This window comes from Collinsella sp. CLA-AA-H302 (genome assembly GCF_040093305.1).
Classification (GTDB): Bacteria; Actinomycetota; Coriobacteriia; order Coriobacteriales; family Coriobacteriaceae; genus Collinsella.
In genome coordinates, this window is sequence record NZ_JBBNJW010000005.1 from 57,672 (window position 1) to 173,014 (window position 115,343).

86 protein-coding genes (2 of these 86 cut by a window edge) are annotated in these 115,343 nt (G+C 60.3%); 28 read left to right on the forward strand and 58 right to left on the reverse strand.

Features of this window, described 5'->3' with window-relative positions; genetic code table 11:
* The 11 genes from AAAV21_RS04980 to AAAV21_RS05030 form a co-directional block, all read right to left on the reverse strand.
* Positions 1–657: the 5' portion of a DUF3800 domain-containing protein gene (locus AAAV21_RS04980; RefSeq protein ID WP_349107871.1), read on the reverse strand. It extends 21 nt beyond the left edge of the window; 657 of the gene's 678 nt are visible here — the first part of the coding sequence; the start codon lies at positions 655–657; the stop codon falls past the left edge of the window.
* A gap of 155 nt (positions 658–812) precedes the next feature.
* On the reverse strand, positions 813–1,010 hold the full coding sequence (locus AAAV21_RS04985) for a hypothetical protein (RefSeq protein WP_349107872.1): 198 nt from the start codon (positions 1,008–1,010) through the stop codon (positions 813–815).
* 27 nt (positions 1,011–1,037) lie between these two features.
* The gene (locus tag AAAV21_RS04990; protein ID WP_349107874.1) at positions 1,038–2,402 is read right to left on the reverse strand and encodes a hypothetical protein; all 1,365 of its coding nucleotides are present in this window, start codon (positions 2,400–2,402) and stop codon (positions 1,038–1,040) included.
* A 77-nt stretch (positions 2,403–2,479) separates the two neighbouring features.
* Positions 2,480–4,879 (reverse strand): protease Lon-related BREX system protein BrxL, encoded by a 2,400-nt coding sequence (gene brxL, locus AAAV21_RS04995; protein WP_349107876.1) that lies wholly within the window; start codon positions 4,877–4,879, stop codon positions 2,480–2,482.
* Between the two features lie 11 nt (positions 4,880–4,890).
* Positions 4,891–7,599, reverse strand: a complete 2,709-nt coding sequence (gene pglZ, locus AAAV21_RS05000) for a BREX-1 system phosphatase PglZ type A (protein WP_349107878.1) — start codon at positions 7,597–7,599, stop codon at positions 4,891–4,893.
* A gap of 23 nt (positions 7,600–7,622) precedes the next feature.
* Positions 7,623–8,591, reverse strand: coding sequence for a hypothetical protein (locus AAAV21_RS05005; protein WP_349107880.1), 969 nt, complete (start codon positions 8,589–8,591; stop codon positions 7,623–7,625).
* A gap of 255 nt (positions 8,592–8,846) precedes the next feature.
* A complete protein-coding gene (locus tag AAAV21_RS05010) occupies positions 8,847–9,485 on the reverse strand; it encodes a hypothetical protein (protein ID WP_152076871.1) in 639 nt (212 codons plus the stop codon).
* Positions 9,486–9,495: 10 nt separating this feature from the next.
* Positions 9,496–11,982, reverse strand: a complete 2,487-nt coding sequence (pglX, locus tag AAAV21_RS05015; RefSeq protein ID WP_349107882.1) for a BREX-1 system adenine-specific DNA-methyltransferase PglX — start codon at positions 11,980–11,982, stop codon at positions 9,496–9,498.
* 66 nt (positions 11,983–12,048) lie between these two features.
* Positions 12,049–15,711: a BREX system P-loop protein BrxC gene (gene brxC / locus AAAV21_RS05020; protein ID WP_349107885.1), complete on the reverse strand. Its 3,663-nt coding sequence runs from the start codon at positions 15,709–15,711 to the stop codon at positions 12,049–12,051.
* A 78-nt stretch (positions 15,712–15,789) separates the two neighbouring features.
* Positions 15,790–16,482, reverse strand: coding sequence for a DUF1788 domain-containing protein (locus AAAV21_RS05025; protein ID WP_118079629.1), 693 nt, complete (start codon positions 16,480–16,482; stop codon positions 15,790–15,792).
* A gap of 1 nt (position 16,483) precedes the next feature.
* On the reverse strand, positions 16,484–17,134 hold the full coding sequence (locus tag AAAV21_RS05030; RefSeq protein ID WP_349107888.1) for a DUF1819 family protein: 651 nt from the start codon (positions 17,132–17,134) through the stop codon (positions 16,484–16,486).
* 496 nt (positions 17,135–17,630) lie between these two features.
* Between AAAV21_RS05030 and serC the strand changes: the two genes are divergently transcribed.
* Positions 17,631–18,755, forward strand: coding sequence for a 3-phosphoserine/phosphohydroxythreonine transaminase (gene serC / locus AAAV21_RS05035; RefSeq protein ID WP_349107890.1), 1,125 nt, complete (start codon positions 17,631–17,633; stop codon positions 18,753–18,755).
* A gap of 68 nt (positions 18,756–18,823) precedes the next feature.
* Positions 18,824–19,987: a phosphoglycerate dehydrogenase gene (locus AAAV21_RS05040; protein ID WP_349107893.1), complete on the forward strand. Its 1,164-nt coding sequence runs from the start codon at positions 18,824–18,826 to the stop codon at positions 19,985–19,987.
* Between the two features lie 347 nt (positions 19,988–20,334).
* On the opposite strand, the gene AAAV21_RS05045 is transcribed toward AAAV21_RS05040, so the two are convergent.
* On the reverse strand, positions 20,335–21,315 hold the full coding sequence (locus AAAV21_RS05045; protein WP_349107895.1) for a hypothetical protein: 981 nt from the start codon (positions 21,313–21,315) through the stop codon (positions 20,335–20,337).
* A gap of 223 nt (positions 21,316–21,538) precedes the next feature.
* Between AAAV21_RS05045 and AAAV21_RS05050 the strand changes: the two genes are divergently transcribed.
* Together AAAV21_RS05050 and AAAV21_RS05055 are read left to right on the forward strand one after the other, a co-directional pair.
* The gene (locus AAAV21_RS05050; protein WP_349107897.1) at positions 21,539–22,759 is read left to right on the forward strand and encodes a M20 family metallopeptidase; all 1,221 of its coding nucleotides are present in this window, start codon (positions 21,539–21,541) and stop codon (positions 22,757–22,759) included.
* Between the two features lie 39 nt (positions 22,760–22,798).
* Entirely contained in the window at positions 22,799–23,482 is a 684-nt protein-coding gene (locus AAAV21_RS05055) for a DUF1015 family protein (RefSeq protein WP_349107898.1), read from the forward strand.
* A 129-nt stretch (positions 23,483–23,611) separates the two neighbouring features.
* Here AAAV21_RS05055 and AAAV21_RS05060 read toward each other — a convergent pair whose 3' ends face one another.
* The 3 genes from AAAV21_RS05060 to AAAV21_RS05070 all read right to left on the reverse strand — a co-directional run bounded on the left by AAAV21_RS05060 (position 23,612) and on the right by AAAV21_RS05070 (position 25,562).
* Entirely contained in the window at positions 23,612–24,247 is a 636-nt protein-coding gene (locus tag AAAV21_RS05060; protein ID WP_349107900.1) for a histidine phosphatase family protein, read from the reverse strand.
* 17 nt (positions 24,248–24,264) lie between these two features.
* Positions 24,265–24,807 (reverse strand): histidine phosphatase family protein, encoded by a 543-nt coding sequence (locus AAAV21_RS05065; protein WP_349107902.1) that lies wholly within the window; start codon positions 24,805–24,807, stop codon positions 24,265–24,267.
* Between the two features lie 83 nt (positions 24,808–24,890).
* Positions 24,891–25,562 (reverse strand): nitroreductase family protein, encoded by a 672-nt coding sequence (locus AAAV21_RS05070; RefSeq protein WP_349107905.1) that lies wholly within the window; start codon positions 25,560–25,562, stop codon positions 24,891–24,893.
* A 264-nt stretch (positions 25,563–25,826) separates the two neighbouring features.
* Here AAAV21_RS05070 and AAAV21_RS05075 point away from each other — a divergent pair, with 264 nt between their 5' ends.
* Entirely contained in the window at positions 25,827–26,429 is a 603-nt protein-coding gene (locus AAAV21_RS05075; RefSeq protein WP_349107907.1) for a DUF308 domain-containing protein, read from the forward strand.
* Positions 26,430–26,912 (forward strand): DUF188 domain-containing protein, encoded by a 483-nt coding sequence (locus AAAV21_RS05080; protein ID WP_349107909.1) that lies wholly within the window; start codon positions 26,430–26,432, stop codon positions 26,910–26,912.
* 105 nt (positions 26,913–27,017) lie between these two features.
* Here AAAV21_RS05080 and AAAV21_RS05085 read toward each other — a convergent pair whose 3' ends face one another.
* Positions 27,018–28,112, reverse strand: coding sequence for a putative manganese transporter (locus AAAV21_RS05085; protein WP_349107911.1), 1,095 nt, complete (start codon positions 28,110–28,112; stop codon positions 27,018–27,020).
* Between the two features lie 171 nt (positions 28,113–28,283).
* Between AAAV21_RS05085 and AAAV21_RS05090 the strand changes: the two genes are divergently transcribed.
* From AAAV21_RS05090 to AAAV21_RS05110, 5 genes are all read left to right on the forward strand, one after another.
* Positions 28,284–29,252, forward strand: coding sequence for a 3'-5' exonuclease (locus AAAV21_RS05090; RefSeq protein WP_349107913.1), 969 nt, complete (start codon positions 28,284–28,286; stop codon positions 29,250–29,252).
* Between the two features lie 351 nt (positions 29,253–29,603).
* Positions 29,604–30,794, forward strand: a complete 1,191-nt coding sequence (locus AAAV21_RS05095; RefSeq protein ID WP_349107915.1) for a hypothetical protein — start codon at positions 29,604–29,606, stop codon at positions 30,792–30,794.
* Positions 30,795–31,213: 419 nt separating this feature from the next.
* Positions 31,214–31,579, forward strand: coding sequence for a metalloregulator ArsR/SmtB family transcription factor (locus AAAV21_RS05100; RefSeq protein WP_349107918.1), 366 nt, complete (start codon positions 31,214–31,216; stop codon positions 31,577–31,579).
* A 63-nt stretch (positions 31,580–31,642) separates the two neighbouring features.
* A complete protein-coding gene (locus tag AAAV21_RS05105) occupies positions 31,643–31,861 on the forward strand; it encodes a heavy metal-associated domain-containing protein (RefSeq protein WP_349107920.1) in 219 nt (72 codons plus the stop codon).
* 99 nt (positions 31,862–31,960) lie between these two features.
* On the forward strand, positions 31,961–33,913 hold the full coding sequence (locus AAAV21_RS05110; RefSeq protein ID WP_349107923.1) for a heavy metal translocating P-type ATPase: 1,953 nt from the start codon (positions 31,961–31,963) through the stop codon (positions 33,911–33,913).
* Between the two features lie 307 nt (positions 33,914–34,220).
* Here the strand turns inward: AAAV21_RS05110 and AAAV21_RS05115 are convergent, their stop codons facing one another.
* The 9 genes from AAAV21_RS05115 to AAAV21_RS05155 all read right to left on the reverse strand — a co-directional run bounded on the left by AAAV21_RS05115 (position 34,221) and on the right by AAAV21_RS05155 (position 43,766).
* A complete protein-coding gene (locus AAAV21_RS05115; RefSeq protein ID WP_349107925.1) occupies positions 34,221–34,610 on the reverse strand; it encodes a metal-dependent transcriptional regulator in 390 nt (129 codons plus the stop codon).
* Between the two features lie 248 nt (positions 34,611–34,858).
* A complete protein-coding gene (locus tag AAAV21_RS05120) occupies positions 34,859–35,629 on the reverse strand; it encodes a Cof-type HAD-IIB family hydrolase (protein WP_349107927.1) in 771 nt (256 codons plus the stop codon).
* A gap of 6 nt (positions 35,630–35,635) precedes the next feature.
* Entirely contained in the window at positions 35,636–37,495 is a 1,860-nt protein-coding gene (locus AAAV21_RS05125; RefSeq protein WP_349107928.1) for an ABC-F family ATP-binding cassette domain-containing protein, read from the reverse strand.
* A gap of 163 nt (positions 37,496–37,658) precedes the next feature.
* On the reverse strand, positions 37,659–38,531 hold the full coding sequence (pstB, locus tag AAAV21_RS05130) for a phosphate ABC transporter ATP-binding protein PstB (protein WP_349107931.1): 873 nt from the start codon (positions 38,529–38,531) through the stop codon (positions 37,659–37,661).
* Positions 38,528–39,454: a phosphate ABC transporter permease PstA gene (pstA, locus tag AAAV21_RS05135; RefSeq protein WP_349107933.1), complete on the reverse strand. Its 927-nt coding sequence runs from the start codon at positions 39,452–39,454 to the stop codon at positions 38,528–38,530. Before pstA ends, pstB begins: the two co-directional genes overlap by 4 nt.
* Positions 39,447–40,355 (reverse strand): phosphate ABC transporter permease subunit PstC, encoded by a 909-nt coding sequence (gene pstC / locus AAAV21_RS05140; RefSeq protein ID WP_349107935.1) that lies wholly within the window; start codon positions 40,353–40,355, stop codon positions 39,447–39,449. Before pstC ends, pstA begins: the two co-directional genes overlap by 8 nt.
* Positions 40,356–40,380: 25 nt before the next feature.
* A complete protein-coding gene (locus AAAV21_RS05145) occupies positions 40,381–41,319 on the reverse strand; it encodes a phosphate ABC transporter substrate-binding protein (RefSeq protein ID WP_349107938.1) in 939 nt (312 codons plus the stop codon).
* 293 nt (positions 41,320–41,612) lie between these two features.
* Positions 41,613–43,049: a M20 family metallopeptidase gene (locus tag AAAV21_RS05150; protein ID WP_349107939.1), complete on the reverse strand. Its 1,437-nt coding sequence runs from the start codon at positions 43,047–43,049 to the stop codon at positions 41,613–41,615.
* Between the two features lie 54 nt (positions 43,050–43,103).
* A complete protein-coding gene (locus AAAV21_RS05155) occupies positions 43,104–43,766 on the reverse strand; it encodes an HAD hydrolase-like protein (RefSeq protein WP_349107941.1) in 663 nt (220 codons plus the stop codon).
* A 156-nt stretch (positions 43,767–43,922) separates the two neighbouring features.
* Between AAAV21_RS05155 and AAAV21_RS05160 the strand changes: the two genes are divergently transcribed.
* Both AAAV21_RS05160 and AAAV21_RS05165 read left to right on the forward strand, forming a co-directional pair.
* Entirely contained in the window at positions 43,923–44,783 is an 861-nt protein-coding gene (locus AAAV21_RS05160) for a DegV family protein (protein ID WP_349107943.1), read from the forward strand.
* Between the two features lie 740 nt (positions 44,784–45,523).
* Entirely contained in the window at positions 45,524–48,508 is a 2,985-nt protein-coding gene (locus tag AAAV21_RS05165) for a DEAD/DEAH box helicase family protein (RefSeq protein WP_349107945.1), read from the forward strand.
* Positions 48,509–48,571: 63 nt separating this feature from the next.
* On the opposite strand, the gene AAAV21_RS05170 is transcribed toward AAAV21_RS05165, so the two are convergent.
* The 6 genes from AAAV21_RS05170 to AAAV21_RS05195 all read right to left on the reverse strand — a co-directional run bounded on the left by AAAV21_RS05170 (position 48,572) and on the right by AAAV21_RS05195 (position 54,834).
* On the reverse strand, positions 48,572–48,880 hold the full coding sequence (locus AAAV21_RS05170) for a type II toxin-antitoxin system YafQ family toxin (RefSeq protein ID WP_117583790.1): 309 nt from the start codon (positions 48,878–48,880) through the stop codon (positions 48,572–48,574).
* Between the two features lie 2 nt (positions 48,881–48,882).
* On the reverse strand, positions 48,883–49,182 hold the full coding sequence (locus tag AAAV21_RS05175) for a type II toxin-antitoxin system RelB/DinJ family antitoxin (RefSeq protein ID WP_117637361.1): 300 nt from the start codon (positions 49,180–49,182) through the stop codon (positions 48,883–48,885).
* A 112-nt stretch (positions 49,183–49,294) separates the two neighbouring features.
* Positions 49,295–50,053 carry a TIGR00730 family Rossman fold protein gene (locus AAAV21_RS05180; protein WP_349107948.1) on the reverse strand — a complete coding sequence of 253 codons (759 nt, stop codon included), beginning with the start codon at positions 50,051–50,053 and terminating at the stop codon, positions 49,295–49,297.
* 214 nt (positions 50,054–50,267) lie between these two features.
* Positions 50,268–51,407, reverse strand: a complete 1,140-nt coding sequence (gene tgt, locus AAAV21_RS05185; RefSeq protein ID WP_349107950.1) for a tRNA guanosine(34) transglycosylase Tgt — start codon at positions 51,405–51,407, stop codon at positions 50,268–50,270.
* A gap of 105 nt (positions 51,408–51,512) precedes the next feature.
* Positions 51,513–53,786, reverse strand: a complete 2,274-nt coding sequence (gene metE, locus AAAV21_RS05190) for a 5-methyltetrahydropteroyltriglutamate--homocysteine S-methyltransferase (RefSeq protein ID WP_349107952.1) — start codon at positions 53,784–53,786, stop codon at positions 51,513–51,515.
* 247 nt (positions 53,787–54,033) lie between these two features.
* Positions 54,034–54,834 (reverse strand): SDR family oxidoreductase, encoded by an 801-nt coding sequence (locus AAAV21_RS05195; RefSeq protein WP_006235414.1) that lies wholly within the window; start codon positions 54,832–54,834, stop codon positions 54,034–54,036.
* A 294-nt stretch (positions 54,835–55,128) separates the two neighbouring features.
* Between AAAV21_RS05195 and AAAV21_RS05200 the strand changes: the two genes are divergently transcribed.
* Entirely contained in the window at positions 55,129–56,892 is a 1,764-nt protein-coding gene (locus AAAV21_RS05200) for a hypothetical protein (RefSeq protein WP_349107953.1), read from the forward strand.
* A gap of 393 nt (positions 56,893–57,285) precedes the next feature.
* Here the strand turns inward: AAAV21_RS05200 and queA are convergent, their stop codons facing one another.
* From queA to AAAV21_RS05215, 3 genes are all read right to left on the reverse strand, one after another.
* The gene (queA, locus tag AAAV21_RS05205; RefSeq protein ID WP_349108018.1) at positions 57,286–58,497 is read right to left on the reverse strand and encodes a tRNA preQ1(34) S-adenosylmethionine ribosyltransferase-isomerase QueA; all 1,212 of its coding nucleotides are present in this window, start codon (positions 58,495–58,497) and stop codon (positions 57,286–57,288) included.
* A 70-nt stretch (positions 58,498–58,567) separates the two neighbouring features.
* A complete protein-coding gene (locus AAAV21_RS05210) occupies positions 58,568–59,143 on the reverse strand; it encodes an epoxyqueuosine reductase QueH (RefSeq protein ID WP_349107955.1) in 576 nt (191 codons plus the stop codon).
* 36 nt (positions 59,144–59,179) lie between these two features.
* Positions 59,180–59,749 carry a DUF3267 domain-containing protein gene (locus tag AAAV21_RS05215; RefSeq protein WP_349107957.1) on the reverse strand — a complete coding sequence of 190 codons (570 nt, stop codon included), beginning with the start codon at positions 59,747–59,749 and terminating at the stop codon, positions 59,180–59,182.
* Between the two features lie 132 nt (positions 59,750–59,881).
* Here AAAV21_RS05215 and AAAV21_RS05220 point away from each other — a divergent pair, with 132 nt between their 5' ends.
* Together AAAV21_RS05220 and AAAV21_RS05225 are read left to right on the forward strand one after the other, a co-directional pair.
* Positions 59,882–62,032 (forward strand): class I tRNA ligase family protein, encoded by a 2,151-nt coding sequence (locus AAAV21_RS05220; RefSeq protein ID WP_349107958.1) that lies wholly within the window; start codon positions 59,882–59,884, stop codon positions 62,030–62,032.
* A gap of 151 nt (positions 62,033–62,183) precedes the next feature.
* On the forward strand, positions 62,184–63,287 hold the full coding sequence (locus tag AAAV21_RS05225) for an RsmB/NOP family class I SAM-dependent RNA methyltransferase (protein ID WP_349107960.1): 1,104 nt from the start codon (positions 62,184–62,186) through the stop codon (positions 63,285–63,287).
* 24 nt (positions 63,288–63,311) lie between these two features.
* Here AAAV21_RS05225 and AAAV21_RS05230 read toward each other — a convergent pair whose 3' ends face one another.
* Positions 63,312–63,482, reverse strand: a complete 171-nt coding sequence (locus tag AAAV21_RS05230; RefSeq protein ID WP_349107962.1) for a hypothetical protein — start codon at positions 63,480–63,482, stop codon at positions 63,312–63,314.
* 191 nt (positions 63,483–63,673) lie between these two features.
* Between AAAV21_RS05230 and AAAV21_RS05235 the strand changes: the two genes are divergently transcribed.
* The gene (locus AAAV21_RS05235) at positions 63,674–64,765 is read left to right on the forward strand and encodes a hypothetical protein (RefSeq protein WP_117583993.1); all 1,092 of its coding nucleotides are present in this window, start codon (positions 63,674–63,676) and stop codon (positions 64,763–64,765) included.
* Positions 64,766–64,845: 80 nt separating this feature from the next.
* Here the strand turns inward: AAAV21_RS05235 and AAAV21_RS05240 are convergent, their stop codons facing one another.
* Positions 64,846–65,736, reverse strand: coding sequence for a DegV family protein (locus AAAV21_RS05240; protein WP_349107963.1), 891 nt, complete (start codon positions 65,734–65,736; stop codon positions 64,846–64,848).
* Positions 65,737–66,055: 319 nt separating this feature from the next.
* Here AAAV21_RS05240 and AAAV21_RS05245 point away from each other — a divergent pair, with 319 nt between their 5' ends.
* The 3 genes from AAAV21_RS05245 (at position 66,056) to AAAV21_RS05255 (ending at position 69,072) form a co-directional block, all read left to right on the forward strand.
* On the forward strand, positions 66,056–67,972 hold the full coding sequence (locus AAAV21_RS05245) for a fructose-bisphosphatase class III (RefSeq protein WP_055250890.1): 1,917 nt from the start codon (positions 66,056–66,058) through the stop codon (positions 67,970–67,972).
* Between the two features lie 78 nt (positions 67,973–68,050).
* Positions 68,051–68,446 carry a GtrA family protein gene (locus AAAV21_RS05250; protein ID WP_055250892.1) on the forward strand — a complete coding sequence of 132 codons (396 nt, stop codon included), beginning with the start codon at positions 68,051–68,053 and terminating at the stop codon, positions 68,444–68,446.
* A gap of 218 nt (positions 68,447–68,664) precedes the next feature.
* Positions 68,665–69,072 (forward strand): GtrA family protein, encoded by a 408-nt coding sequence (locus AAAV21_RS05255; protein WP_055250894.1) that lies wholly within the window; start codon positions 68,665–68,667, stop codon positions 69,070–69,072.
* A gap of 159 nt (positions 69,073–69,231) precedes the next feature.
* Here AAAV21_RS05255 and AAAV21_RS05260 read toward each other — a convergent pair whose 3' ends face one another.
* The 7 genes from AAAV21_RS05260 to AAAV21_RS05290 all read right to left on the reverse strand — a co-directional run bounded on the left by AAAV21_RS05260 (position 69,232) and on the right by AAAV21_RS05290 (position 80,011).
* Positions 69,232–70,125 (reverse strand): DUF4430 domain-containing protein, encoded by an 894-nt coding sequence (locus tag AAAV21_RS05260; RefSeq protein ID WP_349107965.1) that lies wholly within the window; start codon positions 70,123–70,125, stop codon positions 69,232–69,234.
* Between the two features lie 9 nt (positions 70,126–70,134).
* On the reverse strand, positions 70,135–73,923 hold the full coding sequence (locus AAAV21_RS05265) for a DUF4430 domain-containing protein (protein ID WP_349107968.1): 3,789 nt from the start codon (positions 73,921–73,923) through the stop codon (positions 70,135–70,137).
* A 431-nt stretch (positions 73,924–74,354) separates the two neighbouring features.
* Positions 74,355–76,118: a lipopolysaccharide core heptose(II) kinase RfaY gene (locus tag AAAV21_RS05270; protein WP_349107970.1), complete on the reverse strand. Its 1,764-nt coding sequence runs from the start codon at positions 76,116–76,118 to the stop codon at positions 74,355–74,357.
* A 9-nt stretch (positions 76,119–76,127) separates the two neighbouring features.
* Complete coding sequence (locus AAAV21_RS05275) at positions 76,128–76,544, reverse strand: hypothetical protein (protein WP_349107971.1); 417 nt, start codon at positions 76,542–76,544, stop codon at positions 76,128–76,130.
* A 99-nt stretch (positions 76,545–76,643) separates the two neighbouring features.
* The gene (locus AAAV21_RS05280) at positions 76,644–78,167 is read right to left on the reverse strand and encodes a C69 family dipeptidase (RefSeq protein ID WP_349107973.1); all 1,524 of its coding nucleotides are present in this window, start codon (positions 78,165–78,167) and stop codon (positions 76,644–76,646) included.
* Between the two features lie 354 nt (positions 78,168–78,521).
* Positions 78,522–79,376, reverse strand: a complete 855-nt coding sequence (locus AAAV21_RS05285) for a tetrahydrofolate dehydrogenase/cyclohydrolase catalytic domain-containing protein (protein ID WP_117564484.1) — start codon at positions 79,374–79,376, stop codon at positions 78,522–78,524.
* A 2-nt stretch (positions 79,377–79,378) separates the two neighbouring features.
* A complete protein-coding gene (locus AAAV21_RS05290; RefSeq protein WP_055250908.1) occupies positions 79,379–80,011 on the reverse strand; it encodes a cyclodeaminase/cyclohydrolase family protein in 633 nt (210 codons plus the stop codon).
* Between the two features lie 377 nt (positions 80,012–80,388).
* On the opposite strand from AAAV21_RS05290, the gene AAAV21_RS05295 reads away from it, so the two are divergent.
* The 3 genes from AAAV21_RS05295 to AAAV21_RS05305 all read left to right on the forward strand — a co-directional run bounded on the left by AAAV21_RS05295 (position 80,389) and on the right by AAAV21_RS05305 (position 84,623).
* Complete coding sequence (locus AAAV21_RS05295) at positions 80,389–80,988, forward strand: hypothetical protein (RefSeq protein WP_147351026.1); 600 nt, start codon at positions 80,389–80,391, stop codon at positions 80,986–80,988.
* A gap of 239 nt (positions 80,989–81,227) precedes the next feature.
* Entirely contained in the window at positions 81,228–81,821 is a 594-nt protein-coding gene (locus AAAV21_RS05300; RefSeq protein ID WP_349090023.1) for a hypothetical protein, read from the forward strand.
* A gap of 306 nt (positions 81,822–82,127) precedes the next feature.
* The gene (locus AAAV21_RS05305) at positions 82,128–84,623 is read left to right on the forward strand and encodes a phosphatidylinositol-specific phospholipase C (protein WP_349107975.1); all 2,496 of its coding nucleotides are present in this window, start codon (positions 82,128–82,130) and stop codon (positions 84,621–84,623) included.
* A gap of 95 nt (positions 84,624–84,718) precedes the next feature.
* Here AAAV21_RS05305 and AAAV21_RS05310 read toward each other — a convergent pair whose 3' ends face one another.
* Positions 84,719–84,988: a hypothetical protein gene (locus AAAV21_RS05310; RefSeq protein ID WP_022095134.1), complete on the reverse strand. Its 270-nt coding sequence runs from the start codon at positions 84,986–84,988 to the stop codon at positions 84,719–84,721.
* Between the two features lie 168 nt (positions 84,989–85,156).
* On the opposite strand from AAAV21_RS05310, the gene AAAV21_RS05315 reads away from it, so the two are divergent.
* Complete coding sequence (locus AAAV21_RS05315) at positions 85,157–86,206, forward strand: PDDEXK nuclease domain-containing protein (RefSeq protein WP_349107977.1); 1,050 nt, start codon at positions 85,157–85,159, stop codon at positions 86,204–86,206.
* Positions 86,207–86,631: 425 nt separating this feature from the next.
* On the opposite strand, the gene AAAV21_RS05320 is transcribed toward AAAV21_RS05315, so the two are convergent.
* A complete protein-coding gene (locus AAAV21_RS05320; protein ID WP_349070699.1) occupies positions 86,632–87,969 on the reverse strand; it encodes a hypothetical protein in 1,338 nt (445 codons plus the stop codon).
* A gap of 218 nt (positions 87,970–88,187) precedes the next feature.
* On the opposite strand from AAAV21_RS05320, the gene AAAV21_RS05325 reads away from it, so the two are divergent.
* Positions 88,188–89,369 (forward strand): cation diffusion facilitator family transporter, encoded by a 1,182-nt coding sequence (locus AAAV21_RS05325; RefSeq protein WP_349107978.1) that lies wholly within the window; start codon positions 88,188–88,190, stop codon positions 89,367–89,369.
* 12 nt (positions 89,370–89,381) lie between these two features.
* Here the strand turns inward: AAAV21_RS05325 and AAAV21_RS05330 are convergent, their stop codons facing one another.
* The 12 genes from AAAV21_RS05330 to AAAV21_RS05385 all read right to left on the reverse strand — a co-directional run bounded on the left by AAAV21_RS05330 (position 89,382) and on the right by AAAV21_RS05385 (position 112,268).
* Positions 89,382–90,371, reverse strand: coding sequence for a hypothetical protein (locus tag AAAV21_RS05330; protein ID WP_349107980.1), 990 nt, complete (start codon positions 90,369–90,371; stop codon positions 89,382–89,384).
* 179 nt (positions 90,372–90,550) lie between these two features.
* Positions 90,551–92,218 (reverse strand): formate--tetrahydrofolate ligase, encoded by a 1,668-nt coding sequence (locus AAAV21_RS05335; protein ID WP_349107981.1) that lies wholly within the window; start codon positions 92,216–92,218, stop codon positions 90,551–90,553.
* A 144-nt stretch (positions 92,219–92,362) separates the two neighbouring features.
* The gene (gene ruvB, locus AAAV21_RS05340) at positions 92,363–93,430 is read right to left on the reverse strand and encodes a Holliday junction branch migration DNA helicase RuvB (protein ID WP_117629582.1); all 1,068 of its coding nucleotides are present in this window, start codon (positions 93,428–93,430) and stop codon (positions 92,363–92,365) included.
* Positions 93,430–94,050 (reverse strand): Holliday junction branch migration protein RuvA, encoded by a 621-nt coding sequence (gene ruvA, locus AAAV21_RS05345; protein WP_117564493.1) that lies wholly within the window; start codon positions 94,048–94,050, stop codon positions 93,430–93,432. The genes ruvB and ruvA overlap by 1 nt, the downstream gene beginning before the upstream one ends.
* A complete protein-coding gene (ruvC, locus tag AAAV21_RS05350; RefSeq protein ID WP_022095142.1) occupies positions 94,050–94,571 on the reverse strand; it encodes a crossover junction endodeoxyribonuclease RuvC in 522 nt (173 codons plus the stop codon). Before ruvC ends, ruvA begins: the two co-directional genes overlap by 1 nt.
* 294 nt (positions 94,572–94,865) lie before the next feature.
* Positions 94,866–96,839: a hypothetical protein gene (locus tag AAAV21_RS05355; protein WP_349107983.1), complete on the reverse strand. Its 1,974-nt coding sequence runs from the start codon at positions 96,837–96,839 to the stop codon at positions 94,866–94,868.
* Positions 96,840–96,956: 117 nt separating this feature from the next.
* Positions 96,957–97,319: a desulfoferrodoxin family protein gene (locus AAAV21_RS05360; protein ID WP_089572163.1), complete on the reverse strand. Its 363-nt coding sequence runs from the start codon at positions 97,317–97,319 to the stop codon at positions 96,957–96,959.
* 150 nt (positions 97,320–97,469) lie between these two features.
* Positions 97,470–100,934, reverse strand: a complete 3,465-nt coding sequence (locus tag AAAV21_RS05365; RefSeq protein ID WP_349107985.1) for an SNF2-related protein — start codon at positions 100,932–100,934, stop codon at positions 97,470–97,472.
* Between the two features lie 28 nt (positions 100,935–100,962).
* Positions 100,963–104,766 carry a DNA polymerase III subunit alpha gene (dnaE, locus tag AAAV21_RS05370; protein WP_117716861.1) on the reverse strand — a complete coding sequence of 1,268 codons (3,804 nt, stop codon included), beginning with the start codon at positions 104,764–104,766 and terminating at the stop codon, positions 100,963–100,965.
* A gap of 175 nt (positions 104,767–104,941) precedes the next feature.
* The gene (locus AAAV21_RS05375; protein WP_349107987.1) at positions 104,942–108,574 is read right to left on the reverse strand and encodes a UvrD-helicase domain-containing protein; all 3,633 of its coding nucleotides are present in this window, start codon (positions 108,572–108,574) and stop codon (positions 104,942–104,944) included.
* Between the two features lie 3 nt (positions 108,575–108,577).
* Complete coding sequence (locus AAAV21_RS05380; RefSeq protein ID WP_349107989.1) at positions 108,578–111,748, reverse strand: PD-(D/E)XK nuclease family protein; 3,171 nt, start codon at positions 111,746–111,748, stop codon at positions 108,578–108,580.
* Between the two features lie 220 nt (positions 111,749–111,968).
* Complete coding sequence (locus tag AAAV21_RS05385; protein WP_022094855.1) at positions 111,969–112,268, reverse strand: YerC/YecD family TrpR-related protein; 300 nt, start codon at positions 112,266–112,268, stop codon at positions 111,969–111,971.
* Between the two features lie 324 nt (positions 112,269–112,592).
* Between AAAV21_RS05385 and AAAV21_RS05390 the strand changes: the two genes are divergently transcribed.
* The gene (locus AAAV21_RS05390) at positions 112,593–112,958 is read left to right on the forward strand and encodes a phage holin family protein (protein WP_055250947.1); all 366 of its coding nucleotides are present in this window, start codon (positions 112,593–112,595) and stop codon (positions 112,956–112,958) included.
* Between the two features lie 142 nt (positions 112,959–113,100).
* Here the strand turns inward: AAAV21_RS05390 and AAAV21_RS05395 are convergent, their stop codons facing one another.
* A complete protein-coding gene (locus AAAV21_RS05395) occupies positions 113,101–113,529 on the reverse strand; it encodes an Rrf2 family transcriptional regulator (RefSeq protein WP_089572175.1) in 429 nt (142 codons plus the stop codon).
* A 253-nt stretch (positions 113,530–113,782) separates the two neighbouring features.
* Here AAAV21_RS05395 and cysK point away from each other — a divergent pair, with 253 nt between their 5' ends.
* Complete coding sequence (gene cysK / locus AAAV21_RS05400; protein ID WP_117639786.1) at positions 113,783–114,721, forward strand: cysteine synthase A; 939 nt, start codon at positions 113,783–113,785, stop codon at positions 114,719–114,721.
* A 57-nt stretch (positions 114,722–114,778) separates the two neighbouring features.
* A protein-coding gene (mnmA, locus tag AAAV21_RS05405; RefSeq protein WP_349108019.1) for a tRNA 2-thiouridine(34) synthase MnmA crosses the window boundary here: on the forward strand, positions 114,779–115,343 show its 5' end (the start). 659 nt of this gene lie beyond the right edge of the window; 565 of the gene's 1,224 nt are visible here — the first part of the coding sequence; its start codon is at positions 114,779–114,781; its stop codon lies off the right edge, out of view.

The window sequence follows — 115,343 nt, forward strand, 5'->3', positions numbered from 1 at the left end:
TCTAATTTCTTTTAGTAAGCCTTTTTTAAACGCAGTACTACCACCAAATAACTTCTGGTCAGTATTAGTCTGCTTATTCGCCTGATATTTCAGACTCGTGAACTCAATGGTACAGTTATAGTCCGCCGCTTGAGCCAAATAGTAATCCGATGAAGTTGTCGGCTTATAGATAACTGCATTTTTAGCCAAAGCGTAATCGATTGCCTTGTGAAGCGCACTCGAAACCGAACCCTGTCCTCCGTCGTAGTAAATCTTTACAGCATCAAACTGCTGAAACCAACTCAAATTGTCGAATATGAAATCGATGATTTCACGCCGCATCGCATCAGCAATCTGTTTAAGAGTTCGGTACCGATGCGTCTTGAATACAAACACATTGTACGAGATGGGCAAATGTCGAAACATAACTCGAAATAGTGAAAACAACCTTTTTCTCTCACTGATGTCCAAGTCCTTGAACTGATCTTTTCCATTCATGAGAGGAGAAGCATGGAACGGAAGAAGCGGCAATCCGCTTTCGGCTACCGCCCTTTCATATCTCTTTATTCCCTCAGCGATGGGAATATCTTGTTCATGAAAAACAAAGGCCACAAGATAGTATCTTTCACGAAGATCATCGCTTCCAGATTCATCAATAAAGATACTCAGCTCTCGCATGGGCAATCCTTAATAAAAAAGCCGGGGAAAACGTCCCCGGCACTTGGAAGCCCTCTCTTAAGAGATGACCACCTAATTTATACCATGAAGTTGGACGTATGTTCAAGCTTGAGTATAAAATACAAACATATGTTCGTCAATAACAAAGATGGCAATCATTCAGCGTTGTCGTCGACGGCAAAGTCTCGGAGGTCGAGGCCTTCGCGTTCGGCTCGGGCTAGGAGCTCTTGGGGCGACTCTTCCTCGGTATCCACTACGTCGAGCATAGCGGCCGGAAAGCCCACGCCTGCCGCACTCCCCGCGCGGTCGAGCAGACTCTCGCGCAGCTGATCTACATCAACGTCGATTTTCATGGTGAAACCTCCCGCCAAGCCAAGCTCTTACTCGTCAGCGCCAAGCACTTCCACGGCAGCAACAAAAGCTGCCACCTGCTTGTCGTCCATCTGCGTGGCCAGGCACCCCACGGGCTCATCGTAGGCAAACTGCACTTTGTCGATAAAGCAGTCCCATGCGCGCTCATCCACGCGAACAGCAGCCTCGCAATACTGGCTGAGCTTTTTGAGTCCATACCAAAACGCATTCACGTGGCGTGCAGGATCCTCATCCAGCACGCCATCGTAGCAACGCCCGTTAAACTCACGCATGCGTGCCACGGCAACCTCGAGCGAGTCGCCGCCCTCGGCCGAAGCCTCATCCACCAGCTCGGGAATCGCAACCTCACGCCGAACAGTATGCCTGGTTGCACCATCGTACTCGCCCACCAGCACGTCCTCATCAAGCCGAGAATCGTAGTCCAAATAGCTCGTGCCACAACAAATCCCATGCGGCGAGCCAGAGCCAAACGCGCAGAACAACCCGCCGTCGGCAACAACACGACGGTAGGTCTCAAACGACTTCTTAACCTGAACTAGCAACTCTGAAAGCTCCCCAGCATCACACGCCGTCTCGCACGTAACGCACACAGGCTTCGGCAGCCCCGAAGGCTCCACCGTGCTCCCCACGACGCGGGCGGCACGCTCGGCCCGGTACGCCTGCGCCGCCAAGCGCGCCCGCTGCGCAGCGCCGCGCACGTTCGTAAGTTCACGCTCCAACGCCACGTCACCAGCAACATCACCGGCCACGTCGTTCACAAGCCCGTCAGCGTCCTGAGACCCCGTCGCACTCAGCTCGGACTCAAACGTCGCCGTGATCATACCCGCAAGGTCCGTCGCGTCGGCGGCACAGCGCATCTGCTCCAGCTGCGTACATAGCAGGTCGGCATCCAGAGGCACGGCCTCGGCAACGCGCACGTCACTCAAACGCGCCACGCCCTGCAACACCAAAGCCTCCGCGGCATCGTACGCCGCACGAACCCTGGCCGCCGTATTGGACCGCAACTTTACCTCGATAAACGAAAGCGTCTGTTCCAGGCGCGTCAGCAGCTCGGCCTTGTCCTCCATGCGCAAAAAGGCAGCATAGCGGCGCTCCATCTGCAGCGGGCCCACAACACCCGCCTGCTTGCGAGCGCGTGCAAGGGCCGCGCCCTCGACACGGCGAACATACCCGTCAACAGCCCGCACGGCAGACTCGCGCGCAGCGTGCTCGGCAGCCTCGACGCCCCCAAGCACGCCCAGCAGCTCGCGGGAGCGCGCCTTGCGCACCAACTCCCCACGATCGTACTGCTCAAGCGCCGTCTGGCGCTTGGCTACCGATTCAAAGCCAAACAGCTCGTCGAGCAACTCGCCAACAGAACGCTCACCCGCCATGGCAAGCCTCCTCACGCACTACGCACCAACATGCTCGCGGGACGCCCGAGCACCGGACGCCCCGCTCGCCCGCGCCCCTACAGATCCAGCGCCTTCTTTGCGGCATCGACCGGATCGCCATCCATGTAGAACACCGGGCTCAGGCCCGAGATAATCTCGGACGAAACGCTCTGCAGGCCCGCGATGGCGCTCAGCGGCAAAATCACGCGCTTGGCGCCGGCGTTTTTGGCCACGCGCATGATGTCCTCGAGCCCGCGGATCTCGTCCATAGAACCCGACATGCGCAAGATGCCCGGAATCGCCAGCGCGGGCATCACCGGACGGTTGCACGCCGCAGAGCACAGGCCCACAAACTCGGCGAGCGAAACTTCTTCGGACAGGCCCTTGCTCTGCAGGTCGTTGTAGAACAGCAAATAATCCTTGGAGCCGATGTGCATGCCCGGCGCCACGCGGTTCGCCAGGTTCACAAAGTTGTCGAACGCGGCCTCCAGCGTATCGCGCACCGGCTTGTTAAAGGCCACGCCCTCGTGCTTAAACTTGCACTCGCCGGCAACGGCCTTGTTCTCCAACTTGTACACGGCGACCTCGCCGCCCTGCGACCTGCCCACGCCAAACACGTGACCGGACAGCAGCGGCCCGTCGGGAATCAGCGTATCCTCGGACTGCTCGGGCACGCGCACCACGTGCACGTCCTGCGGATTGTCGGCATCCATATAGCCCAGGTTGACGTCGATAAACTCGACGCCCGCCATAATCTTGAGCTGCTCCTTTACGCGGCGACGGCCCTCGATGGCGTAGTCCAGCAGCCAACGAACGTCGTCCTTGTCCATAGCCTCGTCGGGGAACAGCAGCTTGGCCAGGCCGCTAAAGGACTTGCGCACGGCAATCTCGTCACGCTTGTTAAAGTCGCTGTTAAAGCGGAAGTAGCGGTCGATATGATGCGTAAAGTCCTTGCGGCGCATCTCCTTGCAAAACTCCGACAGGCAGTCGGTGATTAAGCCGTAATGCCCGGTCAGCAGGCTCGAGCGCATCTTGGGAATCTCCCAGCCCGGCAGGTAATAGTGGATACGGTCGAAGAAGGCCGAATCGTTGTTAAACTCCGGCGGGAACGGATCAAACAGGTGCGTGGTCTTAAGAACGTTTTGCACGGTGTCGTTGATGTTGCCCTCAAAGACCATGGAGGCATCGGCGTTGATCTGGTCGCGGCCACGCGCGTAGCTGCCACTCGCCATATAGTCCTTCATGATCTGCACGGCGTTGGTGTCCTTAAAACGCATGCCGGCGACCTCGTCGAACGTCACGCAATCCCAGTGACCCACCAAGCCCACGCGATCGGCGCGCATGGAGTTCATACGGCCGAACAGGTTGGCCGTGGTGGTCTGCCCGCCCGAAAGCAAAATGGCGTAGGGCGAAACCTCTTTGTAGATATGGCTCTTGCCGGTGCCGCGGGGACCAAGCTCGCACAGATTGTAGTTGCGCTCGATCAGCGGCACCATGCGCTCGATAAAGTGCAGGCGCTCCTTCTCCGAAAGCTCGCTGGGCTCATAGCCGGCAGAGCGCAGCAGCATGTTGAGCCACTCGTCGCGCGAGAAATACTGACGCTCCTCGATCATGGCGTCCAGGTCCAGGTTGGGCATCTGGATGGGCGTGAGCGACGCCACGCTAAACGGAGAGTCCTCGGGCCCGCGCTTTTTGCGCTTGGCCTTGGAGCGGCGCGGCGCATCGTCGCCAAAGACTTCCATGCCAAACTCGTCTTCCTCTTCCATGGGACGACGATACTCGATGCTCATAATGCACCAAATACCGCCCTGGAGAATCTTGGAATAGTCGCGCACGTACTCGGCCGGCATCACAAACGGCTCAATGGTCAGGTTGGCAAACGACGCCACGTAGATGTCTTTGTACTCGTCGAGCTTGGCCGTCACCTTATCGATGATGGTAAAGCGACCCAGCTCGCGGATCTTGGACTTAATGCGCTCGGACTCGTCGGGACGCACGTAGTTATCGGTGAGGATCTTGCGGATGCGCCCCAGGCCCTCCGCCACGGCGTCCTCGTCGTCGGTTGAGCAGTACATGCCCAGCAGGTACTCCAGCACAAAGGTAGGCACGTTGGCGCCACGCTTCATAAGGGCCGTGAGGTCCTTGCGCACGATCTTGCCGCCAAAGTGCTCGAGCAGCTTGCCGTCCAGTACATCCATGTCGTAGCCGTCGTCCTCGGGAGCCTCGGCCACTGCCTGGGCGTAGCCATCGGTCGAGGACTCGTCCTCGGCGGTCGCCGCAGCCTCGGCGGGCGTCGCAACCTCAACGGGTACCGCGGTCTCCGTCGGCTCCGGAACAGGCGCGGCGGCCACGGCCTCCGCGGCAGCCTCAGCCTCCGGGGCAGGCACAGCCTCCCCTACAGGCACCGCAGCCTGCGCCGGCGCATTCACATCAATCGAGGGAACTTCCCACAGATCGTCGTCATGGCTATCAAACATAGGGCACACTCCTAAAAACCAAAGTCAGCAACAGGGGCAAACGAAACAGCGATGGTGTACGTCTCGCGCCAAACGATCTTGCCCGTCTCGCGCTCGCGGCAGACCAGATAGTACGGACCCTTGGCCGAGAATCCATCCGCTGCATGCAACGCAAACTTGGCATGCACCACGCGCTCCTGCGAGTTAACAGAAGTCTTGTTGGCATGCGCCTTGACCGTATCGCTCACCTCGTTGCCACTTGCATCGGTAAACACCAGCTCGTACTCGCACGGCAAGACCTTACCTTGGGCAGGTTCTTCCTGGATCAAGTTGACCGAGAAGAGCGAGTTGGTCACTCGGCGTCCCTCACTTAGCACGCGCAGCGTCGCCGCGCGCGTGTCGACAAAGTCCTTGGAACCCGAGCGCGCACGCCAAAAACCGATAACGGGCACGCAGAGCTCCTGCAGGCTCATGCCGCCGTGGACGTAGTTGTTAGTGCCGCCGGGACGCTTGAAGTGCACGTTCTCGCGCGGGGCAAATCCCTCAAAACCGGCACCCAAACGTCCCATGCCAACATTAACAAACACCCCGCATGCCTCTTCCGAAAGCTTGACCACGGCCTCGTTGGGTACCACCAGATGACGCTTGCCGTGCATGACAGGAGCGTCAAGGAAGGGAAGGTCTGGCTTGCCGAGCATCTGGCACTCGCTGAGCTCCCGACGCGTGTAGATAAAGCCGTGGTCCGCCGTTATAACAACACGCGCGCCCGGGGCGTCGGTGCACACGCGACGCGCCAACGCAGCAAGTTCCTCCACGGTGTCCGCACAGGCATCGAAGACGTCATCCTGCGTAGCGGCCTTCTCGCCCGTAGCATCGATCTTGTTGTGGTAGAGATAAACGAGCTTGGAGTCCTTGAGCAGCGCCTTGCGCTCGGTTCCCGCCATGTTGAGGTATGCGCTCGAGCGCAAAGCGCGGGCCGTGGGCTCAACGTGGGTAAGTACGGCCTCGCGCTGCGGAGTCGTCGCAGTGGGCATGCCGTCAGCCAACACAAGCGAGCCATCCGCTGCAAGTTCAAGCGCCTGGTGCGGCAGCAGCGCGGGCATGTCCACCTCGGTGATGGAGGGAAAGACCGCCTGCATGCTAGAAACCCTGACGTTGCCGCCGCGCTCGCGCTCGAGAAGCGCCGCGACATCACGGGCCACCTCATAGCGCAGCGCGTCGCTTACGATAACGACCGTCGTTTTGGCAGACCCCACAAAGGTGGGCAGCACATGCCAGTAGAATTCATCCTGCCGTACAGGGCCATCGATGTAGCCGCAATCGGCCCACTCCCCTTGCGCAGCTGATGTCCAGCAGGCATTGGCATCGGCCAAAAACCAGTTGCTGTAGAGATTCTCCGCCCAGTCCACCACGGCTCGGGCAGGTTCCTCGAGTACATCGCACTCGGCGGAGCGCGCCCGCAGATATGCGATGCACATATGACGATAGGCGGCATCCATGGCATACCAATCGGACGTGTAGGCATCCCACACCTGCTGGGGCTGCGCCAGATGGAACCCACCCGCGTGTGTCTGCCTAAAAGAGCACATATCGGCCACGGCAGCAAGTAGGTCAAAGTAGCTCTCAACACGACGGTACCAGCTTAGGTCGCAGCGACGCGCCGCAAAGGCGCGTGCGTCCTCAACACGGTCCGCGCCCTGAGCAAACGAGCTGAACAACTGCGAGAGCACGGCCTCATTGACGCACGGAAACACATCAAGCGAGGTCAGCACATCGATCGGCAAGGTCTCGAACCGCGCAAAGAGTCCACGGGCGTCCTCAACCAAACGGCAAATCTCAAATAGGTCCTCGCTCGATGCCTGGGTATCGGCGGTCTGGTCCCACGTACGCACCGCCTCAAGGCAATAGGGCCCGTAGGCGGGAGCCAGATGGCTTTCAAGCCCCTTGAGCGCTCCCTCGGGAAGCGCGGTAGACGCCGCTGTAAGGAGCACATGGGATGAAAGCATAAGCAATGAGTCGCGCTCATACAGCGGCCCCTCAAATCCATAGCAGCGAAGCATAAAGGCAGAGAGGACATCGCGCACGCAGTACTTGTCCGCCAACTCGGCCAGTGCCTCGGGGCCCTCGTGCAGCAGCGTGGTCATACAGCCGCGCAGCACAAACGCGGGCCGCGCGTCGCCAACCTCTTTACCGCCAAAAATCACCGTAAGGATACCGAGTTCGATATCGGATGCGCCCGAGGCATGCGGAACACACGCGGCAAACTTAGCGCAGCGGGTCTTGGCATCAAAGAACGCCTTGTGCTCGCGCAGACTCTCGCGCACGGCGTCAATATTCTCGATACCCAGCTGATCGGCCAAAAGCGAAAGATAGTCAGCCTGGAACTGATCGGCATACAGCTCAACATCGGCAATCCAATCGCCCTCAAGCCTGCCGCGCGGGCAACGGCGATATAGCAAGATATCGCTCGCAAGGTCATTGCGGTTGATAAGCTTCTTAACGGCAAACATGCGGCCCTCACAGGCCTCAACAAACCGTACCGGGCGCTCAAAGTCACCGTGAGCAGACATAACACCGTCATCGGCCCCCGCGCCGTCGAAACCCTCGGCGGCCAATCGCTCAAACTCAGGGGCAAACTCGCCGTCCGCATCGTGCCAAACCACCACACGGCGGGGCATGCATGCGGACAACGGCTGCAAAAACCGCAGCTTAAGCTGTTCTTCTACATCGATCTTGGGCATGAATATCCTTACCGTATCTGCAGTTACTTGATCTTTGCCAGTACATCCTGAAACTCGGCGTAGTTGACCTTGACGCCGTCATCCAGGTCGATCTTAATCATCTGGTCTGCCAAGTGGTGCAACTTCTCCTCGTAGCCGATGGTCTCTTTAAGCTGGTAATTGAGCTTTTTGACACGCTTATCCAAGCGCACGCGCTCACCACGCTCAGCACTGGCAAGGGCATCGTTGGCATAGCCGATCTGCGAGCGATAGCGCTCCTGCTGCTCATGCACATAGTCGGTTCGGATGCGAGCCAACAGGTCGGGCTGATAGCGATGCATGTAAACAAGGCACTTGAAGCCGTTCTTTTTGCCGCTGTCGAACAGCCAGTAGATGGGGCGCTTCTTGTAGGTCTGACAGTGGTCCTTAAAGAAGTCCTTCAAAAAGTAGGTGCGGATGACCTCACGCGAGGTGCCCTTGCCGCCGAGCGCCTCGGCAATAAAGGCCAGGTTCTGCTCGAGCGTCTCCTCGCCGTACACGGTACGCACAAAGTCAATAAAATAGCGCACGATGTCGTCGTCAAAGTACTCGTCATCGGTAATGGGCAGCACGTTGTCGCCATCGGGCATAAAGGTCACGTGATCGGGATCGGGCATCTTGGCCAGATAGTCAGAGACCGTGGCGCCCTGGTCGGCCAGGACCAGACCGTCCACGTCCAGCGAATAGCGGCCAAACATGCAGCCCACGGCATAGCTTATGAGCGAGGTGATCTCGTCGCGCTTGGTGCGCACGTATTTGTTGCCCTTGTAACTCTCGGGAATCTCATCGGCGGCGTCGAAGATGCGCGCCACCGAGACGTACTTGTCCTCGACCTCGATGGGCACCTCGCCCTCCATGTTGTAGATCTTGGCAAAGATTCGGTTGAGCTCCTCCTCGTTAGCGCGAAGCTGCTCAAAGCGAGCATTGACCTCGGCCTTGCGAGCCTCGTATTTATCAGCGAGTAGTGTTGGCATGTGCTATCTCCTTGATTCACAAGCAAATCGGCGAACTAAGCGCCTGGTGATTGACTATTGGCTGAAATTCCCAGAGACGGAGAGGCTGCCCCCCATCGAGCGTTACCAGTGTCCGATGATCCCGGTAGCGCTATACGCAGCTGGTTCATCATGCGATGCGGCATGTTATTTGCCGTTGTTTTCAGCGACACACATCTTCATCTCGATTAAAACCAATCCGCAAGACAATTAAATTGAACTTATGAAACAGCATGATCAAACACCCTCTTGTTCATATCTGCGGAATGCAGCGATCCATTCGCGTAGCGTTTTTTCCTTAATGACGAGCCTCGCAGATAAATCTCCGGAATTCGAGGCATCTTGGAAGACGCAAATCCGTCTGTCACGGCGAATTTCTTTAATTTGAAATGCGCCATGTGCAATCGCGTTTCTCAAATGGCGAAACAACGCATCAACCTGAAGGTATTTATCCTTAACCAATGCCTTTTTCTTATCTTTGAGCAGTGTGTTGCCATCGGTGGCGGCCGCAACAGCTTTATTGACCTGAGTCTTGGCATCATTCGGCACCGTGTAAACAATAAACGAAGCGGCATTCCAAAATTCGCCACTCATTAGGCCTTCAGCGCACAAAAGCCGTTCGACTTCACCAGCGCTAGTTGCATAACGATAGCCAGCACTCTTAACAACTCGCACGTCCCTGGTTAATTCATTGAATAGTATCTCGGCATCATCTGAATCGTTTATCCCGAATCGACTAATCCATCCCTCGGATCGAGCAGATACTTCGAGAGCAGGACTACATAAAAGAAGCTCGCGGACCACCGTTTTTCCTAAATCCGTATCCAAAGTATCAACGTTGTCCAACCATTCAATATGATCAATATGTTTCGCCATTTTCGTACCTCTACACCAAAGGGTTGCGTTTGAAATCCCAGGAGGCTTCAAACGAGTCGCAATCTAGCCTTGAAATGCTCAGACAATAATCCACCAAACCATCAACCGCCCCATGCTCAGCAGGCTCAATAGCGATAGGAAGCTTGGCGATATCGCCGGGTTGGGCATTTAACGTGGGGACAAGGAAGGACGTTGCCGTTGCAACAACGGATGAGTTGAGCAATCCAAGCAAGTACTTCATATCGCGGACAGGAGGAAACATGGCCACGGCCGCAGAGTCAAACAAGGACCCGGAAGGCTGTATTCTAAATGCAATCTGCCCAGATGTAATTCTTGAATACGTGATGCATGATAAGAAGGCTATTGAATCCTTTATCCTGGATGCACCGGGTGCCGCGGAAAGAGAGCGGCCATTCTTGGCATATTCGATAACGTGATCCCTGTTGCCATACCATTTCCTAAAGGAACCACCCTTATTGTGCGGATACCATTTTGCATCCAGGCTCAAACTGGATTCAGCAGAGTCACAAGCGACACTCATGTCCCCAAGAGAGCATTCAAACCAATAGCGCAAAAAACGATCGTTATCGCTTGTCTGCAAACCGACCTGCGGCTTGGCAAGCAAGCCAAGTTTTTCCCTATTCGCAAACGCATCCAGAAGGGCGTCGCTGGCCCAGTAGGCTATGGGGGTGCCGGGGATTTGTTTGAAGGTGTCGGCGTTGCGGCGGTAGAACCAGCCACAGTCGGGGTTTTGGATGGCCTCCAGCGCCTTGGGAGCCTGAACCGCGGGGCCAGTAAAATCGGCAAGACGAACGTATCCGCCTTTATAACCATCGATATGCGAATTGTGATAGGTAAACGTGCAGATGGGCACGGTTGCCCCTGCAAAGCCAGAATACTCGAGCTGAATGAGCGTGGTTAGGGTCTTGTCATCGATAAGCCTATTTCGAAGCTTCTCGTAGCTACCGATAAACATCCAAACAAATGGAGTCATCATTCCGACTTCGCCGTGCTCGCCAGCAAAGTCCATAATGCGCACGATGAACGAAGAGAACAGGTCACTCTTCACGTCGGGATAATTTCTCTTGACCCACTTGCTCATGAATGGATTAAAGCTGCTGCTGCCCATATACGGAGGATTCGCAACGGTGCAGGTAAAACGACGGGACAGCTTCTCGCAGATGGCGGCAGCGCTTTCGAGCTTAGTTTTGGCCGTAGCGGCAAAAAGGTCATCGGAACAACTCGCGGCGGCAGCCTTGAGCTCGTCGATCTCGTCCTCTGAAGGATTGAGCAGCGAGCCAATCTCGCCCAAATGACTCAGTTCCTCGGCGAGTTTCTTGTTGCCCGGGAGCTCGTCCTCTCCCAGCGGGATGCTCGAGAGCACGGTAACGTCGGCGCGCACGGCGCGCTTGAAAAAGCGACGATCGTGCTCGCGGGCGCACATGGCAAGCGCCAGTTCCGCGATCTGCGCTGCACGGGGATCGATCTCCATGCCAGCGAGGTTTTTAGTAAGAATGAGCTCGGGAATTTCGCGCTCACGATAGCCGCGCTCCTCGTACATATGGAAGAGCAATTCGAACGCATAGACCAGGATATGGCCCGAGCCGCATGCGGGGTCACAGAGGGTTATCTCCTCGGGGCTCGAGATGCGTATGAAGTCCTCGTGCTCAGCATCGGGCTCGATGTAATATTCCATGCGCTCGCGCAGCGAACTCCCCGGGTTATTGAGCATCCACAGACGGCCGAGCGAGTTCTCGACCATGTAACGCACGATCCACTCGGGGGTGAAGAGCTGCGTGGCGGGCGCGATGTCCGCCGCCGCTGCCTTGCGCTTGGACTTGAAGAACTCGTCTTTAACGTCAGCGTTGTAGTACTGATACATCCAGCCCAGAACGGTCACGCCCTTGCGCCAGTCCTCGTCAGTGAGGACGGCATTGAGCTTGCCCACCACGCCGTCGGACATCATGAGGCCCTGGGGCAACAGCAGCTCCATGGCTCCGCCCACGCGTTCAAAGACGCCCGGTAGGCAATCGGCAAGCTCCTCGCACTGAGCAACAAACAGGTAGCGCCACAGCGGTTCATCCAAGCCCGCCATCTTGAGCTCGGCTATGCGATCGGTATCGGCCGTCGCTATCTCCACGTCCAGTGCGTTCTCCACGGCCTCGCTGCCATGGCTGCCGTCCGCACGACTTAGCATGCGCATGCGGCTGGGAAGCCATCCGCGTGCATCCATAAAGCGAATGGCCACGATGCGGTTGAACCAGGTGTAGGCCGCACGGTCGCGCAGCACCTCGTGACCCACCTCTGCCTGCATGCGCAGCAGTTCGTCGCGTTGCTCAATCTCAGCCGGACTTAGGGGCAGGCCGCTAACGGTCTCGGACCCAACGGGCGCGGGTGCAGGTTCGGTGATACCGTAGCGCACCATCTGCGCCTCCACGCCTTTGATGAGCTCCGTACGGGCCCAGGTGCAGAAGCTCTTAAGAGCAGAATCGTTCATGGTTGATGAGCCTTTCTAAACGCCATAAGCCACCGGTGCGCGCTTTGGCACCGGTGGCTCCGCGGGTTAGTTGATACGGATCTCGTCGTTTGCAGCGAGCGCCTGCATAAGGCGGGAGCGCAGGTCCTCCACGTAGCGCTCCACGTCCCCTGCGGACAAGAGACGACTCGGCTTGGCCAGATCGGCGCGGCGCACAGTCTTGATCTTGCGCTGGGGCACGGGTGCAGGCGTGGGTGCTGACGACGCAACGGCCTTGTTGGAGATCTTCTTGACCACCTCACCCGTACTCGTGACCTCGGTGGTGCGGCGCTCGTTGTCCATACGCATGCGGGCCGCATCCACAGCGTCGTACATCCCGTTGGTTGCTGCGCTGAGCCAGTTGGCCCAGTTAGTCGCGGCAACACTCAGCTCGTTGAGGCTTTGAGCACTGTGGGCACGGTTTTTGAACGACTCGTATTTGGCGCCGGCGTCTGCTATGGCATCCTTGGCTTGATTGACAAAGCCCTTTTGACTCTCAGCCTGTGCCTGCAGGTCTTGCAGATCGCTCTCGATTCGGCACAAAAACTCATTGCGGCGGATGCCCAGCAGCTTTTTCATGTCGTCCTCGACGGGATCCATAAGCGGCTGCAGGTCTTTAATGCGGCCGTAGGGCTTGGGATCTTTGAGAACCTCACGCACCTTTGCCACATTCTCAACCGCGCTGGGAATGTCATCGGAGGCATACTCGATACCCTCGGTGCGGCTCAAGAAATCCTTGGCGTGGTCAAACGCTGTTCGCTGGTTGGACTCGAAGAACTCAACCACCTTATCAAAGTCTTCCTTGGCAGCGAGCAAACGCTCCTCATGCTTGGTGAACGTGGTCAAGAACGCCTCGGCCTCGCTCTGGTCCTTAAGGACGTCGGCCACCTCCGAGCGCATCTTCTCGCACTCGTCCTCACCGGGATACGGGTAGGCCGGCTTGATGCCCGTGTAGTAGTCGCGTGCCATGGCGACGCACACCTCACGCAAGTCCTCAAGGCGCTCCTTGAGCTCGGCCACGAGCTTATCCTCGTTGGAGGGCACGGTCTTGAGATCAAACAGGTCGCGCATGAGCTCACCCGCACCGCTCAGCAAACGGTCGTTCATGCGCACGCGCAAGCGCACCTGGGCCTTATCGGCATCCTTGCGCAGGAGTGCCACCATGCGGCTGTCGTTAGCTTGAACCGTCTGACCGCCAAACAGCACCTGCGCGCGCTGCTCCACCACAAGCTGCGCCACCACATTTGCGATATCGACCTCGCGCCAGCCAAAGGGCCTTTGCTGGTACTGGCGCTGGATATCGCCCATAGCGGTATCCAGGTGGCGCTGGTGCTGAACTTTGAGGTAGTCCTCAACCTCCTTGAGCGCACGTGTGTTACCCGCGTTCATGCCAGCGAGCCCCGCCTGGACGTTGCCCGCCAGAGTGGAGCGGATATCGGAATCGCTCGTGACCGGCGCGCCGATATAGTCGGCCTTTTCAAAGACTACATCGCACAGCTGCGCCAGCACCTGCTCAAAGACCTGGGCGGGCTTGGCCGCGCGGACCTCAACCATGCGGCCGTTGACTGCACAACGTGCATGGAGCACGGCCTCGCTCAAAAGGGTATCGGCCTCCTTCTCGTTATAGGCCGCCTCGCGCATCTTGGACTCGACGATCTGGCGCGTACTCAGCTGAAGCTCCTGGAGATTTCGCGTCTTGGCGTACTTGCGGATCTTGGCGGCGCTGACGAGCGTCTCCCAATAATCCGCCTCGTCACTCAAGGCCACGATGGCTTTGCCCGAAGAAGCCAAGGCCAGCTCGGTATCGTCCGCACGGCCCAGGTCGCTCGCCATAGTCGCCACGTAAAGCTCCATCCCGCCCATGCTGGTACCGTGGATTGAGCCGTCCACATAGCGGTCAAACGGGAAGTCGTTGGCCCCGCGGTTGAGCTTGCGCGCGGTGTAGATGCTGTCGAACAGGCGCTTTTTGATAGACTCGATCACCTGTGCGTTGTCGATCGGGGTGCGTGCGATCTCCTGCGCTATCTCCTGCTCCTCGTCGGTGAGGAAGCTATAGGTATCGCCCTGGCGTGACACGTAGTTCTCGCGCTCCAAACGGACGAGGGATTCCTTGACGCGGTCCTTGAGGGCGCGCTTGTCCACGTCGAGGCTATCGATCATGAGGATGGAGATGTTCTCGACCGTGGCCTTGACGTAGCCGATGTAACGAATCAGGTACAGGAGCTTGAGCACCTGAACGTCGTAGGGTTCAAGGCCCTCCGCGTTCTCGGCCGCACGGACCGCGCGGTCAACCACCTGGCTGATGCCGTGCTCAAGATCTTTGGAGATAGTGTCGAAGAAGCGCCAGAACGGCACGAGCGCACCGGTCTGGTCATGCTGGATGACCTGAGCGCTCTCCTGGAATGCGCTCAGCATGGAGCGCTCGCCCGTGGACATGTGCTTGGCCTTGACACCGTGCTTGCGCACCTCGGTCATCACGTCGGGCAGGAGCTTAAACTGATAGCCCACAAACGGGTAGCTGGCCACAAAATCCTTGGAGTTGGCGTAGCCGGCAAGGTCGGAGCGCGAGCCACCCTCAAAGGTAAAGTTGTTTTTGAGCACGGCGGTGTCTTGCTCGTAGACCCGTGCAAGCATATCGGCCGCCGGCGCGGTCTTCTCGAGCACACGGCGCTGGATGACCTCGTCCACGCTGGAACTAGAAAGCGAAAGGCGGGTATTGAAGCGGCCTTGAATCTTTGAAAAGTCGTTGCCCACGGGCAGACTCAGGTTGTCGATGGCCTCCTGGCTCGTGACCATCACCCACACGCGGCCACCGCAGGCGGCACCCAGCTCCTCGACGATGGTCTGAAGGCTCAGCATAAGGCTTGGGTCCTGGTCGTTTGTAATAAACTGACCCACCTCATCGACCATAAAGAGCAAACGGAAGTTGCCGCCGTGGGCCGCTGCCTGAGCGTCCACGTAGTCCTTGACCTTTTTGGCAAAGACATCGGGGGCCAAAACCTCGTCCTCAGAACCCTCGAGCCAGTTCCATGCGGCCTTTTCGCTCATGCCGAGCACGCTCTGCAGCACCTCGACGACGTCGTCCTCAAAGTAGCTGTAGGTGTCGCGGGCCTGGAGCCAGGACTCGCCGTTGACGCGCTCAAAGGCCTCGCGGAACTCCTGGGTTTTACCCAGGGAATCGATGTAGTCCTCGAGTTTTGCAAGCTTGAGGTCCTCGCCGTAGAAGCCGCGCGCCTCGTAGAACATGCGCTCAAAGCCGCGAAGCAGCGCCGTGGGAGCCGTATCGCCTTGCTTCCACTGGCCCGCCTTGCTATCGATGTTAAAGAGGATGGCCTGCGTGGGCACCGAGCAGGCGCGCTCCATGGCAGCCGCGACCATGGGGTCGACGATCTTGCCGTCAAAGTAGCGGATGGCGCTCTTGCCGCCGATCTGGCGATTCTCGAGCAGGTAGCTCAGCATCTTGAGGAAGTGCGATTTACCGGAACCGAAGAAACCACTGATCCACACGCCGATCTTGTCGGTGCGCGCATCGATGGCATCGCCGTAGGCCTTGAAGAACGTGGCAAAGTGCCTCTGCAACTCGCGCGTCACCACGTACTCGTCAAGCTCCTGGCGGATGGACCCATCTTTTGAATCCTGGACCTTGACCACGCCATTGATGGAGCGGTTGATGTCTTTTGCAAAGAGGTCGCGAATGATCGTGTTGTCCATGGGTGCTCCTTTGGGTTTGGGAACGTTATGGCAAAGGGTTATTACCGGTGGCAGGGCCTTATCTGCGGGGAGCCGTGCTTACGAGATATCGATGGCGCGGTAGTAGTTATCGGCAGGCAGACGGTTAAAGAGTTGGAAAGAAGAGCCGTTGAAGCTGCCCGGATAGGCAGCGATCACAGGCACCTCATCAAAATCCGCAAGCATGCAGTGGAGAAGCGTGTGTATGCGAAAGAACGGGAAAACCTCGCCCGCGCCGGTGAGGAGAACGACGTCTCCAGGCGCGTGCGGCTCGGTCTGCTCAAGGATGTACGCGGCGACTTTCTCGGGCGAGGCGAACTTGGCCACGTCCTCGAGCACGCGCTGGGTACCGCGGCGCTCCTCTTGGCGTGGGATGGCCTTAAGGACACGGCGCTTTTCGAGAATTGCCAGCACGGCGTCGTAGAGGTTCACGACCTTGAGCGTGCACGGAAGCTTGTCGGCCTCGGCATCGCGTGAAAGGGCGTCAAATAATGCACGCGCTTCAAACTCCAGCGCGGGGTCATAGCAAAAGGTGTGGAAGCCGATCTCATTGCCTATGCCCTTGTTGGCCAAAAAGTCCTCGCTGCACAGGCACTCGCGCAGAAGCTGCGCGCGTCGCTCAAATTCCTGACGGGCGTGCTCGGAGCGGACATGCGCCGCCACGACGCTCTTACGGGAATGGATGCCGATATTGGTGGTGAGATCGGTCGCCGGGGTGATAGCAGGTTCGGCGGCGCTGTTGACGGGAGCCACGCTACATCACCACCCTGCCGGTAAGGGCCGCGATAAGCGGCTGCTCGCCCAGCTGCACCAGAGCCTGCTCAACATCGGGATCGAGGAAGAGCGGGGAAAGGCGTTCGGACTCCGGACCCATGCCCTCGCCGATAAGGCCGGCATGGCGGAGCGTCTGACGAAGCGAGCCTTTGATGCGCGTGACCGTGGACTCGGTCCAGCGGGCGGCGTCCGGATACTCCGTGGTAAAGCGCGTCATAAAGGCGTTGAGGTCAACCGCCGTAAAGGCATAATCAAAGTTTTGCAGGCGCTCCCCTACCTCGACGAGCACGAGCTCGCGCACGATGTCGTAGCGGCAGATCATGCTGTAGAAGATGGTCTGGTCCGCCTGCGTGGGAGTGCCGGATGCCATAAGGCTGGTTAGGGATGATGCGGCCTCGACGGCGGTATTGGGGTCGATGCCGCGCGCGGCGCATGCGGCGTCCGTGGGCACCATGGCGTCGAGGCGGCGAAGGCACACGGTCGCGCGGTTAGCGACCATGCGCTCCGTGGGATATTGAAAGAGGTTATCGCTCTTTACGCGTACAATGACCTGCTCGTCGCTTGCGCCCTGCGTACGCAGGCCAGCGACGATGCGCATCTCATACGGGAGGAATTGCTCGCGGGTGAGCACCCCCCCCCCGAACGGTTTTTGTGGTTACATCCACAGTGCACGCTCCAAGGGTGTCAGAGGCTGTCATAAGTGCGCCGCAGCCCGGTAGGCAGGCGCGGCGCACATGACAATAATCATACCTGTTGGTAAAAAAGTTACCACGCCCAGCGTGTCAAATGTTGAGCAACAAAATTAAATCCGGTTAACGGTTTTTTTCGCAGCTCAGCTGCTTTGACGAGATCGCCCCAAATCACACTTGCCAGATAAACGCGCGGCTACCCCACCTGGGCAGACAAAGTGCCCGACAGCCCCCAGCCAAAACTTGAGGTGCCGTTCGTACGTTTTAGGCCCAATGGCTGGCAAATACAATCAGCATAGGGTTATTAACCCTCCCCCATGTAACCATCCTGTAAATCATAGCAGCGCACTCGAGTTTTACCGTGATGCGGTCGCGCCTGGCGCTCCACTGTGCTAAAGTATCCCGAACGTTCAAACGACAACGAGGGGGACCTAGAAGATGGCACGTGTGCACAACTTCTCAGCAGGCCCGGCCGCACTGCCTACCAGCGTGCTTGCCGAGATCGCCGACGAGATGATGGACTACCGCGGTTGCGGCATGTCCGTGCTCGAGATGAGCCATCGATCTAGCATGTACCAGCAGATCATCGATGACGCCGAGGCAACCTTGCGTCGCCTGCTGAGCATCCCCGACAACTACCGTGTCCTGTTTTTGCAGGGCGGCGCCACGCTGCAGTTTGCGGGCATCCCCATGAACCTCATGCGCGGCGGCCGCGCCGGTTACGTCGTGACCGGCAACTTTGCCAAGAAAGCGTACAAGGAGGCCGCCAAGTACGGCGAGGCCGTTCTGCTCGCGAGCTCCGAGGACACCAATTTCGACCGCATTCCCACCATGGCCGACATCAACGCGCGCATTGCCGCCGAGGCCGCGGGCGACGGGCTCGACTACGTCTACATCTGCCAGAACAACACCATCTTTGGCACCATGTACCACGAGCTGCCCAACTGCGGCGATGTGCCGCTGGTCGCCGATGTCTCGAGCTGCTTTCTGTCGCAGCCACTCGACGTTGAACGCTACGGGCTCATCTACGCCGGCGCGCAGAAAAACGCCGGTGCCGCGGGCGTAACCGTGGTCATCGTGCGCGACGACCTCATCGCCAAAGGCCCCGCCTTTGCGCAGACGCCGCAGTACCTGGACCTTAAGACCCAGGCCGCCAAGGGCTCCATGCTCAACACGCCCAACACTTTTGGCATCTACGTGTGCGGCAAGGTGTTCCGTTGGGTTGAGCAGACCGGCGGACTTGCCGCCATGGCCGAGCGCAACTGGGCCAAGGCCAACCTGCTCTACGACCTGCTCGAGCACAGCGAGCTGTTCCATGGCACCACGCAGGCCGACAGCCGCTCCATCGCCAACGTCACCTTCCGCACCGGCGATGCCGACCTCGACGCCGCCTTTGTCGCGGGCGCGGCCGAGCACCAGATTCAAAACGTCAAGGGCCATCGCCTGGTAGGCGGCATGCGCGCCAGCGTCTACAACGCTGTGACTATGGACGACGTGCAGGCACTGGCAGCGTACATGAAGGACTTCGAAGCACAGCATAGTTTGAGTCCGCGATCTAACTAGCCCGCAACGCGCGGACGACTAGCCACTTCAAACCACCTGTTTAAACCAAACCTGCTAAGGAGTTTTCCATGCGCAAGATTAAGACCATCGACGACATCACCAAGGACGGCAAAGTCGAGTTTGGCGAGGGCTACGAGTTTGTGGGCACCGCCGAGGAGGCCGACGCCATCCTGATGCGTTCCACCGACCTGCACGGCTACGAGCTGCCCGAGGGCATCCGCGCTATCGCCCGCTGTGGCGCCGGCGTCAACAACATCCCCGTCGAGGAGTACGCCAAGAAGGGCGTCGTCGTCTTTAACTCCCCCGGCGCCAATAGCAATGCCGTCAAGGAGCTCGTCCTGGGCATGCTGGTGCTCTCGAGCCGCGGCGTAGTACAGTCGATGAACTGGGTGCGCGACAACGCCGACGACCCCGAGATTCAGGTCGATGCCGAAAAGGCCAAGAAGGCCTTTGTGGGCCGCGAGCTCAAGGGCAAGCGCATCGGCGTCATCGGTCTGGGCAACGTGGGCTCCAAGGTCGCCAACGCCTGTGTCGACCTGGGCATGGACGTTTACGGCTACGATCCGTTCATTTCCGTCGAGCACGCGTGGGTGCTGAGCCGCGAGGTGCAGCGCGTGGGCACGCTCGAGGATCTGTGCCGCGGCTGCGACTACCTCACCGTGCACGTGCCCAGCAAGGCCGATACCATCGGCATGATCAGCACCGAGCAGATCGACCTGCTGGCCCCGGACGCCGTGCTCATCAACTACGCGCGCGAGACCATCATTGACGAGGACGCCGTCGACGCCGCCCTGCGCGCGGGCAAGCTCAGCTGGTTTAGCTGCGACTTTGCCACGCCCAAGACCGTCAAGATGCCCAACACGTTTATCACCACGCATTCGGGCGCCGGCACCGGCGAGGCCGAGGCCAACTGCGCCGACATGGCCATCAGCGAGCTCAAGGATTACCTGGAAAACGGCAACATCGCGCACAGCGTCAACTACCCCGCCTGCAGCATGGGCAAGGCGCGCGCCGCAAGCCGCATTGCCTGCCTGCATGCCAACGTGCCCAACATGATCGGCCAGATCACGGCCATTCTCGCCAAGGACAACGCCAACGTGCAGCGCATGACCAACGAGTCCGCTGGCGAGAACGCCTACACTATGTTCGACACCGACGAGCACCTGGACAGCAGCACCATCGAGGCTCTCAAGCAGATTCCGTCGATGTATCGCGTGCGTGTGATCAAATAGCGCCGGTGCCAAGCCTGCCAGGCAGGCCATGAAGCCCATTCGGCCCCCGTTTTCACGAAACGGGGGCCGATTTTGTTGCTCCGGACGACTTTAAAATGATACCCAGAATAAGTTTTTTCAGATAATCGATAGTGAGGCTCAAGTCGCTAAGCACACCCGCTTTGATAAACAGCTTTATCAGGGACTTTAGTAGGTAAAAATCGATCTCTATGTGCCGAATGTAAGTTGACTGTCCATTTTCCGAAACAACTTATTCTAGATAGCATTTTTAAGGCCCCTCCAAGGCGAAATATAAGTCTTTTTGTGACCAAAACTCTAGTCCGCGCGACCGTTTTCCACCCGCGCGGCTACATTCCTGCCCAATCGATAAAAATCTCCTCACGAAGCCGCCGTTCGAGCTCCTGCTGTCGCGGCGTCTTGTCTTTCAGCGGCACATCGAGATAGGCCATGATGAGCTCCATCACCACGCGGAAGGCATCGGAGTCGGCCAGCTGACCATAGGTCATCAGAATGACGGGATATCCCATCGCTTGCAGCGCCGTCGTTCGATCGGAGTCCGAAATCTTGGATTCTATGGATCCGTGAATGGCTTTACCTTGGCATTCAACCAGACACTCTCTGCTGCCGTCCTTATTTGCCAGCAGGATATCGGCATAGCGCCTATCAAGCCCCGAAATCAGGCGGGCGCTGCGCGTCATACGAATCTCAACGTTATTGGTAAGGCTCAGCCCTTCGCCGCCGCGCAACCTCGTAAGGCCAAACAGCATCGAAGCCTGGACCTCGAGCGGCGATGCTGCCACCCCCGTAATGCATTTCGCGGCTCGTATGAACGATTTAGCGCCGCGGAGCCCCCGGACCTTATCGACGAACTCTGTAAGCTCAGAGAGCTCGATCAAGGGAGGTCGTTTCCACAAGTCCGTTGGATTCCCCGAGACATCCTTTACGTTTTCCCAGCCCGACCGTGCGTCACCCCACCGGCCCCCGTATGCCTGCTCAAGTGCCGACTTTACCTGAGGTGCAATCTTGCACACGGCAAAGGTGCCGCACATCTCATACATGCACATGATTAGACGCTCGTTTGAGACCGAGGAAGCCAGGGTCAGCAGGGTAAAGAGTGGGGACGCAACATCGAGGCCAAACTCCGTCTGCCGCACGGAATCAAACGGCCTCTCCCCGTTCCAAACATGCCTGACAATGCGATCGCCCTTACGTCCGCAGCTGCCCTGCGCCAACACGTGTAACGGGGTGCCCAGGAAATGCGTGACGAGCGGATGCTCACATAGGTGCTCCCTGCGCGGATCGTCCGCAGAATCGGGCAGGTCCGGCATTATCGCCAAAACCTGTGGAGGTATCCGGTGATACCGAAAGGCAGATATGTCGCACAGCATGTCGTCCATGAAGGGTACGTACCCGCTGCGTCGCTTGTGAACCCGCTCGGACGGCAAACGCGCTGGCTCGGCCTGCGAACGGTAAATACTGCCACGCCCACGTCGCGGATCTCTCAGGAGGCTTACAATCGGTTTGGAAAGCAAACTGATTGTGAGGTTGCATATGGTTGATGAGGACTTTGCCTGGCGGCTTGCGCAGGAGCTCGTGCGGATCGACAGCTCAGACCCGGGCGCGTATGAGGATGAAATTGAGCGGTATATCAAAGCGCTGGTTGAGGCTCAGCTGGAGCGGTTGAGTCATCCGGTGCTCCATGCCGTGCAGGTTGAGGAACTCGAGGTGCTCCCCGGACGCCGCAACCTTATGATTACCATACCGGGCGTGAGCGACGAGCCGCGGCTGGTCTATATCTGCCACATGGATACCGTCACCTTGGGCGACGGCTGGGATACAGGCATTCCGCCGCTCGGAGCAATCGTGCGTGACGATAAACTCTATGGCCGCGGTGCCTGCGATATGAAGGGTGGCCTGGCCTGCGCCATTGCCGCACTGGTCCATACGCTCGAGCGCGTGGCGGCGGATGGCGCGCTGCCACGCCGCGGCTTTTCGCTCATCTGCTCGGTCGACGAGGAAGACTTCATGCGCGGCTCAGAGGCCGCGATCGATGCCGGCTGGGTCGGCTCGCGCGAATGGGTGCTGGACACCGAGCCCACCGACGGGCAGATCCAGGTGGCGCACAAGGGTCGCACGTGGTTCGAGATCGAGATGGCCGGCGTCACGGCTCATGCAAGCCAGCCTTGGAAGGGCGCCGACGCCGTCGCCGCCATAGCCGAGGTCGTGTGCTCGCTTCGTCGCACGTTTGCGACGCTGCCTTTACATGAGGAGCTGGGGCCATCGACCATCACGTTTGGACAGATCGAGGGCGGCTACCGCCCCTATGTCGTGCCCGACCACGCTAAGGTCTGGGTCGATATGCGCCTGACCCCGCCGACCGATACGGCCGCCGCGACGCGCATGGTAGAGCAGGCCATTGTCGCCGCCGAAGCCGCGGTCCCAGGCTGCCATGGAAGCTATACCGTGACAGGCGACCGCCCCGCCATCGAGCGCGATCCGGCCTCTCCCCTTCTAGCTGCGCTCAAGTGCGCAGCAGACGATGTGACGGGCACGGACACGACCGTCGGCTTCTTTACCGGCTACACCGACACTGCCGTCATTGCCGGCAAGACGGGAAACCGCAACTGCATGAGCTATGGCCCCGGGTCGCTCGCGCTCGCGCACAAGCCCAACGAATATGTGCCCCACGCCGACATCGTTCGCTGCCAACAGGTGCTGATCGCGCTCGCCGACAATACACTCTGGGGCGCGGATAGCCAAGTTGGGGCATAATAAGCCGCGAACAAACCGACTCGCGCGTTAGGACCGCCCATGAAAGCACTTCCGTTTCCCTGCATCCGCCCGGCTCAGGACCGCGTGCTCGAGGCGCTGCCTGCAATGGGCAGCATCCTGAACGGCAACGATGCTCTGCGCGGAGCCATTGCCGATGGCCTGATGCTCAAGGATCCAGGCGCGGCGTATTACGTGTACGAGTGTTCGGGAGAGCTGGGACGCGTGACGGGCGTCGTGGCGATTTGCCCGACGAGTGTACTTGCGGGCGGCAAGGGCGATGCCAGCGCTGACGTGGCCGCCGCTGCGCACGCGATCGCCGAACTCAAAGTTCAGCCTCGTCCCGTGTCGCTCGCTTACGAGGCCTCGCCCGTCATGGATATCATTTTGAGCGCTGCCAAAGAGGGCGCATCGCTCTACGCCGTCACCGATCCCGCGGGCGTCACACATCGCGTGTGGGAGGTCAAGCGCGAGGACGCCGTTGCCGCCATCCGTGCCATGCTCGATCAGGCGCCCGACCCGGTGTTCGCCGGTGACTCCGCCTATGTCGCCGCACTGGCTGGGGCATCGCAGATTCTGGCCGACGAGGCCCGCGCTGCCGGCGCCTACTCTGGCAAAGAGCCGTTCAACTTTGCTGTAGCCGTGCTGTTCCCCGCCGCGCAGGTCAGCGGCAGCGCGCCGCAGGTTCCGACGGGTCTGCTCACTCACCAGGTCTCACGGTTCTAGCGAACTCAAACGCTAAGCTGGAAAACCCAGCATCCAAACAAACAAGGGGCGGAGATGCAGCAAACGCATGCACCTCCGCCCTTTTCGCATCAAACAATTACGCCGGTAAACCGGGCCGCAACGTCAGCGTTATCCACGCTGCGGACCTGCCGCCGCCACGAGCGGCTCTAGCCCCAGCTCGCGCGCGTAGTCTTCCTGCGTAAAGACTTCGACCAGTTCAAACGTATCGACCGCATCGTCAAACGCAAAATGCAGCACTGAGCAGTTGCCCGGCACGCGTTCGCGCTCGTCGGCCGCCGCGCCCCGCACGTGGTCCAAAAACTCCTTGATAGCTGAGCCATGACTTACCGCGAGCACGCACGTATGGTCCGGACGCTGCATAAGATCGGTCAGCGTCGCCACCATGCGCGTGCGCACCTGGATCTGGCCCTCGCCGCCAAACTGCCGATAGAAGTCGCGCCACGGGCGCTCGGGCATAAGCATCACGCGCTCGGCCTCAAAGTCGCCAAAGAACCACTCACGCAGGCCGTCCAGGCGCTCGTACGCCAAGCCCGGCCACAAGTTGGCGATAGTCTGCTCGGTGCGATGAAGCGTAGAGGTGTAGGCATGATCGGGCTCAATGCCGCGCGCACGTAAAAACATGCCGGCGCGCGCCGCCTGGTCGCAACCCAACCGCGTAAGCGGCGAGTCACTCCACCCCTGAATGATACGCTTAAGGTTGAATATCGTCTGTCCATGACGGACCAGATACAGATCTTTATTCATAGGGGTCCTTTCGTTCGTTACCAACCCAAGAGCGAAAACGCCCCGTCGCAATAGCCAAAATGAAGCACGGCACCGTTGTCGGGTAGCTCTCCCCCGCCAGTCACATACTCAAGAAACTCCTGGCAGGCTGAGCCGTGGGAAACCGCCAGCACGCAGTCGTGCTGCGGCCTGGCCATGATGCGGGACAGCGCCGCGACCATGCGCGACTGAAGCCGCACTTCCGACTCGCCGCCAAAGGCCACCGGATAATCGCCCCAGGGCTGCGGCGGCATCTCGCGATTTGATGTGCCCTCCAGCGAGCCAAAATGCCACTCACGCAGGTCATCGACCAGCTCAATGGAACGGCCCTCGCCAACGATAAGCTCGGCCGTATGCCGCGCCCGGCCCAACGGCGAGGAATACACATGATCAAAGGCCACGCCACGCGCCGCAAACGCCGTACGCGCCGTCAGCGCCTGCTCGCGCCCGCGCGCCGTAAGCGGCGAATCGCGCCAGCCCTGCAAAATGCTCTGCACATTGAGCTCAGTCTGCCCATGCCGCACCAAATACAGATCTGCCACACACCCTCCCCTCGTACCACCACAAAGGGGACAGGAGCCTTTGTGGTGATTTTGCCGCCGGATTGCACCGCAACGACGCACAACTACAGCAGCACGTCGGCAAGCGGACGCTTGGGTACGTGGTGCACCTGCGCCTCGTCGCGCCAATAATTGATGGAGCCGTCGGGGTTGGAATCGATCGCATCGATCACCTGCGTCTCGGCCGGAACGCCAAACGCCATGATCAGCTTGAGCTCATACTTGTCGTTATCGAACCCCATGGCATCGATCGCGTGGGGCGTAAAAGCCTTGAACATGCAGGCTGCCACCTCGGGCGTGGCGCTGCGGGCGGCGAGCATCATCGTCTGCGCGGCAATGCCCGTGTCGACCTCGGTAATGGGAGCGGCGGGCTTGCCCGGAACGGCGCGCTCGGCCAGAATCGCGATATAGCCGGTCGGGCGCTCGCCCTCGGCAGGACCCGGCCAATCCTTAAGTGCGCCTGCCCATGCGAGCTCGTCAAATACACGCGCGCAATCCTCGGCACCGCTCACCACGTGAAAACGCAGACGCTGAGCATTGGCGCCGCAGGGAGCCAGGCGCGCCAGTTCCGCCAGCTCGAGCAAAAACTCGCGCGGCACGCGCATGGACTCGTCAAAACGGCGGCACGTGCGGGCACGACGGACCAGCGCATCAAACGCTTCCAGACCGAGCTTTTCGCAACCTTGCTTTGCCATCGATTCGACACTCGACGGTGCCTCGGGAACTGCTTCGTTCATAGGGACCCCCAATACAAGCCAATTGTCCTTAGGAAAATCTAACCTAAAACGTAGGCAATTACACTCGACGGCATAATGTTCCACAGCTGTTGAATACTCCCCGTTAAAATGGGGACAAAAGTAACAATTCGGGAAGATGAGGCGGCAATTCGCCCTCCCCGTCCCACGCGCCGGCGCCCTTGGGCGATACTTGTTGCAGCAACTGCGGCATACGCCGCAAAAAAAACAACAATCACGGCAAACGCCGCACGGAAAGGAGACCTCATGGGCATCTTTAAGAACGATGGCCAGCAGTCGAACCTGTTTGGATTTGACGAGAAAAGCATGGCAGGCAAGGCAATCAAGGCCGTACGCTGGATCTACGCCATCACGGGTGTCATCGCGCTCATCGCCGGCATCGCGCTGCTGTTTGCGCCCGCCAAGTCCCTCATCTTCCTGACGACCGTCCTGGGCTTCTACTTTATTATCACGGCAGCCATTAGGCTGTTCACCGCCATTTTTGAGCCGCTGCTGCCCGCCGGCTGGCGCGTAACGAGCATCATCTCCAACCTGCTCATCATTCTGGGCGGCGTCATAATCCTGCGCAACCAGGCCTTCTCGACCGCGACGCTCACCACGCTTGTGGTGGTCGTCGCCGGCTTTGGCTGGATCGTCGAGGGCGTCATGTCGATTCTGGAATCCGAGCTTTCCGCCAACCGCGCCCTCGCCATCCTGAGCGGTGCGCTCTCCATCATCGCGGGCATGTTCGTGTTTATCTATCCGCTGTGGTCGGCCAAGATGCTCGTCATCTTTAGCGGTGCCGCGCTGCTAGTGTTTGGCGTGACGCTGATTGTTCGCGCTATTCAATTTGGCAAACTGGTGCACTAGATGCCAAGGACACTCTTTATTGATGCCGACGCCTGCCCGGTCACGCGCGAGTCGATCGACTGCGCGCGGAGGGCGGGCGTTGCCGTCGTTATCGCCGGCAACAGCACGCAGAACCTGGAACGCCACATTCGCCGCGACGATCCGCGCGACGCCGAGCATGCGCGTCGGGGCTTTTGGGTCACGACGCTCGATGTGAGTGTGGGAGCCGATAGCGCCGACTTTGCCATTATCGAGCGCCTGCAGGCTGGCGACGTAGTCGTGACACAGGACATAGGCCTGGCGAGCATGGTGCTCGGACGCGATGCCGCCGCCATCGGCGTGCGCGGGCGCGTCTACGATAAAGCGACCATCGACATGCAGCTGTTTATTCGCCATGAGGAAAAGAAGGTGCGCCGCGCCGGCGGACGCACCCGCGGTCCGGCAGCCTTCACCAGCGAAGACCGCGCCCGCTTTAAGCGCAACCTTGCCGAGCTGTTACGCTAAACAAGGTAGATTTTTGGGACATGCCTAAAATCTACCTTTTTGCTTTGTGTTCGAGAAATGCCCAGGTCATGATGGTAGATTTTAAGGCATGCCCCAAAAATCTACTTAGAGGCCAAAGGCAGAAAGGATAAGACCCCAGCCCGCGCCGATGACGTACATCATGATCAGGAACACGACGTTTTCGCGGGCGCTGCGGTTGGTGCGGAACAGCACCAGGTAGCCCACGCCGGCGGAGATAAGCGTGCCGGCGAGCATCGGTGCCAGCTGCAGCGCGCCTTCCAGATACAGCTGCGTGATGACGACGCTGGCCGAGCAGTTGGGAATCAGGCCGACAAGCGCCGAGCCCAAGACCGCAAGCGTCTCGTTACCGCGCAGGAACTGCTCGATTGCGGACTCGCCAAAGGTCTCGAGCACGGCGACCAGAATCAGCGTCACCAGGAAAATGAATACCGATACCTGTATGGTGTGCGAGATCGCACTGCGAATAATCGACAGAACGGGCGCACCCTCGTGAGAGTGGTCGTGGCTGTGGCCGTGGTGGTGCTCATGCTCGCCCGTGTGACCGTGATCATGGCTGTGTCCGTGGTCGCGCTCATGTTCATCTTCATCATCATCGCAACCGCAATGGTCGCGCTCGCATAACTCGTGGATGTGGTCGGCGCTCACGCCCGCCTCGGCCACCTCGTCGATGATGTCACCACCAGTGTGGTCGTCGTGCGCGCAGTTCACGTGGGCCGGGTTGGCCGCGGTTCCCAGCACGGTACGGCGAATCGCCGCATGCGCGCGAGCGTTACGACGCAGGCCGCGAGTGGCGGCGTCCACGATAAAGCCCGTGACCAGCGCGATCAGCGCTTTCGAAGCCAAAAGCATCGCCATAGTCTGCACGGGAACCTGCTCGGCAAGCAACAGTGGCAGCATCTCATCGGAGGTCGAGAGGAACACCGCCACCAACGTTCCCAGCGTCACCACACGGCCGGCGTACAGCGTTGCTGCCATGGCCGAAAATCCGCACTGCGGCACCATGCCCAACAACGAGCCAACCACGGGGCCGGCGGCGCCCGCGCGTTTGATGGCGCCGTTGACGCGGTCGCCCGCCACATGCTCCAGCGTCTCGAGGGCCAGATACGTCACCAACAAAAACGGCACCAGCGAGAGCGTGTCCTTACCGGCGTCGAGCAGAATATCAATCAGTAAATCCATGACGGATGGAACCTTTCGTGTCTTTCGGCAACATTGTAAAAGTCCTAGCGGTCAACTAGGGTATTGTAGTTGTCCCGGGCGCGGTGCCAATAGTTGCCCATGGTAAACTATCATCTCGCCACAACTCAGTAACCCCGAGCCGCACGACGCGGCCCGTCCAAGGAGCAGCCTATGAACGTTTCGCAAGCAATCGAATACGAACGCCAACCGTTTATCCCCATGTTTATCTATGGCGATCACGGCGCCATGGAGTCCGAGCGCCAGAAGGGCGAGGAGGCCCTTAAGGTGCTCGAAACCGAGTACTTTACCGCCGAGGGCGACCCCGGTTTCGACTTTGCCACCGTGCGCGACCTGGCTGACCGCAACCGCGACCTGTGCGACCAGATTGGCGAGGCACGCCTGCGCAACGTGACACCCGCGACGCTTTCGCGCGGCCTGTCCGATGCCGACACCTGCGCCGCCATCGGTAAGATGCAAAAGCGTACCGCCGCATCGGTCATGCGCGAGATCCGCGGCGACCGCGACGCGCTCGGCGTGGCCTACGCCCGCAAGCCCATCCAGGGCACCGTGCTCGGTATCGACATCGAGACCACCGGCCGTGCACCCGAGCGCGGCTATATCATCAACGTGGGCTGGGAGATCATGGATCTCACCAGCGACGCCGTGCCGCATGACGCCGAAGCACACTACTGCGGCCTGCCCGACATCTACCGCGGCGAGGATGTACCGCTATCGAACATCCATCACATCACCTGGGACGACATCGACGGCAAAAAGCCGTTCCGCGAGAACAAGGAGCTGCAGAAGCAGCTGCTCAAGCTCATGAAGAAGTACCCGTACATGGCACACAATGCCGCCTTCGAGGACAGCTGGTTCAAAATTCATCTGGACGGTTACGCCGAGGCACGCCGCGCAGGCAAGATCGTCGTCATCGACTCGCGCCAGATCTGCCGCAGCCTAGACGCCGACGTGCGCTCGCTCCCCCGCGAGTCCGCGCCCGCTGCGCTCGAGAACTGGGCGCGCCGCCGTGGCACCCTCGCCGCCGACGCCAACGAGCAGCACCTGGGCCTCGACGACACCGACCTCATGCTCCGTACCGTCCAGGCCGAGTTCAACCTCAAGAACCTGTTTGCGAAATAACAACGCCTGCGACAAACACTGCTTGCTCACGAGCGGCCTCGCGGCGGGAAACCCCGCAGCGGGGCCGCCCTACGTTCCATAGGCAGGCCCGCTCTTCACAAATTCTGAACCCTATTTATTTAACTATTTCGGCACTTTCCCGACACGTGATTTATGTTCGGATGGCGATACATCGATACCAAATGTGCAGCAATTGAGTATTTCTATGCTATAGCCAAGCTGCGAAAACATTTATTAAGGGCGCATCAACCCATAATCGCGTCAAGCTTTTGGACAGCATTTGGTTAGACCGCTAAAACGGCTTTCCCACTCAGCGCCATCAACACGGCATTAGCTGACACGATATATACCATGAGTATCGTATTGTCACATACCACTGCAAAAGCGGTCTACCAAGCCGCGCATTCGGTGTCTGCGAAAGACATCGAGTCCTGCAGCCCTGCCGCAATTTACGAATCATGCCCCAGCGGAGCACTCCTCGACGCAGCCGCAGAATGGCTTGCCAAACATGATGTTGCCCTCGACGCAAACGATTCCCTCGAGGTAATGGTGTTTGATCGCAGGAACGCGCGCTACGCGATGAACTGTCAATGCCACGTTTCGTCAAAGCGATTCTCAAACTCACGCTTTATAGAGCTCGGAAAAGGCGTCTTCGTTGTTGGCGTTGAGCTTTGTGCACTTCAGGCCGCCACCTATCTCCCTTTTCGCGAACTAGTGGAGTACTACTTTGAACTGTGCGGCGCTTATTCCCTAGAAACCGGCTCTTCCACCTCCTATACCGAGCGTTTCGCGCTTACCTCGACCGAGAGGCTAAAGCAGTTCTTTTATTCCATTACCAGATGCGACGGTTTGGCCCTTGCCCGAAAGGCGATCCAATGTGTGCGCGACGGATGCCGGTCTCCTATGGAAACGGCCTTTGTCATGATGCTAACGCTGCCCAAAAGCGAAGGAGGGCTTGGTATTAAGGGAATTGAGACCGATTACGAGGTGCAGGTCACCGCTGCCGCAAAGAATCTCACGAGACGCAATAAGTTCTTTATGGATGCATATCTGAAGAAATCTCGAACAGATATTGAATACAACGGTTTTTATCACGACGCGGAAGAAGACCGCGCCATCGACGAAGAACGCAAGAACGCACTTGCGTCCATGGGCTACGGAATCATCACCGTCAGCCGTTATTCCTTTATGCATGCCAGCTCTTTCGTTAGGGTCATGGAGGCAATCCAACGAAAAGAAGGTATACGCCCCTCGCGTCTGCCAAAAGACTTTCAAATCATGCAAGAGGACCTGAGACTGTTTGTGCTCAGAAGGTTTATTGAGGAAAAGAAACGAATCCAGGAGGAGCTTCGCCAGGATTCCGAAGAGCGTCAACGAATCGACCTCGAAAAAGCAATGCTCGAAGGCATCACATTGGACGATCCGACGATTAACGAGGCTCCGGCAATCGATGACATGCAGACTGCCGAACCCGACAGCCCATCACTCAACCAAACAAGCAGGTTCACGCCCGAGGGCAGGGTCTTCGGGGCCGGAAACTAGGCTGACTAACAAGGTGGGTACCCTAGCGACGTGCAAAATTGCGAGTATTCAGCAGGACCGGGTGTCCATCACCCTCGAGCGGATCCAAAAGTGAAGCGAAATCACTCTTGTGTGAGAACGTTAGGCAACATTTGAGGAAGAACTCATCGGTTTACCACCCTAAGATAACTCTTTAGCTGCATTATTAGGCCTGTGATAAATTAACAGACCCCCTATCATTGCAGAATACTCCAATTTTTGCACGGCGCAGGGGCACCCACCCCGGCATCACCTATCAAAACCGCTTAGTACGGGATCTCATCCGCTTTTCCTCATCATTTTGTACGACGGATTGCCTAAACGATATTGACATATGAACATGCGCTCATATACTCGGAAGTAAGTTATATGAGCGCATGTTCATATGAAAGGATATTGCAATGAGCGACCACGCAGATGAAACAAAGCCCGACATCGAGGCCACCGAGCCCGTGATCACCACCACCTGCTCGCCCGAGGACCTTCCCGACGAGGAGCTTCTCTACGACCTCGCCGACCTGTTTAAGGTTTTCAGCGACACCACGCGCATCAAGATCCTCTACGCCCTCATGGGCCGGGAGCTCTGCGTGGCTGACATCGCCGAGGCGACCGCGACCTCGCAGTCCGCGGTGTCGCACCAGCTGCGCACGCTCAAGCAGTCGCACCTGGTCAAGTTCCGCCGCGACGGCCGCAATATCCTCTACTCGCTCGCCGACGATCACGTCTACACCATGCTTAACCAGGGCATGAGCCATATCTGCGAATAGCAATCAACCACGGTATCAGCGCGGCCGGCACCCAGACCGCTAACACAGGGAAAGGAACCCACCATGAAAAAACAGTTCAAGCTCGACGAGATCGATTGCGCCAACTGCGCGCGTGAACTTCAGGACGAGCTGACTAAGCTCGATGGCGTCAAGTCCGTTTCGGTCAACTTTATGACCCAGAAGCTGACGCTCGAGGCGGACGACGCCGAGTTCGACGAGGTCCTAGACCGCGTCGTTGAGTTCACCGCCGACGCCGAGCCGGACTGCGAGATCATTCTCTAACCCGCGCATACGTTGACCTGTAAGGCCGCGCTTGCCGCGGCCTTTGCTCGCGAAATTATATGAGCAAGTGTTCATACACTCAAATGGGAGGTTTGAATCATGGCAGCCGCCGATCCCAAAAAGAAAAAGAAGAAGCGCAAGAAGAAAGAGTCCCTTGAGCATAAGCGCAACCGTATCCTGGTAGCGCTAGGCATTTTTGCGGTGGTGTACGCCCTCGACGAGCTCGGTACCCTTACCGCCGCATTCGGCACCCCGGGTGACATCTACGCCAGCTTCGTGCTGTTCCTGGTGCCGTTCCTAATTGCCGGCTACGACGTGCTCCAAAAGGCGTTCAACAACATCCGCCGCGGCAAGGCCTTCGATGAGAGCTTCCTCATGGCCGTCGCGACCATCGGCGCGTTTGCCATGGTGCTCTTCCCCGACACCGACCCGCACATGGCCGAAGGCGCCGCTGTCATGCTGTTCTACCAGGTCGGCGAGTTGTTCCAGGCATACGCCGTGGGCAAGAGCCGCAAGTCGATCAGTGCCATGATGGACATCGCGCCCGACTACGCTAACGTCGAGCAGCCCGACGGCACGCTCGAGCAAGTCTTCCCCGATGACATCGCCGTCGGCACCGTCATCGTCGTCAAGCCTGGCGAGCGCGTGCCCATCGACGGCATCATCGTCGAAGGCGAGACACAGCTCGATACCGCCGCCCTTACCGGCGAGCCAGTCCCCCGCCCCGCAAAGTCCGGCGACGATATCATCAGCGGCTGCATCAACATGACGGGCCTCATCCATGTGCGCACCACCAAGCCATTTGGCGAGTCCACCGTCGCGCGCGTCCTGGAGCTTGTGGAAAACGCCAGCGAGAAAAAGGCACGCACCGAGAACTTCATCACGCGCTTTGCCCGCGCCTACACCCCCGCCGTCACCGGCGCTGCCGCGGTGCTCGCGCTCGGTGGTGGCTTGGTCACCGGTGCCTGGTCCGACTGGATTCTGCGCGGTCTGACCTTCCTGGTCGTCAGCTGCCCGTGCGCCCTCGTGATCAGCGTACCGTTGAGCTTCTTTGGCGGCATCGGCGGCGCGTCCAAGCTGGGCGTCCTCATCAAGGGCTCCAACTACCTCGAGACGCTCGCCGATGTGGACACCGTCGTCTTCGACAAAACGGGCACCCTCACCAACGGCACGTTCTCGGTCGTCGCGGTGCACCCCGAGGCCGGCTATACCGAGCAGTCGTTGCTCGAAGTCGCCGCCCTTGCCGAGTCGTTCTCCGATCACCCTATCGCGCAGTCAGTGCGCGCCGCCTACCAGGGCGAGCTCGACCCCACGCGCGTGACGGATTCCGCTAATAACGCGGGCCACGGCGTGACGGCGACCATCGACGGCAAGCATGTCGTCGTCGGCAACGCCAAGATGCTCGCCACGGCCGGCGTTGAAGCGCCGGACTGTGAGGTTGTCGGCACGATCCTCCACGTGCTCGTGGACGGCGTGTATGCCGGCCACATCGTGATTGCCGACACCGTTAAGGCCGATGCCGAGCAGACGATCCGCGACCTGCACGCCGCTGGCATCAACCGTACCGTCATGCTCACAGGCGACCGCGAGGAAGTGGCTGCGTCCGTTGCCGAACAGTTGGGGCTCGACGAGTTCCACGCGCAGCTGCTGCCGGGCGACAAGGTCGAGCGTGTCGAGGCATTGCTGGCGGCCGAGTCGGGTAAAGGTAAGCTCGCCTTTGTGGGCGACGGCATCAACGATGCACCCGTGCTCACCCGTGCCGATGTGGGCATTGCCATGGGCGCCATGGGCTCGGACGCCGCGATCGAGGCCGCCGACGTGGTGCTGATGGACGACAAGCCGTCCAACATTTCCCGCGCGATCCGCGTGGCGCGCAAGACCATGTCAATTGTTTGGCAGAACATTATCTTTGCGCTGAGTATTAAGTTGCTGATCCTGGTGCTCGCGGCGCTCGGCATCGCCAATATGTGGCTTGCCGTCTTTGGCGACGTGGGCGTGGCAATCATCGCCATCCTGAACGCCATGCGCGCGATGGGTGTCAAGAACCTGTAGCGTCTGTGGTCCTTCCGGCCGGGACCGGGCTGCGGTGACGTTGCTGGTGGTTCTTGGGCATCGCTTGCTGGCGGGGTTCCTTGTCTGAGTTGGACTTAGTTGGTGGGGCCACTGATCCCGGTCGCTGTCCCGCGCCGTTCCGGCGCGGGAGGCGCGCCTCTTTGGGGACGCAGAGATAGCCCAGCTGTGGTGACGTCACGCACCGATTGCTGCACTTTGGACTGCGTCGGGCTCGTTATTGTCCGAGCCCCCTCTCCCCTTTTCGCTGGTTCGCGCTTTGCGCGAACTCCGCGCTACTGGGGACCTGTTAGGATTCCGTTGTTGAGTTCGACGTCTCTTCCCTGGCGAGCATCGACCTCAGCTTCTCGAAGCTCTCCTCGCTTAGGCAGTGCTCCATGTGGCAGCCCTCTTGCGAGGCAACCTCTGCCGAAACGCCTGCGTCCTCGAGCAACCGCACGAAAAAGCAGTGGCGCTCCCACATTTGACGGGCAACCTCAAGACCGCGTTCCGTCAGATGCACATCGCGTTTGCCCATCTCCACGTAGCCGTTGCTTTCCAGCGTCGCCATGGCTTTAGAGACGCTTGCCTTGGTTACGCCCAGGTATTCGGCAACGTCAATCGAGCGAACGGTGCTCTGGCGCTCCGAGAGCACATAGATAGATTCGAGATAGTCTTCTCCGGATTCACGCAGGGCCATGGGCCGCCTTTCGCGATGGCTTCTAGTTAGCCTTTGGATACTTTTGTTTGATTTACTTTACCGCAAAAGTTGCCCATGTCTTACTAGATGCTTAAAAAGTTAGCCATGTTTCACAAAACATAGTCATTGGGGACGTTCTTAAACGACTAGTCGTCGGAGGCAGTCTTTACCGACTCGCCGGTCGGGTTGGCGAGGAGTGTCCCCGACTGCCGGCAGGAAAGGAACGTCCCTAAGTGCCGAGTCCGCAGCTACACGAGACCGAAGTGCTTTGCGGCGTTGTAGATTCCGTCGTCGTCCACGATGGTCGTTACGTAGGTTGCCGCTGCCTTCACGGTGTCCTGCGCATTGCCCATGGCCACGCTCGTGCCCACGGCCGCAAACATCGACAGATCGTTCTCGCCGTCGCCAAAGGCGATTGCCTCACTCGCATCGATGCCCAGGCGCTCGAGCGTCGCCGCCACGCCTAGGTCCTTGCCGCCGTTGACGGGGATAATGTCGCAGAACAGGTCGCACCAGCGCGTGGTTGTCGAATGCGACAGGACGTCGGTCACCATACCCTGGTCAGCCGGGTCCACAAAGGCGCAGAACTGATAGACCGGCGCATCAAAAGCGTGCTCGAAAGGCTCCTCGTGATACGAGATTCCGGCATTGTCGGCAGCAGCCACCACGCGCTCGGACAGGCGGTTCACAAACGAGTTCTCGCCCTGCATACACAGCGAGTCATAGCGCCCCTGCGCCACCTGGTCCACAATCGCCGCGACGTCGTCCGAATCGATCGGGCAGCTGCGGTAAACGCCCTTGGCATCAAAACAGTGCTGACCCGAAAGTGTGATGTACGCATCCCAACCAAGATCGAACAGCCAATCGGGCATCTGATAGGTCGGGCGACCCGTGGCGATCACGCACGCAATCCCCTGCTCATGAAGGCTGTCGAGCACCTGCTGTGTCGAAGCCGGAATCCGGTGCGTCTTAAAGCTCAGCAGCGTGCCGTCGATATCGAAAAATGCGGCCTTGATCATCCTCGCCTACTCCTCGCCCTCGAGCTTCTCGCTCGCCTCGAGCCACGCCATCTCCAGCTCGTCCATGGCGGCGTGGGCCTCGTCGATCTTTGCCTGCTGCTCGCCGAGCGCCGTGTAGTTGGTGGGATCAACCTGGGCCATGGCGGCCTCGGCCTCCTCCACGCGAGCGCGCTGCGTTTCCATCTTGCGCTCGAGCGAGCTCACCTCACGACGGAGCTTTTGGCGCTCGGCATTGGAAAGGCCGTTGGGCTGACCGCTCGACTTGGGCTTTTCGGCCGCAGCTGCCGCGGCACCGGTGTCGAACGTACCGGTCTTGGCGCTCGGTGCACCCACGGGCTCGCCCTCGGCGGTGGCGTTGCACAGGCGCAGGTACTGGTCGACGCCGCCGGGCATATGCGTCAGGTGGCCGTCGAGCAGCGCCCACTGCTGGTCGGTCACGCGCTCCATCAAAAAGCGGTCGTGCGTAACCAGAATCAGCGTGCCGGGCCAGCCGTCCAGCAAGTCCTCGACAATCGCCAGCATGTCGGTATCCAGGTCGTTGCCGGGCTCGTCCAGGATGAGCACGTTGGGCTCGTCCAGGATCGTCAGCAGCAGCGACAGGCGACGGCGCTGGCCGCCCGAGAGATCGCCGATGCGGCTCCAGAGCTGCTGGGTCGTAAAGCCCAGGCGCTCGCAAAGCTTCTCGGGCGAAGTCTCCTTGCCGTCGATGACGTAGTACTTCTTATAGTTGCTGAGCACCTCGCGGATCGTGTCGCCCATGTAGGGCTCGAGCTCCTCGAGCTGCTGCGACAGCATGCCAAAGCGCACCGTCTGGCCGATCTTCACGCGGCCGCGGGTAGGCTCAATCTTGCCCCGGATTACGTCGAGCAGCGTCGACTTGCCGGCGCCGTTCTCGCCCAAAAGACCATAGCGGTCGCCCGCACCAATGAGCCAGGTCACGTCGGAGAGCACCTGCTTGGGCGCGCCATCGGTATCCGCATAGCCGGCATCCACGTCGACCACATCGATAACCTGCTTGCCCAGGCGGCTCACGGCTAGGCGCTTGAGCTCCAGCTCGTCACGCACGGGCGGCACGTCGGCGATGAGCTCGCGAGCGGCATCCACACGAAACTTGGGTTTGGTGGAACGCGCCTGGGCGCCACGGCTCAGCCACGCGAGCTCCTTGCGCGCCATGTTGCGAAGGCGCTCCTCGGTAACGGCGGCCATGCGGTCGCGCTCCACGCGCTGCAGGATATATGCGGAGTAACCGCCCTCGAAGGGATCGACCTGGCCGTCGTGGACCTCCCACATGCTGGTGCAGACCTCGTCCAAGAACCAGCGGTCGTGCGTGACCACGAGCATCGCGCCCTGGCCGCGCTGCCAGCGGGCCTTTAAGTGACGCGCGAGCCAGTTGATGGTGCGCATGTCCAGGTGGTTGGTGGGCTCGTCGAGCATGAGCACGTCGTAGTCGCCGATCAGCAGGCGCGCGAGGTCCACGCGACGGCGCTGACCGCCCGAAAGCTCACCCACCGTGCCCTCCCAGGGCACATCGCTGATGAGGCCGGCGAGGATCTGACGCGTGCGGGGGCTCGACGCCCACTCATACTCGGGCGTGTCGCCCACAACGGCATGATGCACGGTGTCGGTATCGACCAGGTTGTCCTTTTGGCCGAGCAGACCGATCGTGGTGCCGCGGCGATGCGTCACGCGTCCGTCGTCGGGTTCCAGCGTGCCGGCGAGCACGCTCAGCAGCGTCGACTTGCCGTCGCCGTTTTTACCGACAATACCAATGCGGTCGCCCTCGCCCACGCCGAGCGTCACGCTATCGAAAATATGCTTGGTGGGAAACTCTAGGCTGATGGAATCGCATCCCAAAAGAATCGCCATATGCCCTGCTCCTTCGTAGAAATTCAACGTTGTCCATGATAGCAGCGAAAAGGCGGGGCGCACACGACACAAAAAGGCGGGCCATCTCCCGCAAGAGATGACCCGCCTCTCCAATCAGTCCCGCGGCAACCATGGCCGCCGCGGGCCTCAAGCATGTCCCGGACTAGGAGAACATGCCGGTGAGGTAATCATTCAGCCGCTTATCCTTGGGCCGTTGGAAAATCTCGTCGGTCTCGTCGTACTCGACCATATCGCCCATGTAGAAGAACGCCGTGCGGTTGGACACACGCGACGCCTGCTCCATGTTGTGCGTCACGATGACGATGGCGCGGTCGGCCACGATCGACGACATCAGGTCCTCGATCGCCAGCGTCGAGATGGGGTCGAGCGCCGAGCAGGGCTCGTCAAACAAGATCACGTCGGGGTTGAGCGCCAGCGTGCGCGCGATGCACAGACGCTGCTGCTGGCCGCCCGAAAGCGCGTAGGCACTCTTGTCGAGCTTATCCTTGACCTCGTCCCACAGCGCCGCGCCGCGCAGACTCTCCTCGACCATGCGATCGAGCTCGTCGCGGTCAGTAATGCCGTGGCGCTTGGGCGCAAACGTGATGTTGTCGCGAATGGACTTGCGAAACGGATTGGGCTGCTGAAACACCATGCCGATGGAGCGGCGCAGCTCGTACGTGTTCTCACGGCGCGTGTTGATGTTGCGCCCGCGGTAGTTAATCTCGCCCTCCACGCGGCAGCCGCGAATCTCGCGATTCATAAGGTTGAGGCTGCGCAAAAAGGTCGACTTGCCGCAGCCAGAAGGCCCGATGAGCGCCGTGATCTCGCCCTTGTGAAAGTCGAGCGATGTGTCGTGCAGCGCATGGTGGTCGCCATAGTACACGTTGACGCCCTTGGTGGAGAGCACGACCTCGTCGCTCACGGCCTTGCCGCTCACGCGCACGCGCTTCTCACTCTCCCCCACACTCCACAGAAAGTCCTGGGTCTCAGACGTGGCCGCCTCGGTTTCGGGCGTTGCATTCATCTCGCTCATTCGGCCGTCATCTTCCTTGCCAGTTGCTTGCCCACGATACGGGCGACTACGTTAAACAGCAGCACGCAAATCATCAGCAGTGCCGCGGTGCCCCAAACGATCTGCTGAGCCTCGGGGCTGCCCTCGCCATAGATCTTGTAGATGTGCACGGCAAGCGACTCACCGGGGCGGAACACATTCCAGGCGCAAGTGGGACTCGACAGGTTAAAGCTCAAGAAGTTCAGGCGAACCGGCGAGCTCATACCCGAGGTAAAGAGCAGTGCCGCGGCCTCGCCAAACACGCGGCCGGCCGAAAGCACGATACCGGTCACGATGGCGGGCATGGCCTCGGGAATCAGGATGTGCAGCGTAGCCTCCCAGCGAGTAAGACCCATGGCCAGGCATGCATCGCGCTGGGCCTGCGGCACGTCCTCGAGCGCCTGCTGGATCACGCGCACCAGGATGGGGATGTTGAACATGGTGAGCGCGACGGCGCCGGAGATGATGGAGTACTTCCAGCCCAGCTGCACCGAGAACACCAAAAAGCCGAACATGCCCACGACGATGGAGGGCAGCGAGGACAGCGTCTCGATGGCGGTGGAGGCAATGTCGCGGATGGGCCCATCGGGCGCGTACTCAACCAAAAAGACCGCGCCGCCCAGGCTGATGGGCACCGAGATACCTAAGGTGATCAGCAGCAGGTAGAACGAGTCGAACAGCTGGTAGAGCACGCCGCCCTGGGTTCCGTTGGCGCGCGACGGCTGCGTGAGAAAGCCCGGTTGGAACAGCGTCGAGATGCCCTCGAACAGGATGTAGGCCACCATGGAGACGACAATGAGCATGACGATGGCGACGATTGCCGTCAACACGCCCGTGGCGATGCGGTCCTGCTTTTGGACACGCCCGAGTCTCGCCTCGTCGATGTGGATGCGCGTGCTAGCCACGAGCCTTCGCCCCCTTGCGGCCGATAAGGTGGATGATCAGGATAAAGATGAGACTCATGCCCATCAGCAGCAGGCCGAGCGCCCACAAGACGTCGTCCTGGGCCGAGCCCTCGGCATAGACCGCCATGGACGTGGTGAGCGTGGTGGTAATGGTCGAGGCTGGCGACAGTAGCGATGCCGGCATGGCCTCGATGCCGCCGATAACCATGCGCACGGCGAGCGTTTCGCCAAAGGCGCGGGTCATGCCAAGGATGACTGCGGTCATGAGCGACGGCATGGCGGACTTGAGCACCACGTGCCAGATGGTCTGCCAGCGGGTGTAGCCCAGCGCGAGCGAGCCCTGACGGTAACTGTCGGGCACGGCGCGCAGTCCATCGACCGAAAGTGTGGTCATCGTCGGCAGAATCATGACGGCCAGCACGATGGCGCCGGGCAAGATGCCCAGGCCCGTGCTCACGTGGAAAACGCTCTTCATAAGGCCGACGACCACGTGAAAGCCGATCAGGCCAAAGACGACCGAGGGAATACCGGTCAAAAGCTCAATAAGCGGCTGAAAGACCTTGGAGCCAAATTTGGGCTGGATCTCGACCGCAAAGATGGCAGAGCCGATGGCGACGGGCAGCGCGATGAGCGTGGAGAGTACCATGACCGCAAACGAGGTGACGATCAGGGGCAGGGCGCCGGCATAGGGCAGGCCATTTTCGGCCGTGTTGGCCAGGTCCCACTTGGTGCCGGTGAAGAACTCGACGACCGAAACGCCATCCTTAACAAAAGCCGAGAGGCCCTTTTGGGCGACCATAAAGATGAGCGCGGCAACGACAAGCGTCACGAGCGCTACGCACGCGCCCGTGACGCCCAGGCCCACGTTCTCGAGGTCGCGCTTTGGCAGCTGTTTTGCCATTGCAAACCTTTCCGGGGGCGATTGCTTATTTAGCGGAGACCTTGCCGCTGGCGTCCTTGACGACCTTCATGGCAGAGACGGGGATAAAGCCCTGCTCCTCGACGAGCTTGCCCTGGACGTCGTCGGAAAGCATGAACTTCAGGAAGGCCTTGGTGGCCTCGTCGGCGTCCTTCGCGCAGTACATGTGCTCGGTAGCCCAGATCTTGAAGGAGTCGTCGGTGACGTTCTTGCTCTTGGGCTCGACGCCCTCAACCTTGACGGCGTTGAACTTGGAGTCATCGAAGTGCGAGAAGTCGAGGTAGGAGATAGCGTTGTCGGTGCTGCCCATCTGAGTCTGGACGTCGCCGGACTTGTCGAGCTCGGCGTCGCCCTTAAAGTCGACCGTCTCGTCGCCAAAGACGGCGGCTTCGAAGGTGGCGCGGGTGCCAGAGCCGGCCTTGCGGTTGAGGACGACGATGGTGGCGTCGTCGCCGCCGACCTCCTTCCAGTTGGTAATCTGGCCAGAGAAGATGCCCTTGAGCTGCTCGAGGGACAGGTCGTCGACCTTGACGTTCTTGGAGACGACGGGGCCCATGCCCACGACGGCGACCTCGTGGTCGACGAGGTTCTTGACCTGGTCAGCCTCGAGCTTGGTCTCGGCAAAGACGTCGGAGTTGCCGATGGTGACGGTGCCGGCGGCGACAGCGGTCAGGCCCTTGCCCGAACCGTTACCCGAGCCGGAGACGGAGACGTCGGGGTTGGCATCCATAAACTTCTCGGCAGCAGCCTCGACGAGAGCCTGGAACGAAGAGGCGCCGTCGTAGGTCACCTCGCCGGAAACAGACTCGGCAGCAGCGGCGCTACCCTTGTCGGCGGCATCGGTTGCATTGGAGCCACCGCAGCCAACGAGGCCGAGACCGACGATGCTGGCAAGACCACCAGCGAGGCCGAGGAACTGACGACGAGAATAAGCCTGATCGAGCATGATCTTCCTTTCATACATACGAATCGCGGGCACCCTGCCCGCTTTGCTGAAAGGAACGATACGATCCCGATCGGGCGACGACCGCCTTATCTGCGGTTTCTTACGGTCATTTGATAGACCCTTACCGCAAGCGCGGCAGGGCTTTACAAACGAATAACAATCCCGCCGCCAAGCATGGCGCGCCTTTTACACCAATAAAAACAAAGTTGCGGTGAAATAGTTCCTGCTTGGCCATCAAATGGCCCATTCTAGGAACTATTCCACCGCAACTTAGATTGGGAAACCGCGAAACCTTAAAACTCTAATTCATTCAAACGGAGGATCGCAACAATATAGATCTTGAGCGCCTGCTTGAGCTGTTCCTCGTTGGCGCACTCGTTGGGGCCGTGCATCTGGCCGCCCCACGCGGGCAGCTCCAGACCGGTCTCCTCGGGGCCAAACGACACGGCGCGGGCAAAGTTGCGCGCGTACGTGCCGCCGCCCATGGCAAAGGGCTCAGCATGCTTGCCCGTAAACTCGTTATAGGTATCGACAAGCGCCTTCACGGCCGGGTCGTCAGCAGAGACCGAGAACGGCACCTTCGCGCGGCCCACGCGGCACGTCACGCCAAAACGGCCCACGAGCGGCTCAAGCTGCTCGCAGATGGTATCTGCGCTCGTGCTGTCGGGGAAGCGCACGTCGATGATCTGTTCGATGTGACCATCCGCCACACGGATGACGCCGGGGTTGCAGGTAAGCGGGCCAAACGCCGGGCTCGTCGCATCGATGCCCAGGCCGCGGCCATAGGTGTCCGCATGCACAAAAGCCAGGAACTTGACAAACTCGTGCTCGGCAGGCGTCAGCAGGCGCTCGTCACGCGCACCAAACGTGTCCTCGGCCTCGCGCAGATACGCCACAATCAGGCCGACAGCATTGATCGTTCCCTCGGGCATCGAAGCATGGCCACCAATGCCGCGAGCGAATATCTGGGCATGACCATTGTCGAGCGCCGTGATCTCCAAGCGATCGGCATTCTCGACCGGGGCAGGCAGCTCATCGGCGGCAATCGCGAGCTCGCAGATAGACTGCGACGGAATGGCGTTGCTCGCCTCGGCACCGCTCCAGGACACAATGCGCCCGCCGTCAATCTTGGGGCTCACAAACGTCGCCCCAAACTGACCCTTCTCGGCATTGCAGACCGGGAACTCGGCATCGGGCGTAAACAGAAAGTCGGGGTTCGCGTAGTTCTCCAGATAATGGTGAACGTCGGACATGCCCACTTCCTCATCGCAGCCCAGCAGCGCGCGGAAGGTGTAGCGCGGCACAATGCCGTGCTTGAGCAGGTACGCGCCGGCGTAGAGCGACAACACCGCCGGACCCTTGTCGTCGATCACGCCACGGCCGAGCAGCCAGCCCTCGCGACGCCCCATCGCAAACGGGTCGGTGTTCCAGCCGGGGCCTGCGGGCACCACGTCCACGTGGCAGATGGTCGCGATCTGCTTGTCGCCGCGGCCCGGGATATCGGCAATGCCCACGTAACCCTCGTCGTCGCTTGTCTGATAGCCGAGCTTCTGCGCGATGCCGAGCGCGCAATCGAGCGCGTCGCGGACCGGACGGCCAAACGGCGCGCCGGGCTCCGCATTGGCGGAAACCGCCACGGACGGATAGCTCACCAACCGCTCGATATCGGCGACGACACCTTCCCAGACCTCGTCGACGTACTCGGCAACGCTCTGCTCCACCTGATTCATGGACGACCTCCTTACCAATGAGCGACGAGCATGCCCGCCCCTCACATTGAGTTCTTATATAGCGAAAAGTTTAGCAAGCTCGGCCACCGAGTGCACCACCGCATCGGCGCCCGCGGCCTCATGCTCGCCCGGCGCCGCCGCACCCGAATAGATGCCGATGCACGGCACGCCCATCGCGTGAGCGCCCTCGACGTCGTTAAAGCGATCGCCGACCATCACGGCGTCGTCGGCGCTCGCGCCTAGCGCCGCCAGCGCATCGCGGACCGAATCGGCCTTGGTCTCGCGCCCCTGAGGCGGATTCATGCCAACCACGGCTTCGAACTGGCAAAGCCCCAGCTCACCTACCATATCAATGCACTTTGCCTCCATGCGAGAGGTAGCCACGGCCAAGTGGTGTCCCTGCGCGGCAAGGCCATTCAGCAGCTCGGGGACCCCGTCGAACACGGGATATTCCTCCGGCCCCAGCTCATCAAAAAAGGCGCGGTATTCGTCTGCCACCACCAGCGACTCCTCGCGCGAGAAACCATAGAAGTCGTGGAAGCTCTTCCACAGCGGAGGCCCGATCATGCGACGCAGGTCACCCATCTGCGCTTCGGAAAACCCGCGCGCAGTCAGGGCCTTGCGCGTCGAGGTCATCACCGCCCGACCTGTATCGGCCACCGTGCCGTCAAAATCGAACAGCACAACCGGCCGCTCGCAAAGTTGCAATGCCGCCATCGGCACCCCTCTTCCCCAGTTGATGATTTCCACACCACCGCTTCAAACTGTTGACTATTCAACAATTGAACCTAGCAATGTAGAGCAACTCCACTATACTTGACGCACCTTGCTCTCTGAAGGCGACGCGCAGGCGTCCCAACGAAAGGTGCAATTATGTCTTTTGCCATCATAACCGACTCTACGTCGGACATCTCCCCCGCCCGTGCCCAAGAGCTCGGCATTTACGTGATTCCACTGCATGTGATTATTGAGGGTGAGGACCTGCTCGACCAGGTGCAGATCACCGCCGAGGAATACGTCGCCCGCATGGCCGGCTCCGAGCAGCTGCCGCACACCTCGCAGCCGAGCGCCGGCGAGTTCAAGGCGCTCTTTGACCGCGTGCTCGCCGACGGCCACGACAGCGCGATCTTTATCTCGCTGTGCAGCGAGTGGTCCGCCTGCTACTCCAACGCATGCCTGGTCGCCGAGACCCACGAGCTCGACGTGCGCTGCATCGATTCGCGCACCGGCTCGGGCGCCGAGGGCTTGCTGGTGGAGTACGCGCTGGCCATGCGCGAGGACGGCCGCAGCTTGGACGAGACCGAGGCGCAGATCCGCGCGACGCTGCCCGACGCCCACCTGCTGCTGATTCCCCGCACGCTCGAGAACCTAGTCAAAAACGGCCGCGCCCCCAAGCTCGCCGGCCAGCTGACGCAGATGCTCAACATTCGCCTGGCCGTTTCGCCGGAGTGGAAATCGGGCGAGATCAAAGCCATCAAAAAGGGCCGCGGCGCCAAGCGCATCGTCGCCAACACCATGGCAGACTGCCTCGCATTTTTGGCCGAACATCCGGGCTCCAGCGTGCGCGTGCTCACGACCGGCGCCGCCGAGGAGCAGGAGCTCGTCAGCCAAGCGCTCGCGGGCCAAGACTACGTAGACGCCGGCACCGGCCCCATCGGCTGCACCATCGCCACCCACGTAGGCGTCGATGCCATAGCCATCAGCTATTGCCCCCGCTACCAACCTGCCAATTAGGGACAGGTTTATTTTGGCAGGTTTTATCTGGGCAAACGTCAAGCGCCAACAAAGGCTTGCCTGACAAGACCGGACATGCTGGGGCTGTCAAGCGACCGAGGTACAGCCAGCAACAGCAAAACCATCACGCCGGCGCACCCAACTCAGGGCGCGCCGGCGTTTCTTTAAGAGCTGCGGCGGGAACAGGGCCGTTTTAGTCGAAAGGCCGCGGAACGCTTCCCATTACGCCGCGACTTCATTGCCGCTCAGCCACCCAATCGAGATATTGATGGCGATTGACGCTTTATCTAACCCCCTCTGCGATACCCCGTGGGCAAATGATGGCAAATATGAGTACTGTTACCAATTTAGTAACAGCGAAATCTGGCTGAATTTACCGTCTTCCGCCAATTTCGAGCGCCATAATGTCCCAAATCGCTCTGTTTAGGGGGTTGGCCATATCCAATTTCAAGCGATTGGTCTTAAATACTTTTCAGATGATATGATACTACTTCAACAACAGTACTCATATTTGCCATTTTTGCACACCAGCCCATTCGGGGGCAACTCCCCGTTGTCTCTAACCCACTCCATATCCGCTAAAACCCATTCCGCAACAGCCGCCACACGCTTTGGCGCCACCCGAACACCACTCACGGAGCCGCACTCCACTATCACCGAACCGAAACAAGAGCCGAGCGCTCCAACAACCAAAATAACGTACCCTCATTTCAATGAACCCTGACAAGGACGGCATTTATATGAGCAACGTCACGCATCAATACGCCCTCATCGGGGACACGTTATTCCAATTCAAGAAAGCAATTTCTCATGTATCGGAGCCGCACAACCAAATCGTCATCTGTAGCAACGGCCCAGACATCCGCTATGCAACGCTCGAAGAATGGGAGAAAGCTGGCGAATCTTTCGATAGACGGGCACAGGTCGAGGGAATCGTCACCAGCGCGAGCCCAGCGCGCGACAAACTCGAGCTCTTTCGCAATCTCTTTACTGGCCGCAAAGATGTTTACGCTCATGGGTACCGCAGAAAAGACGGGGGAATCGGCTATACACCCGCCTGCACAAATGAGTGGAAGTCAGGCATTTGCCCCAAAGCGAGCCATCAGAAAGTCAAATGCGCGGAATGCGGCAACCGCGTCTTCCCCGAGTTGAGCGACGCCGCGATCATCGACCATTTCAGAGGCAATGACGACAGACTCCGCGACGTCATAGGTCAATATGTTCTCGATAAAGACAGCAACACAAAAGTCCTGGTCATCGATTTTGACGGAGCCGATTGGAAAGAAGCGACCAATGCCATTCGGCTTGTCGCAAAAAGCCATGGAATCGATGCTGCCGTTGAGCGATCGAGATCAGGCAACGGCGCACATGTCTGGTTTTTCTTCCTAGAGCTCACCAGCGCAAAGACTGCACGAGATTTTGGAAGCAGCCTAATCGCCGAAGCGGCGATGCTCAACAAGACAATCACCTTCGAAGCTTTTGACCGAATGCTGCCCGCGCAGTCCACCATTCCCGAGGGCGGCTTCGGAAATCTCATAGCGCTACCCTTTCAAGGAAAAGCGCAGCGAATAGGGAACAGTGTATTTGTTGACGAGCAATTTGAGCCCTTTCCCGATCAATGGCTCTACCTTTCGCAAATCCAGTTAATCCCGCGCGTGACGGTGCAAAGTCTGATTGAGAGCATCGATGATAGACCGCATGGAATAGCGGCTACGGCGGCGCCAAACACCACTGCGCCACATTCCCAGAGGCCGCGAAAGCGGCTCCCGCTCACGCCGCGGGACTTCCCATCATCGCTGCCCGTCACGCAAGCCGATATGCTCTACATCCCCGAAAAGTCTCTGAGCCCAGCAGCTCAAATGGAAGTCCGCAGGCTTGCAACGTTTGCCAACCCGGAATTCTTCCGAGCGCAATCTATGCATCAATCAGTATTCGGCAAACCGCGGTACATAGACCTCAGTGAACTTAGAGATGACTGCGTCGCGATTCCCAGAGGCTGCAAGGCTCAACTTGAGCGGTTGCTTCAAGAAGCCGGCGCTTCTGCCCACTATTCAGACAAGCGCAGGTCGGGCAATCCAATTGTGATGACATTTAAAGGGACTCTTCGCCCTGAGCAACAAATTGCCGTTGAACAGATGCTCGTCTATGAAGACGGAATTATGTCTGCACCGACGGGTTTCGGTAAAACCATCATCGGAGCCTATCTTATTGCTGCTATCGGTCTTCCAACGCTCGTTATCGTCCCCAAGACCGCGCTCATTGCCCAATGGAAATCCCAGCTCGAACGATTTCTCGACATAACTGACAACAGGGAGCCCGTCCGAACCCCAAAGGGACGAATCAGCAAAAGGCAGCCTCCGCTCATTGGGCAAATCGGAGGGGGCAAGACCGCCATAAGTCGTCTCATCGACATCGCTTCATTCCAGTCGCTATCCGGCAAGGACCCCCAGACCGGAGAACCAATAGCCAAGGAGCTTATTCGTGATTACGGCCTCATCATCTGTGACGAATGCCACCATGCGGCCGCGCCACAGCTTGAGCTTGTCCTCAAGTCCGCTCCAGCTAAATATGTATATGGCCTTTCCGCGACGCCCGAGCGTTCGGATGGGCTCACACGGGCACTCTCTATGCTCTGTGGCCCGCTTCGCCATGTCGTTGATCCAAAAACGCAAGCAGTTCAACAGGGGATTCAGCGCGTTGTTAGACCGCGCTTTACCGGAGTTCGACTACCCACCTACGAGCCAGGGGCATCCTTTAATCAAATTCTCGATCTCCTGTGTGCACACGCCGCAAGAAACGAAGCAATTGTCGACGACGCCCTCGAGACCGCATCAAACGGCCGACATCCGCTTGTGTTATCTAAAAGAAAAAAGCATGCCGAAGAGCTATGCAGGTTACTTCAAAGCCGTGGGCACGAACCCATACTTTTAACCGGAGAAATCGACGCCAAAGAAAGAAAAGCAATACTGAACAGTCTTCCCGGCATTGAGCACGAGCATCGAATCATCGTCGCAACCGAAAGCCTCCTGGGAGAGGGCTTCGACCTGTCTTACCTTGACACGCTACTCATTGCCACGCCGATATCTTGGGACGGCAGCATAACACAGCAGGCAGGCAGGCTACATAGAAGTCACGAGGGCAAACAGCGGGTTGAGATATTCGACTATGTTGACCTGTCGATACCCATGCTCGCGCGCATGTACCAGAAGAGGCTCAAGACCTACGCCAAGCTGGGGTACGAAGTCTTTGCAGCGGATGCCACCAGACGGGTCGATAGAAACATCCTCGTTAGGTCAACAGGAGCAGTGGAGGCTTTAGCGGATGACATCGCGAGCGCATCGAAAAGTATTTTGATTGCCGCACCCTACGCATCCGCCGCATGCCTCGCGAAGCTCGCTACCGCACTCACGGACGCCACCGCCCGCGGGATTGCCCTTAAGATTTCTATTGCCTCAGTACCGCGTGATGACGTAAAAGCGATTTTTGCCGAGATGAACATTGATTATTCCATCGAAGCCGAAGGGCGCCTGTGCGCGTCAGTGATCGACGAGGAAACCATCTGGTACGGAACTATTCCATTACTGGCTTTCCCTAAGAAAGAGGACTGCAGCATCCGTTTCAAAAGCAGCGAAGTTGCAGCCGAGCTTTTGAGCGAAATCCGGCGAAGAGGAGAACCGGAGGTCGCGGCCACGAACGAGGCGTCTCCAGCAGTTACGGTGGAATAGGGGCCGTTATGGCCAATCGGCCGTCAATCAACCCCTATCCCGTCGCAAGCCATAAGCGGGCAGTCAGCCCTGCGGGCCCTGGAACAGCTCCTCATGCGAGCCCATTCTGACCAGCCGGATCACAGGATTAGTTTTATGCGGCAAGTAGAGAACGACCACATCGACCAAGCCATCGGATAGATGGAAATCGATATGGCCGTTATAGTTTCCGCCCGGATTTGAAAGCTCATGGGCGCCATATTCCGCGGGAAGCGAGCCGTGAGCTGCAAGCTCTGCGACTGCCGCCTTAAACTCGGTTTTTAGCTGCGGATGGATGCGCATCGTCCGTTTGTAATCCGCCTTAAACTGAGCCTCGACTTTAATCTCAAACATCGCTAGTCCTCATCGAGGAATGATATAAGCTCATCAGCGTTATTGAATGACGGGCTATCGTCCGGCAAAATCCCCAACTCATGAGCTTCGGCGATCACCATGGCACGCCTCGTTGCCTCATTGGGAACTTCGGGCCGACCCACAATCTCAAAAGGAATCTTTCGCTGATTTACCAGCTGCCGAACAGCAAGGTTGAGATACGAATTGAGACTCAGACCAACCGTATCCAAGAACTCAGTCGCCTGTTCCTTGAGCCCCTCTTCGATGCGAACCGTCGTGGGCTTAACCGTTGCAGTAGACATACGCGACCTCCTCGCCTCGTCTTTTACATCAGTATACCCAGTTTAGATGGCATACTGATGTTAAATAGCATCAGTATGCCGTTCACATTACTATAACAACAGTCACAGCACCCTACATCAGCCCGCTCAGGGCAATGTCAACGGCCTCGTTGAGATCGTCGGTGATGTGCACCAGCTCCGGATCGAGCGGGCTAATCATACCGGCGTCCATCACCGGGCCGTTGAGCCAGTCGAACAGGCCCTGCCAGTACTCGGTTCCCACCAAAACGAGCGGCATGCGCTTGACCTTGTGCGTCTGCACCAGCGTGAGGACCTCGAACATCTCGTCGAGCGTGCCAAAGCCACCGGGAAACACGATGGCGCCCGAGCTGTATTTAACAAACATGGTCTTGCGCACAAAGAAGTAGCGAAAGTCCATGCCCAAATTCACGTATTTGTTGAGACCCTGCTCGTGCGGCAGCTCAATACCCAGACCGACCGATTTGCCGTTGACGCTCGCCGCTCCCCTGTTGGCCGCCTCCATGATGCCGGGGCCACCGCCGGTGATAACCGCCACGCCACGCTGGGCGATCTTGCGGCCGACCGTGCGCGCCGCCTTGTAGAGCGGGTCGGTCTTGGGCGTGCGGGCACTGCCGAAGATGGTCACCGCGGGGCCCAGCTCGGCAAGCGCGCCAAAGCCATCGACAAATTCGGCCTGGATACGCAGCACACGCCACGGATCGGTATGCAACCAGTCGGTCGAGTCCTCGGGCGCCAGCAGGTTGGCGTAGGTGTTGTCCTTGGGAATCATGGGACCGCGCATGACCACGGGGCCGCGGCGGTACGTCTCGTCGTAGGCTGGCTCGCCCTCGACGTTCTCATTCTTAATCATGGGATACTCCTATCGAGAAAAAGAAAAGCGGGCGGGGTCGACGCCATGCGCCAAACATCCGCCCGAACATCAACTATTCGGTATGGTACCCACGATGCATCAAGTGCTTGCAAGCTATCGGTCATCGGTCGCGCAGACGGTGTTAGCGAACGTGATGACCGGCCGGCGCTCGCCCCTTGCCGTTGCCCGCGCTCTGCAAGCGCCCGCGCCGCTCTTAGTAATCCACCGCCGCAGGGCTGTTCATCCAGTCGTTCACGAACGCACCGTAGCGGCCCTCGATAATGGCCTGACGCGCCTGCTTCATAAGATCGAGCAGGTAGTAGATGTTGTGCATCGACAGCAGAATGCCGCCGAGCATCTCCTTCTGCGTAACCATGTGGCGAATGAGCGCGCGGCTGTAGCCGCCCGTACACACCGGGCAGGTGCAGGTGGGGTCGATGGGGCCGTCGTCGTGCGCAAAGCGCGCGTTGCGGAAGTTAAGGCGACCTTCACTGGAGAACGCCGTACCCATGCGACCGGTGCGCGTCGGCAGCACACAGTCGAACATGTCGATGCCCACGCCCACGCCGCGTACGAGCGTGGTGGGGTTGCCGACACCCATCAGGTAGCGCGGCTTATGCTTGGGCATGTACTCGCTCACGAGCGGCGCCAGGGTCTCGAACATGGTCTCGTGATCCTCGCCCACCGAATAGCCACCGATACCATAGCCCGGGAAGTCGCCGCACTCCTCCAGATGGCGCAGCGAACGCAGGCGCAGATCCAGGTGCATGCCGCCCTGAACGATGCCAAAGAGCGCCTGGTCATCGCGGGTATGCGCCTTATAGCAGCGCTCGGCCCACATGCTCGACAGCTCAACGGCGCGCTCAACGTAGGCGCGCGTGGCGGGATAGCCCGGGCACTGGTCGAGCTGCATGCAGATATCGGAGCCGAGTTTCATGGCGATTTCCATGTTGTCTTCGGGCGTCCAAAACACGTGGCGGCCGTCGTAATCGTTGACAATAAAGCGCACGCCCTCATCGGTGAGCTTGACGGCATCGTTGTGGCTGAACACCTGGAAGCCACCCGAGTCGGTAAGAATGGGGCCGTGCCAGTTCATGAACTTGTGCAGGCCGCCCAGCTCGGCGATGGTGTCCTCGCCGGGACGCATGGACAGATGATAGGTATTGGCGAGCACGATCTGGGCGCCGAGCTGCTTGACGGTCTCGGTGGGAATGCCCTTGACGTTTGCCTTGGTGCCCACAGGCATAAAGATCGGCGTCTCGATGTCGCCGTGCGGGGTGTGCAGTACGCCGGCACGCGCGTGCGTGGTCGGGTCCTCGGCGATCAGGTCGAATTTAAAGAGGCTCTGGTCCATAAACTGGAACTCCTTGGTTGCGGTTCATACGCAAACCATTATAGGGGCGTCCCGCGAGCGGGCCGCCCCTACACATCAAACGGGCATCGTATCTACGGCGATCATCTACCGTTGCGCCCGCAGCTTCAGAGCCGCGGCGACCATATTCCTCAGCGAAGGCCAGACCTCGGCATTGCTGCGCGTCTTGAGCCCGCAGTCGGGGTTGACCCAAAGCTTGTCGGGCGCAACCTTGTCGAGCATCCTTGCGAGCGCCTCGCCTATCTCCCGCTCGGAAGGAATGCGCGGCGAGTGAATGTCGTAGACGCCCGGGCCTACTTCGGTCTCGAAGCGGTTCTGGGCCAGGGAATCGAGGATCTTGAGCTCGGAGCGAGAGGCCTCGAACGAAATCACGTCGGCGTCCATGGCGTCGATCGCCGGAATGATGTCAGCGAACTCGCTGTAGCACATGTGCGTGTGGATCTGCGTCTCGGGACGACAACCGCTGTGCACGAGATTGAACGCGGGGATAGCCCAGTCCAGGTACTCGCGCTGCCAGTCGCTTCGGCGCAGCGGCAGCTTCTCGCGAAGCGCGGCCTCATCAACCTGAATCACTCTGATGCCGGCGGCCTCGAGATCGAGCACCTCATCGCGAATCGCAAGGGCAATCTGGCGGGTGGTGTCGCGCACGGGAATGTCCTCACGCGGGAAGCTCCAGTTGAGGATCGTAACCGGGCCGGTCAGCATACCCTTCATTGGCTTGTCGGTCAGCGACTGCGCATAGCTCGACCAAGAGACAGTCATGGGTTTGGGACGCGAAACGTCGCCCCAGATGATGGGCGGCTTGACGCAGCGCGTGCCATAGGACTGAACCCAGGCAAAGCGCGTGAACACGAAGCCGTTCAAGCGCTCGCCGAAGTACTCGACCATGTCGTTGCGCTCGAACTCGCCATGCACTAGCACGTCGAGACCGATCTCGTCCTGGCGGCGCACAACCTCGGCAATCTGGTCACGCAGGAACTCCTCGTAGCGTTGCTGCGAAATCTCACCATGGCGACGACGGGCGCGCATCGAGCGGATTTCCTGCGTTTGCGGGAAGGAGCCGATCGTCGTGGTCGGGAACAGGGGAAGCCCCAGCTCCTTTTTCTGAATAACCTCTCGCACGGGACGAGCGGGCAGGCGCGTCTGCGCGCCCGCGGGCACGGCGGCGACGCGGGCACGCACGGCCTCATCGACGCTATCGGGGCGGGCGCCCATGAGCGCCGTGTTAGCCTTCGCCGCAGGCGAGGATGAGGGATCGTCGCGGTCGAGCAGCTCGGCAAGCTCGGCAAGTTCGGCAAGCTTCTCCTCGGCAAACGCAAAGTGGCAGCGATAGGATTCGTTGAGCTGGGTCTCGTGCTCCAACGTGTAGGGCACGTGCAGCAGCGAGCAGGACGTGGAGAGCACAATCGGCGCACGAGTCTCCCCGCGCAAGGCGGCGATGGTCTCAATCGTGTGGGCGTAATGGTTGCGCCAGATATTCTTGCCGTTCACAAGACCCGCAAACATCACTTTATCCTGTGGGAATCCGTCATTCGCGACGAGCTCTGCCGTCTGCACGCCCTCGATAAAATCGAGGCCGATGCCATCAAAGCCCAGCGCGCACACGTCGCGATAGCAGTCGCGAATGTCACCAAAGTAGGTCTGGAGCAACACGCGGGAGTTGCCGCGCGCATCGAGGATGGGCGCATAGAGCCGCCTAAACAGCGCGATATCCTGCTCGTCGAGGTCTCGAACCAGCCACGGCTCGTCAAGCTGAATCCACGCGGCGCCCTCATCGGATAGGCGGGTGATAAGATCGGCATAGGCACTGGCAAGCGGCTCGGCAACGTCGGCAAGCTGACGTGAACCGGTATAGTTCGCGAGATTGAGCAGCGTGAACGGACCAAGGATGACAGGCTTTGTCTCGATGCCGGCGGCCTTGGCCTCGAGATACTCATCGAGCGGCTTGCTGCCGACAAGCGCAATCTCTGCCGCATCATCGATCTCGGGCACATTGTAGTGGTAGTTGGTGTTGAACCACTTTTTCATCGGCAGTGCATGAACATCGCCGGCCTCGCCCTGGTAGCCGCGGGCCATGGCGAAATAGGTGTCCAGCGCAGAAAGCCCGAGCGCGCGATAGCGCTGGGGCACCAGGCCAAAGAGCGCGGCCGTGTCGAGCGTAGTGTCATAGAACGAGAAGTCATTCGAGGGGATCAAATCGATACCGGCATCGCGCTGCACCGTCCAATGAGACAGACGCAACTCACGAGCAGTTTGGGCGAGCTGGGCGACAGAAAGCTCGTTGCGAAAATACCTCTCGCATGCGAACTTGAGCTCACGCAGGCGACCGATACGGGGAAACCCGACAACCGAGGTCTTCATGATGGCTGTCCTTTCATACCTCTAATCTAAAACGGCATCTGGGCGTGTGAATATTCGACCAGATGGTTGGGCCCTATTAGACCACCATCACTACGCAATCGGAACTACGAAAAAACACTCGCTTGCCATAGTCAAATCAAATGGCAAGCGAGTGCGAAGAATAAGGGTTGATGCACGACGAGGCAAGATCCTATCCGAGGGGGCGCGACATGCTCTGCACCGGAAGGGGGCAGGAGCCGCCGTTACCCTACGGACGCTGGCCCATGCCGCCCTCGAGGGTGACGGTCTCGCCGTTCATGTACTTAAAGTCGGGGCCGCAGAGCTGAACGACCACACGGCCGATCTCCTTCTCGACGTCGCCGTAGTGGCCCGCCGGCGGCATGTGAACGTTGGCCTTGAACGCCTCGGGATAGGCATCCTGGAAGTTCTCGAGCGCAGCGGTCCAAGCAAGCGGGCAAACGATATTGACGTTGATGCCGTCCTTGCCCCACTCGTTGGCGGCGACGCGAGTCAGGCCGCGGATGCCCTCCTTGGCGGCAGCATAGCTGCACTGGCCGTAGTTGCCAAACAGGCCGGCGCCCGAAGCAAAGTTGACCACGGAGCCCTTGGTCTCTTTCAGGTGCGGATAGGCCTTCTGCATGTACAGGTAGGTAGCATACAGACCGGAGTAAATGGCCAGGTTAAACTGATCCATGGTGTGATCGGCAATGGTCACGCCCGAGGCGCTGGCCTGAGCGTTGTTGACGACGGCGTCGATGCGACCGAACTCCTCAATCGCCTTGTCGATAACGTTCTGCACGACGGCCTCGTTGTCCTGGCCGGCGGAGACATCGGCCTGAACAGGCAGAACCTTGACGCCGTACTCAGCCTCGAGAGACTCCTTGGCAGCCTCGAGCTTGGCGACGTTGCGGCCGGTGATGACGAGGTTCGCGCCCTCCTTGGCAAAAGCGATATCGATGCCGTAGCCGATGGAGCCGGCGGAACCGTCCTTGAGCGTGGCCTTGCCGCCGCCGGTGACGATCACGGTCTTACCAGTGAAAAGTCCCATACAAAGTCCTTTCAAATCGCGACGGGCCCGCCCGTCGACTGCGCGCATCCAACTTCACGCGCCAAAAGCTGACATGCAACTTTAGCGGGTTCAAGTGAAAAATAAAGCCCATGGCAGGCGAACGGTGCAACGTCTTTCGGCGAAGGGAATGTCAAGTAAAAATTGGATAGAGCGACCGAGTTTTTGTTAACGCAACGAGTCATCGAACACGTTTTGAAACTTTGCTGCGGGGCGCGGGATGTCGGCGCGAGACTTTATCATAGGGTGACGAACAACGATGAGGAGCACATGCCTATGACAGACGAGCTGGACCCCCAGACTCAACAGCATATTGATGATTCCGCAGACGTCGCCGCAGATACTGACGCTGCGACCTGCAATGATACCGACGTCGACGACGCCACTCTGGATAACGGCGCTGCGACGGAAATCCCTGCGGTCGAAGATGCCGACGAGCAAAACGACGATGCGCCCGCTCAGGACGACGCCCCCGAAAAGGACGCCGCCCCGCAAGCAGCAGGCCCCATCGAGGTGTCTTCGGAAGAAGAGCTCGACGCAGTCATGGACTCCATGATGGATGCCGTCAAAGCGATGAAGGACGCTGTCGCCGATGCCGATGTCGACGCCGAGGAAGAGGAAGCCGCCGAGGCTGCCTCAACGTTTGTACCCGGCGAGACCCCCGTTGCCGATCAGGGCAGCACTATGCCCTCGTTCCTGCAACTCGAGCATCCCACGATTGGCGCGGACGCCGTCGACCCGCATGCAGCGGGCTTTTCTGTGATCGAAGGCGGCACCGGCAATATCGCCGCGCCGCAGACCGCCGATACGAATGCCGCCGAGACCGCGCACCCGACCACCTCGCATGCCCCCGCCACGAGCCACGACCTGGGGAGCGCCGTCTCAAACACCGCTAACGCCGTGGGCACCTTTATCGCCCAGGGCGCCTCGGCCATGCGCGAGATGAACGCCGCAAAGAAGGCACTCGCCGATGCCCGCGCCCACCTGGCCGAACTTGAGCAGCGCATTGCCGATCAGGCCGAGGAACTCGAGACGCGCCAGGATATCGCAGGCCGCTACGACCAGATCGTCGCCGACCAGCGCCAGGCGATTGCCACGGCCCAAAAGACTGCAGCGGCCGCCGAGATTGACCGTGATGCCCACGCCGCCAAAGCGACAGAGCTCAAGGGTCAGCTCGAACAAATGAAGACAGAGGATGACGCGACTGAGCTCCGCCTGAAGGCCGCGCTCGACGCCGTGGAGGCCCGCGAGGCGAGCTCCCGCGATACCGGCAACCGCCTCGTTCGACGTCTTGAGGATTCCAAGCGCATCCGCGACAAGGTGAAGGCCGAGCGAGACGCCGGCATTGCCGCCGCACAACAAACCGTCGACGCCACGCGCGCCCAGCTCGAGACGCTGCGTCATGAGTATGCCGAGCTGCAACGCAATCCCTCGGCAAATCCCGCCAACTATACGGTGCGCACCAGCGAGCTCTCGATGCAGATTTCCGACACGGCAGATGCCCTGCGTAAAGCCGAAGAAGATGTCCCGCGCATCACCGCCGACCTTGAGCACTCGCTTGCCGCAGCCGAGCAGGCCGTCGAGCAGGCTCAAGCCCCTATCGCCGACGCAAAACGCGCGCACCAAGCCGTGACGACCGAAGCCGATGCCGCGCGCGACGAGCTGCAGACGGCGAAGACTGCCGCCGCGACTCGTCAGCGCGAACTGCGCGAGAAGATCACTGCCGAGGACAAGGCACGCCGCGACCAAGAGCAGACCATCGCCAACGCCCAAGCAGATGCCGCACATGCGCAGTCGATCATCGAACAGGCGACCGAGGTGCACGACCACCCAGAGATCACTGAGTCGCTTGCAGGATCCTTGGCCCGAGACAAAGCCGAACACGCAGAGACCGAGCGAGAAGTCGCCCAGCTCGAGGCCACCGAGGACGCGGTGCGCGAGCGTACCCGCGACTCACGCATCAAATTCACCGGCGCCATCGTCTGCATCGTCGCCGTAGTCCTGGTGATCATCGCAATCTGGCTGTTCATGAGTAAGTAAGCCAGTTGCCAAAAACGCCCCAACACAGTTGCGGTGAGATAGTTCCTGTTTAGCCCTCAAAAAGACCAATTCAAGAACTATCTCACCGCAACTTTTTGGTGCAAAGGGGTCAGGCTACTTTGCACCAACTTGGTGCATATAAACCAGTCCCCATTGCGCCAACAACGTTTGCCCAGATAAAACCTGCCAAAATAAACCTGTCCCTTTTTTGGCAGGTTGAACCACGGCAACGCCAATGTTTTGGCGAAGTCAGCGAAAACGCCCCTAAGCGAGCAAGGTGACGTGAAAGAGGAGGGCATTGACCTTCTGGTCATGCCCGACGATTGAACGTCAGATTGCCGCTTAGGGGCGTTTGCAGCGTCGAGCCGTTACGCGGTTCGTAGAACCGCGTAACTAACAAATGAGCATTGCGTCGCCAAAGCTGAAGAAGCGGTAGCGCTCCTCGATGGCGGCGGCGTAGGCATCCATGATCTGGTCGCGGGTGGCAAGCGCGCTCACGAGCATCATGAGCGTGGAGCGCGGCACGTGGAAGTTCGTGATCAGCGCATCGACCACGTGGTAGGTCGAACCGGGCATGAGGTAGAGCTGCGTCGTCGCGTTCTCGCGCACCACGATGTCGCCGCGGCCGAGCGTGTCGGCGCCGTCCTCGCGGCCTTCAAAATAGCGTGCTGTTACGGCCGGGTCGGACACCGGCGCGTTCGTGTCAAACGCGCTTTCGAGCGAGCGTACTGCGGTGGTGCCGACGGCGATCACGCGGTGCCCCTCGGCCTTCGCCTTATGCACGGCGTCGACAACTTCCTGCGACACGTGATAGCGCTCGGTGTGCATCACATGCTGCGTGGGATCGTCCTCCTCCACCAGACGGAAGGTATCAATACCCACCTCGAGTTCGACGGCGGCAAACTTCGCACCCTTGGCCTCGATGGCAGCCATGAGCTCGGGCGTAAAGTGCAGACCCGCCGTGGGAGCGGCAGCCGAGTGCTCCTCCTTCATGGCGTAGACGGTCTGGTACTTCTCGGGGTCGCCCTCGTAATCGGTAATGTAGGGCGGCAGCGGCACATGACCGGCGGCGTGAATGGCCTCGTCGAGCGTGCGCGACTCGCCGGCGGCATTGCAACCGGCCGGCTCAAAGCGCACCAGACGGCCACCGCGGCTATCGGTGACAAAGTCGATGACCTCGGCCGTCAGCACCACGGGCGCGCCCTCGGGCGCATGGGCGCCACCGGCGCGATACTCAATCTGAGCACCGGGCTTCAGGCGCTTGCCCGGCTTGACCAGGCACTCCCAAACATGGCCCAGCGGGTCAATATCCTCGCGGCGCTTGAGCAGCAGCGTCTCGACCACGCCGCCCGAGCCCGACTTGCGACCGATCAGGCGGGCCGGCATCACGCGCGTCTTGTTGATGACGAGCACATCGCCCGGCTCGATATAGTCGATGATGTCGCGGAAGATGCGGTGCTCGACGGTGCCGCCATGCTCCAGCGGCGTTCCCGCCTGGGAGCCTTTGCGATCCACCACCAGCAGGTGGCAGGAGTCGCGCGGCTCGGCAGGAGCCTGGGCAATCAGTTCCTCAGGAAGGTTGTAGTCAAAATCATCGGTACGCATAGACACGTCGGATACTCCTTATATAGCTAAAGTCCGCTCTACATCCTAGCAGGCTGACATCCCAAACGAACTACTTTTTGGCGGCTTTGCGCTCGTCGCGGATGCGGGCGCGGTCCATGGCCGCCTCGACGGCCGAGAATCGGCAGCCGCAGTAGTTCTGCCGATACATGCCAAGCTCGCGCGAACGACGCGTGGCCTCGGGATAATACGGGCGAAAATCGCGAATGACCGGGGTGAGACCATGTGCCGCCGACAAGCGCTCAAGCACGTCATTACAGGTATCGAACAACTGATACGGCGAGACGGCGAGCGTCGTACCCACATATTCGAACCCGCGCTCCTGGGCCACGCGGCACGCCTCGGCCAAGCGCAAGGCATAGCACGCGCGACAGCGACGGGGCCGATCGGCACCCAGCGGCGCCACGCCGGCCTCCCAGCGCTCGCGGTCCTCCCCCGCCTCGATAAGCTCGATGTCGCCATCGGCACACCACCGGCGCAGCTCGTCCAAACGCCGCTGCCATTCATCGTGAGGTTGAATATTAGGGTTGGTCCAGCAAATCGTGGGCTCAAACCCTTCCTCGCGCAGCAGACGGACCGGCTCAAGCGAGCACGGCGCGCAGCAGGCGTGCAACAACAACGGCCTCATCAACATCCCCGTCCCAGAAAAATCATCCCAAAAAGACTACCATGCGAAAAAGCGCACGCCAAAGGACGTGTCCTCGCAGGCAACAATGCGGCGGTCGCGCAAAATGGTCCGCACGTAATACCAGTCGCCCACACAGCCCGACAAATGCAAGCCCGCCGCCAGGTAACACAACAGCGGATAGCCCGAAAACGCAAAACCCAGGGCAAACGCCGCCGTCAAAACAACCGTAGGCGCCAGGCAAATGGCCACGTACCGCCGGCGCGAATACACAATCCCCTCGGCGCAGGCATAGATCATGCACGTCTCACGGTTCGCTCCAAAAGTCACGTGCGCACTCGCGGGCGTCAGCAGCTTAAAAAACACACCGTGAACCAGCTCGTGCACGGCAAATGACGCCGCCGAAATCGCGGCCAAGCCGACTATCCAGCCCACGACAGCCATCCAGCCGCCCGCCTCAGCCGCATCCAGGTCCGCAGGCCCGCCCAGCAGCATATACACCGGCACCAGGCACACGGCAAACACGCCGAGCACGGCCATCCCCCACACAAAGCAGGCGTGCAGAAAATCCTCGTCTTCAAACGCGTGTATGTTGGAAATCTCATTCATAGCATCTTAGGATAGCGCCCCTGCCACGTACCCGTCCGCATGTGCGATAATGTCGAACGATATGCACGAATTGACCACCGCGCCGCCAGGCCTTGCGCCCGGCCTCGCCCTCACCATATGCGAAGGAGTCCCATGGCATCCAAATACTCCATGAACGACCGTCCCAGCTGGCCTCGCCGCGCCATCGTTACCGCCGGCGAACCCTACGGCAATAAGGGCCTTCACTTTGGCCACGTTGGCGGCGTCTTTGTCCCGGCCGACTTCTTCGCCCGCTTCCTGCGCGACCGTCTGGGCCGCGAGAACGTCATCTTCACCTCGGGCACCGACTGCTACGGCTCGCCCATCATGGAGAGCTACCGTAAGCTCAAGGAAAACGAAGGCTACGACAAGTCCATTAGCGAGTACGTCGAGTCCAATCACTCCCGCCAGGCCGCGACCCTCAATAACTACAACATCAGCTGCGATATCTACGGCGGCTCGGGTCTTGAGCCGGCTGCGCAGATTCACAACGAGGTGACTGCCGAGATTATCGAGCGCCTGCACGAGCAGGGCACCATCTCCAAGCGCTCCACGCTGCAGTTCTACGATGCCAAGGCCGGCACGTTCCTCAACGGACGCCAGGTCATCGGCCGCTGCCCCATCCAGGGCTGCAAGTCCGAGAAGGCTTATGCCGACGAGTGCGATCTGGGCCACCAGTTTGAGCCCGAGGAGCTCATCGCGCCCAAAAGCCAGCTCACCGGCGAGGTGCCCGAGTTGCGTCCGGTCGACAATCTCTACTTTGACCTGCCGGCCTACCTCGACTTCATGAAAACCTACACCGCCAAGCTCGCCCAGAACCCGCAGGTTCGCTCCGTGGTCTCCAAGACCATGGAGGAGTGGCTGCTGCCGGCTCAGCTCTACATCCAGAACAAGTTCCGCGAGGCCTTCGACGCCGTCGAGGACCAGCTTCCCGAGCACACCGTGCTGGAGCCCGAGGGCAACAAGAGCAGCTTTACCGTCACCTTCCCCAGCTGGAAGGAGCGCGACGATGCCCACGCAGTGCTCGCCAACGGTGGCGTGCGCTTCCGCAGCGGCAAGGCGCTCGTGCCCTTTCGCATCACCGGCAACATCGACTGGGGCGTTCCGGTGCCCGAGATCGATGGCGTCTCCGACGTCACCTGCTGGTGCTGGCCCGAGAGCCTGTGGGCGCCCATCAGCTATACGCGCACCGTGCTCGCGCGCGATGCCAAGGCCGCCGGCGTGACCGAGGGCGTCGCCGCCCAGGATGCCGCCCTCATGGGCGAGCCCGCTGCCGACTCCACGAAGGTACCCGCGCCCACCTACCAGCACAGCTCGCTCGACTGGCGCGACTGGTGGTGCTCTGACGACGCTCAGATTTACCAGTTCATCGGTCAGGACAACATCTATTTCTACTGCATCGCGCAGACCGCCATGTGGGAGGCCCTGGGCTGGAACCTCGCGCAGAGTACCGTCAGTGCCTGCTACCACCTGCTCTACATGGGCAAAAAGGCCAGCTCGTCCTCGCAGACGCCTCCCCCGCCGGCAGACGACCTGCTCAACCACTACACCTGCGAGCAGATGCGCGCGCATTGGCTGTCGCTCGGCCTGTCCGAAAAGCCGGTGAGCTTTAGCCCCAAGGCATACGACACGCGCGTGACCGGCAAGGACAAGGACGGCAACGAGGTGCGCGCCTGCGACGACAAGCGCGTTATCGACCCGGCCCTTAAGGAGAGCGCGCTTTTGACCGGCGTGTTCAACCGCCTGGCCCGCAGCTGCTTCTACGGCGTCGCCGTCAAGGAGGGCGATGAGAGCCCCTATCGCAACGGTTGCATTCCGGCCGGTGCCGCCTCTGCCGCCGTGGTCGAGGCTGCCGAGCAGGCCGCCCTTGCCTTTGAGCAGGCCATGTACAAGTTCGAGACGCACCGCGCGCTCGCCGTGTGCGACGACTACCTGCGCGCCGCCAACAAGCGTTGGAGCGATGCTTCCAAAGCCGCCAACAAGCTCGAGGGTAACGAGGCAAACGCCGCAATGACGCAGGCCCTCGTCGACGCCTTTGCCGAGCTGCGCGTGGCGACCGTGCTCATGCACGGCATCGTCCCGGCCGGCTGCGAGCTCATCTGCGAGTACTTCGACGTCGATCCGGTCGCCTTCTTTAGCTGGGATAACATCTTCGCCTCCACGGACGAGTTTGTGGAGAGCCTGGGCGAGAAGCCCGGCGAGCACCGCGTGAAGCCGCTGCCCCCGCGCTTCGACTTCTTTAGCAAGCACGAGAGCCAGTACTAGGCAACAGCAACGCGCCCGGGAATGATTATTCTGGGACGGGGATTAAAAAATCATTCCCGGGCGACGCAAAGTAGTCTTTTTGGGACGGGGATCATTAAATGATTTTTTAATCCCCGTCCCAGAATAATCATTTAGGTGGAAGGAAAGACGGATGTCCAAGCCGCGTCGTCGTAAGCATAAAAAGCAGGTTAAGCCCGAGCTCAAGCTCAGGCAGTTCGCCGCCACCGAGCTTTCCGACCAGCTTGCCGCCCAACCCTCCGCCGCCGACCTGCCGCGCTTTATGGTCGACACGGTCGCCGGCGCCTATGCGCCCGCCGATGCTCAGCTCATGATCGAGGGCTTCGGCGCCGCTGCCACGCGCCCGGTCACGCTGCGCGCCAACACGCTCAAGGCGACCGCCGAGGATATCGCCGCCGTGCTCGACGCAGCCGGCATCGCCCACCGCCCCGTCGCCTGGTACCCGGACGCTTTCATCCTGCCCGAGACCCAGGTTTCCGACCTGTGGGATCTCGACATCTACCGCGACGGCAAAATCTATCTGCAGAGCCTGTCGTCCATGATGCCGCCGTTGGTCCTGGGCGCCCAAGCAGGCGAGGACATCCTGGACATGTGCGCAGCCCCCGGCGGCAAGACGACGCAGATCGCCGCCCTCACGCAGGGGCAGGCGCACCTTACCGCCTGCGAGATGAGCATTCCCCGCGCCGAAAAGCTCGAGGCCAACTTGGGCCGCCAGGGCGCCAAAAACGTGCCCGTCATGCGCATCGACGCACGCGAGCTTGACGAGTTCTTCCGCTTTGACCGCATCCTGCTCGACGCCCCCTGCACCGGCACGGGCACCGTCATCAGCGGCAACGAAAAGAGCTTGCGCGGCCTCACCGAGCAGCTGCTCGTCAAGTGCGCCCGCTCGCAGCGCGCGCTTCTGGACCGCGCCATGGGAGCCCTCAAACCGGGTGGCACGCTCGTCTATTCGACTTGTTCGATCTTGCCGCAGGAAAACGAGGACGCCCTGCAAGAGGCCCTCGAAAAGCATATGGACTGCGAGCTCATCCCCCTCGACGGCACGCCAAGCGAAAGTGAGGCACGCCGCGCCCAGGAAGCTGGTGAGGAGCCGCGCATCGAGTCCAACGCCCTGACCGAGGCCATTGACGCGGGTCAGGTATCGGCCATCGCCAACGGCCTACCCGGCACGCTGACCATTCCGCCCAGCCGCGACTTTGAGGGTTTCTACATTGCCCTGATCCGAAAACGCAGCTAGCGCACGGATCCAAAACTCAACAAGCTATCTCCGTGCGCGTTTGCCCTGCTGGTCGCGATGCTGTTTAAGCATCGCGCGTTCCTTGCGCTCGACCCTTTTTCCCTTAATGGCCGTGACCAAAAAGTAGATGACCGCGGCGGCAACGATTGCGCCCACACACAGGCCAATCGAGCTAAACATTGCTGTCAATTCCATACCGCGTCACCTCTCTTTTAAACGGGACTTTCAAGATAGCACCTCGATCCCCGCCACCACAGCTCCTTCACGTTCGCCGGCCCTTCGGTCTAACGGATGGCGCAGCGGGGAAAAATCAACTCGTCAAACGATTTAGCATTCGCAATTCCGGCTGCATCGCGCCGGCCGTCATCACATAGAATCGAGCTTCCATGGATACCCTCAACGATCTAAATGAGCGCGTCGACGCCTTCGTCGGCACCAGCTCCTTCGACACGCCTGCCGCGGCAAACGACCAAGCCCCCATCGATGTGCCCGCCGAGGTTCACGAGGACATCGTCGCCTCAGTCGATTTCTCCGAGGTCGAGCTCGCAGACGAGTTCACCGAGCCCCAGGTAGCCGTGACCCCCAACGGACTGCTTCCCATGGAGCCGCTGCCCATCGACGGGCGTTTGCGCAAGGCGGCCCTCCGCATGCCCGACGAGATCGAGGAGGCCAGCGGCTTTACGCTCTTCGGCCGTCGTATCAAATCGCTCATCTACACCACCGACGTGGCTGTCATCCGCAACTCCAACGCCGATGCCGTCTTTGCGGTCTACCCTTTCACGCCGCAGCCGGCCATTACGCAGGCGCTGCTGACCGTCGCCGAGTGCCCGGTCTTCGTAGGCGTGGGCGGTGGCACCACCACCGGCAAGCGCTCCGTTCAGATGGCAGCCGTCTCCGAGATGCAGGGCGCGGCGGGCTGTGTGGTCAACTCCCCCGCCACCGCCGAGATGGTCGAGCACATCACCAACATCGCCGACATCCCCGTCATCGCCACGGTCGTACGTTGCGACGACGATGCTCACGCAAAGGTGCGCGCCGGCGCCAAGATTCTTAACATCGCGGCCGGCAAGAACACGCCACAGGTCCTGCGCGAGCTGCGCGAGCACTATCCCAACCTGCCGCTCATCGCACCGGGCGGCAAGACGCCCGAGAGCATCCGTGAAACCATCGCCGCCGGTGCCAACGCCATCATTTGGACGCCGCCTTCGGCCCAGCAGCTGCAGACCGACATGATGCAGCGCTACCGCAAGATGAAGGAAGACGCCACGCCCGTCATCTCGCACGACGATGTACCCATTATCGACCAGGTCGCCGCCGCCGAGGTCAGCCAGGTCGAGAACATGAATCCCGACGTGCCGATTCCCGACGAAGTCATCGAGCGCGTCGCGTCGATCCACGATCATATCGAGGAGCGTCGCGCCAACCGTGGACTCAAGCCCTCGCTGCACGGCTTCTTCTTCCGCGGAAAGAAACGCTAGCAAAACATCTTGGCCCGCCCCACAAACGTGAGGCGGGCCATTTTCGTTTGAGCAATCATGCAGCGATGTGAAGGGGCAAATTAATCCACGCGCTTGTCGCCCATAAAGAAGAGCGCCACCGTACCAGGACCGGTATGCGAGCCAATCAGAGTACCGATGTTATTGATCTCAATCTTGCCTTTAAGCTGCGGAACCTGTTCCTCAATCAGCGCCGCAACTGCCTCGGCATCCTCGCGGCACGCCGAGTGCGACATGATGCACTTACCCGAATAATCCGCACCGTCCTGCACGTGTGCCATCATGGTCTTAGCCATCTCGGAAATCGCGCGCTTCTTAGTGCGAATCTTCTCACGTGGCGACAGCCCACCTTCGCAATCGACCGTCATAAGCGGGCAAATCTTAAGCGCCGTGCCGATGATCGCGCTCGCAGCCGAAATGCGACCGCCGCGCAGGTAGCTCGACAGATCGGTCGAGAAGAACCAGTGGTGAAGGTTGAGCTTGTGCTCCTCGATCCAGGCAGCCGTCTCGTCGAGTGAAGCCCCGCTATCGCGAACGTCGGCGGCACATTCCGCCAGCAGGCCAAAGCCCGAAGACGCCGCCAACGAATCGATGACGCGCACCTTACCGCCCTGGGGATAGCGATCCGCGAGCATCTGTGCCGCAACACAGGCCGATCCATACGTGCCCGAAATACCCGACGACAACGTCAGGTGCAGCACATCTTTACCCTCGGCAACAAACGGCTCCCAAAACTCCTCGTACTCACCCACGCTCACCTGAGACGTCTTGGGCATGGCGCCCGCAAATATCTGGGCAAAAAACTCGTCCGGCGTAATCGACTGATACAGATCGTCCGTATAGACAACATCGTCGATCTCGTAATGAAAACACACGACAGGGATATTGCGCGATTCAAAGAACTTCCGAGTTCGATCGGCGGCGGATTCACAAGTCAGGACAAAATCACTCATATGAGGCTCCTTAAGTATTGCTGTGCAAATTATCGCACAGCAAGCCTAAATACGATACAAATGTCCACTATTTACCAATGCGAACCATTTGTATTGAATATCTTTATCATGAATATCCCCATCCGCGCCATGGGCCAACGTGGGCAAAATCACCCGCTTCGTCTCCACTCAACCACCATATCTACCTCAACTAAATCGATTTACCAAACCGTTCAGCCGACAATTCAGCCGCCGGCGCAAAATCGAAACAAAGCCGGCGCATACTGATAAACGCTTGACGCTGTTTATCAGTTTTACCAGCCCTATCGGAAGGTGTTTCATGGTCGCATTCGATCGCAATCCGCAAGACTTCAAGTATCTGCGCCTGCTGTCGAGACAGTTTCCCACCGAGCAATCCGCGTTTACCGAGATCATCAACCTCTCGGCCATCCTCAACCTGCCCAAAGGCACTGAGCATTTTATGAGCGACGTGCATGGCGAGTACGAAGCCTTTATGCACATCCTCAACAACTGCTCGGGCGTCGTGCGCGAGCATGTCGACGAGATTTTTGGCGAAACGCTCTCCTTTGACGAGAAGGGCGAGCTGTGCACGCTCATCTACTACCCGCGCGAGAAGATCGAGCTGGTCCGCAGCCAGCGCGAGGACTCGCCCACCTGGTACAAGACGATGCTTGACCAACTCATTATGGTTGCCCGCTCGCTTTCGAGCCGTTATACGCGCTCCAAGGTGCGTAAGGCCATCCCACGCGATTACGCCTATATCATCGACGAGTTGTTGCACACGCACCCGGACGAGAACAACTATCGCGTGCGCTATCACGAGCGCATCGTGGAGTCCATCCTGGAGACCGCAAGCGCCGACGACTTTATCGAGTCGCTTGCCTCGCTCATCAAGCGCCTGGCCGTCGACCACCTGCACCTGGTGGGCGACATCTTCGACCGCGGTGGCGGCGCGGCCAAGATTATGGACCGCCTGCTCACCTACCATTCACTCGACATCCAGTGGGGCAACCACGACCTGCTGTGGATGGGCGCTGCGGCCGGTGAGCCCGCCTGCATCGCCACGGTGCTGCGCAACAACCTACGCTACGACAACTACGAGATCCTGGAGAACGACTACGGCATCTCGCTGCGTGAGCTTGTCGCCTTTGCCGATGCCACCTACACCGCCGGTGAGTCCATCACCCCGCTGATCAAGGCCATCAACGTGCTGCTCTTTAAGCTCGAGGGTCAGATTATCCAGCGCCATCCCGAGTTCGACATGACCGACCGCCTGTTACTCGACAAGATCGACCACGACACCGGCACGGTCACGCTCGCCGACGGCAGCGTGTGGCCGCTCACGACCAACGACTTCCCCACCGTCGACCCGACGGACCCCTATACGCTCACGCCCCAGGAGCAGCACATCATCGACAAGCTCGTGTCCGAGTTTGTCACCGCCGATCACCTGCATCGCCATATCGATTTCCTCTATTCCCACGGCTCGATATACAAGGTCGCCAACGGCAACCTGCTGTTCCATGGCTGCGTGCCGCTCAACGAAGACGGCACCTTTAGCAGCATGAACTGCCTGGGCACCTGGCACGCTGGCCGCGATTATCTCGATTTTTGCGACCACATCGCCCGCCGCGCCTGGCGCGTGGGCGACCGCGACGCTCTCGACTGGATGTGGTACCTGTGGATTGGCTTTAACTCACCCGCCAGCGGACGCCTGGTGCGCACCTTTGAGCGCGCCTATATCGCCGATAAGAGCACCTGGGTCGAGCCGATGGACCCGTACTTTACGCTTACCAAGTCGCCCTCGGTCTGCAATGACATCATGCGCGAGTTTGGCGTCGCGCCCATGGCATGCTCACCGACCGGTCACATCATCAACGGCCACACGCCCGTCAAGACCACCAAGGGCGAGCAGCCCATCCGCGCCGAGGGCAAGCTGCTGGTCATCGATGGCGGCTTCTGCCGCGCCTACCACCCCAAGACGGGTATCGCCGGCTATACGCTCATCTCGAGCTCGCGCGGCTGCCGCCTCAAGTCGCACCGGGCCTTTACGACGGTTGCCGAGGCACTCACGCGCAACGTGGACATCGAAAGCGAGACCAACCGTTTTGACCAAGCAGACCGTCGCCGCATGGTGAGCGACACCGATTCCGGAGCCAAGATCCGCAGCCAGATCCAAGACCTGCGCCAGCTGCTCGATGCATATAGAAACGGTGCTATCGAGGAGCGCGCCTAGCACCACCCGTGGGGATTGGCTAAACTTGCTGAGTTTATCATCCCCACGGCGTCCCGGCGCCACCCTAAGGCAGGTACCATGCAGAAGCTCCTTGCGCAGATCATGAAGTTTGGCGTCGTCGGCATCGTCGCCACGGTCATCGACTTTGGCATCATGAATCTGCTCCACTACGGTCTGGGCCTTAACATCCTAATCGCCAACACCAGCGGCTTTATCATCTCACTCATCTTTAATTACGTCGCCAGCATGAAGTACGTGTTTGCGCACAAGGAAGGCATGAGCCGCCGCCGCGAGTTCATTATCTTTGTCGTGCTGTCTGTGATCGGCCTGGCACTCAACGACGGTATCGTGTTGACACTCAACGCCGGCCTGGGACTCGAGGCCAATATCGCCAAGATCTGCGCCACCGCGCTTGTCATGGTCTACAACTTTGTGACCCGAAAGATCTTCCTGGAAGGCGATGAGACCAAGTAACTCGCAACCTTACAGCTTTACAATGCCCACGGATGACGCGCGTCAAGCGCTGTGTTGTTCGTGGGCTTTGCTCGTTTACGGGCAAATTTTCAACGTTTGCGGATTAGCTCTTGAAAATTTGGCGAGTTCGTATAGTTCTTGGCAAAGACCTTACGCTTCCCTTGCAAAAGCTCTAAAGTATCCTCTGCTCGATTCATCAACGCATTGGATGTGATTACGTGCGCAAGGCACTGGCACAACCTCATACCAAGCAGTTCCTCAAGTTCGCTGTCGTGGGTCTTATCTCCTTTGGCATCGACTGGGGTATGCTCATTGCGCTTGTCGAGCTGTTTCACCTCGACTTTTTGATGAGCACCACGGTCTCGTTTACCACGTCCGTCGTGGTCAACTACTGGCTCAGCATGAAGTACGTGTTCGACCACCGCGAGGGCATGAGCCGCAAGCGCGAGTTCACGATCTTCACCATCCTGTCGGTGATCGGCCTGGGCCTCAACGACCTGTACATGTTTGTGGGCGTCACGTTTTTGAGCATCGGCTACCAGGCCATGAAGGCCATCGCCACGTTCCTCGTCACCTGGTACAACTACTTCAGCCGCCGCTTCTTCCTCGAGGGCGCACGGTCGTAGTCGATTCGCTATTTGCTTGAATGTATAACCGGTTGGAATTCCCATTCCAACCGGTTTTTTGTTTGCCGAGAGACCCGGCGACCCAATCCCATTCGCATGAAAAACGGGCGGCCCGGATGTCTGTCGGAACCGCCCGTCTGGCGCGCTATGTCGAAGCCTCTAGCCTGTAACGTAATACCAGACCACGTTGTCGCCGTTGGAGAGAACGTAGTTGCTGCAGGCCGTCATGGGCGTTGTGCCGTTGACGGAGTACATCCAGCCGCTCGTGCCGCCGTACTGTTTCTCGGCCAAACCACCAATCGCAGAAACATACGTGCCGTACGACGAGCCATGTGCGTTGACAGAAAGGCCCAGCGCGCACAGGGCATCGTAGACGGTAGCGCCTTCGTTAAAGGTAAAGGTGCCACCAGAAGACACAGGATTGCCCACAGCGCTCGATGTGACCGAAACCGTCACCGTTACGTAGCTGGACTCCTGCGAGCCGCCCTGGCCGCCCGAGGAGGCGTTTCCACCATTAGAGGATGAGGCTCCATCAGACGACTGGCCACCGCCAGACGCATTGGAAGTATCACCGACTCCCGTATTTTGGGCAGCGGATTTATCGCCAGACTTCTTGCCGTCCTGGTCCTCGGACTTCTTGTTATCCGAGTTCTTGTCCGATTCCTTGTTTGAAGACTCGGAATCGTCCTTGGACTTGGACTCATCAGAATGCTTGGACTCATCTTTTGCGTCATTCGATGACTTAGAATCCTTGGAACTGGCCTCGCCCGAAGTCGTAGTCGAGCCAGACACCTTGGTGTCCTTGGTTACGACGCTCTCCCCCGTCACGGTCTGAATGATCCAGTCGATGGACCAGGCACCGCTCTCGGAAGGATGGACGAAACCCAGCGAGACGACGATCAGAATGGTGCACGCGGCAGTCAGGACGCCGAGGAGCGTCTTGCGACGAGGGGCGGACGCCGCCGAAGCGGCGCCCTGTTGCTTTGCATCGTCGAACTGAATGAACGAGGAATCTGGTTGCTTGGAGTCAGCGTCCTTGGATTTATTGGACACAGCCCTCACCTACCGACGTTTGGTGAACACGAACACGCCGACGATGGCGAGACCGATGACGCCGGCGGCAACGCCAACAATGGCGAGCGGGTTGGTGCCAGTCTCCTGCTCGGAGGCACTAGAGGACTTCTTAGCAGTGGTCGTGGAAGCAGCACCCGTATCGGACTTGGAATCGGACTTCTTGTCGGACTTGTTGTCCTTCTTGTCAGACTTCTTGTCAGACTTCTTCTCGTCCTTCTTATCGGACTTATCGGTGTCCTTCTTGTCGGACTTGTTGTCCTTGGTCTCGGTCTTGGTCGACACCGTCGTCTTGGTCGTCGGCTTATGACCCGGGGCGATAGCGCCGCCGGCCTGCTGGCCCTTCGTGCCGGAGCCGGAACCCGTGCCCGTGCCAGCACCGGAACCGTTGCCAGCGCCACCGTTGCCACCATTAGTGCCAGAACCGCCATTGCCGCCAGGGTTGGTGGCATTCTTGGTCCACTTGGCATACAGCGTCAGATCGGCCGTCACCGGCATACTGAAGTCATACGCCTGCGCGCAAGTCTCATCGGTGAACCAACCGCCGAAAGTGTAGCCATCGCGCGTCGGATCGGCCGGCTTGACCAGCTTGCCGTCGGCCGTAGCCACAAACTTAGTGTCGCAAGCAGACCCGCCGTTGGAATTAAAGGCAACCGTCCAAGACTCAACAGCCCCGAGCTTGAACAGCGTGCCCGAATCATTGATGTAGTAGAGGTTGCCAGAAGCATCGGCAATGACCGGAGAGTCACAGTATTGGTAATGGCCAGCCGCATCATAAATCTGCGTCGCCTCTGCGTCGCCGAGCGTATAGCGATACACGCCACCACCAGCAGAGTAGCTGACGTAATCCTTGCTATCCGCGCTGTTAACGGTGAAGTACACATAGGTCTTGCCGCCCTGAACACTCACCAGCGGAGTAGCAGCAATACCGTTGAGGCCAGCCGGCAGCGCCTTGCCGTCGGCAGCAGCGACCATCGTGGTCTTACCCGTCTTCAGGTTATAGAGAACCAGAGCAGAGCCAGTAGCCGTCTGTCCGCCGACAATCAGATTGTCACCAGACACCGCAGGGGCGCTCAGATTATTCGTAAGGCCCAGATCAACCGTCTTCTGTTCACTCAGCACGCCCTTTGCCGAAAGCGAAATCACATGGAGCATTCCGTCGTGCGTCATCTGATAGAAGGTCGAACCATTGGACGGATCGGCAATGCAATCGGCATTTGCGACAGCGCCGAGCTTCATGGTCGAAACGACATCGCCCGTCGTCTTATCAATGCACTTAAGCGTGCCCGCGCTCGTAGGAACAATGGTGTACTTATCCGTCAGCGCAGCACCAGTCCAATAATAGCCCTCGGAAGGGTCAATGTTCTGCCAAGAGACTTCGCCCGTGGCAATCTTGATACGCTTCAGGGAGCCGTTGCCGTAGGTCGCGTTGTAGTTCTCGTCATACGAAATATCGACCGTACCAACATAGATGTACTCGCCATCCGAAACCACGGTGCAGGAGCTCTGCGTCAAGTCCGTCAAACCAGGCGTCAGCCACTTGCAGATCAGCTTGTCCGCAGTAATCGCCTGGACCGCACCGCCGTTGAGCGGAACGATGATAAGGCCATTGGCATAGATCGGACGAGAGGTATAGCTCACCTTGGAGGCAAGCGGCGCAGAGGCAACCTTTTTACCCGTGGACGAATCGATCTTAATGAGCTCGTTCTCGGTCGCGATGTACACAAAACCGTTAGCAATGACAGGCTCGCTGCAGTTGGCATACTGCTGGCCAGACTCGGCCTTCCAATCGAAGGCCCACTTAAGACCAGCGGCCTGCGCAGGCGTCTTGGCATCCGTTACGGTCGAACCGTTGCCACTGTTGCCGTAGCCGGCCCACTCGGCATCCCAATCAGGAGTCGTCGCACTCGGGTCCACGACAATCTTGTCAGGATCGGGCATGGGCGAATCGTCGGTGGTATAGGCAAGCGTAACCTTATCGTCGCTCTTGAGCGTAATCTGATTGGCGCAGAGTAAGGAGGGCTCTCCATTGATATACAGATGCCAATATTTATTGGTCGCAGCATCCCAGACATACGGCTTGTGATCGAACGGCGAAGTAATGGAATTCAGGAACCAGTATGCACCGCTCTGGGAGGCGTTGTAATCAACGCTCTTCGCCTTCAGAACCGTCTCAATAAGGTCCTGGGCCGTAGAGCCTTCGGGCAGAGAAACATTGCTTGCCGAGCCCCAGCGAGTATTGTTGCCGTTGACATCGGGACCGATAACATCGACGGACCCAAGAACCTGACCGGGGAGGGCATCGCTGTCGCCAGCATACATAAAGGTGACGGCGTCACCCTCCTGGAGCTTGTAGGCACCGGCGCCAACGTCGGCGAACTTGCCATTTACGTAGAAGCGCCAATAGCTCTTGGTCGCAGCATCCCAGCCATAGGACTTACCATCGAACGGCGAATAAATGCCGCTGAGGAACCAGCCCCGAGACGATTCGCTAGATTCGAGCCTAAGGCCAGTCTGCTCCAGCAAATCCTTAGCAGTGGAACCAGCCTTGAGACTCGTCTGGCCCGTCGAAGCCCAAACCTGCTGCTTGCCGTCCTTGTCCTTGCCAAGCACCTGAACGGAAGCATGGACGGAATCAGAGGGCAACTGGTCGCCCCAGCCACCGTAGAACCACGTAACGGTATCGCCAGCATGAATGGTGACATTGTCTGCCGTGAAGTCGCTCGACTTGCCGTTGATGAACAGCTGCCAATAGGTCGAATAATCGAGCGGCGTACCCAGCTCAACGCCGTTGTACTTAAGGCTCAGAATGAAGGAGCCCGCAGCAACGGCGTCGATGTCATTCGCCTCGAGCGCGACCTTCGTAAGGTCAAGTGCGCTCGAGCCGGACGTCACCACATACTGCGCGTTATCGACCCAAGTCTGAGTCTTGCCCTGGGCATCGCGACCAATGACGGTCACATTTGCGGCAACCTGGTCCTTAACGACAGGGGACGAGCTACCAGCCGTATAGGCAAACTCAATCTTTTGCCCCTGGGTGAGCTTGACGCTGCTCGCGCCAACCGAGGAAGACGCGCCATCGACGAACAGCTGCCAGAAGGCATAAGTCGTCGGATCGTAGGCAAGCGTGCGGCCATCGCTCGGGGATGTGATGCTTTTGAGGTAGAACCCGTATGCCGTGTTCGGATCGTAGTCCGCCTTGAAGCCCGTCTTCTCCTGCAGCTTAATAAAGGCATCCGCAGCCGTCGCGCCCTCGTCGAGCTTGAGCTGCGTAGGTGCCACCCAGGTCTGAGCCTTGCCGTCGGCATCGGTGCCGATAATCGAGAACGAGACCTCGACTTGCTTCTTGGCAACATCGCCGGTTTCCGTCGGGCTCTCCGTCTGGACGGCAGCCGCGGCGGCAGATCCTGCTTGGTCAGCGGCTACCGTCGAAGACTGCTCACTCGCGGCAGGGTTCTCCCCCGTCGCCGAGCCTTCGTCGCCAGCTGCCACCCCTGTTGTGGCGGCACTGGCTGCGGGCGCGCTCCCAGAATCTGAAACCTCGGCGCCGCTCTGCTCGGCGGCACCGCCCGCAAGCGCTGCGTCCTCACTCGGCGTCGCAGCCTGAGCCACGGCCTCGGCAATGCCCTCGGCGCCCTCGGCCCACAGCTGAGCCGGCGTGGTGCCAAAGGCCATCGCGAAGGCCAGGAATGCCACCAGGCCGCGCTTGGCTACACCGCGTGCAATCGCGCCACGGCGATGCAACGAGGCGCGTTCGCACTCGTCCTCAAACATATCCATTTGTCCCCCATTGTCTGTACTTGGAGCGTTGCCTTGAGGCTGCCCCACGTCATCGCGCATGTTGCGCTCGAGTTCCCCCATCGGGATCTCTCTTCCCTCCAGAGCCCTATGCACACCGGCAGCATACGCCGCAGCCGCATGCAAGATGGGAGGCGATCCGACTTAACCTTAACGGCTCAGGCGCGCCGTCCGATCTGCGACGCGAACATCCCGAGCCAAGAGGAATTACGGTTACTGGTACAGCCGGGGACTTGCACCCCGATTCTCCCAAACGCGCAGGAAAACCGCGCATTTGTGCGTCTCCGCACCACCATCTAGGCCATCGATTATTATCGTCAGTATGGTATCACGCAAAAGGGCCTCGCACGCAGGCGAAGCCCAAGGTAAAAGCCATTGTTTGCGATAGGAAAATACGGTGACGGTCGCAGCCTCTAGTGCTTGCCGCCGTGACTGTTGAGCCAGATATTGCGGCCCAGCATAAGTGCCAGCACCAGCGCGCTCACGTAGCCCAAAAAGCCAATGACCGGAATGCCGAACACAACCGGCTCGATGCGCGCGTAGTACACCACCGACGAACCGATAAACAGGCCGGCGATCACAATAGCCATCGACATACGGTCGATAATCCCACCTAGCTGTCGCAGCGCCTTATCGCTGCTCATGATCTGCGTGTTCACCTTAAGCTGGCCGCGCGTGAGCATACGCGAAGCCAAGCCCAGATACTCGGCTGCCTCGAGCGAGCCTTTTGCCGCACGATAGCTGCTCGCGGCAAGATCGCGTCCCATATCACGTACGCGCGCATAGGTGCTCTTCTCGTTTTTGATGTGCGCCTGGATAATCTGAATCATGTTGACGTTGGGCATATACTCGGTCAGCAAACCCTCGAGCGTCACCATGCCGCGGGCGAACATCGTCACCACGCTCGGCAGCTCAACATCATTCTTACGCGCGAGGTTTAACAGCGAGGTCAAAAACTCGCCGATATCCAAATCCTTCAGGTCAAGGCCCGCAAAGTCAGCCACGATAAAGTCAAGATCGGACAAAAACGCTGAATGATCGAGCTCTGCCGAATCGCCACGCGTCACGGCGAAGCGCATGAGCGAATCCTTGAGCTTGGGCACGTCACCCTCGGCCACGGCGAAAATCATGTCCTTGACGATACCGCGATCGTGACTCGACATGCGTCCGACCATGCCCAAGTCGATAAAGTAAACGATGCCGTCCTTGAGAATAATGTTTCCCGCATGCGGGTCGGCATGGAAAAAGCCGTCGTCGAGCACCTGCGTCGAGTAGTCCTCGACGATTGCGGCACCAATCTTTTCCAAGTCATAGCCCTCGGCCTCAAGGCGTTTGGGATCGGCGATGGAGATGCCGTCGATGTAGTCCATGACCACCACGTGCTCGGTGCAAAGGTCCAGGTAGGACTTGGGGCACGACACGCCGCGCACGCTTTTGTGGAACTCATAGAAATCGTTGAGGTTTTTGGCCTCGGCTAAAAAGTTGGTCTCCTCGCGAAACGAGGTCCACAGCTCCTCGACCACGCCGTGCAGGTCCACAAATTGATCGGTGTTGACGAACTTGGAAACGATACGCACCACCGAGCGGATGATATCGATGTCCTGTGCCATAACTTGCTGCGCACCGGGGCGCTGCACCTTGACGGCCACGTCCTCACCCGTCACCAGACGAGCGCGGTGCACCTGCGCGAGCGATGCGCTACCAAGCGGATTGGGGTCGATCGCATCGAACATCTCCCCCAGGCGCAGGCCGTATTCTTCTTCCAGACAACTGAGTACGACCTCGTACGGCACCGGCTTCACGTCGGAGCGCAGACGACGCAGCTCGTCGCAAAAGCGTTGCGGCAGAATCTCGGACCGGTTAGCCAGAATCTGCCCCATCTTGACGAACATGGGGCCGAGTTCCTCGAGCAGGCGGCGCAAACGAACCGGCGTGAGGTTGTCCCACACGCGGTACTTTTTGACCAGGCGAACAATCTGCCCGATGCGTTCGCGGCGGCCCGCCGGCGTGAGCTGGTACTCCTCGTCCGGCGCCATTGCGTCGGGCTCTTCGGGGACCATATCGACAGCGCGCGGCTTTTTGCGAGCGCCCGAAACGGCGGTCTCGACCTCATCGACAACCGCCGCCTCGTCACCCAAGGGATCTAGATTGTTGTAATCGGTGGTGGAATCTGCCATCTGCGCTGCTTACTCGGCCTCTTCGGCGTCCTCTGCATCGTCGGGCTCAACGGACTCGACGGGCACCGAGGTCACGTTATCCTCGACCGAATCGACGATGTCGCGCACATGGGCTAGGAAGGCCGTGCGCTCGGGGGCGGTCATAACGCGGACGCGAGCCAGGATGAGCTCGTCGAGTACGCGCTGTGCCGCGGTCTCGCCCTGTATGCCCAGGCGCTCGGTCAGGTCGGAAATGGTGCCACCGGCCTGTTCGAACATGTCGGACACACTGCGGGCGATATCGGGGGTGGCAGTGTCCTTGCGCACCTGCTCACCCTTGGTACTGAGGTCGTCGAGAACCTTCTTGCTGCCCTCGACGGCAACGGCGGCAGCGCCAAAGCCAACGTTGATGGCGCCGTTAACAAGCTGATCGAGTTTCATAACCATGGTTGTCTCCAATCACAAACAACTGCATTGGCGTTCTTGTACCCAAGATTGAGTGAAAGCGACAAAGCGTTTTAGCGCTATTCGATCGACGGAAAATCCCTATCTCACGTTGTCGTTCATCGCGAAAGAGTTCTTCATGGCACAGCTCGTGGTGTAGAGCACCTTGCCCAGTAGAGCATCGGTCTCTACGCGAACACGCTCGGCAAAGGCCTCGTTGGCGCGTGCAAGCTCGGCAGGCACCTCGGCCTCGGGCAGCGCGGCTACGACAGCGTCGACGTCATGGATCTGCTTGTGGCCCATGCCACCGACCTTCTCCTGGTAGTCCTCCACGGCGCGGCCGCACTCATGGAAGCGGACGTCGGCCAAGGCGCCGATCAGGCGATTTGCCCAGTAGAAATTCTCGGACGTCACGCGGGCCTGCGTGTCGGCATAGTACTCGGGCATGGTCTCCACGTTGGCGTACAGCGGCACGAGCGCGTTAAACGAGTTGGAGCCAAAGGCCATCCACTGTACGGCGCGGTAGGCCGGCCGCGCATAGGGGCGCAGCTGCAGCACGGCGAGCTGGCTGTTGCGGTTGATGCCGATGGGACGATAGGCACCGCGCGTGGCGGGCGTGCCCTTGCTGCCGTAGCAGTCGTACTCCGTGCCCTGGTAGTGACTCGAAAGCACGTACTTGATATCCTCGATGGTCATCTTGCGCTCGGGCACGCGGCTCCAGGGGATGTCGTCGCTCTCGGGCGTGTAGTCGGCGTCGGGACCGTCCCACACATCGCTGGGGTTAAGGCAGCGCTGCATATACCAGGCGCGCGGCGTGTTGTAGACGTGGTCGCTGTCGCTGTGCGAGCCAAAGGCCTCGCGCGGGTTGAAGACCGCGGCCGGACCGTCGCCCTCGACGCCCAGCGTCAGGTCCAGATGCCACTCGGCCATCCAAGCGCGCAGGTCGGCGGAGCACATGTGATCGGCCTGGGCGCCCTCGGCGTCATCCAGGTCAAAGCTGTCGATACCCAGCTGGTTGGGCATGGTCACATAGGCGTCGTCAGGCACGCGCTTGGCGATCCAGTGGTGACCGCCGATGGTCTCGAGCCACCAGATCTCGTCCACGTCGCTAAAGGCGATGCCGTTGTTCTCGTAGGTGCCATAACGCTCGAGCAGGTCACCCAGAATGCGTACGCCGTCGCGGGCGGATTTGGCATATGGCAGCACCAGGGTCACCATGTCCTCCTCGCCCAGACCGCCGGGCTGCGCCGGAACATAGCCGTCCTCGTCCTCGTTGCCCTTGGCGGGCACGTAGTCGACGAGCGGGTCGGCGCCGCGAACGCGCTCGTTGGTGGTGAGCGTCTCGGTTGCGGACATGCCCACATTGAGCTCGTTGAAACCGGCCTCGGCCCAGATGCCGTGGCCCGGGACAACATCGGGGACGCTCGTGTAGCGCATGGGGTTATCGGGCAGTTCAACGGTCAGGTGACTCAGGACGCTCGTGTAGACGCGCGGCTGCTCGTCGGGATGCACCACGCGCATACGCTTGGGCTCAAACACCCCGTTGGACGAGTCCTCGTTGCGGGCAACCAACGTCGACCCGTCGTAGCTCGCGTTCTTACCAACCAAAATCGTTGTGCACGGCATGCGCATCCTCCTTGAGCGAAGAAATCAAACGATAACAGTGTATCGCTTCGGCGCAGAAAGGGCGAAACCGCGGCGCTGGCAACCCCTGTGGTCAAAAAATGCCAAATGTGAGTACTGTCACCAATTTAGTAACATCAATTTTGCTACGTATGGGTGCCAAAAGTCTACATTTGTTCAAAAATTAGATGATGTAATTCCTCATAGGTCCAATAAAATAGGCTCTTTATCGATAATAAATATCGTTAGAGAGCCTATTTGACCTAAAGAATATGTGACTATCTTGGCAACAGTACTCATATTTGGCATTTTTTGTCCACGGGGTATAGAGCTAACCCCTCAAACAGCCCAAAACGCCTATTTCGATGCGCGCTCGGCCGCCTCGATCACGTGTTTGGCGAGGATCGCCGTCGTCACAGCGCCCACGCCGCCCGGCACGGGCGTGATGGCGTTAACGACCGGCTCCGCAGCATCAGAATCGACGTCACCCACCAACTTGCCAGCGGCCTCGTCCCAATTAATGCCAACATCAATGATCGTCTGGCCCTCTCGAACCGCATCCACGTCAATCGTACGCGCGCGTCCAACGGCGGCAACCACAATGTCGGCAGCACGGCACTCGGCAGCAAGGTCGTGCGTATGCGTATGGCACGTCGTCACTGTGGCATTGCGAGCCGTAAGCATGGCGGCAACGGGACGGCCAATCACCAGCGACCGACCAACGACCGCGACCTTGGCCCCATCCAGCTCAACGCCGTAATGATCCAGCAAAGCAAGCACGGCTTCGGCTGTGCAGGGGGCAAAACCCTCGCCGCGCCCCGAAAGCGTGGTGAGCAGCGAAGCCGGCGTCATGGAGTCAACGTCCTTGGCAGGATCGAGTGCCGCGGCAACCGCGTCCTCGTCAAGGCCGGCGGGCAGCGGGCGGAACATCAGGCAGCCATGAACAGACGAATCGGTATTGATGTCCTCGATGGCCGCCAACAGCTCGTCCTGCGAAACATCGGCGGGAAGCAAAACGCGGCGAGCCTCAATGCCAACCTTTTCGCAGCGCTTGAGCGCACCGCGCTCGTAGGATAGGTCGTCCTCGCGTTCACCCACGCGCACGATAGCCAGCGTCGGCACAACGCCGCGCTCGCGCAAAGCCACGCAGCGAGCAGCAAGTTCCTCAGTCAAAGCGCGAGCAACGGGGGCGCCCTTCAGCAGTTCAGCCATGGCTATCCCCTCTTCCTTGCGGCGTCGGCGGCGCGGCGCGCCAGCGCATCGGCGCGCGGCAACCACATGTCGAGCAACTCATCACACGCCGTCTCGAGCTCCTCAGCACGAGCGCGATCCTTCATAGACGTGGTGTTCGCAAAGAGCGTCAAGCTCGCGCCCTGCATAGCGGAACGGCAGAACACGGCGCCGCACGCCACATCGGACAGCAGCTGACGCGAACCCTTGTCGGCCATGTCCTCGAGCAGCGCCAGTGCACGCCCGCAGGCATCCATAATGCGATACGGCGGCATAGCGGCCACATGCAGCGCATCCTGAATCGCGGTCGCTCGAGCCGGATCGCCACGCGGAATACCGTACGCCGCGGACACCTGCCCATATGCACGAACGTCCTCGGCAACCAACTCGACAAGCTCCTGGGCCAACTCATCTGCCTGGGCAAATGCGCGCGTCAGGTCATCCGCGCGATCGGCAAGCGCAGGATTGGTCGCACCATAACGAGCGACCATTCCACAAAGCGAGGCGCCCAGCGCGCCCACAAAGGCGCTCGCGCTGCCACCGCCGGGAACCGGCTCGCGTGCGGCAAGTGCCTCGGCAAACTCTCGACAGGTTTTATCCATCATCTCTTGGCTCATACGCACGCACCTTCAAGTCATATACATCGGTCAGGCGGCAACCGCCGACCAACCGCATCGAACACGTAATGGTGCTAAGTCTAGCCCATAAGCACATGGGCGTCAGCGCACCTGGCCATCGCGGATTTCTATGACGAACGATAGGCCATGCCAACGCAAACATGGGACACATGGCCCACGTTTCGAGACTCCCGGGCAGCGGCAACTGGGGCATACATATAGGTAAGGAGCCCCATGTTGGGGCAACGCTCATCACGGCACCGGACGACGAATGGAGGAATCACCGCACAGCAAACAAAGTCATCATGTGCACGCGCAACCGCCGCCCCAGCAATCCGCGGCACACGATGTCCCTGGCAGACAAGGAGGACGCCACCATGAAGAAAAAGACCCTATCGATCCTTTCCCTTTGCATCGCCCTCTTTGCCGCGTTTGCCCTTGTCGGCTGCGGCGGGAGCGCATCGGGCGGCAGCAGCGCCTCCAAGAGCGAGAGCAAGGAAAAGACCCCCGTCGCCAAGAAGACCGACTTTATCTGGTTTAAGGTCGAGATGCCCGAGGGCGTCGGCGTAAGCGACTCCGCCGGCAAGAATGCCGACAGGGTCCAGCTCACCTTCCCCGAAGACGAGAACGCCTCGGCCGATCGTTTTATCCCCGTTTGGAAAAAAGCGCTGACTGCCGAGGAATCCCACGCCGACCAGGCGGAAAAGAAGGGGGATACGTTCCAGTGGAAGGATGGCGGGTCCGTCGAGTATAACGGCAGGACGTGGCTCGTCGGAACGTACGAGGACAACAGTGGCATCACAACCCTCCTCTTTACCGACGTTGAGCCGGGAAGCGTCTACGTCCTCATCTCGAACTTCGACCAGCACAAGAAAGAAGCCGAGGCGCTCCTCAACTCCATCGAGTTCCCCGATGACATGGCAGAGGCAGTTTCCGAGGCACGCGAAGTCGAGATTTCGAGCATCGAGATCAAGTAACGGGACACCCGCACGCGCCTACGCGCACCAGCGCGCATGCGCCCATTAAAACAACGGGCGCCCAACCCGGGGGGGCCGACAGCATCGGCCCTCCCCTCTTTTGGACCCGCGCATATTGCCACTTGTCGGCGCAATTCCAGCCCTCAGAATGGGACACATGGCCCACCCTAGCGAGCCGTCCACGCGTACAGTAAAGGCAGGTAATCCATGGGCGGTTACAGATCGAGGAGGACACGACCATGAAAAAGAAGGCCTTTGCGATTCTCACCCTCTGCATCAGTCTCTTTGCCGCGGTTGCCCTGGTGGGTTGCGGCGGAAGCGGCGGCGCTACCGGCAGTGGCGGTGGCGGCGGCGCAGAAAAGCCAGCCGTGGATATGAGGACCGACTTCATCTGGTTTAAGGTTGAGGTGCCCGAGGGCGTCGAAATCACGGACGTCGCAGGCGACACGGCCGATAGGGCCCAGTTTAAGTTCACCGAGAGCGAGCACGCCAGCGACCGCTTCATCCCCGTCTTCGACTCTGACAAGAACGCTGACGAGCTGTTCGACTACGAGGCCAAATGGAAGGCCAACTTTGAGTGGACCGAGAATGATCCCGTCAAGTACAACGGCAAGACCTGGCGCAACGCTTCCTATACACACTCGGGCGGCGTGACGACTGAGTACTTCACCGAAGCAGGCGGCGGCAGCGTATACGTGAGCATCGACAACGTCGAGGAGCACAAGGACGCCGTCGAGACCATGATGAAGTCTCTGGAATTTGCCGACGACATCGCCGAAGCCAAGACCGAGGCCATGGACGTCAAGCTCGACGATATCGAGATCAAGCGCTAAGCAACTGGCGAGCGCAGCGGGAAACACGGGCGCAGTGCAAACAAGCGACGGTGCCCCAGCGTTTCGTACTAAGGGAGGGCCGGTAAACCGACCCTCCCTTTCTTATGCCGGCACCTGACGAACGCGAGGATGCCGGACGCCGGAACCACCCCAAATGTGGCAACGGTACGAAAACGGCAAGCACCCAAACACGTCCGCCCGCCGATTTATAGCGCCGCGCACACAATTTAAGCCGACACCTTTAAACATCCGGGCAGTATAGTGACCAAAATGAGCGCATTACCGCACCCTGCGAATGGAGGAGTTATGACCGAACACCACGCCATCAGTCGTCGAGCGTTTACGCTGGGCCTAGGACTTGCGGCGTTGTCGCCGCTTGCAAGCCTGCCCGAAACCGCGGGATTGGGCCTTCCCATGCGCGCGGCATTTGCAGAAGACACGCCCACACCGGCGGCCACCCTCGACAAGTTCGTCATTCGCCTTCGCCCCGCGGGCTATTTTCGCACCGCGAGCGTCAACCAAGACGGCAACGTTCGCGGCAACGTCTGCCACCTGTTTAACGACGGCACGTCCAGCAAGCTCATCCTTGAGAACGTAACGACCAAGAATGACGATACAAACTGGTATGCTATCCGCACCTTGCTCAATTTCGAAGAGCATAAAAAGACGGGCTACAGCATTTGGTCGGTCGACGACGACTCTGACAAAGATGGAAAGGTCATCCACGTATGGGGCGGCGAGTATGACAACAAGCCCAGCCGCGCTTTTGCGTTCGAGCGTCAATCAAACGGAACCTATATCATCCGAGACCGCACGGTCGAGAAAGAAACCGAGAAAAAAGACATTAAGTACCTGGCAATAGAATCGAACGGCGAAGACCAGGACAACAATAAGATCTGCCATAAGAGTAAGAGCATTCCGTGGGAGCTCGAACTTATCGGTTACGACATGAAAAAGAACGATGCCACGGTTAGCAGCCTCGACTGGATCACGTACAGCAGCTACGTCGATGGGCCATGTTGGATGAAATACGTCGACGACAACAAGTTCCTCGACGAGCTGAGCATCCCGGGTACGCACGATTCGGGCACCTGCAGCGTGGACAACGACACTGAGCCCCAATCCTCGCAAGTAAAATGCCAGCAGGATTACATTCCCACGCAGTTGCTCGAAGGCATTCGCTATTTTGATATCCGGCTCGGAAAGGGCGACGACCCCGGTATCGACCACGGGGATTACTACCTGCTCAAAAAAGACGCGTACTTTATGCATCTTTCCGATGTCATAGGCTACTTCAAAACGTTTTTGAACGAAAACCCGACAGAAGCGCTCATCATGCTTGTATCACGAGGCAACGACGAGGCTACCGACGAAAGTGTTACGACGGCTTTCGCCAAGGTTTTGGACGACAACCCCAAACTGTTCTATACGTCGAGCCGAATCCCCGCGCTACACGAGGTGCGCGGAAAGATCGTTCTGCTGCGTCGATTTAGGCTCGCCGGCAACAGTGTAAGCGGCCACACGTGGGGCCTCGACCTTACCGAATGGGATGACAAGATCAAGGCTCACTCCGACAGCGCCACTATGTGTCTCGTCCAAGACGCGCGGGGCTTTGAAGCCGCGGGAGAAACAGGCGACAAAGAGCCCTATTGCACCAAGGTATACGCCCAGGACAAGTACAAACTCACGGGAACCGACAAGCTCAGCTGGGTCGATAATGCGCTGAAGGAAACGACCGGGCGCACGTGCAACAAGGTGGACGTCGAGGACGATAACGGGGCCAAGGAGCAAGTCCTGGAGCGCTGCTGGTCTATCAACTACACCAGCTGCACGGGCTTGTCGCACGGAGGCAATCCTTTTACCTCGGCACGAGTAGTCAACGAGCATCTGTATAAGAGCCCGTACATCAACCCCAGCGGCACCGAGGATACAAAGTCAGATTACCTCAAGCACATTGGCATCATCGCATCCGACTTTGTTGATGCGGCGCTGGCCCGGAGCATCTACCAGCGCAATTACGATACGGAGCACAAGCAGACGGCTTCGTACTATCTCCCGTACTATCTCCCGACCCGCATGCGCATGACGTACGGCGACTCGCTGAGCGATGCCTCATTCCAGGATGGCAAGACCGTTGGCGAGGGTCATTTCCGCCTTGCTGACAGCAGCAACGCGCTCAACGCGACAGCTTCGGGCCATGCGTTTGCCATTGAATACGTGGATGTCGACGCCTTGGGCAACGAGACCGTTACGGGGCTGCAGGGATCCGTGCCCATCGATATCGATCCGCGCGCACTGACACCCCACTTTGAGGGGCTCGAAGGCCTTAAGGCCGGCGAGGATGTGCGCACAAAGGTCGCGGCGCTGCTCGAGGGCAAACTCGAAAACGATGCCTGCACGGCTCAGCTCGAGTTTGTGCACGACGCGGACGGCGCTCCGGGCACGGCAATGGTCGAGGGCGAGGCATTTACCGCGGGAACGTACTGGGTGCGCGCGAACGGTCTTTTGGGCGACGCGGCGCAAAACTACAAGCTTGCTAATGACGGAGCCGCGAGCTTTACCGTAGCGGCCTCGAGCAGTGCAGGCGGCACCGGCACCGACGGTGGCACGGGTTCCAACGCAGGCAGCGCTGATAAGAACGGTAAGGGCAACAAGGGCAAGAACTCGGGCGGAAAACTCGCCGACACGGGCGACGGCTCCGGCATTGCCGCCGGGCTCGCCGCTGCCGCCGTGGCGACGACGGTCGCCGGCGCAGCAATGCTTGCAAATGACCGCGAAGACAACGGAGACGTTGACGATTAGGCCAGCCGGCCCTTTTGGACACATCGATTTAATGAGGGGCGCAGGACACCGTTCTGTGCCCCCGATTTTTACCTTGGCCCGAACGCCGCCATGGGCTACATCACCATGTTCAGCGCGTTAACAAACTCCTGGGCCTTCGCACGGCTGCTCAGGCTAAAGACACAGGCAGTCAACAGCCTGTTACGTAGGAAAACGTCGCGGCCCTTGATCCTGTTGACCCCCGTGATGTCCTTAAGATAGACAATCTCGGTGTGCTTGCCACCAAAAGTGCCCTTCTTGAGCACCTCGATGCGGTTAGGGTAGATCTTGACGTCTTTAAACCTACCCGAACCTTTGTCCTGGAACAGCAGCGTGTTGTTGTCCATACGCGTCACTCCCGCGGGGTTCGCTAAAACTGCCTCTATGGTCACATTTTAACCACCGCAAGGCTCCCATGCGAAGGTGCCAGACAACATAGCAATTCGTGTCCGCGCGAGGCTTTAAACTAAATGCGTTAAAGATGCATTCCACAAGAGGAAAGTGGGGCGACAGTGATGGGTGAACTAGTAAACCGTGGAGAATCGGCAATCGTGCCCGAAGGTTTTTACAAGCAGGTCTCCTCGATTCTCAACGCCGCTCGCGACAAGGCCTATACCGCCGTTAACTTTGCGATGGTTGAGGCATATTGGGAGATCGGCAAGAGTATTGTTGATGAACAGGGCGGAGAGGAGCGCGCCAAGTATGGCGATGCACTGATCGACGAACTTGCCGTTAGATTGACTAAGGATTTTGGCAGAGGCTTCAACGCCAGAAGCTTAAGATACATGCGTCAGTTTTATCTTGCGTTCCCAATCCGGAACGCGCTGCGTTCCGGATTGAATTGGACACATTACCGCAGGTTATCGCGTATAACCGACCCTGATGCTCGAACATGGTACATGAACGAATGCGCCGATTCTCGTTGGAGCACGCGTCAGCTCGAACGCCAGATCAACACCATGTTCCGCGAGCGCCTACTTGCCAGCAAGGACAAGGAGGCCGTCACCCAGGAAATCCAAAAGAGCGCCCCGGCTCGTCGCCCCGAGGATATCATCCGCGACCCATATGTACTGGAGTTTTTAGGTTTCTCGGACGATACTGCGTTTCGCGAGAGCGATCTAGAGCAGGCGCTCATCACGCATCTTCAGAAGTTCCTGCTGGAGCTTGGCCGTGGTTTCGCTTTCGAGGCGCGCCAAAAGCGCATCACCTTTGATGGGCGCCATTTCTATATTGACCTTGTTTTTTACAACTATCTGATGCGCTGCTTCGTGCTCATCGACCTTAAGACGGACGACCTTACGCATCAGGACCTGGGCCAGATGCAAATGTATGTGAACTACTACACGCGCGAGCTCATGAACGAAGGCGACAATCCGCCCATAGGCATCGTGCTCTGCGCGGACAAAAGCGATTCGATTGTCGAGTACACGCTGCCCGAAGACAACGACCAAGTGTTTGCCGCCAAATACCTGCCGTATCTTCCAAGCAAGGAAGAGCTGGCGCGCGAACTAAGCGCCGAGTACCGCGCCATCAACGAAGCGACCAATGGCGAAACGCAAGGGTAGCAGCACGTTGCGACCGAAGCCACCGCAGCCGTCGCAGGCGCACTCGCGGTTGCGACGCACGCTACGAAACAATACCGGTCATGGACGCCGGCAACGACATTCTAGCCGTGGCTGGCGAGCGTGACCTGACAGGCAAAGACGCGGCCTTCGTCTGATGTGGGTCCATTGGCTGCCACAGAAAAGGGCCGGTTGCAGCCGGCCCTTTAGACGATAATACCTGCGTTGCCCGCGCTTCCGAAGTGTGACTAGCTGAGGAGCGGGTTCCGCGGCACAACCTGATTTTACCCAGTGAGGAGGCTCTTTTGCAGCCGCTCCACTGTTTATTTACATCTGGCACCCTCAAACAATCAGACGGCAGCCCGCACTCCTGAGAGCTGCCCCGCACCCCCGGCCATCACCTTACGGCAACAACCGGTGCTACTCCCCTACTTCCCAAATAGCGCACCCAGCAGACCGCGGCGTTTGGGCTTCTCCTCTCGGTAGGAACCCTCGACGGCGGCTGCAACCTGGCGCGGTTGCTCGCCGCCTCCACGGCGCACGATCTGGTACAGGAAGGGCGATTTAACGTATTTGACCTCGACGGGCGTGGCGTGCACGGTGCTCTCACCGGACAGATGCAGGCTCGGGCTGAGCGGCGCCACGATATGCGTTTCGCGCTTGTCGCTAAACACCACCGCGGCCGCGCGGCCCGTCTGGCCGTTTACGGCAATGCGCACCTGCTCGCCATCGCGGCCGTCTGTCGCCGGACGATCGACAAAGTAGACCGGCACCATCACCAGGCCGTCCTTATGTTTGCGGGCCTTGCGCGCCCACATGCGAATGCTCTTTTTATTGAGCCCCAGTACAGCCTCGGCGTCGTTGCCCGCAACGTCGAGCGCCAACTTATCAATGACCACCTGGTCCTTGGTAGACGCATCGACTGAGACAACGCGAAAGTCACCTTCCTGCATGGCGGGATCGAACGGACCGACCTTGGCAAAGTCCCACGGCTCCAAAATGCCCATGAGGCGAACGTCCAGGTAGTTTGCCCTGGGGTATGCCCAGTCGAGCACCTCGTAGTACACCAAGGCCTCCTTGCTCAGGCCCTTGCCCGGGAAGCTCGCCATCATGCGCAAGTCCGCCAGCGCCATGGGGAAATAGAAGAGCATCATGTCGTTTTGGATCGCGTCTTCCACGTCGTGCCCGGCAAAGGCATCCGGATACTGGCGCACCAGCTGCAGCGCGTTGGCACGTGCCTGCTGCGGCGAGATTTCGCAGGGAATACCCTGCTCGGGCACATACTCCGCACCAACGCCCATGGTCAGGCGCTTGCTAAACGTCCCCGGCTTGAGCAGGTCCGCAATGCCGATCTTATTGCCGCAGGACGGGCACTCAAACACACGCTGCGTTGACTCGCCCTCAAAGGACGCTCCGCAGAAGGGGCAAGGAATGCTCACATGCGTGGCCTCTTGGAACTCCTGCGCCGTGCCGCGATCCTCCCACAGCAGATGTTCCAGGACCGACTGATTGCGCCAGTGCGCATTGAAGAAATACCAGTCCGGGTCCTGCGGGCGCTCGAGTTGCGACACATGCGTGAGTTTGAGCAGTCCATCCACCACCGTCAACGGCGTATGGCGAATACCCAAAGCGCTCTTGGGCTCTCCGGCGTCCGCCTGCCACGGAACCACCGTGCCGCAATAGGCGCATTCAAAGCTGCGCTTAGCCTGGTGCGAGTACATAGGGCCGCCGCAGTTTTGACATTTAATGGCAAACATCTCGTCCATGGAAACTTCCTCCTTTGCACAGGGGCTGTCGACATTAAGTATGTCGAGCAAGCAGGCACATGCCCATACCCATGTGGCCCAAAATGGACCACCCAGGCAGACGAGAAGGCTCGCTCGTTAGCACCGGCAGACTATTGCTGCATTTTCTGAGCATCGGCGCACGGCGCCCCCGTGCGAGCTACACTATCCCCTTAAACATGATTGTGAGGACGACCGCTATGCTATTTGTAAATCGGCTGGTACATACGCTTGTTCCCGGCAGCGAGAGCGAGCCGGTCGATGCATCTTGCCGCACCAACGCGGGCTTTTCCGCAAGCCTCGTCTGCATTGGCCTCAACATCACCCTGTGCCTGGCCAAGGGCATCGCGGGTCTGCTCGCCGGCTCCGTCTCCCTCATCGCCGACGCTTTCAACAACCTCTCCGATGCCTCGAGCAACATTGTGAGCCTGCTCGGTTTCCGCCTTGCCAGCCGCCCGGCAGACGAAGGCCACCCCTATGGTCACGGCCGCTACGAGTACCTAGCCGGCCTGTTCGTCGCCGTCCTGGTTTGCGCCGTCGGCATCAACCTGATTCTCGAGTCGGTCACTAAGATCATCAAGCCCTCGCCCACCGCTTACACGTTTATTTCCCTTGCGGCACTGGCTACGTCCATGCTCGTTAAGCTCTGGATGGCAGCGTTCAACCGCACGCTGGGCAACCGCATCGATTCCGAGACGCTCATCGCCACGGCGCAGGACTCCAAAAACGACGTCATCACCTCGGGCTCGGTCCTGGTGGCGGCGCTTATTTCGCAGACGACCGGCTTTGACCTCGATGGCTGGGCAGGCCTGGGTGTGGGCATCTTCATCTGCATCAGCGGCCTGGGCCTGGTGCGCGACGCCATCAGCCCGCTGTTAGGACAAGCGCCCGACCCCAAGCTCGTCCAGGAAATCCGCGACAGGATTATGTCGTACCCCCAGGTCTTGGGCACACACGACCTGATGGTGCACGACTACGGCCCCGGTCGTCAGTTTGCCAGCGCCCACGTGGAGATGCCCGGCGAGGGCGACGCATTTGAGCACCACGAGATCCTAGACACCCTCGAGCACGACATCAAGCGCCAGATGGGCATTGGCATCACGTTGCACTGCGACCCCATCGCCACCACCGGCGACGACCTACGCGGCTGGGTCAAGCGTGGCGTTACGCAGATCGATCCCGCGCTCTCCATCCACGACCTGCACGAGCACGACGGGTTCGTTTCGTTTGACCTTGTGCGTCCCGACGGCTTTGACATATCCGACGAGGAGCTGCTGGAGCTCGTCACGCGCATCGTGCACGAGCGCCGACCCAATGCCTCATGCGTCGTTACGTTTGACTCGGGCTTTAGCTCGCCCGACCGTCCGGCCGAGCAGCTGTAGCCCGCTTAACAGCTAGTTTCCCTGCGTGCCCGAGATGCCGTTTTGTAGGGCGTTCCAGGCATCCGTCGCCATGCCGCCCAAGTTCTGCGCGGTATCGCCCAGGTTCTGGGCCGTGTCGCCCAGCTCTTGGGCCTTATCCCCAAGCTCCTGTGCCTTGTTGCTCAAGTCCTCCAACGTATTGGAACTCGAGCTGTCGGTACCGCTTTGGCCGTCGGGTGAGTTGCCCGAGCTATTCTTGTGCGTGAGTTGAATTTCGAGGTTGCCGCTGTCGTTATAGTAAGCAGAAGTAACGACCCAGTTGGCATCGATGACGGGCGTTGAGCCATCATCAGTCAGGACCACGGCATTCGAAAGATCGGCGCCGCGCGACTTGAGGATCTTCTTGGCGTTGGACCAGTACTGCCCCGGGATATCGCTCAGATCGACGGTGCTAGACGAGGCGGACTCGGTTTGCTCGACAGCGGTATCGGCCGTTGAACTCCCTCGCTTGTTAAGCATGCCCGACACGATGGCAAACACAACCGACAGCGCAAAGAAGATCGCCAGTACGATGAGGATCTTCTTGATCACGCTCGACGAACGCGACGGCTTCTTCTCCTCGTCCTCGCCATATTGCGGAATCGACTTGGGGTACTCGCGATACGGCTCGCGCGACTCGTAGCGAGGCTGCGCCGTGCGAGGCATATACGTCGTCTGCTGAGGCTGCGGAATGGGATTCTGCGGCAGGTTGTCATAGGGATTCGGCGTCGAGGCAGCATAAGAATCCTGCGGCGCGTAATCAAACGGATCTGGAGCTGCGTTGCCATAGGGGCCTTGCGAAGATGTAGCGTAAGAATCCTGCGCCGTGTCGCCATAGCCCATAACCCGGGTGGGCTCGGCAGAAGGCTGCGTCGCGGCGGGGTCGGTATAACCGAGGTTGGGAACAACGCGGGTCGCATCGGCGCTATCGCCAGCCTGCGCGGAACCGTAGCCGCCCATCACGGTTGTCTTGTCCTGATCCATGCAACGATTCCTTTCCGTCGCGCGTGAGCATCAAGTTATCCATGCATTCTACCCGCGCAAAAGCCTATGATGGGCAGAGCCCGTCGGTATCTACAAGACATGCGCGGGCCTAAGGATAAAAAAGCCCCGCCGGGCCTTGGGGGCACGGCGGGGCGGGCAGGCAGCTAGGGGCAACAGGCTTAGAACAGGCCGGTGATGTTGCCGTCGCTGTCGACGTCGATGTTCTCAGCCGCGGGGACCTTGGGCAAGCCCGGCATGGTCAGAACACTGCCAGTCAATGCGACCACAAAGTGGGCACCGGCGGAAACCTTGAGCTCGCGCACCGTGATGCGGAAGTTCTCGGGAGCGCCCAGGGCCTTGGCGTTGTCGCTAAAGCTGTACTGCGTCTTGGCCACGCACACCGGCAGGTTGCCAAAGCCGTTCTCGCGCAGCTCGGCGAGCTGGCGCTTGGCGGCCGGCGTAAAGTCGACGCCGTCGGCGCGGTAGACCTTGGTGGCAATGGCCTCAAGAGCGTCGGCCACATCGGCGCCGTCCTCATAGGCAAACTTGAGCTCGCTCGGCTGCTCAATCAGACGCATGACCTCATCGGCAAGCTCGAGCGCGCCCTCGCCACCCTTGGCCCAGACCTCGGATAGCTTAACGTTGACGCCGAGCTTCTGGCACTCGGACTCGATGAGCGCAAGCTCGGCCTCGGTGTCCGTCGGGAAGCGGTTGATGGCGACTACGCAGGGCAGACCATAAACGTTCTGGATGTTGTCGACGTGACGCAGCAGGTTGGGCATGCCGGCCTTGAGTGCCTCGAGGTTCTCCTCGTTGAGGTCGGCCTTGGCGACGCCACCGTTGTACTTCAGCGCACGAGCGGTCGCGACGACCACGACGGCGCTGGGGCGAACGCCCGTCATACGGCACTTGATGTCGAGGAACTTCTCGGCACCCAGATCGGCACCGAAGCCGGCCTCGGTAATGGCGACATCGCCAAAGCGCATCGCCATACGCGTGGCCATGATAGAGTTGCAGCCGTGGGCAATGTTGGCGAAGGGACCGCCGTGGACAAACGCGGGCGTGCCCTCGAGCGTTTGCACCAGGTTGGGCTTGAGCGCGTCCTTAAGCAACGCGGCCATGGCACCCTGGGCCTTAAAGTCGCGGGCACGGACGGGCTCGCCGGCAAAGCTGTAGCCGACGACGATCTCGCCCAGGCGCTCCTTGAGGTCGTTAATGCTCGTAGACAGGCACAGGATTGCCATGACCTCGGAGGCAACGGTGATATCGAAGCCGTCCTCGCGCGGCACGCCCTGGGCCTTGCCGCCAATACCGTCGATGACATGGCGCAGCTGACGGTCGTTCATGTCGACGACGCGCTTCCAGGTGATGCGCTTAACATCGATACCGAGCTGGTTGCCCTGCTGAATATGGTTGTCGAGCATGGCGGCCAGCAGGTTGTTGGCAGCACCGATGGCATGAAAGTCGCCGGTAAAGTGCAGGTTGATATCCTCCATGGGGATGACCTGAGCCCAGCCGCCGCCGGCAGCGCCGCCCTTAACGCCAAAGACGGGGCCGAGCGAAGGCTCGCGCAGGGCCACGGCGCTCTTGACGCCGCGACGGCGCAGGCCGTCGGCCAGACCGATGGTCGTGGTGGTCTTGCCCTCGCCCGCAGGCGTTGGGTTGATAGCGGTCACGAGGACGAGCTTGGCCTGGTGATCAGTCGGCTCGTTGAGCAGTGAATAATCGACCTTAGCCTTGTCGAAGCCGTACGGAATCAGGTGCTTAACGTCGACGCCGGCGTTCTTGGCCACCTCGGTAATAGGCAGCGGCGTGACAGAACGTGCGATTTCGATGTCAGTAGGCATAGGCGGTCCTTTCGTTACCGAATGAGAAAAAGACCAATTCAGCATAGCACGGGCGCGCAATAGTAAAACACCCGTAACCGATGAATGGCGATATGTTTATCCAATGCTCAGCGATAGCTTAACAGCCCGCCAAAACAAAGCGCCCTAAATGGTAGGTTCAATCCCCAAGTGCTCAAAGGTGCGAAGCGTTGCCTGGCGGCCCTGAGGCGTGCGAATCATCAAGCCGCACTGCAGCAGATAGGGCTCATAGACATCCTCGAGCGTTCCCGGGTCCTCGCCCACCGCGCTGGCAAGCGTTGTCAGGCCCACGGCACGTCCGGAGAACGTCTTAGCGAGTGTCTCCAAAATGCGAATATCCATCCAGTCCAGACCAAGCTCATCGATCTCAAAGAACTCGAGCGCCTGACGGCAAATATCAAGCTCAATGGGGCCGTTGCCACGCACCTGCGCATAGTCGCGCACGCGCTTGAGCAAACGGTTAGCCAAGCGCGGCGTGCCACGCGAGCGTGAGCCGATCTCGAGCGCGCTCGGATGGTCTATTGTCACACCCAGGATGGACGCCGAGCGCGTCACAATCTGCGCGAGTTCTTCGACCGTGTAGTAATCCAGGCGATATGAAATGCCAAAGCGGTCGCGCAGCGGGCCAGTCAGCATACCCGAGCGGGTCGTTGCCGCCACCAGCGTAAACTTGGGGATATCCAGGCGAATCGATCGTGCGGCCGGGCCTTTACCGATCACGATATCGAGTGCAAAGTCCTCCATAGCGGGATACAGGACCTCCTCGACCGAGCGGTTAAGACGGTGGATCTCGTCGATAAACAACACGTCACCCGGCTGCAAGTTGGTAAGGATGGCCGCCAGGTCGCCCGTACGCGCGATGGCCGGGCCACTCGTCGTTTTTATCTGAGCGCCCAACTCGTTGGCGATTACGGTGGCCAGCGTGGTCTTGCCCAGGCCCGGAGGACCCGAGAAGATCACGTGGTCGAGCGTCTCCCCACGGCTCTGCGCCGCTTCGATCAACACGCGCAGGCTCTGCTTGATATGCTCCTGGCCGCAGTAATCGTCCAGGCGCTGGGGGCGCAAAGTGCGATCGACATCGAGGTCCTCGGCCGTCAGCTCCGAGCCCACCATGCGCTCGCCGTGCGCCATGGATGCCGCCGGCGAGTTGCCGGGCGTCGCCCACAGGTCCTGAGAGTCATCGGCTTCCCACATCACGCATCCATTCCGAGTCGCTTAAGCGCCGCGCCGAGCAAATCCTCGACACGCATATCCTGCCCATCATACCCGCTCAGAGCGACATCGGTCTCCTGCGGGCTAAAGCCCATGGAAAGGAGTGCCGCACGGGCGTCATCGATCGCCGAAGGAGCGGCGGCGGGCACGGGCATCGCAACCTGACCGGGGATCGCATCGACCGGCACAAAGCCCTTGTCCTTGGCAAAGGTGCTCTTGAGCTCCAAGATGAGGCGCTGGGCGGTCTTTTTGCCCACGCCGGGCACCTTGGCCATGCCCTTGTCGTCCTCGGCCATCACCAGGGAATACAGCTGTCCCACGGTATAGGTGGAAAGTACGGCGAGCGCCAAGCGCGGGCCAACGCCCGAGACGGACACGAGCCGGTCGAACATCGTGCGCTCATCCTTTGAAGAAAAACCGAAAAGTGTCATGGCGTCCTCGCGCACCTGCATACGCGTGTAGAGGCGGACCTCGCCGCCGGGCGTCGGCAACGTGGCCGCAGTGCTGCCCGAGATGCCGAGTTCAAAGCCAACGCCCGACACGTCGACGACGGCCGAGCTCATCGTGGCCTCGACAAGCGTTCCATGGAGCTGGGAAATCATCAGTATCCGGTTCCTCTCTGTTGATAGAACTCGCCACCGGTAAGGGCACGGGTGCGGCTGAGGTTTACGTGGCAGATGGCGCAAGCCAGGGCATCGGCGGCATGGTCGGGATGCGGGTCGTGGTCGAGCTGCGTGAGCGTACGAACCATATACGCGACCTGCCGTTTGTCCGCGGCTCCGGTGCCCACAACAGCCTGCTTAATCTGCATAGGCGTGTACTCGCCAATCTCGAGCGCGCATTCCGAAAGCGCCACAAGCGCAGCGCCGCGGGCATGTGCCGTGGGGATGGCCGAACGAACGTTGGCGCCAAAGTAGATACTCTCGACAGCAGCCGTGTCGGGTCGATAACGCTCGACGACATCCTTAAGGTCATGGGCGATATGCGACAGGCGCACCGCGAGCGGGCTGCCCGCGCTGGTCTCGATACAACCGTAGGCACGGCAGCGAACCTCGCCACGTCGCTCCTCGATAATCCCCCAGCCCGTATGGGCCAAACCGGGGTCGATACCCAAAATGACCAAGCCAACCTCCCCTCGTCACAAATACAGCACAAGGCAAGGCCCCGAGCATCATTCACGAACGTCTGTTCTAGAATAACACAACAGAGACCGTATCTAGCAAGCAAGGTTGAACCATAGGTTGAGCATAAGTCAGCGAGCGAGTCCCTGCCGTGGCAAGGTGTCGCGAAAGAGGAGCGCCGCGTACTTCTGTACGCAAGCGACGGTTTGAGCGGCAGATTGACCGGCAGGGGCTCGCGCAGCGTCGACTCGTTACGCGGTTTGGCAAAACCGCGTAACCTTGCCCCTATCCCATAGTTAATTTTGAGAGAAAAAGGGGAACTGTCGGGGATCAACCGGCGGATGCGGCATCGGGCCACCCTGCGGGCCACCCTGGCCGCCCATCATCTTATCGATGGCGTCCTGGACCTCGCCCTCAAACTTCTTCATACCCTCGTGCAGGCGGCGCTGGCCGTCCTCGGAGCGCAGCTCCTCCATCTGCTCGGGCGAAATACCCAGTAGCTCGCCCAGCACGCCCATCATCTCGTTTCGCACGCGCTCGCTCGTATCCTCGTCAGCAAAACGGCGCACCTCGGCGCGCGCCAGCGAATCGACCGTCATACGCTCCTTGCCGTTAAGCCCCAGGTCGGACCACGCGAGCATGTACGGCCAGGCGCGCTCGACAAACGAACGGGCTGAGACGATCGACGCCGTCGGCAGCATGCGGCGGGCGGCCTCGCCCTGACGCACGAGCATCAGCAGCAGCGAGCAGGCCTCAGGCTTGCCAGCGGCCATCGGGATGTCGTCGAAAGATCGATTGCGGTCCACGTGCGCCTCGAGCGCGCCATCGACCTCACCCGGCTCAAGCCCGCCGAGCAGCTGTGCCGCGCGGTCGAGCATATCGACCGGACCGTCGAGCGTCGAGAGCGCCTGCGCCAGCACTCGCTCCATACAATCTTCCACCGCGTTGAGCGTCACGAGCTCTTGGGGCACCACGGCAGACGTGCGGTTGCGCACACGCGCCACAAACTCAAGCGTCGACAGGTACACATCGCCAAAGGGCGCGTAATCGCCCTGGTAGCCGCCGCAAAGCGCCGGCGCCGCCAGCGCGTACTCGGTTTTGGACAGCGGGCTCAGCGCCATCGCACCCAGCTCGAGCGCCGTGTCCTCCAGCATGAGGCCCAGCGTGCGCGAGCGCAGACGCTCGGCATCGCCCGCCGACACGTCGCGATCGAGCACACGCGCCGCATCCGGTGCATCGCGCTCGACGGTGCGAATGTGCAGACGCTCGGCGATGGCGCGGACGGCGGCACAGCGGACAGCCTCGGCCTCTTCCTGCGCCGGCGTAAAGATACGGTTGCGCCCCAGCACCAGGCCAATCACATTACGCGGGCCCAGAGCGTCGACGGTCAGCGCCGCCAGCAGGGACGACGGCAAGTCGCCCTCGAGCGCCACCACAGCACGCGACGCACCGTGGGCTCGGGCGTTGTCGCGCACGGCGAGCACCAGCGCCTGCCACAGCCATTCCTCGGAACGGAACTCGGGCAGTTCGTGATCTTCCAGGGCATCGAGCATCACGCCGCGCTGAATCTCCTGAACCAGCAGGCTCTCCTCAAAACACGGCGCCTGGGCCACCACACGACCACAGTCGTCGAGCACAAACGAACCGCCGGTATACACCGACTCGTCATAAGCACCGACCGGCGCCATACAGGCAAACCACACGCTGCGCTTGGATGCGATCTTGCGGTAGGCGCCGCTGCGAACGGCGGCAATGGCGGCAGTCTCGCGGTCGGTCATGTCAAACGCATTGAATTGGAAATACGCAATGAGGTCAACACCGGTCGGCAACATCTCGAGTTCGCGGTCCAAGTCAAAAATCACGGCGATGCGCACGCCGTCCACGTCGAACACCGGCGGCGCCCAACGCGTGTCGTTGTTCTCGCCACGCTGCAGGGCAATGCTCGAACGCGCCGGCACCACATGACCGTCCTTGAGCATCATGTAGTCGAGCAGCGGCTGACCCTCAAACGAAACCGCCGCGGGCACGATGCAGATCATGTCAAGCTCCTGGATGCGCTCGGCGACACCAGTCAAGCCGGCAAGCATGTCGTGCTCAAAGTCGGCAGCGCCCACCAGGCCACCGGGCATGGCGCCCATAAAGAGCGGAGCCGGAACGCACAGCACGCGCGCCCCGCGCTCGTGGGCCAGACGAGCCTGGTCCTCGATGCGGCCGCAAATGCCCTCAATATCACCCAGGCGCATATCGATCTGTGCAAGCGCGAGCTTCATGGCTCAGCCCTTTCCGTCGTAAACCATCGAAATCGTAGTAAAAGCGCCGGCCGCATGATGCAGTCGGCGCTCGCATGTGCATATGCTAGCTATGATACCCCGAGCGGGGGCGCGCTCCTAGAACGTCGCGGACCACAGCCCGTGCAGGTTGCAGTAGGCATAGACGGTACCGGTCTTGGAACCGCCGGCAAAAAACGTCGCGGGCTTCATGCCGGGCTCAAGGTAATGGACCTCTAAGCGGCCCTCGGCCTCAAGGGCGATCCACTCAATATAGTGCTCGGGCAGGCTGGGGTGCTCGACCGAGCCAACGCGTGCGCGAATCACGTGACCGTCGCGCTCGGTCTCGACAACAGGCACGTGCTTCTCGTGCGCCGCGTCCTCAGTGTTTGCGGTCAGTTCCGTGCAACCGGCAGGGGTTGCAACGTCGTTGCCAAGGGCGGCAATGAGCTTACCGTCGGGGTCCTTAAAGAATTTCGCCATGATGTTCTCCTTTGCTGACGTGCCAATGTTCTTGATGGTTCTTATGCCCAAAGGCAGACAAACCATCCACGGCATTGCAAATGAACACATAACGGGCGGGGACGATGGGGCAGCGTGCGCTATCCGCCCTGGCGGCCCCACCCGAGCGGGTTAGCGCCCGTCGCCGCCCAGCAGCGCCAGAACATCTTCGCGGGTAAACAGCGCCGACGAGATGCCGTCGCCGCCGAGCACGCTGTTGACCAGGTCGCGCTTGGACTCCTGCATCTGCATAATGCGCTCCTCGATCGTGTCCTTGGCGATGAGCTTGTACACGGTCACGGTATGTTGCTGGCCAATACGGTGCGCGCGGTCGGTCGCCTGGTCCTGCGCTGCCACGTTCCACCACGGGTCGTAGTGGATGACCACGTCGGCCGCCGTCAGGTTAAGGCCCACGCCGCCCGCCTTGAGCGAAATCAAAAAGACCGGAACCTCGCCCGCTTGGAACTGCGCGACCATCTTGGCGCGGCTCTCCTTAGACGAAGCGCCCGTGAGCTTAAGGAAGGCGATGTCCTCCTTGGCCAAGCGCTTACCGATGATATCGAGCATACCCGTAAACTGGCTGAACAACAGGATGCGATGCCCGCCGTCGAGTGCGCCGTGCACGAGCTCCATACACGTATCGAGCTTGGCGCTCCCCGCCTTGTAATCCTCGTAGTGTAGACGCGGGTCGCAGCAGATCTGGCGCAGCTTGGTGAGCTCGGCGAGCACCTTGAGTTTGTCCTTCTTAAACTCCCCAGCCTCGCGGTGCTGCACCTGCTGGGCGATGCGGTCCTGGTTGGCCAGGTAGAGCTTGCGCTGCTCGCCGGTAAGCTGCGCCATGACGGTGTCTTCGATCTTCTCGGGCAGGTCGGCCACCACGTCTTCCTTAACACGGCGCAGCACAAACGGCGACACGAGCGCCTGCAGGCGAGCGGCGCTATCGCCCTCGGCATGCTCGACGGGGCTCTCAAAGCGCTTGGCAAACGACTCGCGCGTCCCCAAAAGGCCCGGCATCAAAAAGTCGAAGATGCTCCAGAGCTCGGACAGGCGGTTTTCGATGGGCGTGCCCGTCAGGGCAAAGCGCACGCCGGCAGGCAGGCGCTTGGCGGCGCGCGCCACCTGCGTGAGCGGATTTTTAATGTACTGTGCCTCATCGAGCACCACGCGGGCAAAATCCCGCTCGACGTACTCGTCGATATCGCGCCGCATAAGGTCATACGACGTCACGACCACGCTATGCTCGGCCACGCCGGCGATCTGCACGCGGCGTTGGGCCTTGGCGCCCACAATGGCGCACACATCGAGCGACGGGGCAAAGCGCTCCAGCTCGGCAGTCCAGTTGTACACGAGTGAGGCCGGGCATACCACGAGCGTGGGCTTGGTGTCCCCCGCCTCCACGCGCGCCAGAATATGCGCAATCATCTGGAGCGTTTTGCCCAGGCCCATGTCGTCGGCCAAGATGCCGCCAAGGCCCAGGTGTTCGAGCGAGCCGAGCCACTGGTATCCGTCGACCTGGTAGCCGCGCATCGTTGCCTTGAGCGATGCCGGCACCGTAAAGTCCATCTTGCCGAGCGTGTCCAGGCGCTCGACGGTACGGCGGAACGCAGCGTCGCGATCGGCCTCGAGCGCCGGCGTGCGTGCGAGCATGCTGTCGACGAACAGGGTGCTCGACGCGGGAAGCGACACGCCGTCGAGCAGGTCGACGGCATCGACACCCAGGTCCTCGGCAAGGCCAAACGCGGCGCGCGCCCCCTCGTCCAGGCGAATGATGTCGCCGGACGTAAGGCGCGCAAACGTTTGATGGCGCTTGTACGAATCGAGATAGACGGCAAGGTCCGCGGCCGAAAGCCCGCTCGCGCCCAGCTCGACATCGAGCAGATTGCTCTTAACGGTCGCACGAACCGAGAGCTTGGGCGCGGGGCGGACCGAGATCTGGCGCAGACGGTCGCTGAGCATGATCTCACCCAGTTCGGACAGGGCAGACAGGCCCTCGGTCAGCAGGCAGAACAAGCGGGCGTCATCGCGCTCCTCAAACGCCAGACCGCGCTCGTAGAAATCGAAGTACAGGGCCGCCGTATCCATAACGCGAAACTCCGCCACCTCGTCGCGGGGCGGCACACCGGGGCGCTGCTCTTCGAAGGGGCTGCCCGGAGCGCCCAGGCTAAAGAGATCCGCCGACCAATCGCCGTAGGTAACCGTAATTTTGCAGGTCACGAGCCCATCGTCGACACCGATCGCCATAGCAAAGCTCGGCTCGGGTGCCACGGTATCGAGCGCGGCGGGCGCGGTGAGGTCGGTGTAGTCGCGCAAAATGGGCAGCGCCATACGGCAGAACTCACCCACCTGCTCGGCGGCAATATGGGCGGGCGTGCGGCACGGCAGCAAGCGCGACAAAAAAGGTGCGGCATGCTGAGCAAATGCAGCGTCGGTACGGCGCGCGCGGCGCGTGTCAAACAAGTAGGCGGCATCGCCCGACGCAAAGCAGTACATATCGGCGGGCAGGCGCAGGTCATAGCTACCACCAGCCGCCGGCGCGATTTTGGCGGCAAGCAGCGGTGGGCGCTTAGCGGATGCCTCGTCCTCCCCTTGCGGAGACAGCTCAACCGCCACGTCGTAGGTGCGATGCGTCGTCATCCCCCGCGACCAGGCGGGCTCAAAGGAGATGGTCTGGCCGCGCAGCAGGTCCAGCACATATACGATGCTATGCTCGGACAGCGGCAACTGACGCTCGGCAACAAAACCGCTGCGGGCAAAGTCGTACGACGCCGAACGCGAGCTTGTGATGTCATCGAGATAGGCAACTGTCGTCACAACAAGGTTGAGCAGCTTTGCCGATGTTTCGTCAAAGGCCTCAGGTGAATGGACAAACGTGAGCTTCTTGCCATAGGAGAACGTGCCGCCGCGCACGTAGGCATCGGCCATGCCGTCGATGTCCTTGACCACGTAGGAGACCGATCCACAGCGAATGCGGAACTCGAGCGCCCAGCTAAAGCGGTCAGCGAACAGCGGATTGTAGTACGGCACCAACGAGGGCTCCAATGCCGCTTTGGGGGCGTCGGGATCAACGGCACCGGCAAGCTTGCGGCGCATGTTCGCCAGCTCATCCATGCGCGCGTCCGAAAGATCGGAGAGCGCCGCCACAAGGCTCGGGCTCGTGGGGACGGGCGCCGGAAAGGGAAAGTTGGGGTTGACGGCCGGCGCTTTGGGTGCGGTGCGCGCGGGCTGTTTCGACTGCGCCGTAAACGTGCGAACCGGCGTGCGCAAACCTTCGACGGGCTCGGCGCCGCTAGCATCCAAATACGCCAGAGCCGTGGCAATAGCGTGCTTGCACATACCGGGGTAACGATAGGCGGCGGGGCAATCGCAGTCGTAGTCGATCACCTCGTGCTCGTCCATGTCGAGCGCCACGTGCGTCTTGTACAGGTCGCCACGCGAACCGCGCACCGAGCCCTCGACCGTCACGTTTTTGGAGAAGCGCGAGCCGCTGTCCTCGATCGACAGCACGGCGCCGTTGAGCATGAGCGAACGCCCCTTCATAAAGGTGCCGCTCAACGCCGCCTCTTTGCGAAGCGCCTGCACAAACGTCCCCTGCGCCATCACTTCCTCCAATCTCACCCGGGGTAGCTTAGATCACCGTCACGCGACCCTGGTTACCCACAATGGCCTTGGCCTCGGCCAGCAGCGGAATCGAACGCGCGTTGACCTTGGCAGGTACCTCGGCACGCAGCACGCGCCCGTCCACTTGCTCGATAAAGATCTCCACGCGGTCGCCGCCCGGGTTGGCGGTGAGCACCGTGGCCAGGCGCGCCATATTGCCCTGGCTAAAGCGGCTGTTGGGCACCATGACCTCAAACACCTTGGGCTTGTTGTTCTCCTCGTTGAGCTCGAGCGGCACGATCTCCTGCGCGATGATCTGGTCGCCGCGGTCCGAGCGCTCGAGTTTGCCCTTAATGCGCACAAAGGCATCGGACAGCTGCGCGCCGGTCTCGGGATCGACCTCGCCGTACAGGTACCCCTCGGCCTCTTTATAGGTCTTGGGGAACACGACGACGGTGGCCTCGCCTTCCATGTCCTCGAGCTGCACGATGCCCATGGGGTCACCGTTTTTGGTCACGCGCTTGGACACGCTCGAGACCATGCCGGCCCACCACAGCGCCTTGCCCTCGGGAATCTCCTGGTTGATGGTGCCGCCCGTAGGATTCTGAACTTCGTAGCCGGTATCGATCTGCGAGAACGAGAAGTCGCGCGCCTTGGCTAGTGCATACTCAAACGGGCGCAGCGGGTGGTCCGAGACATAGATGCCCAGAACCTCCTTCTCCTGGCTCAGCTTAAGGTGGCGGTCCCACTCCTGACCATCCGGATCGGGCACGCTCACCTCAAAGCCCGAGCCCTCAACGTCGCCAAACATATCAAAGAACGACGTCTGACCGCTCGCGCGATCCTTCTGGCGCTTCACCGCGGCATCGATGATGTTCTCGGGGTTGTTCTTATCCACAAAGTGCATCATCTGGCGACGCGGATACCCCGTGGAGTCGAAGGCGCCTGCCTTGATGAGCGATTCGATCACGCGGCGGTTGGCCTGGCTCGAGTCCACGCGCTCGACAAAGTCGTGCAGCGTCTTAAACGGGCCGCCCGCCTCGCGCTCGGCGATAATCGCCTGCGCCACGCCGGTGCCCACGCCGCGGATGCCGGCCAGACCAAAGCGCACGCCCTCCTTGGTAGCCGTGAACTCGGTACCGGACTCGTTGACATCTGGCGACAGCACGGGGATGCCGTCGTGACGGCATGCCGAGACGTAGTGCACGATCTTGTCGGTCTTGCCCGTATAGGACGTCAGAACGGCCGCCATGTACTCGTGCGGATAGTGCGCCTTGAGCCACGCCGTCTGCATAACCAGGATGGCGTAGCCGGCGGAGTGCGACTTGTTGAAGGCGTAGGACGCGAACTCGAGAACATCGTCCCAAATCTTCTGGGCGACCTCGCGCGTATAGTTGTTCTTGATGGCGCCGTTCATCCAGTGGTCGTAGGTGGTCTCGTCGGAGCCATCCTCCCAGTGGAGCACCGTCGACGTGAGCAGCTTGATTTTCTTCTTAGCCACGGGCTTACGGATACGCGAGTCCGATTCGCCCTTGGAGAAGCCGCACATCTCGACGGAGATGAGCATAACCTGCTCCTGGTAGACCATGGTGCCGTAGGTTTCGCCCAGGATGTCGTCCAGGCGGTCGTCGTAGGAGACCGCCGGCTCCTTGCCGTTCATACGGTTGATGTAGGACGAAACCATGCCGGCGCCCAGCGGGCCCGGGCGGTACAGGGCGATCAATGCTACGACGTGCTTGTACTCGGTGGGCTTCATGTTCTTGATCGTGGCCGTCATGCCGGCGGACTCGACCTGGAAGACGCCGGCGGTGTGGCCGGAACCCATGAGCTTAAAGATCTCGGGGTCGTCAAAGGGAATCTCTTCCTCTTTGATGTCGATGCCGAAGTTCTTTTTGATGTTTGCCTTGGCCTTGGAGATAACAGTCAGCGTGCGCAGGCCCAAGAAGTCCATCTTGAGCAAGCCCATGTCGGCAACGGTATGGCCCTCGTACTGGGTAATCTCGACGCCGCCCTTGGTGTCGAGCTTGGTGGGCACGTGCTCGTTGACGGGGTCGCGGCAGATCAGAACGGCGCACGCGTGCACGCCCTCGCCACGGGTGAGGCCCTCGATTGAGAGCGCCGTGTCGATGATGCGGCGGGCGTCGTCGTCCTTTTTATATGCCTCGGCAAAATCGGGGTTAAACAGGTCCTCTTTGCCGGGTTGCTTTTCGAGCACCTGCTTGAGCTTGACCTTGGGGTCGCTCGAGACCATCTTGGACAGACGCTGGCCCATGTAGACCGGGTAGTCCAGGACGCGAGCGGCGTCGTTGATGGCCTGCTTGGCCTTAATGGTCGAGTAGGTGATGACGTGGGTGACCTTCTCGGGGCCGTAGAGCTGGCGAACGTGCTCCACGACCTCGAGGCGCCGCTCATCGTCGAAGTCCATATCGATATCGGGCATCTCGGTACGCTGCGGGGACAGGAACCTCTCGAACATCAGGCCGTTCTCGAGCGGGTCGAACGCGGTGATGTTCATGGCGTAGGCGACGATAGCGCCGGCAGCCGAGCCACGGCCGGGGCCGACGCCGATGCCGTTGTCCTTGGCCCATTGCACGTACTCGGCAACAATCAAAAAGTAGGCGGCAAAGCCCTTGTCGCAGATGACTTTGTATTCGTACTCAAAGCGCTCTTTGATGTTAACGCCGCCGATCTCGCGCGTGGCCCAGTCGTCACCGTAGTGCTGGCGCAGGCCCTTCTCGCACTCGCGGCGGAACTGACTCTCGTGCGTCTCGCCGGGGTCGAGCAACGGGAAGCGCGGAAGGATGATGGAGTCCCAGTCCAGCTCGACGTAGCACTTGTCGGCGATCTCGAGCGTGTTGTCGCAGGCCTCGGGGCAATACGGGAACATCGCCCGCATCTCCTCCTCGGTCTTCATGTAAAACTCCGAGCCGGTCATGCGCATGCGGTTGGGGTCGTCGACCTTGGCGTTCATGCCGATGCACATGATGACGTCCTGCACGGGAGCGTCCTCGCGGCGCAGGTAGTGGAAGTCGTTGGTGGCGATGACCTTGACGCCTACCTGCTTGGCGATGTCGATGAGCGTGCGGTCCATCTGCTCATCGGTCAGGCCGTTGTCGGTGGTGATGCCGTGTTCCTGGATCTCGATATAAAAGTCGCCAGGTTCGAAGGTATCACGGAAGGTCTCGGCCCACTTGATGGCGCCCTCCATGTCACCGCGGTCGATGTATTTGGGAATGATGCCCGCGATGCAGGCGCTGGTGCAGATCATGCCCTTGGCGTGGCGGCGCAGGTTGTCGAGCGTCACGCGGGGCTTGTAGTAAAAGCCCTGCACGGCTGCCTCGGAGACCGTCTGCATCAGGTTGACGTATCCCTCCTGGTCCTTGGCCAGAAGGATCATGTGGTAGAGCTCGGGCTTATGGTCGCGAGCAAGGGTCTCGTCCGGCGTAAAGTAGACCTCGCAGCCAAAGATGGGCTTGATGACCAGAGGCGGCTTGAGCTCGTCGATGTTGCCCTTCTCGTCCCACATGGCCATGTCCTTCACATACTGGGCATGCTCGCGCGGGTTTTCCTCGGGATCGGGCTCCACCAGCTCGTCGCGGCGATCCTTTTCCAAAAAGGCCTTGTCGTGACTCCAGGTTTTGTACTCAGGCGTGTTGTGGTTGACGGCGTCGCAGGCCAGCGCCAGGTCGGGCACGCCATACATGTAGCCGTGGTCGGTAATGGCGACGGCGGGCATGCCCAGCTCTACGGCGCGATTGACCATATCCTGGATACGGGTTGCGCCGTCGAGCATCGAGAAGACAGTGTGATTGTGCAGATGGACGAATGCCATGTGATGAGCTCCGATGCGGGTTCGTGTTCTGACTGAACGATTTTACCGCACGGCGCGGACGGCACCCGAACCTAGCCAAACCAACACGGCTCCTATTGAGTTGCGGTGAAATGCGGACTGTTTGGCGGCTTTTTTGGCCAAAACAGTCCGTATTCCACCGCAAGTTATCTGAGGGCTAGAGGTTGTAGGTGACTACTTGAGGTTCGGCGGGTTCGACGAAGATGGTTGGATCCAGCTGTTCCACGCGGACGAACTTGACGGTCACAGCCTCAAAGCCCGCCTTGTGCAAAACATCAGCGTAGACGTGCGCCTGCAGGGCGTGCTTCTCCTGCAGCTGTTCCGGCGTCTCGTCCGGCGTCCCGCCCGTCTTGTAGTCGATGACCAGCGCGCATGACGAATCCGCCGGGTCGGTCGCCAGTGCATCGATGGCGCCCTCGGCATATGCACCGTAGCGGGCAATGTTCTCGTCTTCGCAGCCCAGCGAGAAGAACGGCACCTCGGCACGGACACACGGCCAGGCAAGCAGCTCGGCACGGACCGCCGACCTGAGCCAGCGATTCAGGGCAACGTCGAAGCGTTCGCGCTGATCCGGCGTCAGGCACCACAGGCGCGCCAGCGCATCGGCACGCTCAGCGGGCAGCGCATCGGCATCCATCTCAATCAGCCACTGGCAGGCGGCGTGAAAGGCCGAACCCAAGGCCATGGGATTGCCGGCAGGCTCGACAGCAGCCACGTCTGCATCCGTCATCTCGGAACCATCCGACTCGACATCATCGCCGGACTCGTCCATGGGAACGCGCGCCTCGGCGGCACGGTCCTCGGACTCGGCATGGAGCGCTGCCGCGATTGACGAGTAGCTATACGAGTCACGCGCCGGGAACGGGCAGGTGCCCATGCGCACGCCCACCGCCTGGGGATACACGAGCTCAAACGCATCGGGCTCGGGATCGGCAGGACCGGGGACGATTGTGCTGGCCGAATCGTCGGCAGTATCTGTATCGACATCGCCGCGAATAAGCCTGCCCTCGGCATCCAGCGAAGCGTTAGCCTCAAACGCCTGCTCGCCAAACGTAAAGTCCGCCAGCGAGATGAGCTCGTAGTCGCCCGGCTTGGAGTTGTCGAACACCAAACGGTCGCTATCGAGCTGCGGCATGTCCAGACTGTCGGTCGGCAAAATACGGCGCAGCACGTCATAGGTCAGATCGGTCTCGACGTCGAAGGTCGGCGCGCACACCTTGCCACGGCTCACGCCGGCATCCATCGCCAAGATCACCAGCTCGCGCGCACGCGTCATGGCAACGTAGAGCAAGCGGGCCCGCTCCTCGAGCGAAAGCTGCAGGTCGTCGTTGCGCAGGCGGGTAAATGCCTCGGCGGGAGAACCCGTCGCACAGACGTCCTCCATGAGCTCCGGCGGCAGCCACAGCGACGTACCCTTGCCCTTAAACGCATGCTCAAACTGCTTTTTGACGTCGTCGCCCTTCACAAAGGTTCCGTCGGCGAGCTTAACGCCGTCGAAGCGTGCCGGCAGCGCCACGACCTGCGCTCCGCCCTCGACGCGACCCATCTGTGCCGTGCCCGAGGACTTACGCACGCCAAAGCACTCGGCGACCGCTACGACCGGGTACTCCAGACCCTTGGACGCATGCACGGTCATGATGCGTACCGCGCCGTCGCCCTCCTCGTTGAGCGCGCCCGGAGCCTCCTTGCCCGCCAAGAAGCGGTCGAAGGCCAGCGCGATGGAACGCGGCGAGTTGCCGAGCTCGGCCTCTGCCTCGGCCACGGCGTCGAGCGCCTTGAGCACGTTGGCGGCAATGGCCTTGCCCTCGGGACCACGCTGTGCCAGACGCACGAACCAGCCGGAAGCATTGACCACGTCGCGCGCGATGGCGGCGAACGAATCGCGACCCACACGACGCAGCGCGTAGCGCAGCACCTCGCGGGCACGCGTCACGAGCGGCAGGTTCTGCAAACCCGGCACATCGGAATCGCTCATGATGCCCGCATCGATGTTGCGACGCGACGTCTCGCCCGTCTGCTCGTCGAGTTTGGTCGCCAACGCCAGAAACTCCTGGGCGCCGAGTGCAAACATCGGCGAGGCCAGCAGCGGCAGAAGGCCTTGGGCCGTATCGGCCGGATTGGCAAGCGCGCACACCAGGGCGCGCACCGTCTGTACCTCGGCTGCCTGGGCAAAGACCGAGCCGCCTGCGATCACGCAGTCGAGCCCTTGGTCGCGGAAGGCCTGCGCATAGACATCGGCGTTGGTCATGCGGCCCAGCAGCAGGACCATGCTGCCCTGGGGCTGTTTTTTATCGGCAAGCGCACGGAAACGTTCGGCAATCGCACGAGCTTTCGCCTGCGTTCGCTCCTGTGTGCTGCCGCCGGCAACGAACAGCGCCTGGCGGCGCGACGCCTTTGCCTTGAGCTTGTCCTCGCGATCGTCACTCGGTTCAAGATCCAAGAACCCCTGCATCAAACCACCGGTATCGCCGTCAAAGACGCGCGCTACGTAACGCAGCACCTCGTCGTGGCTGCGGAAGTTGCGCACAAGTTTGACGAGCTCGCCGGCAGGGGCATCGGACGTGGCGACCGTCTCGGACGCCGTCGTCGAACCCACCTTGCGCTCCTGGCGGCGAAACACCTCGACCTCGGCGCCACGGAAGCGGTAGATCGACTGCTGTGCATCGCCCACGGTACACAGCGCGCGCTCCCCCGCGCCCGTCAGATAGCGAATCAAATCGACCTGCATCTGGTCGGTATCTTGGAACTCATCGATCATGACCATCTTAAAGCGGCCCTCATAGGCAGCTCGAATAGCCGGATAGTCGCGCAGCGCCTCGTACGCCATACGCAGCAGGTCGTTGTTATCGAGCGCGGACTGGTCGGCCTTGAGCGCACGGTACTCCGCCTCCACAGCACGGGCAAGCCCCACCAGCGCATCGAGCGCCGGACCGCCGCAGGCAAGCGCGATATTGATAAACGCATCGGCTGCCTCGGCCTTGAGCAGCTCCACCTGCTCCTTAGGAAACGCTTTGCTCGCCCGAGGCATGCTGCACGACATCATGAGTCGCACCGCATCCTCCATGGTTTTGCCACTCGCCTCAAACGCGTCGATGGCGTCGAGTGCCACTTGCGCTTTCTCGGTCGCGGCCTTGCTCGCACCCAACGCCGCACGATAGGTATCGGCAAGCGCCGAGGTGTCGGCCTGGCCGCGCGCCACGCGCACATCGTCCATGCCACCCGGCAGCTGGCTCGATAGCTCCAGCAGGTCGCGCACCAGGCCTTTAATGGTGGTACCGGCGCCAAACGGCCCGCCCTCGCCCGCCATGGGATACCAAGCGTAGAGGGCCTTAAGCGAAGCGGCGAGCTGGGGCGCGGCATCGGGCGCCGTCGCGCGCCCCAGCACATGCTCGACAGCCTGGTCCATAAGCTCATCGGTATCGGTAAGCACCGTGAACTCGGGATCGATGCCCAGCTCCAGCGCGTGCGCGCGCAGGATGCGCGAACACATGCCGTGAATGGTCGAGATCCAAGCGTCGTCGACGGTCAGGGCCTCCTCGTCCATACCCTCTTCGATAAGCGCGCGACGCACGCGGTCGCGAATCTCGGCCGCGGCATCTTTGGTAAAGGTAATGGCGAGCACCTGATCCAGATGCTCGACAAACGGACCGGATTCGGGCGAGAGCGCGTAGACGATGCGGCGCGTGAGGGTAAAGGTCTTGCCCGAACCGGCGCCCGCCGAGACAAACAGCGGACGGTCGAGCGTTTTGACGACTTGCAGTTGTTGCGGCATCAAAGTCGAAAGATCCATGGTCTACACGTCCCTCCTTACAAACGTTCCTTCGTGGTTATACGAGCAGCGCGCATGCGCGGCCTGAGCCGACGTCGGGTCGACGGCGGCAACGTCGCCTGCCTCGAGTTCGTGCAGGCGCTCGGCAATGCCGGTCTCCACGCGATCGAGCAGTGCATCGAAGTCCATGTTGCCGCCCTCGCCGGGAAAGCCCTTCTTAAGGCCTGGGATGCGGCCGTCGCCGCGCTCTTCCTCAAGCAACTCGGCGCTCGCCGCACCGCGCAGCGCGGGCTTGCCGCCCTTGGTCGAAAAATAGAGCGCGGCGCGGGTATCCAGATCCAGCGCCCGACGCATGGCCTGCGCGTAGATGAGTGTCTGGGTATGGGGCGGCAGCCAGCGCGGGTCGTCGATGGGGGCCTCGCCCGACTCCTCGTCGCGCACCGTGGGGTCGGCGAGCTTAAACTCCTCGACACCCGAACGATGCTTATAGTCGATTACCACGGCGCGATTCTCGGCATCCACATCAACGCGGTCGATGCGCCCGCCAAGCGGCCAACCGGCATACTCGACCTGGAGCTCGTTGAACGCAAACTCCAGGTAGCGCGGCGCGAAGGGCGCGAGCGCCTCGGACTCGTAGGCAAGCACGCCCTCCAGCTGCGGCAAAATCTCGGCCACCTGGCGCTCCTCCACCGGGGAGAGCGGCACGAGCGGGCCCTCGGTACCGCGCTTGCCCGCATGCTCGGCCAAGGTCTCGTCAAAGACCTCGCGCAGCAGCTCCTTCGCGCGTGGCAGATTCATGGGTGTCACGCGCTCCATGCCCTCCTGGGGCAGACGGGCATGCAAGTGTTCCAGCACGTCGTGGACAAAGTTGCCCTTCTCCATATTGCCAAAGCCAGCGTCGATCGACTGGGGTTTGACGCGATACGAGACGAACCAGCATAGCGGGCAGGTCGAATAGGCCTCGATCTGCGAGGCAGACGTCAGGCGCGGCACCAGCGGCGCATCCTCGCCCTCGCCATCGCGACGGCGCAGGACCAGATACGGAATGGCTTCATCGCTCAGATGCTGAGGAGCTTCGCAGGTCACGCGCTCGCGCCTAAGACCTTCGCCTGCCGCGGGATCGAAGTCCCTTACGATATCGCCCTCACCCACGCACTTCGCCTTGTCGGCGCCAACGGCCTTAGCGTCGTCAGCGGCCTTGTCGGCGTCAGCGGCCTTGTCGGCGTCAGCGGCCTTAGCATCGTTAGCGGCCTCGGCATGCGCCCGCAACTCGGTCCACACGGCCGCCGGATAGCACTCGCGCGCCTGACGATCGTGGGTCATACGGGCGAGCGTAACCGGACCACGCGACGCTTGTATCGCGCAGCCAAAGCGTGCGCGCAGCAAGGCCGCAGGCTCAAGCGTCACGCCCTCGCGACCGAGGCTCGCCGTCAGCGTGGTCAGCGGCCCCTCTTCGTGTGAGAGCGGATAGCTGTCCAGATCGACATCGGCAAACAGCACGGCATCGTAGCTGCCGGGGCGCAGAGCCGCCGCATCGGCAAGCGAAGCAAAGCGAACCTGGGCGCGTGGCGCACGGTCAACCTCGTAGGTCTCGTAATCGTAGGCGGCGCTACGCTTGTCCACCTTGGTTCGAATGTCGTCGAGCACGGGCACGGTCGCGGCCTGCGACACGTCGAGCGCACGGGCGCCATTCATAAGGATGTCGATGACGTGGCGCAGCAGGGCCACCTCCGCCTGGCGACGGGCCTGACCGTCGAGACCGCCAAGTGCGCGATCGGGCAGTGCCTCGGCAACGGCAAGCATGGCCTTGAGCGCCGTCACGGGTTTGTCGCGCCACAGCGCCTGGAACACGTCCGAGATCACGCACGGCACGTTCTTAAACCAGTTCTCGTCGCTCGCCGCTTTACGCGCGCCCCTCACCTGGCCCTGCACGCTCTGCAGCAGGCTCTTGACGCCCGCAGTGGTCTTGCTGCGCGACAGTCGCATATTCTTGTCGAACGTGCGCGCGCTGGCGGCGTCGGCACCCGAAAGCGGGCTGTAAATCCAGTCGGTAAGCTCCGGAGCGGGCCACCACTCAGTCTTAGAAGCTGCCCCTTCGTCGGCGGCCTTCATACGCTCGATCAGGTTGGCGAGCGCCGTGAACTGCCTGCCCACGATGGACTGGGAAAACGCCGTGAACTCGGCCGTCTCGGCCGCAATGTGGCGCGCCGCCAAACGAGCGGCAAGCTCGCCGAACAGCTGGGGTGCCCGGGCAGAAACAACGAGCACGCGTACGGGGTCGGCGGGTGTTGCAGCAGCTTTATCGTCCTTGGACTCCTTGTGCGCTTTCACCAACTTATCGATGACATCCGCATAAGCATGGGCACGGGCATGGGGGCCGGCGACCTCAATAAAGGCAGGCTGAGCAGCGGACTTGGAGGCAGTCTGGGGCGCGGCGGCGCCCTCCCCCAGCGGCGCGATCTCAAACAGCACACCGCGGACATCAAATGCCGCGGCAAGCTCCTCGCGCATCGCCGCTTGCTCGCGGGCAAGCAGCACGACAACCTCTCCCCCGTTGTTTGCCACGGCGGACAGCAGCTCGAGCAGGCTATACGTAAATGACGTGACGCCGCGCACGCAAACGGCGCGGGCGCACCCCGGCAGGTTGTCGGCCAAAGCGCCGGCCATAATGTCAGCCGCCTCGCAGGGCTCGACCATATCTCGACGGTCCAAACCGCGCGCATAGGCGCACAAAAGTTCAAACACGCGAGCCTCGGCGTCGCTTTTGGGCTTGGGCTTGCAAACGTTGTCGCAGCAACGCTCGGTGCCTGTCCCTGCCACACCCGGCAGCACATCGCGAGCCATACGCGCGAGCATACGCACCGTGCCCTGGCTGCGCGAAAGCGGCTGCAGGTCGGCGTCGTCGAGGCGCGCTACCATGTCCGAAAACAGCATCTGGCGCTGCAGGTTGTCGACGAAACCGCGCCCGTCGCCCAAAAGCTCCCAAAGCGAGCGAAGCCACGATGTAGGCGTCTTGTAGTCAATACCCAGCGAAACGCCGGCTTCCGCCGCATCATGACGGCACAGGTCGAGCTCGGCAAACGTTGGAGCCAGCAGCACGGCACGCCCGTGGCGGGCAATAAGGTCGGCAAGCAGCGCCGCCTCGGCATCGCTCAAATCCGCGCCGGCGTTGGTGGTATAGATTCGAACAGGCATGGTCCTCCACTCAAACCGTTCGCAATATTCAATGTTTCCATCCTACCCGCCCGCGCGGACAGATTTGCCCCACGCCAACAGATTTGACCCCTTGGAGACGGAGGAAAATGGATCACCGAGGAGGTCAGTCTAACCCAGTGATCCGTTTTCCTCCGTCCCCAAAGGATCAAAAAACCGCCCCCGAAGGGACGGTTCTTCGTAATTCATTGTTGTCGCTGGCCTACTCGCCATCCTCCAGCTTGATGAGGATCTTGCGATAGCCACCGTACTCGCCGTTGAGTGCCTTTGAAACGCGGCTCACCGTAGTGGACGAAGCGCCGGTGCGGGCCTGAACCTCAACATAAGGCTCGCCCTCGTCCAGATAACGCGCGACCTGCAGACGCTGCGATAGATCGCAGATCTCGCGCGGCGTGCAGATATCGGTCAAAAACGCTTGGATATCCTTCTCGTCATCCAAAAGACTAAATGCGTGGACCAGCTGCTTGACATCAGGCTTGTCAAACATGTTCTCGATATTCATCGATCACCGCCAAACCCGCCAAAAGGCATCGAAGTTGATACTGACATCGGGCATCGTTCGCCCGTTCTATGCAATAGGGCAACGCCTGTGGCTTTTGCCCGTAGCAGTTTAGCACACCACCAAACTAAAGCGACAAAACTCTCTGCCAGCGGCGCGTTTTCTAGGACGAACGCCGTTTTGAAACCGAATGCGCACGCAAGCTCCACGAATATCTGAGACAATGGGCGGCCGAACAAGGCGGCACACCCGAGCGGCCGTCCAAGCTGCCGCAGCAAACCGCTTCACGCGACACCGACGCACCCTGCGCAAGAAAGGATTCACACCATGCGCTTTATGCTTAACTGGCTCTTTACCTCGATCGCCATCGCGATTGCCACGTTCCTCGTCCCCGGCATCCAGCCCTTCGGTTTTGCCGAGGCCTGGGTCTGTTTCGCCTTCGTGGGACTGTTCCTGAACATCGTCGATTCGCTCGTCAAGCCGTTCCTGACGGTTATCTCGCTGCCGCTCACGATCATTACGCTGGGTATTTTTCAGCTCGTAGTCAACAGCTTTATGCTCGAGCTGGCCAGCTATCTGTCGGTCAATCTGCTGGGCGCGGGTATCTCCATCGCCAGCTTTGGATCGGCCTTTATGGGCAGCATCCTGGTGTCCATCATGCGCAGCATTCTCGATAGCATCGCCGAGGGCTAAAACGGCCATTCCGGCCGCGCCCGTCTCAACAGCCCAAAACGAAGGCCGCCCATCGCAAAAATGGGCGGCCTTCTTATTTGCCAAGTCTCAAAGGGCGAGAGAATCTGCCATTTCCACCCTGTCCCCACATGGCAGGTGTGGGTTAGATGACGTAATCGTAGCCTTCATTGGGAGCGACAAGTTGATCGAGCGTCACACCGTCGAGGTAGTCGTTGATGAGCTTGTCAAGGTTCTTCCACACGTCGAGCGTGGGGCACTCATCAGATCGCGAGCAACCCTTGCAGTCGCCATCCAGGCAGGCGACCGGCGCCAGGCTGCCCTCGGTCAGGCGCAAGATCTCACCCACCGTGTACTGCTCGGGCGGGCGCGTAAGCACGTAGCCGCCGCCCTTGCCGCGCATGCCCGAGAGCATATTGGCGCGCACGAGCGTCGCCAGAATATTCTCGAGGTACTTCTCCGAAATCCCCTGGCGCGCCGCGATCTCTTTGAGCGGGATGCGACCGGCCGCCTGATGCTCGGCCAGGTCGACCATAACGCGTAGGGCATATCTGCCCTTTGTGGAAACCAACATATATATAGCTGCCTTTCGGTCTTTTAATTCGTAGAAATTCTAGCCGAAAAATTGGTTTTGAAAATACCTATTCCCGTCAAGATGGTTAATCGACTCGTAATAATCTTCTATTTCCTATTGCGTTACTAGGCTTTACTGTCTACTATGCTTGCCAACAGCAAAACGAACAACCTATAGGGTTTGTGGGTTTCGCTGCTACACGCACCGTAAAACCACACGGTATCCAGTCATTTGAACACTTTGGAGGTTCACCATGAGCAATGTTTACACGTCCATCGATCAGCTTATCGGCCACACCCCGCTTCTGGAGCTCACCCACTTTGAGGCCGACGAGGACCTCAAGGCCCGTGTGCTCGTCAAACTGGAATACTTCAACCCCGCCGGGTCCGTCAAAGACCGCGTCGCCAAGAACATGATCGACGAGGCCGAGAAGGCCGGCAAGCTCGTGCGTGGCGGCGACTACACCATCATCGAGCCCACGAGCGGCAACACCGGCGTCGGCATCGCCTCGGTGGCGGCGGCCCGCGGCTACAAGGTGATTATCACCATGCCCGAGACCATGTCCGTCGAGCGCCGCAAGCTGATGCAGGCATACGGTGCGCAGCTCGTGCTCACCGACGGCTCCAAGGGCATGAAGGGCGCTATCGCCAAGGCGGAGGAGCTGCAGAAGGAAACTCCCAACAGCATCATCGCCGGCCAGTTTGTGAACCCCGCGAACCCGGCCATTCACAAGGCCACGACCGGCCCCGAGATCTGGGACGACACCGACGGCAAGGTCGACATCTTCGTCGCCGGCGTCGGCACCGGCGGCACCGTGACCGGCGTGGGCGAGTTCCTCAAGGAGCAAAACCCCGAGATTCAGGTCGTCGCCGTCGAGCCCGCCACCTCCCCGGTGCTCTCCAAGGGCCAGGCCGGCCCGCACAAGATCCAGGGTATCGGTGCCGGCTTTGTGCCCGACGTCCTCGACACCCAGGTCTATGACGAGATCATCCCCGTCGAGAACGAGGACGCCTTTGCCACCGGCCGTGCCGTGGGCCACAAGGAGGGCGTGCTCGTGGGCATTTCGTCCGGCGCCGCCGTGTGGGCCGCACTGCAGCTGGCCAAGCGCCCCGAGAACGAGGGCAAGACCATCGTGGCGCTGCTCGCCGACACCGGCGAGCGCTACCTGTCCACGGCACTCTTCCAGGACTAGAGCTCTCGTTCTTAGAACGAGTCCAAGGCACGCCGGTCTCCCCTCTCTTCTGGCAGCCTGAGCTCATCCCAACAGGGTGTCCCACAGGACGCCCGAACTTGCTACAATGTCTGCGGCGCGGAACCAGCCTCCCGCGCCGCTTTTCTTTTTTGGCCACATGCCACCAAGGAGAACCTCCCCATGCACAACAAGCGCGTGCTCGTCGCCATGAGCGGCGGCGTCGATTCCAGCGTGACCGCGTATCTGCTCAAAAGTCAGGGTTACGAATGTGTCGGTGCCACCATGTGCCTCACCTGCCCCGCACCCGATCCCGTCACGGGCATGAGTAAGGTCGACCGCGACATCGCCGACGCGAAGGCCGTCGCCGAGCGCCTAGGCATTCCGCACCATGTGCTCGACCTGCAGCAGACCTTCGACCACAGCGTTATCGAGCGCTTTGTGAACGCCTACCAGGAGGGGCTAACGCCCAATCCGTGCATTATCTGCAACCGCCACATTAAGTTTGGCGCGCTGCTCGATGCAGCGCTGGACATGGGCTGCGACTACATCGCCACGGGCCATTACGCCAAAACAAGCCAGGCGGCAGACGGCACCTGGCAGCTGCATCGCGGCGAGGACCCCA

Coding starts and splice junctions, on each gene's coding strand:
- AAAV21_RS05110 (WP_349107923.1), top strand. CDS start 31,961: ATGGCAGCCGCCGATCCCAAAAAGAAAAAGAAGAAGCGCAAGAAGAAA.
- pglZ (WP_349107878.1), bottom strand. CDS start 7,599: ATGCCCAAGATCGATGTAGAAGAACAGCTTAAGCTGCGGTTTTTGCAG.
- AAAV21_RS05005 (WP_349107880.1), bottom strand. CDS start 8,591: ATGCCAACACTACTCGCTGATAAATACGAGGCTCGCAAGGCCGAGGTC.
- AAAV21_RS05125 (WP_349107928.1), bottom strand. CDS start 37,495: ATGGCGATTCTTTTGGGATGCGATTCCATCAGCCTAGAGTTTCCCACC.
- AAAV21_RS05165 (WP_349107945.1), top strand. CDS start 45,524: ATGAGCAACGTCACGCATCAATACGCCCTCATCGGGGACACGTTATTC.
- AAAV21_RS05335 (WP_349107981.1), bottom strand. CDS start 92,218: ATGCCTACTGACATCGAAATCGCACGTTCTGTCACGCCGCTGCCTATT.
- AAAV21_RS05280 (WP_349107973.1), bottom strand. CDS start 78,167: ATGCCGTGCACAACGATTTTGGTTGGTAAGAACGCGAGCTACGACGGG.
- AAAV21_RS05055 (WP_349107898.1), top strand. CDS start 22,799: ATGAAAGCACTTCCGTTTCCCTGCATCCGCCCGGCTCAGGACCGCGTG.
- AAAV21_RS05120 (WP_349107927.1), bottom strand. CDS start 35,629: ATGATCAAGGCCGCATTTTTCGATATCGACGGCACGCTGCTGAGCTTT.
- AAAV21_RS05160 (WP_349107943.1), top strand. CDS start 43,923: ATGTCTTTTGCCATCATAACCGACTCTACGTCGGACATCTCCCCCGCC.
- serC (WP_349107890.1), top strand. CDS start 17,631: ATGGCACGTGTGCACAACTTCTCAGCAGGCCCGGCCGCACTGCCTACC.
- AAAV21_RS05225 (WP_349107960.1), top strand. CDS start 62,184: ATGTCCAAGCCGCGTCGTCGTAAGCATAAAAAGCAGGTTAAGCCCGAG.
- AAAV21_RS05300 (WP_349090023.1), top strand. CDS start 81,228: ATGAAAAAGAAGGCCTTTGCGATTCTCACCCTCTGCATCAGTCTCTTT.
- AAAV21_RS05295 (WP_147351026.1), top strand. CDS start 80,389: ATGAAGAAAAAGACCCTATCGATCCTTTCCCTTTGCATCGCCCTCTTT.
- AAAV21_RS05115 (WP_349107925.1), bottom strand. CDS start 34,610: ATGGCCCTGCGTGAATCCGGAGAAGACTATCTCGAATCTATCTATGTG.
- AAAV21_RS05045 (WP_349107895.1), bottom strand. CDS start 21,315: ATGCCGGACCTGCCCGATTCTGCGGACGATCCGCGCAGGGAGCACCTA.
- AAAV21_RS05145 (WP_349107938.1), bottom strand. CDS start 41,319: ATGCTCGATCAGGCTTATTCTCGTCGTCAGTTCCTCGGCCTCGCTGGT.
- AAAV21_RS05290 (WP_055250908.1), bottom strand. CDS start 80,011: ATGAGCCAAGAGATGATGGATAAAACCTGTCGAGAGTTTGCCGAGGCA.
- AAAV21_RS05060 (WP_349107900.1), bottom strand. CDS start 24,247: ATGAATAAAGATCTGTATCTGGTCCGTCATGGACAGACGATATTCAAC.
- AAAV21_RS04990 (WP_349107874.1), bottom strand. CDS start 2,402: ATGGCGGGTGAGCGTTCTGTTGGCGAGTTGCTCGACGAGCTGTTTGGC.
- AAAV21_RS05195 (WP_006235414.1), bottom strand. CDS start 54,834: ATGGGACTTTTCACTGGTAAGACCGTGATCGTCACCGGCGGCGGCAAG.
- AAAV21_RS05250 (WP_055250892.1), top strand. CDS start 68,051: ATGCAGAAGCTCCTTGCGCAGATCATGAAGTTTGGCGTCGTCGGCATC.
- dnaE (WP_117716861.1), bottom strand. CDS start 104,766: ATGGCATTCGTCCATCTGCACAATCACACTGTCTTCTCGATGCTCGAC.
- AAAV21_RS05150 (WP_349107939.1), bottom strand. CDS start 43,049: ATGAATCAGGTGGAGCAGAGCGTTGCCGAGTACGTCGACGAGGTCTGG.
- AAAV21_RS05325 (WP_349107978.1), top strand. CDS start 88,188: ATGCTATTTGTAAATCGGCTGGTACATACGCTTGTTCCCGGCAGCGAG.
- AAAV21_RS05360 (WP_089572163.1), bottom strand. CDS start 97,319: ATGGCGAAATTCTTTAAGGACCCCGACGGTAAGCTCATTGCCGCCCTT.
- AAAV21_RS05210 (WP_349107955.1), bottom strand. CDS start 59,143: ATGAGGCCGTTGTTGTTGCACGCCTGCTGCGCGCCGTGCTCGCTTGAG.
- AAAV21_RS05285 (WP_117564484.1), bottom strand. CDS start 79,376: ATGGCTGAACTGCTGAAGGGCGCCCCCGTTGCTCGCGCTTTGACTGAG.
- AAAV21_RS05330 (WP_349107980.1), bottom strand. CDS start 90,371: ATGGATCAGGACAAGACAACCGTGATGGGCGGCTACGGTTCCGCGCAG.
- AAAV21_RS05380 (WP_349107989.1), bottom strand. CDS start 111,748: ATGCCTGTTCGAATCTATACCACCAACGCCGGCGCGGATTTGAGCGAT.
- AAAV21_RS05235 (WP_117583993.1), top strand. CDS start 63,674: ATGGATACCCTCAACGATCTAAATGAGCGCGTCGACGCCTTCGTCGGC.
- AAAV21_RS05105 (WP_349107920.1), top strand. CDS start 31,643: ATGAAAAAACAGTTCAAGCTCGACGAGATCGATTGCGCCAACTGCGCG.
- AAAV21_RS05085 (WP_349107911.1), bottom strand. CDS start 28,112: ATGGATTTACTGATTGATATTCTGCTCGACGCCGGTAAGGACACGCTC.
- AAAV21_RS05075 (WP_349107907.1), top strand. CDS start 25,827: ATGGGCATCTTTAAGAACGATGGCCAGCAGTCGAACCTGTTTGGATTT.
- AAAV21_RS05265 (WP_349107968.1), bottom strand. CDS start 73,923: ATGGATATGTTTGAGGACGAGTGCGAACGCGCCTCGTTGCATCGCCGT.
- pglX (WP_349107882.1), bottom strand. CDS start 11,982: ATGAACGATTCTGCTCTTAAGAGCTTCTGCACCTGGGCCCGTACGGAG.
- AAAV21_RS05080 (WP_349107909.1), top strand. CDS start 26,430: ATGCCAAGGACACTCTTTATTGATGCCGACGCCTGCCCGGTCACGCGC.
- AAAV21_RS05175 (WP_117637361.1), bottom strand. CDS start 49,182: ATGTCTACTGCAACGGTTAAGCCCACGACGGTTCGCATCGAAGAGGGG.
- AAAV21_RS05230 (WP_349107962.1), bottom strand. CDS start 63,482: ATGGAATTGACAGCAATGTTTAGCTCGATTGGCCTGTGTGTGGGCGCA.
- pstC (WP_349107935.1), bottom strand. CDS start 40,355: ATGGCAAAACAGCTGCCAAAGCGCGACCTCGAGAACGTGGGCCTGGGC.
- AAAV21_RS05245 (WP_055250890.1), top strand. CDS start 66,056: ATGGTCGCATTCGATCGCAATCCGCAAGACTTCAAGTATCTGCGCCTG.
- AAAV21_RS05180 (WP_349107948.1), bottom strand. CDS start 50,053: ATGATTAAGAATGAGAACGTCGAGGGCGAGCCAGCCTACGACGAGACG.
- AAAV21_RS05215 (WP_349107957.1), bottom strand. CDS start 59,749: ATGAATGAGATTTCCAACATACACGCGTTTGAAGACGAGGATTTTCTG.
- AAAV21_RS05390 (WP_055250947.1), top strand. CDS start 112,593: ATGCGCTTTATGCTTAACTGGCTCTTTACCTCGATCGCCATCGCGATT.
- AAAV21_RS05355 (WP_349107983.1), bottom strand. CDS start 96,839: ATGAAGCTCGCGCTTGCACAGATCGATATGCGCCTGGGTGATATTGAG.
- AAAV21_RS05155 (WP_349107941.1), bottom strand. CDS start 43,766: ATGGCGGCATTGCAACTTTGCGAGCGGCCGGTTGTGCTGTTCGATTTT.
- AAAV21_RS05305 (WP_349107975.1), top strand. CDS start 82,128: ATGACCGAACACCACGCCATCAGTCGTCGAGCGTTTACGCTGGGCCTA.
- AAAV21_RS05385 (WP_022094855.1), bottom strand. CDS start 112,268: ATGAATATCGAGAACATGTTTGACAAGCCTGATGTCAAGCAGCTGGTC.
- AAAV21_RS04985 (WP_349107872.1), bottom strand. CDS start 1,010: ATGAAAATCGACGTTGATGTAGATCAGCTGCGCGAGAGTCTGCTCGAC.
- AAAV21_RS05010 (WP_152076871.1), bottom strand. CDS start 9,485: ATGGCGAAACATATTGATCATATTGAATGGTTGGACAACGTTGATACT.
- AAAV21_RS05365 (WP_349107985.1), bottom strand. CDS start 100,934: ATGGCGCAGGGGACGTTTGTGCAGGCGCTTCGCAAAGAGGCGGCGTTG.
- AAAV21_RS05200 (WP_349107953.1), top strand. CDS start 55,129: ATGACAGACGAGCTGGACCCCCAGACTCAACAGCATATTGATGATTCC.
- brxL (WP_349107876.1), bottom strand. CDS start 4,879: ATGTTTGATAGCCATGACGACGATCTGTGGGAAGTTCCCTCGATTGAT.
- brxC (WP_349107885.1), bottom strand. CDS start 15,711: ATGGACAACACGATCATTCGCGACCTCTTTGCAAAAGACATCAACCGC.
- AAAV21_RS05100 (WP_349107918.1), top strand. CDS start 31,214: ATGAGCGACCACGCAGATGAAACAAAGCCCGACATCGAGGCCACCGAG.
- tgt (WP_349107950.1), bottom strand. CDS start 51,407: ATGGACCAGAGCCTCTTTAAATTCGACCTGATCGCCGAGGACCCGACC.
- AAAV21_RS05275 (WP_349107971.1), bottom strand. CDS start 76,544: ATGGTTATGAAACTCGATCAGCTTGTTAACGGCGCCATCAACGTTGGC.
- AAAV21_RS05050 (WP_349107897.1), top strand. CDS start 21,539: ATGGTTGATGAGGACTTTGCCTGGCGGCTTGCGCAGGAGCTCGTGCGG.
- AAAV21_RS05090 (WP_349107913.1), top strand. CDS start 28,284: ATGAACGTTTCGCAAGCAATCGAATACGAACGCCAACCGTTTATCCCC.
- pstB (WP_349107931.1), bottom strand. CDS start 38,531: ATGAGCGAGATGAATGCAACGCCCGAAACCGAGGCGGCCACGTCTGAG.
- AAAV21_RS05070 (WP_349107905.1), bottom strand. CDS start 25,562: ATGAACGAAGCAGTTCCCGAGGCACCGTCGAGTGTCGAATCGATGGCA.
- queA (WP_349108018.1), bottom strand. CDS start 58,497: ATGCGTACCGATGATTTTGACTACAACCTTCCTGAGGAACTGATTGCC.
- AAAV21_RS05315 (WP_349107977.1), top strand. CDS start 85,157: ATGGGTGAACTAGTAAACCGTGGAGAATCGGCAATCGTGCCCGAAGGT.
- AAAV21_RS05375 (WP_349107987.1), bottom strand. CDS start 108,574: ATGGATCTTTCGACTTTGATGCCGCAACAACTGCAAGTCGTCAAAACG.
- ruvA (WP_117564493.1), bottom strand. CDS start 94,050: ATGATTTCCCAGCTCCATGGAACGCTTGTCGAGGCCACGATGAGCTCG.
- cysK (WP_117639786.1), top strand. CDS start 113,783: ATGAGCAATGTTTACACGTCCATCGATCAGCTTATCGGCCACACCCCG.
- AAAV21_RS05240 (WP_349107963.1), bottom strand. CDS start 65,736: ATGAGTGATTTTGTCCTGACTTGTGAATCCGCCGCCGATCGAACTCGG.
- AAAV21_RS05040 (WP_349107893.1), top strand. CDS start 18,824: ATGCGCAAGATTAAGACCATCGACGACATCACCAAGGACGGCAAAGTC.
- AAAV21_RS05270 (WP_349107970.1), bottom strand. CDS start 76,118: ATGGCAGATTCCACCACCGATTACAACAATCTAGATCCCTTGGGTGAC.
- AAAV21_RS05220 (WP_349107958.1), top strand. CDS start 59,882: ATGGCATCCAAATACTCCATGAACGACCGTCCCAGCTGGCCTCGCCGC.
- AAAV21_RS05320 (WP_349070699.1), bottom strand. CDS start 87,969: ATGGACGAGATGTTTGCCATTAAATGTCAAAACTGCGGCGGCCCTATG.
- AAAV21_RS05395 (WP_089572175.1), bottom strand. CDS start 113,529: ATGTTGGTTTCCACAAAGGGCAGATATGCCCTACGCGTTATGGTCGAC.
- ruvB (WP_117629582.1), bottom strand. CDS start 93,430: ATGTGGGAAGCCGATGACTCTCAGGACCTGTGGGCGACGCCCGGCAAC.
- AAAV21_RS05095 (WP_349107915.1), top strand. CDS start 29,604: ATGAGTATCGTATTGTCACATACCACTGCAAAAGCGGTCTACCAAGCC.
- AAAV21_RS05170 (WP_117583790.1), bottom strand. CDS start 48,880: ATGTTTGAGATTAAAGTCGAGGCTCAGTTTAAGGCGGATTACAAACGG.
- metE (WP_349107952.1), bottom strand. CDS start 53,786: ATGAAGACCTCGGTTGTCGGGTTTCCCCGTATCGGTCGCCTGCGTGAG.
- AAAV21_RS05310 (WP_022095134.1), bottom strand. CDS start 84,988: ATGGACAACAACACGCTGCTGTTCCAGGACAAAGGTTCGGGTAGGTTT.